The organism is Streptomyces sp. MUSC 14, from assembly GCF_001866675.1.
In the GTDB taxonomy this organism is placed as follows: Bacteria; Actinomycetota; Actinomycetes; order Streptomycetales; family Streptomycetaceae; genus Streptomyces.
In genome coordinates, this window is record NZ_MLYN01000017.1 from 55313 (window position 1) to 166217 (window position 110905).

Consider the following 110905-nt stretch of genomic DNA (forward strand, 5'->3'; position numbering starts at 1 on the left):
CCCGGCAGGGCGGCGGCCAGCGCGTGCGCGCCGTCGTCTCCGGTGGTGTTGGCGGGGGCGCCGAGGCTGCGTTCCGACGGCGGGCGGCCCAGGTCGAGGGCCTCGATCCCGCCGAGGGAGTCGGCGAGCGCGCGAGCACCGGCGGGGCCGATTCCGTTGCCGCCCAGGCCGAGGCGCACCGTGCGTGCCGGATCGGCCGCTGCGGCGAGGAGCGCGGCACCCTCGTCTCCCAGGTGGTTGGCGGGGAGGTACAGCTCGCGCACACCCGCGTGGCGGATCAGCGCCGCGAGCAGCGGGGCGGCCTCGGCGGTCAGGCCGTTGCCGCCGAGGAACAGCCGCTCCACGGGGCGGGGACGGCTGCTGAGGGCATCGCACAGGGCCCGCAGACCATCCTTCGTCAGACCGGTGTTGACCAGGTCGAGGGTGCGCAGCGTGGTGTTGCGGCGGAGCATCGCGGCGAGCGTGCGGGCGCCGTCGTCGCCCACCGGGTTGCGCTTGAGCCACAGGGCTCGGACGGTGCCGTCGGTGGCCAGCGCGTCGGCGAGCGCGGTGACGCCCTCGGGGCCGATGCGGTTGCAGCCGAGGTAGAGCGTGTGCAGGCCGTGGCCGTCGGCAAGCGCGTCGGCGACCGTGCGGGCTCCCTCGTTCCCGATGGCGTTGGTACCGAGGAGGACGTGCGCGGCATGCGGCGAGGCGGCGACGCGGGGCATCAGCCGGGCGGCGCCGCCCGCTCCGAGGCCCTGTTTGCACAGGTCGACACGTCCGTCCGCGCGCACCGTTCCGACCGGGAAGCTCTCGTCGGCGTCGACCGGCCGCGCGGACCGCAGCCGGGCGAGCAGCGGCTCCAGGGCGGCCGGGTCGCTGAGCGGGATGTCCGGGTGCTCGATCGCAGGGCAGCGTACGGGTGTCGGCTGCGTCATCACCACTCCACCGGTCCATCGCCGGTGCCCGGCTCGCCGAGGGCGGCATCGCCCTCCGCCCGCCCGCGACGAACCGACGCCAATCGACTTCCTCCACGACAAGGGTGGCAAGACTGGTCGGATTCGAACCGACGTCCTCCAGCTTGATGCGTGGGCGCGACGACCTCTGCGCTACAGCCTTGCCGCGGAGATCATAGCGGCTCTCGCCCTTGCGTTCGAGGCCAGTTGATCCCGGCCGACGGTCACTCGGAGTCCGGCTCACCCGAGGTGGGCAGCAGTTGCGGTATCCCGTCGACGATCGGATAGCGGCGCTTCAGCCGGGGGTTGTAGAGCGCGTCCTCGGAGGCGAGCAAGGTGAGTGGTCCCTTGTCGATCGGACAGGCGAGAATCTTGAGCAGAGGGTCGTCGGACTTCATGGTCGGGCTCCTCAGGGACGGTTCGGGACTGACGGTCGTGGCGGGGCAGGACGAGCAGGACCAGCACGGCGACGGCGGTGCCGGCAAGTCGCAGCCCCAGGCGCAACGGGCTGTGGGGCCACGGCTCCTCCGCCGTATACGTCCCCGCGAACACAGCGAAGACGCAGGTCACCATGGTGGAGACAGGCACGATGGCGGACGCCCGGTGGCGTTGCAGCGCGGTCTGGGACAGGACCAGTCCGACGGCACCGGTGCACAGCAGCACATAGGGGTACGGCGAGCCGAGCAGCCCGAGCACCGAGCCCGAGGCGTCCCGGCCGGTGAACGACCCTGCCGCTCCCTTCATCGCCACGGAGCTGACGCCGTACACGAGCCCCACGGCCACGCCGTGTGCCACGCCGCCGACGGGCGTGCGGTGCCGACGGCAGGCCCGGCGCTCCGCGAGGACATGGAGCAGGACCGCCGCGGCGAGGGCCGGCAGGGCGACGATGAGCAGCCTGCCCGGATGCGCGCTCCGGACGGCCTGACCGGTACTGCCGCCCAAGGAGGCCACGAACATCAGCAGGGCTGCGGTGATGAACGCCGCTCCCGCCCGCTCGCGGCCGGTCGGACGCTCGCCGGACAGCGCGGACGACAGCAGGAGCAGCAGGACCAGTCCCGCCGTGAGGATGCCCTGCGCCGCCGCGATGGGCAGGGTGCGGTAGGCCACCAGTTGTGCGGCGAAGCCGAGGCCGAGCAGCGAGCAGCCGGCGATCCACAGCGGGCTGCCGAGGAACAGCCGCAGCGCGCGCACCGGTTCGCCTCCCCGCAGGGCCGGCAGCCCGCGCAGAGCCCGCTGCTCCAGGGCGAATCCGGTCGCGTACAGGACGTCGGCCAGCAACGCGGCCGCCACTGCCCGGACCATCACGGCATCCGGCGGGCGTGCACGAGGAGGATGGATGCCAGCGACGGCATCCGGCACAGCGCCCGGTCCAGCGGGCGCAGCGGGCGCGGGACCCCGTGGTAGGGAGCGCCGGCGACAGCGACCACCTCGAACCCGGACGCGGTCACGAGGCTCCGCAGGGCACGCAGGGTGCTGAGGCGGAGGTGGCCGACGACCTCGCGTCCCGGGCGGCCGTGGATGGCGCGCAGGCTGACCTCCGAGAAGACCGGCTGCACTCCGGCGAGGACCAGCGCCCGGTTGTACCAGGCGGCGAGGTTGGGGGTGGAGAGCATCAGGTGGCCGCCGGGGCGCAGGACCCGGTGGAGTTCGTCGAGCGCGCTGTCCGGGTCGACGAGGTGCTCGATGACCTCGCTGAACAGCACGGCGTCGGCGCTTCCCGTCGCGACGGGAAGACCGCTGCCGGACAGCTCTCCGCGTACGGCGGCACAGAGGCGGGGCGCGGCACGGCGCAACGCGTCCTGGGACCAGTCGATGCCGATGACGCGGTGCCCGGGCAGCGCCTGCGTCGCCGTCGCCGCGGCCGTGCCGTCGCCGCATCCGACGTCCAGGACGGTCGCGGGGGCCCGGTCAGGAGCCACCGGCCCCAGCGCACGAGCCAGGATCCGCGCCTGCCGCAGGCTGCGCTCGTGGCCGGAGGCGACGGGAACGGCGGGGTTCTCGTAGAAGTCCCGTAGGCCGGCGCGGCCTGTGGTCGCGGTCATGTGCGGCTCCGGTGAGGTGCGGGGTCCCGCCACGAGGTGAGGTCGAGGGACCGTGCGAAGAGTTCGTTCAGGCGGGCCGCCGCGGTGTCGTCGAACAGGGCCCGGGACCAACGCAGCGCCACGTGGAGGCGGTTGCCGGTGCTGGTGACGGTGAGGCTCGCTCCGGACGGCCGCCGGGCGGGCCCGGAGAACCACACCGCCCGGGACCGCCCGCCGTCCCCGAAGTCGAGGGGATACGCGACCCGGCCGAGGTTGCTGACCAGCAGGGTCGGCGCCTTCGACGCCCCCGCCCGGCGCACCGTGCGCGCGACCGCCCGCCGTACGCCGACGGGCAGCACGGGCAGCGTCAGCAGGGCCGCGCTCGGGCCGAGTGGTGAACCGGGCGGGGCGGTCTTGAGCGTCTGGGTGCGGTGCGCGGTCTGCCGGAGCAGCCGGGCGACCGCTTCGGGATCGGGGGTCGCGGCGGCCAGCAGCGTCCGGTCGGCGGCGTCCCGCGGACAGACCGGCACCCGCAGCAGCCGGGTGCCGTTGCCCATCGGCATCAGCGGGCCGTTCGTCCGGTCGTCGACCGGCATGTTGAGCCAGACAGGCCGGTCCGGGACGCCGTGCAGCCGGTTCCAGCGCGCCACCATGAGCGAAGCGGCCACCAGCAGTTGGTCGTTGACGGTGTACGGAGCCGTCCCGTCGTCGGGTGCGCGGGGCGGGCGAGCGGGGACCGGGAGTTCGGCGAGGAGCATCCCGTCGGCCGCGGCGTCCGCCGTCCCGTCAGGAGCCGGCCTGCCCGTCCCGGCGGCGGAGGTGTCCGGCGTGATGCGTGCGGGCCGCCCGCGCGGGGACGGCGGCAGTGCTCCGGGCTTCCCCGGCCGTGGGCGGGGACGGGCCGGAGCGGCCCCGGGACCGTCCGTCACCCCGCCGTACACCTCGGCGGTCGTGGCCAGCAGCCGCAGCCCCGTCGGTGCGTCGAGAGCGGTGTGGTGCAGGGTCAGGACCAGCACGCTCCCGCCGGCGTCCGGGCCCGGCTCGACGACTTCCAGCCGCAGCGGCGGGGACACCGACAGGGGCGGGCAGTCGGCGAGGGCCCGCTTCCTTGCCAGGGCGAGGGCATCCGGGCCCGGCGGCGGGAAGTGAACGGGGTCCACGTCCGGGTCCGGGGTCACCTCCCACGCGTAGCGCCGCCGGTACCAGCGCCCGGCGGCCTCCCGCCGCAGGACGCCGGGGTGGCGCCGCAGCGCCTCGGCGAACGCGTGCCGCAGCAGACCGGGCTCCAGCCGGCCGGAGAGGTGCACCTCGATGTGCACGGTCTCCGGTTCCGCGTCCCTGAGCCAGTGCCGGGACACCTCGTCCACGGTGCCGAACGGCAGGCGCGGCGCGGCCGCGGTCGTGGCGCCGGCCCGGTTGCCGGGCACACGGGGTCCGATCAGTGCGGCCATGCCGGACCGTCCTCTCGCCCGGCCCGCTGGCCGGGGATCGCTCCTGCGACGCTGCCACTGGACGGTGGGTCCATGGACGGGGTCGCCACGGTGGCGCTCGCGTCCTCGTCCGCGGGCGGTTCCTCATGGACGCGGTGACGGCCGCGGACAGGGCCCAGCCCGTCCGCGGTGACCAGTGCGGCCGACAGCGCGGTCAGGGCCAGTGCCTGGCCCACGCTGCCGAACGCTCCCCCGCCGAGACCGACCGGCTCACCGGCAGCCGCGGCCGCCACGACACCGGCCAGGGCCATCGCGGTCACGGCGATCGGCGTCAGCAGCCGCGGCCGCCGTCTGGCGACGAGGGCCAGGCCGATGACGACCAGCGCCATCGGGCCGGCGACGGCGGCGACGACGGCCGTCAGCACCACTGTTCCGAGTACCTGTCCCGGCGGCGGAGGCAGCGTCGGCACCGGGGCCGTGGCCACCGTGTCCGGTGCGGGCGTCGTACGCCGCCGTCGGACGAAGGCCAGCCCGGCCACCGCCAGGGCGCCCACGGCACCGCCGATGAGTCCGGCGTGGTAGACGCGGGCCGGTGTGTACACCAGGTGGACGGTGCCGCCCTGGCCGGCCGGGACCAGCCAGCCCTGCTGCCAGCCGTCGATCCGCAGCGGCGTCAGCTTCCTGCCGTTCAGCGTGGCATTCCATCCCGCGTTGACGTTCTCGTACGTCTGGAGGTACGACGCCTGGCCCGCGCCGACGGAGACCGTGCGGTCGTCGGCGGCCCACGTGCGGACCTTGGCGCTGCGGGATCCGCCGGTCGGCGCGGCGGTGGGTGAGCCGTGCCGCAGCGTGACATCCGTGACCGCCAGCGCGCCTCGGTCGTCCGCGTCCACCGTGTGGGTCCCGGAGCCTAGACCGACCGTCGCGCCCGGGCACAGTTGGACGGGGATCCCCCGACGGCTCGTCAGGTCGCTGACGCGGCCGGAGATCCTGGTGGCGTGCGACGTCCCGTCGATGACGAGCGACGGACCCTGACCGCACGGCAGGGAGAACCGCTCCGCCGGGCCGGGCTGTGGCGTCCGGTAGCCCGCCAGGGCCGGTACGTAGATCTCGCTGAGGCCCACGGGAAGCTGGAGCCTGGCGTCGGCGACCGGGTTGTAGACGGTCGTCCTCGCGGTCTTCGTGAAGGTGATGTCGAGCCGGTCCGTGCTGATCGAGTCGAACCGGGCCAGTCCGTTGTCGTCGACGACGGCGGTCGTGGACCCGTAGGGCGTGCTGATCCGGACCTCGGTGGGCCGCGCGGACAGCCCGCCCGCCGCACCGAACACGATCTCGTCGATCGGTTTCCTGCCCTGCCAGCTCATGTGCACCACGGGCCGGTCGCCCGCGATCCAGGCGGTGGTGAGGTCGCCGTCCGCCAGGTTGCGGGGGCTCAGGTCCGCGCTCAGCCGGCTCGTGGAGTCCGCGGTGACGGTGATCGGCTTGCGCGGTGCCGGCGCGATCCGGTCGAGGAGCCGGTCCAGTTCCGGGCCCGGAACGGCGCTCGCACGCGCGGAGACGTCGTACGAGCCGCTGTCCGGCGTCCCGAACCGCCGGTGCAGTCCCGACTCGGCCGGGGCGAGACCGCCGGGAGAGGTGTCGCGGTGCAGTGCGTACACCCGGGCCGCGGCCTGCGTGCCCGCGGCGTCCGTGGGCAGTGCCAGCACCCGGGTGACCCGTACGCCGGGCACCGACACCTCGGCGAATCCGGCGCCGGTCAGTCCCGGCCGGTTCTGCTCCGTCCTCAGAATGGTGATCTTCAGCCACTTCGCGGTGCCCGCGGGAGCGGCGACGGTCTGCCGCGTGCCGTTCGGCTGCAACGCGCTGTCGGCCCGCCCCCGGTCGGTCTCGACGCGGATCTCGGTCGGTACGGCCCGCATGCCGTCGCCGGCCAGCGGAGTCACCGAGATCGACGACGGGACGCGTGTCGGACCGTCGAAGGCGATGCGCAGCCACTGGCCCACGGGCGTCCCCGCGCTGCCCTCCGCCCATGCCGTGCCGGGGTCGCCGTCGAAGGCGTTGACGGGGTCGTACTGCGGGAGCTGGAAGAGCCAGTTGCCGCTGCTGGACGCGGTCACCTCGCGGGCGCCGCGCAGTACGGCCGTGGTCTGGTGGGCGACGCCCTCGCTCGGCAGGATCTGCTTGGGTTCCTGGCCGGGATCCTGCGCGCTGTCGACCGGGTTCCGCTCGTCGGCGGTGTAGGTGTACGAGGTGTTCGCGCCGACGAGTCCGAACCGGGTGTCGGCACGCCGCAGCCCGTCCGCGACATCCTGCTCGGACGGTGTGGCGAGTCCGGGGTGGGCGTCACCGGTGAGGACGGTGGGGCGGTTCTTCAACGTCGGGTCCTCGGCGGACAGTTGGAGGAGCGCCTCGGGGCCGCCGCTGACCTGGGCAGTGCCGGAGACCGGCCGCAGTGCCACCTGTCCGGGCCGCGCGGTGTCGCCCGCCGGTTCGTAGATCTCCACGGCCCGCTGCCGGGGGAAGATGCCCTGCACCTGGACGGGGGTGCCCTCCGGGATACGGCCGGCGGTCATGAGCGGTCCGAACGCGGCGGCCTTGCGGTAGCCGGACGACTCCAGGGTGCGCTCGACGACAGGCGGCGGGACGTACCCGATCTGGTCGGGATCCAGGTCGTTGCGTACGACGACGGCGTACAGGCCGGCCCTGGTCAGGAAGTCCTGCAGCCCCGGCACCTCGGCACCGGTCTGCAGCACCTGCTGCACCGCGTCCGTCGTGCGGCGCGAGCCCGGGGTGCCGAACGGTACGAAGTCCCTTTGCGCCCAAGGGGATCTGGCCAGCACGTCCAGGGGCTCGTCGATCGGCGAGCCCCAGGTGTAGGTGCCGTGGTCGGTGGCCGGGACGAGCAGGGCGCGGTCCTTCGGGGTGTGCCGTGCCAGCCAGTCCGCCGTCTGGCTCCAGTAAGCGGGCAGCCGGGTGAAGGCCCCCGGCTGGAGGCTGGTTCCGTTGAGGTACGGCAGGGCCAGTCCCGGCAGGACCACCAGCACCGCGAGCGCGGGGGCCAGGCGGCGGGGCCGGGGGGTCCGCGCCGCGAGCCACGTGGTCGCGACGGACACCAGGTGCGCGAGCCCCAGTGCGAGCGCGAGGGCGAGTCCCGGCTGGAACTTGTAGACGTTGCGGAACGGGCTGAGGGGCCCGTCCAGCCACTCCTGCACGGTGCGGTGGAACGGGCCGCCCAGCGAGCCTCCGTACCCGGGCAGTGCGACGAGGACCGCGAGCAGCGCGGTGAGCACCAGCCAGCGGCGCTCGGGCAGATCACGCCGGGCCAGTCCGCCCAGGCCCAGCGCCGCCGCGAACGCGGAGCAGAGCACGGCGACACCCGCGGTGGCGACGGTCCATCCCGCGGGCAGCCATGCCTGACCGAAGTGCAGGTAGGCGACCCAGTTGCCGGCGCCGCGCAGGAACTCGGTGGCCGACATCGTCGCGGTGGTGGTGTCCGCCTGCTCGATGTACGGCAGGAAGTTCGCCCCGTAGGCCCGCAGCAGGAACAGGGGGACCACCCACCACAGGGTGGCCAGCGTCACGCACCCGCTCCACCACGCGATCAGCGACCACTTGCGTCGCCGCTGCTCGTTCCCGGGCCGGCTGACCAGGTACAGGCCCACCGGCAGCAGCGAGGCCAGGGTGGAGACGGCGTTGACGCCGCCCATGAACGGAACGAGCAGCGCTGAGCGGGCCGCCGTGATGCGGACGCTGCGGGCCGGTGACGTCAACGGCAGCAGGACCCACGGCAGCACGGCGCCCGGCAGGGCGGCGGCGGAGGTGGAGCCGACGACGATGGTGAAGGTGGGCCACAGGGCGTAGGCGACCGCGCCGAGGAAGCGGGACGGTGCGGTGCCGACGGCCAGTCGTTCGGCCAGCCGCAGCGCTCCCCAGAACGCGGTGGAGACGATGATCGACAGCCACAGCCGTTCGGCCAGCCACACGGGCACGTGCGCGGCGTGCATCAGCGCGTAGTAGGGCAGCGAGGGGAAGGCGTAGCCGACGTACTGGTCGGTGATGCCGCCGAAGCCGGCCTGGGCGTGCCACAGGTGGCCGAGGTCGCCGAGGAACTTCATCGGGTCGAGGGCCACTTCGAGCTTGGTCTCGAAGGTCGTCTTCCCCGGTGACGGGGCCAGGAAGGCGAGGAAGACGACCGCCCAGAAGCCGAGAAGGGTGCGGCGGCGCCGGGGGCCGCCGGGTCGGGTCCGGGCCTGGGCCGTCAGGTCGTTCATGAGCACCGCCGGAGGATGAGGAGGAGGTTCCAGGTGACGACCTCGCGCAGCCCAGGGACGCGGGTGACGGCGGAGGCGAGGAAGGGCCAGTAGCGTGAGCGCGCGGAGACGACGGTCACGTCGCTTCGGCCGCGTACCTGCCGGAGGGTGGGCCCGATGTGGTGGGCGAAGAGGTTCTCGCCGAGCGTGTGCTTCGCCGGACGTCCGGTACGCCGGCGGTAGCGCTCGCGCGCCCGGCGCGCGCCCAGGTAGTGCCAGGGAGCCGTCTCGTGTCCGCCCCACGGGGAGAGCCAGTTGGTGAAGGACACGTAGATCAGTCCGCCGGGCCGGGTCACCCGGACCAGCTCGCTGAGGAAGGTCTGCGGATCGGCCACGTGCTCCAGGACGTTGGAGGAGAAGCAGACGTCCGCGACACCGTCGGCGAGCGGCAGCAGATAGCCGTCGGCGAGCACGGCTCCCCCGAAGGCCCTGCCTCGGGAGGACAGTTCGGCGAGGTCGGGTTCGAAGAGGTAGGCGTGGGCACCCCGGCGCCGGAACTCCTCGGTGAAGTGCCCGCTGCCGCCGCCGACGTCGGCCACCAGCCGGCCGGCGAGCGGCGTGTACTTCTCCAACTGGTCGGCGGAGTCACGGGCGAGGAGCGCGTAGCAGTGCCGGGGGTCGGTCCGCTCGCGCAGGAACGCCCGGAAGAGGGCGAGGGATCGGCGCAGCGAGGGGTCCTTGAGGTGGAGGGCGGTACCGGTCATGCGCGGCCCCCGCCGTGTCGCGCGAACGCCTCGGCGGCCGCGGCCCGGAACTGGGTCACCGTGTTGCGCCAGGTGAAGTCGGCGGCGCGGCGTGCTGCCGCCCGGCCCATCAGGTCCCGTTTCGCGTCGCTGAGCGCGAGGGTGCACCAGGCCGAGACGAAGGCGCTCTCCCCGCGCGCCAGCACGCCGGTCTCCCCGTCCTGGACCGAGTCACGCAGCCCGGGTATGTCGAAGCCGACAGCGGGCGTGCCGCGGACCGCGGCCTCCATGACGACCAGCCCCCAGCCCTCGATGGCCGAGGGATGGAGCAACAGCCAGGATCGGCACAGCAGTTGGTGCTTCTCCTCGTCCGGCACCCGTCCGGTGAAGACCACGCCGGGCCCGGCCCGGCCCTCCAGTCGTCGCCGCTCGGGGCCGTCGCCGACGATCATCAGTGTGCCGCCCGTGACCGGACGGACGCGTTCCCAGAGCCTGAGCAGCAGCTCGACGCGCTTGTACTCGACGAGTCGCCCCATGGCGAGGAAGAGCGGCTCGCGGTCCTTGGGGAGCAGGGGGCCCGGTTCCTCGACCCCGTTGTGGACCAGTCTGATGCGTTCTTCGGGGACGCCGATGCGGGTGAGCGCGGCGGCGGTCGACCCGGAGACGGCGATCACCAGATTTCCGCGGTGCGCACCGGCGAGCGCCCACTGTTCGAGCCGCCGCCCCAGCGCCGCGCCGGGTGCGGGATAGCGCATCCCCCACAGATCGGTGTGGACGTGGTTGACCAGACAGAGCGTGGGACCCGGGTGCCACAGGGGCGCGAGGTACGGCATCCCGTTGCACACCTCCACGAGCAGGTCCGTCTCCCCGATCCGGCGGCTGAACGTGCGCCGTGCGCGCAGGAAGTGCGCGGCGTCCCCGCCGGCGGACACGACGCGGTAGGCGCGGTCCTCGGCGGCCGGACCGCCGCAGACCAGCGAGACCTCGTGCCCGGCCGCGGCGAGCCCCCCGGCGATGCGGTCGACGAGGAGTTCGCTGCCGCCGGCCGCGTCGTTGCCGAGGTCGCGGCGGGCCAGAAAGGTGATGCTCCGCGGGGCGTGAGCAGGGTCCTGGCGCCGGAGGGCGGAAGGCGCGGTGACGTCGGTCGCGGTCCGGGGGCGGGGAGGGGTTGCCAGGACAGGCGCGTGCTGGGACATGGGGGGCTCCGACTCATGGCAGTCGCACGGGGGCGGGTCGTGCGTACGGGGACGTCCGCCGTGTCCGGCGGGCATGAGGCACGCGATCGGGGTACGCGTGGGAGGTGTCCGCGCGATCGGGGCGCGGTGCGGTGCGGTGCGTTCCGCGCTTTCGAGGCGCGTAGCGGGGTGGGTCGGCGCGATCGGGGCGCGCGGTGGGGCGGGACGGCGCGATCGGGCGCGCCGTGCGGTGGTGCCATCGCGTTCGGGGTACGCCTGGCGCCGTGGGTTTCGGACACGTTAAGCGCCAGGACCGCTCACGTCGATGACGAATTCCGCATCATGGACACCTTCACCCGAATTGTTACCTCCAGGTAGCAAAGGGGTGCCGGACGGATCGCCGTGCGGCTTGCGCCTCCCTCGCACCAGCAGCATCACCAGCCCCATCACGGCGAGCGGTCCCCCCACACCGGCCGCCGCCAAGGGCAGGGTCTGTCCGACGAGCCGGAGCTTGCCGGCGTCGGCCACGGCCCGGTCCACCACCGCCTTGCGGGTGGCGTCGGTCATGGCCAGTGCGTCGCTCTGGAGCAGGGTGACCGCGTCCTGCCGGCCGCCGAGGCGGCGCAGCGTCACGTTCGGGGCGATGCTCGCGTCGACGATCTCGCCGGTGCGCTGGTCCACGACGAGAGCGATCCGGGGGTCGGCGTACCACTCCTCGGCGAACACCTGCCCCTGTCGCGGGAGTCCGACCAGGATCCCGGGCACCTGGCGCGAGCCGATGCGGGTCGGCCGGACCGAACCGGTGAATCGGTAGCCCTCGTGCCCGAGCACCCTCTGCGTACCCGTGTAGCGCAGTGGCACGGAGCCGCCGAGGGTGCTGTCCCACCAGCGGTACGTCTGCTTGCGCACGTCGAAGGGGAACTTCAGGAACGCGTCCGCGTCGAAGGACGGGGTCTCGCCGCAGCAGTGCACGGGCATGTTGGTGCGGCGGTCACTGACCCAGCGTTCCACGCTCCACTGCAGTGATCTGCGCGGATCCTTCAGCGGGAGGGTCTTCGGGGTGTCGATGGTGGTGGACACGTCCCACACGGCCGCGTCGTGGCTCGCTCCGGCGCGCACATCGCCCAGGACCCGGCGGGTGAGGGTGATGGTCCGGTCATGTGTGGTGGAGCCCACATCCGTGTCGAAGTAACTCCCCCGTCCGGTCATGACCGAGGTCACGTCGATGTCCGTCGGGGTGAGCCGCACACGTGGCCCGACGTACCAGGCCAGCAGCGACGCGAGAGCGAGAAGGAAGACACCGCTGCCCACGAGGGCGAGGGCGAACGGCGAGGGGATACGGCGGAGCATGGCGACTCCCGGCGGACGGAGGGACCGGACTGCTGCCTGTCGTGGCGGGAGAGAGCAGGTCCGGGGTGAGGACGATCACCCGACGGCCGGCGCGGGGCAGGGTGTGCGCGTCAGGCCGGGACACGTGGTGCGTCTGAGCCAGGGAACGTAAGCGGAGTCTTGACGCGTGTCAATGCTCTTCCCATACTCATCGGTAACCGGTCGGGGCCGGTATTCGTCCGTTGCCGTCACTCGCAGTCGAAAGAGGCAACAGCCCCATGACCCTGCTCGTAAAAACCCTCGTGACCTGCACTCTCGCGGTCGCTCTCGCCATTGCGGCGTCTGTCGGAATCGTCGAGGCGCTCACCGTCACCCCTCAACAGCCCAACGATCCTCTCGTCTCGTTCCAGGACGGAACACCGACGCCGTAGGGGGCCGGAAGGGCGTCGCCCGGCGTGACGTGAAACGGCCCCTCCTGTGCAGGAACGCACGGCGAGCCCGTTGTTCACCCCCGTCAGCACCCGGCTACTCTCTGGCCTGACCGACTCGGATGTCTCTCGGGGGAGTGACATGCACGGTGATGATCCGCGTACGGACGCGGCGACGGCCGAACGGACCCGACGGGCCGAAGACGTCCTGACCATGCAGCGCACCGCCCGAAAAGGTGGCACCGCTCCGCTGCTCCGCTGGCTGACCGCCCGTACCGGGGCCGCCGTCTTCCTGATGAACCGCTCGGGCGTCGTGACGTCCCCGCTCCGGTTCCCCCTCGGCAGGGCGGAGCGCGATCTCGTGCGGCACGGGGCACGGGAGATCGCCGCGCGGGGCCTGAAGTCCGTGGCCATCGACGAGGAAGACCTCTCGTGCTTCGTCCTTCCCCTCGACGGCTTGCCGGGCGTCCACGCACCGCTCCTCGCCGCCGTGCTGCGCCGGCCGACGCCACCCGGTGTGGGGCTCCTGCTCGCGGACGCCGCGTCCTGCCTGAGCCTGTGCTGGCAGTCGGAACACACCCAGAGGCAACAGCGGTCACTGCGGCTCGCCGATGCCCGGACGCGCGAAGCCGTGCTGCATCTGCTGATGAACGGCCACGTGAGCGCCGCACGCCAAGTCGCCGAAGCGCTGCGCCCCGCGCTGCCCGACATGCTGCGGCTGTACCTCGTCGAGGGACCGCCCGCGATACGCGGCACGGTGGCTGACACGTTGGTCGGCGTGGTCGACGACGCGTGGATCGTGCCGTGCCCCGTGTACGCCGATCACCTGGCGGTGCTCGTGCCCGCCGGCCCCGAGGCGCGCCCCGGCATGCCCGCCGAGCCGGCCTGGCCCCGCTCCGTGACGGACGCCTGCTGGATCGGAGCGAGCGGCCCCGTGCCGTTACGCAACACCGCCACCGGCTACGCCCAGGCCTTCCACGCTCTGGCCGCGGCACGCCAACGCGCCGAACGACACGCCTCGTTCGCGGCCGACCCCGACCTGGCGCTCACCATCGGGCCGCCCGCGGCGGCCTGGGCCGCGGTCTTCCTCGCGCCGTTGCGCACCCATTGCGCACGGCGCCCCCAGGACCCGGACAGCGGTGAACTACTGGCCACCGTGGCCTCCTGGCTCAACTTCTCCTCCCATGCGACGGCCCACCTGAAGATCCACCGCAACACCCTGACGGCGCGTCTCGGCCACGTCCGGCGACTGCTGGGCCTCGATCTGAACCGCCTCTCCGACCAGGCCGCACTGGCTCTCGCACTCCGCGCGACCGCCGCCGGCATCCCGCCCGGCCCGGAGCCGCACACGCCGGACACCAGGGGGACGGCTCCCTCCTTGGAGGAACTCCTCGCGCTTCCCGACGTCGTGGCGTGGGCACGAGGCCGGCTCCGCCCGTTGCAGATGCCCGGCGTCCCGGCCTGCATCGAGCAGACACTCACCACCTGGCTGGAGCTCGACGCACGTATCGGCCCCACGGCCGCCGCCCTGTCCCTCTCGACGTCCGCCGTACGCAAACGCCTTGCCCGGAGCGAAGCACTGCTCCGTCGCTCCCTGCTGCGGCCCCCGAGCGCCGTCCACGACCTGTGGCTCGCGCAGCGGGCCCTCGACCTGGCCGAGCGGCGCGGGGCCGGGCGCACGGGCGGCGCCGGAGGCCCGGCCCTCGTTCCCCCCGAACCCTCACACGCCGCACCGTGAAACGTCCTTGATGCGGTGGAGTCGCGTGGCATGGGCCGAAGGGCCCCGGGCAGGGTCCTGGCGGCCCGTGGTGGCGGGCACCGAAGGCGCCCAGGCTGGAGGTATCCGCCACGAAGGGAGCCGGTGCGATGACCTCCGCGACGACCATGAACTCAGCTCTTGAACCCGTGTACCGCGAGCGGCTGATGCACCTCGCCCGCGAGATGTCCTTCGAGGCCGGGACCCGGCTGTTCGAGGAGGGCCGGCGTGCCGACCGCTTCTGGATCGTGCGCACCGGCACCGTCGCCCTCGATCTGCACGTGCCCGGCCGCCGTGCTGCCGTGATCGAGACCCTCGGACACGGCGAACTCGTCGGCTGGTCCTGGCACTTCCCGCCGTGCCTCTGGCACCTCGGCGCCGAGGCGACGAGCCCGGTGCGGGCCTGGGAGTTCGATGCCGAAGCGGTACGGACGCTGTGCGCCGAGGACGCCGCGTTCGGCCGCGCGATCGCGGTCTGGGTCGGACAGGTGGTCGCCCAGCGCCTGCACGCCTCCCGGATCCGTCTGCTCGATCTCTACGCCCCCTACGGCAGCGGAGTGCCGGCGTGACCCCCGGCCCTTCGAGGAGGAGACCATGGACACCACCCCGCACCGGGTCAGTGACGTGATGACCCGGGCCGTCGTCGCCGTGGGCCGCGAGGCCCGGTTCAAGGACGTGGTCGAGCGTATGGAGCAGTGGCAGGTCAGCGCGCTTCCGGTGCTGGAGGGCGACGGACGGGTGATCGGGGTCGTGTCCGAGGCCGATCTGCTGCCGAAGGAGGAGTTCCGGGGCAGCGACCCGGACCGGTTCACCCAGCGCGGCCGGCTGGCCGACCTGGCCAAGGCCGGCGCGGTGGCCGCCGAGGACGTGATGAGCGCGCCGGCCGTCACCGTGCACGCCGACGCCACGCTCGCCGAGGCGGCGCGCATCATGGCGCTGCGGCACGTCAAGCGGCTGCCCGTGGTGAACGCCGAAGGCCTGCTCGAAGGCGTGGTGAGCAGGGCGGATCTACTGAAGGTGTTCCTGCGCCCGGACAACGACCTCGCCGACGAGATCAGGCGTGACATCGTCGACGTGCTGTTCCCGGCGCCGGTCGAGCCCGTGCACATCACGGTCGTCGACGGTGTCGCCACACTGACCGGCCGGGTCCGGGACGCCACGGACATTCCGCTCGCCGTCCGGCTGGTGCGCGGCGTCGAGGGCCTCGTGGCCGTGGACTGCCGGCTCACCGCGGCCGGGGAGGCGTGACCCCGCCGTGCAGCCGCTGCCCCCGCTCAGGTTCCCCCACCGCGGTCCGATCCGCTTCCGCTCCTCGTCCCACCCAGCCCGTGCCCCAGTCCCCGGCGCCGACGGACACCCCGACGAGCGCGCCCGTCATGCCCGCCTCCAGCGTCGCCGCAGCACCGGGTGACCGGTGCGGACACCAAACCTTGGCCCGGCAGATGTGCGCCGAGCCGTCCGCATCGTCCACCGGACAGTGGCCCACACCCTGCGTCGTCGTAACCGCCCGAGCCGACCGGGGTCCGCGCCGGGTGGCGACCACGATCCGGCCTTCGCCGACATCGCCGTGCCGCCGCAGCGCGTTGCGGTGCCGGCGCCGCAGCCGCACCGGGGAGACGGCCGTGGGAGGTATCCCTGCCATCGTCGCCGCCTCCTGCCGTGTGCGGCGGCTCCACCTCACGCCGTGCGGGCCCGGCCGGTGCCATGGAGACCGGGATCGAGATCCGGATGCCGGGGCGGGCCGGTCAGTGCGCACCGGACGTCGACCACGCCCGGCACGGTCCGCGCGAGCCGGGCGACCAGCGGGATCAGGGCGCTCTCCCGGACCCGCCCGGAGAGCGAGACGACGCCGTCGCACACCTCGACCCGGACCGTGTCCGCGCGCGGACCGAAGAGCCGTACGACGACGTCGCGCCGCACCTCCTCGGCGATGTCGGCGTCCTCGCGCAGGAAGACCTTCAGCAGGTCGGAGCGGCTGACGACGCCCTTCAGGGCGCCGTCGAGGCCGACGACCGGAAGCCGTTTGACGCCGGTGCGGGCCATGAGGCGCGCGGCGTGGGCAAGAGGGGCGTCGGCGCGCACGGTGACGGCAGGGGCGGTCATCAGCTGGCCCGCGGTCACCGCGTCCGCCTTGTACGCGTCCGGCGGCAGCCCCGGTTGCCCGCAGCGTCCGACGACGTCGTCGCTGTACTCCTCCTTGGGCAGCAGATCGGCCTCGGAGACGACACCCACCACCACTCCGCTGTCGTCCAGGACCGGGAGGGCGCTGACCCGCCACTCGTGCATGGCCTGCACGATGTCCTTGAAGAGGGCACCGGTGCGCAGGGCGACGACCCGGTGGGCCATCACGTCGTTCACGACGGTCGGAGTGCCGTTCATGGCGTCCTCCAAGGGCTCGGCTGCCGTCCCGGGACGCCTTCAAGGCTGCGGCACCCGGACCGTGCGCGTCATGGGCCGAGTGGGCCCGAACCGCCGCCCCCGTCGGCCGCATCCGCCCAGCCGTGCCCCGCACTCCGTGGCGCAGCGCCGCCTAGCGCACGGGCGGGAGCGGAACGTGCCACTCCAGCACGGTTCCGCCGCTCGCGGGACCACTGATCTCCAGCAGCCCGCCGAGCTGTTCCGCCCGCTCGGCCATGTTGCGCAGCCCGCTGCGCCGGCCGCCGGCCGCGATGCCCACGCCGTTGTCCGAGACCTTCAGGCGCACCTCGCGGCCGTCGGTCGTGAGCGCCACGTCGGCCCGGCCGGCGTGCGCGTGCCGGGCGATGTTGGTCAGCGCCTCCGAGAGCACGGCCACCACATGGTCGGCGAACTCGCGCGGCACCTCGGTGTCGAGCAGACCCTCCATGCGCAGGCTGGGCGCGAAGCCCAGTACCTGCGCGGCCTCTCCGGCCACCTGGACGGCCCGGGCCCGCAGGCCCTCGGCCGCGGTGGTCTCGCGGGCCCGCAAGCCGAAGATCGCCGACCTGATGATCTTGATCGTCTCGTCCAGGTCGTCCACGGCCCGCAGCACCCGCTCGGAAGCCTCGGGGTGCTCGATGAAGCGGCCCGCGCTCTGGAGGGTCATGCCGGTGGCGAACAGCCGCTGGATGGCCACGTCATGGAGATCGCGGGCGATCCGGTCGCGGTCCTGGAGGACGGCGATCTGCTGGGCGTCCTGCCGGCGTTCGGCCAGTTCCATCGCGATCGCGGCCTGCGCGGCGAAGCCCCGCAGCATCTCCGTCTCCTTGCCCGAGTAGACCGGCCGGCCGGTCTCACGGCACAGCAGCACCACGCCTCGCGCGCCGTCGTCGCCGGTGCCGATGGGGATGGCCACGGCGGGGCCGAGCCCCTGAAAGCGCGGGGGTTCGGGCGAGACCCGCTTGTCGCGGGTGATGTCGTCGCTGGTCACCGGTGCGGCGGCGGAGTACGCCAGACCCATCAGGGTCCGGTCCAACGGCAGCACGAGTCCCCGGTGCGCCTCCGCGTCCACGCCGACGGCGATCTCCACGTTGAGCAGCCCGCTGCCCGCCAGCGGCATGGCGACCGCGGCGAGGGCGGAGCCGGAGATCTCCCGGGCCCGTTCCGCGATCAGGTTCAGCGCCACGGCGCGATCGCTGCCGGACATCAGGCTGTGGGTGATGTCCGCGTTCGCCCTCAGCCAGCGTTCGCGCAGCCGCGAGTCCTCGTACAGGCGGGCGTTGTCGATGGCGACGCCGGCGGCGAACGCCAGCGTGGACAGGACCGACTCGTCCTCCTCGTCGAACTCCACCCCGCCGCGCTTCTCGGTCAGATACAGGTTGCCGAAGACCTGGTCACGCACCCGGATCGGAACGCCCAGGAAGCTGTTCATCGGCGGGTGGTGGGCCGGAAAACCGTAGGAGGCGGGGTGCTGGGAGATCTTTTCGAGGCGCAGGGGTTCGGGGTGACGGATCAGCTCGCCGAGGATGCCGTGGCCCTCGGGGAAGGGGCCGATCTCGGCGATCTGCGCATCGCTGACCCCGATGGTATGGAACGCCGACAGGGTCCTGCCGTCCGGCCCGATGACGCCGAGGGCCGCGTACTCGGCGTCCACCAGGGTCGCGGCGGCCTCGACGATGGAACGCAGGGCCTGTTCCAGGTTCAGGTCGCGGCCGACGGCGAGTACCGCTCCGAGCAGGCTGTGGACACGGTCCCGGGTGCCGCGGACAGCGTCGATCCGGGACTGCAGCTCGTCCAGCAGCTCGTCGAGCTTCAGCTGCGGCAGCAGATCGCGGGGCCTGTCGGGAGATCCCACCGTGCTCCTCCCGGTCCCTCGGTTCACGGACCCGGCACCGACGGGTCGTGTCCACCGTATCCCGCCCCGGCGCGGGAGGGCACACCCGGTCGCGGCAACCGGACAGCCCACCGAAGTGCCCGGCCCGCCCGCTCCGGCCGTGGGCCGAACGGCCCGGTCGGCGGGACGGTGGGCACCTCCCCCGCCGCCTGGTCCGGACCGACGCTGGAGTGGTACGCAGACCGTACGGCCGAGGAGCTGCGCCATGGTGCGTTACGTGTACGACTTCCGGGACGGGGACCGGGCCATGGCCGACCTGCTCGGCGGCAAGGGCGCGAACCTGGCCGAGATGACCCGGCTGGGGCTGCCGGTGCCGCCGGGGTTCACCGTCACCACCGAGGCCTGCCGCGCGTTTCTGGCCACCGGTACGGAACCGGACGGCATGGCGGAGGAGGTGTCCCGGCACCTGTCGGCGCTGGAGGAGGCCACCGGTCGGCTGCTGGGGCAGGCCGACGATCCGTTGCTGGTCTCCGTGCGTTCCGGTGCGCGCTTCTCCATGCCCGGCATGATGGAGACGGTCCTCGACATCGGTCTGACCGACGCCTCCGTGCCCGGCCTGGCCAAGGTGTCCGGAGACGAGCGCTTCGCCTGGGACTGCTACCGCCGGCTCGTCCAGATGTTCGGCAGCACGGTGCTGGGCGTGGACCCGGCCCTGTTCGACCAGGCCATGTCTGTGTTCAGGAAGACTCGGGAGACTCCCGACGGCCTCCGAGCGGACGCCTCCGGCCTCGCCCGGCTGGTGGAGACGTACAAGCAGCTCGTCCGCGACGCGACGGGCCGTGACTTCCCGCAGTCCCCCGCCGAGCAGCTGCGGCTGGCGGTCCTCGCGGTGTTCCGCTCCTGGAACGCCGAGCGCGCCCGCCTGTACCGGCGACGCGAGCACATCCCGGACGGCCTCGGCACGGCCGTCACCGTGCAGCGCATGGTGTTCGGCAACCTCGGAGCCGACTCCGGCAGCGGCGTCGCCTTCACCCGCGACCCGGCCACCGGACAGCCCGGCCTGTACGGCGACTATCTGCCGAACGCGCAGGGCGAGGACGTCGTCGCGGGGATCCGCGACACCGTGCCCCTCGCCGAGCTGGAGCGGCTGGACCCGCGCTCCTACCGGCAGTTGCGCGACCACGCACAGACGCTGGAACGGCACTACCGCGACCTGTGCGACATCGAGTTCACCATCGAGCGCGGCACCCTGTGGATGCTGCAGACCCGGGTCGGCGAGCGCACCGCCGAGGCCGCTTTCGCGATCGCCGCGGAACTGGTCGGTGAGGGGCTCGTCACCCCCGACGAGGGACTGCTCCGGGTGGACGGGGACCAGCTCGGCCGCCTGATGTTCCCCCGTTTCGACACCCGCGCAGCCGGCCCGGAGATCGCCCACGGGGTACCGGCCTCGCCCGGCGCGGCGGCGGGTGCGGCCGTCTTCGACTCCGCGACGGCGGTACGGCGCGCCGCCGACGGTGAGCAGGTGGTGCTGGTGCGCGCGGAGACCACCCCCGACGACCTGCCCGGCATGGTCGCCGCACGGGCGGTGCTGACCGGCCGGGGCGGCAAGACCAGTCACGCGGCCGTCGTCGCCCGTGGCATGGGCCGTGTCTGTGTGTGCGGCGCGCAGGACATCACCGTCGACGGCGAGGCCCGGCGTTTCACCGCCCGTGCCGGCACGGTCGTCGGGGAGGGCGCCGTCGTCTCGGTGGACGGCTCCACCGGTGCCGTGTACGCGGGGGCGGTGCCGCTCGTCGCCTCCGCCACGATGCGGTATCTGGAGTGCGGCGAGCAGGCGGGCTGTCTGGTCGCCGCAGTCGCCCGGGCCCTGGAACACGCCGACGCGGTACGCCGGTTGGAGGTGCGGGCCAATGCCGACACCGCCGAGGACGCGGCGCGGGCCCGGCGGTTCGGGGCGCAGGGCATCGGACTGTGCCGTACCGAGCACATGTTCCTCGGCGAGCGCCGCACGCTGGTCGAGGAGGTGATCCTCGCGCGGACCGAGGGGGACCGGGACCGGGCGCTGGCGGTTCTTCTCCCGCTCCAGCGGCAGGACTTCACGGACATCCTCCGGGCGATGGACGGCCTGCCCGTCACCGTCCGGCTCCTTGATCCGCCGCTGCACGAGTTCCTGCCCGAGCGCACCGGACTCGCCGTCCGCGTCGCCGCCGCCGAGGCCGCGGGCGGCCGGCCCGACCCGCACGACGTGGAGTTGCTCGCCGCGGTGAACCGGATGCACGAGGACAATCCGATGCTCGGCCTGCGCGGCGTACGGCTCGGGCTCGTGGTTCCCGGGCTCGTGGCGATGCAGGTGCGAGCGGTGGCCGAGGCGGTGGCCGGGCGGGTGCGCGAGGGAGGCTCGCCCCGGGCGGAGATCATGGTTCCCCTCGTCGGTTCGGTCGAGGAACTCCGGCTCGCCCGTGCGGAGGTGACGCGGGTGCTGGCCGAGGTCGGCGAGGAGACCGGCGTGCCTCTCCACTGCCCCGTCGGCACGATGATCGAGCTGCCCCGGGCCGCGCTCACGGCGGGCCGGATCGCCGAGGAGGCGGAGTTCTTCTCCTTCGGCACCAACGATCTCACCCAGACCACCTGGGGCTTCTCCCGCGACGACGTCGAGGCCGCCTTCTTCTCCGCCTACCTCGACAAGGGCGTGTTCGCCGCCTCGCCGTTCGAGACGCTCGACCGCGAGGGTGTGGGCCGGCTGGTCCGGATCGCTGTCGAGGAGGGCCGTGCGGTCCGTCCGCGGTTGCAGACCGGTGTGTGCGGCGAGCACGGCGGCGACCCGGAGTCCGTCCACTTCTTCCACCGCGTCGGTCTGGACTACGTCTCCTGCTCGCCGTTCCGGGTCCCGGTGGCCCGTCTGGAGGCGGGCCGGGCCGCGCTCGGCCGGAGCGGAGACCGGCCATGATCCGAGGCACCGAGCCCGTACGCCGCCGTATCGACCTCGACCGGGTCGAGGCGCTGCGGCTGCTGGGCAGTGTGCCCCTGGGCAGGATCGTCTTCACCCGACAGGCCCTGCCGACGATCCACCCGGTCAGCCACGTCCTCGACGACGGCGACATCGTCATCCGCACCCACGAGGGCGCGGCACTCACCGCGCACGCCCGGCACGACGAGGGCGAAGGCGTCGTCGTCGCCTACGAGGCCGACGCCATCGACCCCGTCACCCGCCTGGGCTGGAGCGTGGTGGTCACGGGGTACGCCCGCCTCGTCACGGCCCCGGGTGAAGTGGCCCGCATCCGCGCCCTGTTGGACCCCTGGGCGCCGCATCCCGGCATGGACCACGCGGTGCGCATCCGTCCCGAACTGGTCACGGGCGTGCTGCTCACCGACGCCGGTCGGCATCGCCACCGCCCCCGCCGTTCCCGGCTGTCGTCCGGCGATCACTCCTGACGCCGTGATGGCCGGGCGGCAGGTCGTGGGCACCTCCGGTCAGGCCGTGGGAAGCGCCACTTGTGCGTGCTGCTCCTCGCCGAGCACCACCTTCAGCGCGCCGGTCTCCGCGGCGTTGGCGAAGACGTCGTACGCCTCTTCCATCTGCGCGAGCGGGAAGGCGTGGGTGACCAGGTGCCCGGTGGGCAGGCGGCCGGCGGCGGTCATCCGCAGCAGGGTCGGGGTGGAGCAGGTGTCCACCAGGCCCGTCGTGATGGTCACGTCCTTGATCCACAGGTCTTCCAGGTGCAGCGTGGCCGGCCTGCCGTGCACGCCGATGTTGGCGACACGCCCGCCCGGGCGGACCATGCGGGTGCACAGCTCGAAGCTGTCGGGGACGCCGACGGCCTCCATGACGACGTCGGCGCCGAGCCCGTCGGTCAGGTCGGCGACCAGCTGGGCGGGGGCTTCCCGGACGTCCGCGACGGCGTCGGCACCGATTCGGTGGGCCGCCTCCAGCCGGGCCGGGGCCAGGTCCACGGCGATGATCCGCTCGGGCGAGAACAGCCGGGCCGTGACGATCGCGGCGAGCCCGATGGGACCCGCGCCGACGACGACCACGGTGTCCCCCGGACGCACCTGTCCGTTGAGCACGCCCACCTCGTACGAGGTGGGGAAGACGTCCGCGAGCAGGACGGCGTCCGCGCTGCGGACGGCACCGGGCAGCGCGTGCACCGACAGGTCGGCGTGGGGAACGCGGACGTACTCGGCCTGGGTGCCGTCGATCAGATGGCCGAGGATCCAGCCTCCGCCGTCCCGGCACTGGCCGTAGCGCTGCTCCCGGCAGAAGCGGCACCGGCCGCACGAGGTGATGCAGGACATCAGCACCCGGTCCCCCGGCCGGACGGTGCGCACATCGCCGCCGACCTCGACGATCTCCCCCACCGCCTCATGGCCGAGCACGGTTCCCGCAGGCACCTCGGGCACGTCGCCCTTGAGGATGTGCAGATCCGTCCCGCAGATCGTCACGACGCCGACCTGCACGATCGCGTCGGTCGGCTCCTTGATGCCGGGGTCCGGGACGTCCTGCCAGGAGGCCTGTCCGGGACCGTGGAAGACGAAGCCCTTCATGGCGTTCCTCACCCTCTTCGGTCGGTCCGTCGCGAGTCCGGCACTTTCAGCTTCGTCGGTGCGCGGGACGTTCCGCTTGGGCCGTCCGGCCCTCACACCGGGCCGCGCGGTGCGCGCGGGCGCCCACGGCCCGCACCGGTGGCGGACGAGTGGCACGGGTGTCCCGGACGGACCGGCGACCAGGGCCGGACGGCCCTACCGGCAGGTCCGGCCTACCCGGTTCCATCTCCCCATGGCCGAGAAGCACACGGGGCACGCGACCGGCGAGCCCATGGAACCGCTGTCGGCCGTGGCCCGCCACGGAAGCTGCGGGGCGACGGTCGTGACCCTGCGGGGCGAGATCGACGTGCTGACGGCGCCCGCTCTCTCGGAACGGCTCGACACGGTCACCCGCGCATCCCACCTCGACCTGGTGCTGGACCTGCGTCCGGTCGCGTTCATCGACTGCGCCGGGCTCGGCGTCCTGTGCCGCGCGCGCAACCGGGTGCTCGCCCGGCAGGGCCGGCTGCGGCTGGTCGCGGGCGACGCGGCCTTCCTGCGCGTCCTGCACGTCACGGGGCTGCGGGACGTCTTCGACGTAGACCCCGAGCTTCCCCGGCCCGCGGGAGGTGCCCGGTGAACGCCGGGAACCCGCCACGCCGTCGCGAGGACGTCGTGGAGGCCTGGGATCGTCGTGGTGACCGTGGTGACCGGCGGCGCCGTGTCCGCCCGGTCGGCGGACGGCCCGGCCCGGGCGACGTGTGCCGAACGGCACCGGACGCCACCGCGCACATCGCACGGACGACGGTCCCCGCCGGTCTCGCGCCCGGTCCCGTGTGCTGGTCGGGCAGGCCCACCAGGGTCCGCCTGACTCCCGCGAGGCCGACGAGGCGCGTCCGGGGCACCGTCGAGGCCGGCTCCTTCGGCGCCACGGGTCCGGTCGACACGGCCACGCTCAGCTCTGCCAGCTCCACTCCGCGACCTCGGGCAGGTCGGTCCCGTGGGCGCGGATCCAGGCGTGGTGGCGGGTGCGGGCGTCGGCCATGGCCTGGCGTACGGACGCCGCCTGCACGGCGAGGCCCGGGACCCGGTCGATGACGTCCATGACGAGCCGGTAGCGGTCGAGGTCGTTGCGCACGACCATGTCGAACGGAGTGGTCGTCGTGCCGGACTCCTTGTAGCCGCGCACGTGCAGGTTCTCGTGCCCCGTGCGGCGGTACGCCAGGCGGTGGATGAGCCACGGGTAGCCGTGGTAGGCGAAGATGACCGGCTTGTCGGTGGTGAACAGGCCGTCGTACTCGAACTCGGTCATGCCGTGCGGGTGTTCCTCGTGCGGCATGAGCCGGGTCATGTCGACGACGTTCACCACGCGCACCGCGAGGCGGGGCAGGTGCCGGCGCAGGAGCTGTGCGGCGGCCAGCACCTCCTGGGTGGGTACGTCCCCGGCGCAGGCCAGGACGACGTCCGGTGCGCCGCCGTTCTCGGTGCCGGCCCACTCCCAGATGCCGGCACCGCGCGCGCAGTGCTCACGCGCCTGGTCCATGGAGAGCCAGTCGAAGCACGGCTGTTTGCCCGCCACGATCACGTTGACGTAGTCGCGGCTGTGCAGGACGTGGTCGGCGACGGACAGCAGGGTGTTGGCGTCCGGCGGCAGGTAGACGCGGACGACGTCGGGGCTCTTGTTCAGGACGTGGTCGACGAAGCCGGGGTCCTGGTGGGAGAAGCCGTTGTGGTCCTGGCGCCACACGTGCGACGTCAGCAGGTAGTTGAGGGAGGCGATCGGGGCGCGCCAGGACAGCTCGCGCGAGGTCTTCAGCCACTTGATGTGCTGGTTGACCATCGAGTCGACGATGTGCACGAACGCCTCGTAGCAGGAGAACAGTCCGTGCCGGCCGGTGAGCAGGTAGCCCTCCAGCCAGCCCTGGCAGAGGTGTTCGGAGAGGATCTCCAGCACCCGGCCGTGCCGGTCCAGGTGTTCGTCGACCGGGAGCACGCACGCCTGCCAGGCCTTTCCGCTGGCGTCGAAGACGGCCTGGAGCCGGTTGGAGGCGGTCTCGTCCGGGCCGAAGAGCCGGAAGTCCCGGCGCGACCGCGTGTCGTTCATGACCTGTTCGAGGAGGGTGCCGAGGACCCGGGTGGGTTCGTGCAGGGTCGAGCCGGTCTTGTCGACGGGTACGGCGATGTCGTCGAGGGGCGGGATGGGCAGCTCGCGGAGGAGGAGGCCGCCGTTGGCGTGCGGGGTGGCGCCGAGTCGCCTCGGTCCGCCGGGGACGCAGGCCAGGACGTCGGGGACGGGCCGTCCGTCGGCATCGAACAGCTCCTCGGGCCGGTACGAGCGCAGCCACTGTTCCAACTGCCGCAGATGCGCCGGGTTCTCACGGACGGCGGGCAGCGGGACCTGGTGGGCGCGCCAGGTTCCCTCGACGGGTTCGCCGTCGACCTCGGCGGGGCCGGTCCAGCCCTTCGGTGTGCGCAGCACGATGACCGGCCAGCGCACCCGCTCGCCGGCCCCGTCCTCCCGCGCGGCGCGCTGCGCCGCGGCGATGCGGTCCAGCGCCTCGTCGAACGCCGCGGCCAGGGCTCGGTGCACGGCGGCGGGGTCGTCACCGGTGACGTGGAGGGGTTCGTGGCCGTATCCGCGCAACAGCGCGTCCAGATCCTCCTCCGGGATCCGGGACAGGACGGTCGGGTTGGCGATCTTGTAGCCGTTGAGGTGCAGGATCGGCAGCACGGCACCGTCGTGGACGGGGTCGAGGAACTTGTCGGAGTGCCAGGACGCGGCCAGCGGCCCGGTCTCGGCCTCGCCGTCGCCGATCACACAGGCGACAAGCAGACCGGGGTTGTCGAAGGCAGCGCCGTAGGCGTGCGCGAGGGAGTAGCCGAGTTCGCCGCCCTCGTGGATCGAGCCCGGGGTCTCGGGCGCCACATGGCTCGGGACGCCGCCGGGGAACGAGAACTGCCGGAACAGCCGCTCCAGGCCGGCCGCGTCCCGCGACACGTCCGGGTAGGTCTCGCTGTAGCTGCCCTCCAGCCACGAGCCCGCGAGGACGGCGGGCCCCCCGTGGCCCGGGCCCCACACGCACAGGGCGTCGAGCCCGCGCGCCGTGATGACGCGGTTGAGGTGGGTGTACACGAGGTTCAGGCCGGGCGAGGTGCCCCAGTGTCCGAGCAGCCTCGGCTTGATGTGCTCGGGCCGCAGCGGCTCGCGCAGGAGCGGGTTGGCCATGAGGTAGATCTGGCCCGCCGCGAGGTAGTTGGCGGCGCGCCAGTGCGCGTCCAGGGTGCGCAGTTCGTCGTCGGTGAGAGCGGTGCGTCCGGTGGGGGCGGTGCCGTGCTGGTGAGCGGCCTGGGGCATGGGAACCTCGGATCCTTCGTCCGTTGTCGGCCATTTTGCAGGTTTGATCAGGAAAGTTCGGGTACGACGGCCACCGGGCACGCCGCGTGGTGCAGGACGCCGTGGGCGACGCGGCCGAGCTGGAGCCCGTGACCGGGCCGGTGCCGGGCGCCGACGACGAGCAGATCGGCCTCGCGGGACACCGCGATCAGGGCGTCGCGGGCGTACCCCTCGACGGTGCGGCGGTCCACGTCGACACCGGCCGGTGCGCACCGCAGGACCTCCTCCAGGATCTCGGCGGCCTGCCGCTCGTGGACGTCCGCCGGTTCCCCGGTCGCGTGCACGGGCCGGCGCCATGCCCGTACGACCCGGAGCGGCACTCCTCGCAGCTGCGCCTCCTCGGCGGCGAACCGCGCGGCGGCGGACTCCGCCGGCTTCTCACCGGCGCCGAGGACGACACGGCCCCGGATCCCGGCGCGGGCCTGGTTGTCGTGGCAGCCGCGCAGCACGACGACCGGGCAGTGGGCGTGTCCGGCGACCGTCACGCTCACGGAGCCGAGCAGCGCCTCGGCGAGCTCGCCGCGGCCACGGCATCCCAGCACCAGCAACAGGGCGGCACGGCTCTCCCGGATCAGCGCGTAGTCCGGCTCCTCGGGCAGCACCTCCGTCGTCACCTCGATGTCCGGCTGTCTGTGGCGGGCGCGGCGCGAGGCGACCGCCGCGATGTCCTCGATCAGCACGCGCTCGGGCGGCTCGTCCGGATCGGGGGCGAGCAGTCCGCCCTCGTAGCGTTCCCACAGGGACGCGTGCACGAGCCGGAGCGCCGCCCCGCGCAGGGCTGCCTCGTCGGCCGCCCAGTCCACGGCCCGCAGGCTCGGCTCCGAGCCGTCCACGCCGACGACGATCGGAAGGTCCGTCATGGTTCTCCTCTCCGCTCTTCTCTTCTCGTACGTCTTCTCTGCTCGTCCGCTCGGGCTCAGCCGTGCGGGACCACGGCGACAGGCGCCACGACGTGGTGCAGGACGGCATGGGTGACATGGCCGATGTGGGCCCCGAGGGAGCCGGTGCGGACGCGCCGGCCGACCACGGCCAGGGAGGCGTCGCCGGCCGCGGTGACGAGGACCTGCGCGGCGCTGCCGCACCGGCTCGCCTCGATGACGTCGACGTTCGGGAACTTGTGCCGCCAGGGACGCACCGCCTCGGTCAGGGCGGCCGCCTGACCGCGGGAGAGCGTTCCGGAGAGTTCCGCGTCGCCGTAGAAGCGGTAGAAGGCGGTGGGCGGCTCGGGCCAGCCGTGCACGATCCGCAGGGGGGCGTCGCGGCGTGCGGCGGCGTCGAAGGCGAACTCCAGGAGCGTCTCGTCCACGTCACCGGTGTCGAGACCGACGACGACGGGCCGGAAGGGGGTCGCGGCCGACGGGATTCCCACGGGGTCCGCCGCGTGTTCGTCGGCGGCCTGCTCTCCGGCCCGCACGAGCACCACCGGGCGAACGGCGTGGGCGATGACGGACAGGCTGACCGCACCCGTCATGAACCCGCCGATCCCGCCGAGGCCACGTGAGCCCAGCGCCAGCAATTCGGCGGCGTCCGCCGCCTCGGCCAGCATCTGGGAGGGCTCGCCGTGGACCTGCTCGGTGATCACCTCAAGGCCGGGGTGGCGCAGTCGCAGGCCCTCCGCGGCCTCGAACGGAATCCTCTCCGCCCAGTCCTGACCGGTCTCGGCGCCGAGCAGCGGCGCCTGCGCCACGGTCAGGGGCGCGGGCTCGAAAACCTCGAAGACATGGAGGATCTTCAGCGGCAGATCGCGCAGCCGCGCCTCGCGGGCCGCCCATTCGGCGGCGGCGCGGCTTTCCGGCGAGCCGTCGAGACCTGCCGTGACGGTTCGGGTCATGGCCTCCACCTCCCGGGACGAGGTTTCCGATACCAGCGTGGTGACACGGCCGTCGCGGGGTCAGGGGCCGCAGGTCCCTGCACAGAGCCGAACGGCCCCCTTGCGGACCACGAGGTACGCGTGCATGACACACGGCACGGGCACCCGACGGCCCGCCCGGAGGGCCGGGTGGCCCCTGGCCGGCGTCCCGGCACCGGCACAGGCTGGTAAGGGCAGGACCGACACAGAACCCACGGAGTTCACCATGTACGGCACCTCGCGCATCGTCAGCGATGTCATGACCCAGACGGTCGCCGCCATCGGCCGCCGGGCCCCGTTCAAGGAGATCGTGCAGCTGATGCAGGACTGGAAGGTCAGCGCGCTCCCGGTGATCGAGGGCGAGGGCCGGGTGGTGGGCGTGGTCTCCGAGGCCGACCTGCTGGCCAAGGAAGAGCTGAGGGACGACCCCGATGCGGCCTACCTGCAACTGCGTCAGCCGGTCGACGTGGCGAAGGCCGAGGGCCTGACGGCGGGCGACGTGATGTCCTCCCCCGCTCTCACCGTGGGGGCGGCCGCCACCGTCGCCGAGGCCGCGCGGATCATGGCGCGCGGTGGCGTCAAACGCCTGCCCGTCGTCGACGAGGCCGGGCTGCTCCAGGGGATCGTCAGCCGCGCCGACCTGCTCACGGTCTTCCTGCGCGACGACGAGGACATCGCCGAGGAGGTCCGGCGGGAGATCGTGTCGTACCTCTTCCCGCTGTCGTCCTCGGCCGTTCAGGTGGAGGTGCGGGACGGCGTCGTGACGCTGGCGGGCCGCATCCGCGACCGGGCGCTGGTTCCGGTGGCCGCACGCCTGGTGCGGGCCGTCGAAGGGGTGGTGGACGTGCGGTTCGACCTCGTGCACGAGGACCTCGGCGTGAGGGGGGCCGGTCGGCCCTAGTGTGTACGGCGCCGACAGGTCATGATCAGCCTCACGGACAGTCCGCAGTCCGTTCGCCACCGGGGAACGAGGGGTCGCCATGACCGAGCCACGCACCTTCACCGAGCAGGACCCGATCCGGGTGTTCCTGCTGGACGACCACGAAGTGGTCCGCCGCGGACTGACCGATCTGCTCGACGCCGAACCGGACATCGAGGTGGTCGGCGACGCGGACACCGCGGAACACGCGCTCTCCCGCGGCCCCGCGCTGCGCCCGCACGTCGCCGTACTGGACGTCCGGCTGCCCGACGGCGACGGCATCACGGTCTGCCGCGAACTGCGCGACCGGGTACCCGGGTTGGCGTGTCTGATGCTGACCTCCTTCGACGACGAGGAGGCCCTGCTGGACGCGATCATGGCCGGGGCGTCCGGTTATGTCCTGAAGCAGATCAAGGGCTCGGACCTCGTCTCCGCGGTCCGCACGGTCGCCTCGGGGCAGTCGATGCTGGACCCCGCGACCACGGCCCACCTCATGCGCTCCCTCCGGGATCCGGCCGCGACTCCCGCGATGCCGCCGGAGCTCGCGAGCCTGTCGCCCCGGGAACGGGAGATCCTCGCCCTGATCGGCGACGGCCTGACCAACCGTGAGATCGGCAGGAAGCTGTACCTGTCGGAGAAGACCATCAAGAACCACATCTCGCGGATGCTGTCCAAGCTCGGCGTCCAGCGCCGGGTCCAGGCGGCCGTCCTCGCGTCCCACCTGGAACCGCAGGGCTCGACGGGGCGCTCGGACCACTGAGGCCCGGGAGACGGCCGGCGACCGCAGTCCGCCGGGCCGAGGACCGGCGGGCCCGCGGTGGGGACCAACCTTCGATGGAATCGGCGGCGCCGCCCGTCCCCGGCACCGCAGGGAGGCGACGAGCGCGATGACGGCTCCCGCACGGATCACGGCTCCGGCACGACGGCATGACGAGGAACACGCCGCGCAGGCCGTGCAGGCCATGGACAGGCGGGCCGGGACGGTCGTACGCGAACGGGTGCACGGCGGCGGCCAGTTGGCGGCTGGAGGCCGCCGTGTCCCGGCCCGGTGACCGCAGGCCGGTCGTGGTGGGCGGTCCACGTCGAGGGGGTGCCGGCCCGAGGCCTGCGGGGGCGCGAGGTCCCGCCCTCCTGGGAGGAGTGGAACGAGGCCCTGCACGGTACGGGCAAGCACGTGCTGGAGCAGGCCGGGGACTTCGTCGCGGCCCGGCATCCGCGGCTGGAGCTGGACCTCCTGCCGGCGGAGGGCGACCCCGCGTGGGTGCTGCGCGAGCAGAGCAGAGAGGCCACCGCGGTCGTCCTGGACATGACGCACGTCCAGATGGTGATCCGGCTCGGCCACGGTCCCGAAGGCGCCGCGAGCCCACGGCGAGCGGTGTCGGATCTGCTCGACGTGCTCTGACGCCCGCCCGCGGTCGGACTCACCGGCACAGGAGCCGCGTGGAAGTCGACGCCTGGAAGTCCCCGAAAGGGATCACGCTCGACGCCACGGTCATGACGACGTGGAGCGCACGATCACGACGGGGCAGTTCGCGTGCTGCGACACGTGCTGGCTGACCGAACCGAGGAGGGCCCGGACGAATCCGCCCCTTCCCCGGCTGCCGACGACGAGCACCTCGGCTCCCTCGGCGGCGCGCAGCAGGACCTCGGCGGCGTTGCCGTGCACCACATGGGTCCGGACCGAGCCGACCGCGTCCGCGCCGAGTACGTCGGTCAGTTCCTCGCGCAGCGTCTCCCGGGTCTCCTCCTCGTCGACCTCCATGTCCACGGCGGGCGCCGACCAGCCGTGCAGGCCCGGCAGCTCCCACGCCGCGACGGCGTCCACGGTGCCGTCCAGCAGGCCGGCGTAGCGCACGGCCCAGCGCAGGGCCTCGTACGAGGACGGCGACCCGTCGACGCCGACCACCACCCGACGCTCGGAGACATCCTTGTCCATGCGTGCCACCTCTCTTCTTCCGGCGTGTGCGGCTCTTCCGCCGTGTGCGCCGCCCGGCCGGTCCGGCCCCGTACTCCACGCTGCGGGACGCATCGCCGCGCCGCCAGAGAAGTGCATCCGGCGGCATGACGGGCGGCTCCGGTCGATGCGGTCAGTGGCGCTGCGGCACGACCGCGACCGGGCACGAGGCGTGGTGCAGCAGGGTGTGGCTCACCCGGCCCAGCTGAAGCCCGAAGAGACCTGCTCGGTGTCCCGCCCCGACGACGACGAGATCCGCGGCCGCCGACCGGTCCACGAGGATCCTGCCCGCCGTGCCTTCAGGGGTGGCCCGGCAGGTACGGACGTGCGGATGCGCGGTGACCGCGTCGCCGAGCAGGTCGTCGAGCAGCGCGGAGGCACGCTCCGCAGGGGCGTCGGCGGCCGCTGCCCGGGCGCCGATCCGGTCGTGGGCCGGCCTGCGCCAGACGCGCACCACGTCCAGGACGCAGCCGCGCACCTCGGCCTCGCGGAAGGCGAACCGCACGGCCTCCGCCCCCGTCTCCGCATCCCCGAGGCCGAGCAGGATCCGCTCGTGCGTACCCGCCAGGCCCGCCGGGTCGCCCCGCACCACGACCACCGGGCAGGGCGCGCGGGCCGCCACGGCCAGACCGACCGACCCGAGCAGCATGCCCTGGAGCCGACCGCGCCCACGCGACCCCGTCACCAGCGCGAAGGCGTGGTCGCCTGCGCGCACGAGAGCGTCCGCCGCGTCCTCCGGAAGGATGCCGGTCGTGACCTTCACCTCGGTGTCGCGCCGTGCGGCACGCTCGGCCGCGGCGGCCACGACGTGCTCCGCCAACACCTGCTCGGAGGAGGGCTCGTGGCCCACCGACGGCAGGCCGCCCTCGTAGCGCTCCCAGAGGGAGCCGTACACCAGCCTGAGCGGAAGACCGTGGCGTGCGGCTTCGGCCACGGCCCAGTCGACCGCCCGCAGACACGAGTCCGATCCGTCGACGCCCACGACCAGAGGCAGCGTCATGTTCCCCACCGCCTTTCCCGGGGCCGGTTCACTCGCGGTGCAGTACGACCTTGAGGGCTCCGGTCGTGGCGCCGTGCGCGAACAGCTCGTAGGCCTCTTCCATGCGGCCGAGGCCGAAGGTGTGGGTGACCAGGCCGGAGACGGGCAGGCGTCCGCAGCGCAGCAGCTCCAGCAGCCATGGGGTGGCGGACGTGTCCACCTGGCCGGTGCTGATCGTCACGTTCTTGCGCCACAGGGACTCCAGATGCAGCGTCGCCGGCTTGCCGTGCGAGCCGATGTTGGCGATGTGTCCTCCCGAGCGGACGGCGCGCGTGCACAGCACGAAGCCGTCCGGATCGCCCGAGGCCTCGATGACCACGTCGGCGCCGGGCCCCTCGGACAGCTCCGCGATCATCGCGCCCGGCGACTCGGCGGCGTCCGCGCCGACTCTGAGCGCGGTCTCCAGCCGGGCGCCGGCCAGGTCCACGACGACGATCCGGCGGGGCGAGTAGAGCCGAGCCACGATCACCGCGGCGAGGCCGACGGGCCCCGCGCCCACGACGACGAGGGTGTCTCCCGGAGACACATGTCCGTTACGCACCCCGACCTCGTAGGCGGTGGGGAGGAGTTCGGCGAGCAGGACCGCGTCGTCGAGCGGCAGATCGGACGGGCACCGGGTGACGGAGTGATCGGCGAACGGCACCCGCACCAGCTCGGCCTGGGTCCCGCCGATCAGGTTCCCCAGGATCCAGCCACCGCCCCCACGGCACTGGCCGTACCTGGCCTCACGGCACTCCCCGCAGTCACCGCAGGCCGACACCGACGACACGATGACCTGGTCCCCGGGAAGCAGCCGGTGGACGTCGGCTCCGACGTCCACGACCTCGCCGACGGCCTCGTGGCCGAGGACCGTCCCTGGTTTCACCTCGGGAAAGTCCCCCCGCCGGATGTGCAGATCACTGCCGCACACAGTGGTGGCGTCGATGCGTACGATCGCGTCGGTCGGCTCCTCGACCACAGGATCCGGAACGCTGTCCCAGGACGTCTGTGCCGGGCCGTGATAGACGAGCGCTCGCACGGTTCTCACTTCCTCGTTCCCCCTCCTCCACGGTCGCCCCCGCCGTACTCCCGGGCAACACGGCCGCCCGGGCACTGCCGAGCGAGCCGAGGAGGGCCGGCACGCCGACCGGGGCTCCCGCCCCGGGCGACCGTGCGACCACGCGCGCCGCGTGGCAGGTTGGATACAGCACCCCTGTGAGGAGAGGGCGGCGATCATGCGAGCTCACCTCGGCGACCTGCTCGTCATCGACAGCCCGACGACCGGCGCCACCAGGCGCGACGGCAGGATCGTCGGACTCCACCACGACGACGGAACGCCTCCGTACGACGTGCGGTGGTCGGACACGGACGAGGTCACCCTCGTGTTCCCGGGGCCGGACGCGCACATCCGTCACTTCGAGCAGGGCGGGCCGGCAGCCCCGCAGGAGACGCCGCCGGGCACGGACGAGGCGAAGGCCGTGTCCCTGACCGTCCCTCCGGTCGGCACGGCGAATCCCGGCGACATCGGCCGGCGCGTGGGGGTCGAACGCCGCAGGAGGGGGCTCAGCCGGGAGGAGACGGCCGGCCGCGCCCGGATGTCCCCCGACTACCTGGCCTATCTGGAGGAGCGGCCCGCGGATCCGACCGTGGCCACGATCATCAGGCTGGCCGACGCCCTGGGCACCACGGTCGCCGCACTGCGCGGCGGAGGCACGGGGGTCCGGTAGGAACGGACCAGAGAACCGGCGTTGCTGTCAGAAGTTTTGACAGCGAGTGATGAGGGCCGCCAGGGTGTGCGGGTGAGCGATGACCCGAGGATCGGTTTCCTGAAGGCGGACGTGGCCCGGTTCTGCGACGGCCTTGCGGAGTTGGCCCCCGCGATCCGGATCCGGCTGGTGGTTCAGCTGCGGGAGGCGCTGGGCGAGGTGACGGACGCGGCGTTGGATGAGGGGATGGCTGCGGCGAAGGCGGAGGGCTGGGGGCTGCGGCAGATCGGCAGCCAGACGGGGCTGTCGCACGAGAAGGTCCGCTACCGGCTCGCCCAGGCCGCGGGCGAGCCGGACGGAGTGGCTTAGACCGAGGTGCTGGCGTCGGCGGGCTTGCGGGTGGCGCGGAGCTGACCGCCCTGGACTTCAGCGGGCAGCGCGAAGCTGTAGCGGCCGTGGAAGTTGATGTGGGCGAACATCAGCGGCGAGAGGCGGGCGACGTCCTCGTCGCGGACGTGGATTCCTTCGGCGCGCATCTCGGCGATGATCTGCTGCAAGTAGACCGTGTTCCACAGGATCACGATGTTGAGCATCAGCCCCAGTGCCCCCAGCTGATCTTCTTGGCCCTCCCTGTATGCCTGCCTGAGCTCGCCCTTTTGGCCGTGGAAGATGCGGCGGGCGAGCTGGTGGCGGGATTCCTGTCGGTTGAGCTGGGTGTTGACCCGGCGCCGCAGCAGTTCGTCGGTAAAGTACGACGAAAGGTAGGCGCTGCGGTCCAGGCGCCCGAGTTCCATGACGGCTTTGCCGGTGGGGGTGGGCTTGCCGCCGGGCGCGAGGACGCGCAGGGCTTCGGAGGCTTTGATGGTGCCGGAGTGCAGGGAGCCGGCGAGGCGGAGCATGTCGTCCCAGCAGGTGGTGATCTGCTTGAGGTTGATCTTGTCGCGGGTCAGGTCGTTGAGGCGGCCGTAGTCGGCATCGGGGTCCGCGCGGTACAGGATGGCGCTGCCCGCGTCGGCCAGGCGTGGGGAGAACTGGTAGCCCATGAGCCTGAACAGGCCGAACACGATCTCCGAGGAGCCGTGCGTGTCCGAAGTGATCTCGACGGGTCGCAGCGGTGTCTCCTGTTCGAGGAGTCCGTCCAGGATGTAGAAGGAATCGCGCTGGGTGCCCGGGATCAGGATGCCGTGGAGGCCGCTGAACTGGTCCGAGAGGAAGTTGTAGAACGTCACCCCGCGCCGCCGGGTGCCGAAGTACTTGGGGTTCGGCCCGGAGTTGAGGGTGCGGATCGGTGTGACGAAGCGCAGGCCGTCGGCGGAGGCGAGTTCACCGCCGCCCCATGCCTGCACCAGGGGCAGTCGCATGTGGTAGTCCACGAGCCTGGCGTTGGCGAGGGTCAGGGTCTGGGCGCGCAGGTAGTTCTGCTCGACCCAGAACAGCCGGTCGCGGGAGAGCGCGTCGACGCCGTCGTGGACGATCGGTTCCACGCCGACGTTGGTGGCCTCCGCGGTGAGCACGGCGGCCACGGACAGCGGCAGGTCGTCCATGCGGGAGCTGGCCTCGGAGACGTGGGTGAAGTCGGTCAGGAACGGGGTCCAGGAGTTGACCTCCAGCACCATCTCGGGCAGGTCGACGGCGGGCATCCGCTTCTCGACCTCCTTGTGGAGCTCGGCCAGGGAGGCGGGCTCGTCCTGGCGGTCGAGGCTGGTGAGGATGATGCGGTCGCGGCCGCCCTGCTGCTCGATCCGTACGGCCGGGTTGGCGGCCAGGCCGTCGGCGAAGTCGCGGTGCGCCGCGTCGAGCCGGTCGGTCCAGCCACCCAGGATCTTGTCGGGTTTCGGGTCGAGGTCGAGTTCTTCGCAGACCCGGGAGCGGGCTGCCTCCCATGCGTCGTCGTCCAGGAGCCGGGCGTTGGGGTCGCCCCACTTGCGCAGGCCGGGCACGTAGACCTCGTGCCGGTGCAGCGCGGTGCGCAGGGCCTCGGTGCTGGCCACGATGAAGGCCCGCTTCTCGACACTGCCCACCGGCATCGGCGGGGGTGGGAAGACCAGGCGGCGCCAGGCGGAGGTGAGAACCTTTGCCGGGACCTCCCAGGCTTGGATCGGACGGCGTCGCCCCTTGAGGGACTTCACGAAGCGCAGCGCGGCCAGCACCGGTTCGCCGGCCGCGCTCGCCTCGAAGCTGAGCATGTCCAACGTCGGCTTGTCGGCCTTGCTGGCCTCGATAGCGAATGTGTTGAGCAGGCCGGGCAGGAACCGGGCGATGGTGTTGTAGCGGGCGGCCAGCATCTGCTCGGAGCCGTCGTCGGGCTGCTGGGCGAGTTCCTTGACAACCTCGGCGGCGGCGTGGAACGGGGCGACGTCGATCGCGTCGAGGGCTGCGCGGATGTCGCCGTCCGGGTCGGCGGCGGTACCGGACACGGTGAGCCAGGCCGTGCGCAGCAGGATGGCGGCGGCGTCGAGGTCTTTGAGGGTCCGTAGCCGCTTCTTGGTCATCTTGGCGGCGGAGCTGCGGATGACGTCGCCCATCACCAGGTCGAAGACCTCGATCGCCTCGTCGGCGGCGACCTGCGGCATCACCGAGGCGAACGCGACCAGGGTGGCCAGGCGCCGGTTGCCGGCGAGGTCGGCGACGGCCTGGGCGCGGGCGGCCTTCGCGAAGCGGACCAGTGCCTGGAGGCGCCCGGGTGGGATCGAGGACAGGTCCCAGCCGCTGCCGCCCAGCGCGTTCAGCGACTCATACCGTTCCAGGGCCTTGCCCACCCCGCGTGCGGAGATGTCCCGCGGGGAGCGGCGCATCCGGTCCAGCTCCGATATGCGTTTCCCGGAGGGGACGACGACCAGCTGCTGAAGTTGCGCGGCCTGCTCGGGGGTGGGCGCGTCCGCGAGGGTCGCCCACAGCCGCTTCTCCGCCCGCTCGCGGGTGCCGGAAACGAGGCGCTCCAGGACGGTCACGCCGGGCAGCACCACCTTCTTGTCCACCAGCCGCTTGGTGGCCAGGTCGAACAGCAGGGTCGGGCGCTCGGAGCCGATCCAGGCCCGCTGGTACATCCAGCGGGCCAGCGTGAACCACTGGTCGAACTCGAACTTCGTGTACCCGTACGCGGTGCGGATCTGCTCCTGGTGGTCCCAGCGGTGTTCCATCGCGCCGTACCCGGCGAGGTCGCCGGCCTCAAGGCCCAGTTGTTCGGCGACGTAGTCCACGACGACGGTGGGGACCTCCTCGGGGTTGTCGAGGAAGGTCCCCAGATAGCGGACGGTGCCGAGCTGGAGTGCCCAGCCGAGCCGGTTTCTGGCGCCCTTGGCGGCCATCGCCCGGCGCCGCGCGGTCTGGTCCATCAGGAAGGACCCGGCGAGTTGCCCCTCATCGGGTCCCTCGGTGAAGCGACCGAAGCGCTTGCGCTGGTCCTCGGTCAGAAAGTTGGTGGGCACGCCCGCTCCCTCGGTCCTCGGCAGTCGCGCGCGATGATCGCAGCCAGGACCAGCAGGTCACCGAGTATCGGCGATAACCGCACCCGCTCTTGAGGGACCTGGTAGTGGGCTACGCGGTGCCCTCGATCAGGCTCTGCCCGGCGGCGATCGGCGCGTACGCGGCCTCGTGCAGGCGCAGGAAGTCGGTGGGAACCCGGGTGCCGGTCGGCCAGACAGGGCTGTGCCCGACATGCCCCCAGCCCCTCGCCAACGATGCCGTTGGACATGCGGGCTCGTCGTCAGGAGGGGGGAGCAGTGGGGGTGGTGGCGAGTGCCTCGGCGCGCAGTACGGCTGCCACGCGGCTGACGGACTGTTCCGGCGGGTGGGGGAGGCGAGCCAGTAGCAGGCGCCGTTGTTCCTGGGGGCCGCCTCGGACGGGCAGGATGCGCACCCCGGCTGGCGCGACGGGTGTGAGAGTGGCCGGCACGGTGGTCAGTCCACAGCCGGCGGCGACGAGGTGGAGCTTGGCCAGCCAGTCGCGGGCGGTGAGGACGATCTCGGGCCGTTCGTCCAGGCCCGGCCATACGCCCATCAGCCGGTCCTCCCCGGAGGAGGAGCCGGCGATCCACCGCTGGCCACGCAGGTCGGCCACATCCACGTAGTCGCCGCGAGCCAGCGGGTGGTTGGCCGGTACCGCGAGGCACAGAGCGCGTTCGGTCAGCGTCTGCAGGGCGAGCGGGGGCGATTCGGTGTCCGGCGCGCGAAACGGCGGCGCGGAGGCGAGCAGGGCCAGGTCGATGCTGCCGGCCCGCAGGGCGCGCGCCAGCGCGGGAGTACCGCCCTCGCGGCCGACGATATGCAGGTCGGGGTCGGTGCGGCGCAGCTCGGCAAGGGCCCGGGGCACCAGAACGGCGCCCGCGCTGGGCACCCATCCCAGACGTACTGTCCCGCCCTGCCCCGGCAGGCCGGACAGCTCGCGCGCGGTGGCCTCGATCTCGTCGAGCACGGTCGTGGCGCGGCGCATGACGATGCGGCCGGCGTCGGTGAGCCGGACGCCGTCGCGCCGCCGCTCCAGCAGTTCCGCGCCCGCCGCACGCTCGATCGCTGCGATCTGCCGGGAGACCGCAGACTGGGTGTACCCGAGCGATGCGGCGGCCGCGGTGAAGGTTCCCTGTTCGGCCACGGCGCGCAGCACGCGCAGCGCGGTCAGCGACACATCAGCGAAGTCCATGACGTTTACGCATACTACAAGTGCCAAACTTTCGTTGGACTCATGGATGTGGCGTTCCTAGCGTGGAGCCATGAACGCTTGCCGCATCGCCCTTGTCACGGGCGCCAACCAAGGACTCGGCCGCGCCCTCGCCGAAGGGCTCGCCGCCCGCATGAACCGGGATGACCTGGTCCTGCTCACCGGCCGCAATCGGCAGCGGGTGATGGACGCGGCGCATCAGGTCGCGCAGGCGCCCTCGGCCCGGGCCCGCGTCGAGGGCGAGGTCCTGGACGTCACGGACACCGACGCCGTCGCCCGCCTCGCCGAGGACCTGCGAGCCCGCCACGGCGGGGTCGACATCGTCGTGTCCAACGCGGTCGCCCGCCTGCTGCCCGGTGAGTCGCAGGCCGAGCGGGCCGACGAGTTCATCGACGTCTCCAACACCGCCACCCACGCGGTGCTGCGCTCCTTCGGCCCCGTCCTGCGCCCTGGCGGCCGGCTCCTCGTGGTGGCCAGCAGCCTGGGCACCCTCGGCCACCTCCCCCCACGCCTGCACCACCTCTTCGACGGCGCGAGCCTCGACCAGGTCGAGTACGCCGTCGAGTCCTGGCGCAGCGCCATCCACCACAAGACGGCCGCGGAAGAAGGCTGGCCACTGTGGCTGAACGTGCCCTCGAAGGTGGCCCAGGTAGCCGCAGTGCGCGCGGTCGCCGCCGACCGCCGCGACCGCGACCTGGCCACCGGCACCCTGGTCGCCGCCGTATGCCCCGGCATGGTCGACACCCCCACCTCACGCCCATGGTTCGACGACTACAGCCAGGCCCAGTCACCCGCCCAGGCCGCCACAGCCGTAATCGATCTGCTCCTCGCCGAGCACGTCGACCCTGCCCTCTACGGCGAGCTGGTCCGCTTCGGTCAGGCACTGGACTGGCACTCCGGCACACCGCCGACGGAACAGGACCGCCTGCTCACCCCCTGACCACACCGCGACCACGCGTTTCAGCACTTCCCCGAGGAGTTCTCCCATGAACGCCATCACCACCCCGTTCGGATTCAGCACCACCGCGGCCGAAGCAGCGGCCGGGATCGACCTCACCGGCCGCCGCGCCGTCGTCACCGGCGCTTCCTCCGGACTGGGCGCGGAGACGGCCCGTGCCCTGGCCTCCACCGGCGCGGAGGTCACCCTCGCGGTACGGGACGCGGCGGCGGGCGAACGCGTCGCCAAGGAGATCACGGCTTCCACCGGGAACCGCGAGGTGCGCGTCGCACCCCTCGACCTGACCGATCTCGCGTCGGTCACCGCGTTCGTCGACGCCTGGCAGGGGCCGCTGCACATCCTGGTCAACAACGCCGGCGTCATGGCCTGCCCCGAGCAGTACACCGAGCAGGGCTGGGAGTGGCAGTTCGCCACCAATCACCTGGGCCACTTTGCCCTCGCCACCGGCCTGCACCACGCGCTCGCCGCCGACGGCAACGCCCGCGTGGTGGCCGTCAGCTCCACCGGGCACCAGCGGTCGCCGATCGTGTGGGACGACATCCACTTCGCCTTCCGCCCCTACGACCCCTGGCTCGCCTACGGCCAGTCCAAGACCGCGGGCGTCCTCTTCGCGGTGGAAGCGAGCCGCCGCTGGGCCGACGACAACATCACCGCCAACGCGCTCATGCCCGGCGCCATCTACACGAACCTGCAACGCCACACCGGCGGACGGGGCAGCGGCCGTGTCCCCGCCGAACTGATCAAGACCGTCGAACAGGGCGCCGCGACCTCCGTCCTCCTTGCGACCTCACCGCTCCTGGAAGGTATTGGGGGCCGCTACTTCGTCGACTGCAACGAGACCGAGGTCGTCGACCGCCGCTCCGGCACCCTGCACGGCGTCGCCCGCTACGCTGTCGACCCGGTGGGCGCGCGCCGCTTGTGGGACCTCTCGCACGACCTGCTCTCGCAAGCACGCTGACACTGCCCCATCACCCTGCCTGTCGGCAAACGAGCCCAGGGCTTCCCGGCGGTCCCGGCCCAGCGCAAGGCCCGCCGCGAGTACGAGAACCGCGTCAGCGCACTCGTGCCGCCCGGACCATGATCGTTCTCAGCGCCAACCGCTGTACCGATGTCCCAAGCCCGTGGTCCAACGTCAACCCGTACGGCACCTTCCGTCTCCACATGAGCAAGCGCCTCGACCTAGCGCCGGTGTCCGCGGTCCCCCGTCCGCGGACACCGGCAGACGCCGGGACCCGATCGAGCGCCGAAAACGATGAAGGACTTCCAGGACCTCACCGACCCGCCGATGAACGAAACCGCTTGGCGGGCGCCCGGTGGGCTCACTGGCTCTTACGGGCGCCGGTCCTGTGGCCATCCCTGTGCGTCGAAGACGGCGATGGGGTCCAGGTAGTCGCGCCAGTACGTCACCTTGTGGTCTTTGATGGTCACGATGGAGACGAAGCGGTTGTCGTAGGGCCGCCCCGTCGGGACCGAGGTGCCGTGGACTTCGTACTCCAGCACGACGACCGAGGTTTCGGGGTCGCGGTGGACGCGGAGGTTGTCGGCGCGGTGCAGGGTGACGTAATCGCCATAGTCGCGGTACAGGTCGACGATCGCCTGCCGTCCCTCGACCCGGCGGGGGTACCCCGGCACGGTGATCACGTACTCGAAGACCACGTCCTCGGCGAGGAGGTCGTAGTAGTCCTCCCCGTCGACCAGGCCGTCCAGGCCCTGCTTGATGATGCGGAAGAACGGACTGTCCGCCCCGGCCAGGGGCGTGTCGTCGCTGACCGTCTTGCTCACGCCGCCTCCGCTGTCCACACATGGGCGTAGCGCCCGGCAAACTCCCGGAAGATCGTCGCGGGACGGCCGGTGACCTTCTCGACATCGCCGGTGGGCGTGGAGCCGTTGCCGGAGATGACGGCCCCGGTGAGCCAGCGCAGCATCACCGCGTAGTCGGCGGGCAGGCCCGTCGCGAGCGCGCCGCTGATCCACGCCTCCTGGTCGATGTCGTGGTAAGCGACCGGACGGCCGCTCACGAGCGCGATGGTGTCCGCGACCTCCTGGAAGGTGAGAGCCTGCGGACCGGTCAGCGAGTAGGTGGCGCCGGCGTGGGCGGCCGGGTCCAGCAGCGTCTCAGCCGCGACCGCGGCGATGTCGGCAGCATCGACGAATGCCTCCCTGCCCCCGCTGCTCGGGGCGATGATCGCTCCGTCGATGAGCGGGAGGTGCTCGTCGGCGAAGTTCTGCATCACCCAGGCCGGGCGAAGGATCGAGTGCGTGATGCCGTCGCGAGCGACGAGATCTGCCTCGACGGCGGCGAAGTCGATCTCCGCGGGCGCCTGGTCGGCGTTGTAGACGCTCAGGAGGGTGACGTGACGCACACCGACCGCCTCGGCGCGGTCCAGGAAAGCGGCGACCTGATCGGCGTAGCGCAGGCGAATGGTGGGCGTCACCAGGTAGACGCGGTCCACACCCGCCAGGGCGTCGGCGTAGGTGGCCGGGTCGTCCCAGTCGAACCGGACATCCGCTCCGCTGCGCGCCGCGGCACGGGCAGTGATGCCGCGCTGGGCGAGCCCGCCGGCCAACAGCGAACCGGACCGACCGGTGCCGCCCAGGATGAGTGCAGTAGGCATTTCATTGCTCATGACTCCATGGTTGCCGCGTCTCTCAAGACAATCCATGCGAATAGCTCTCGACTTTATACGCGATGCTCTCACGCCTTGACCCTGATGGGCGTACTGCTCAAGCTGGTCCCATGGACCTGCTCTCCGACCATCTGGTGCGGGCCCGCGCCACCGGCGCGGTGTTCGCGCGGACCGTCGCCGAACCACCGTGGGGGCTGCGCCTGGGCGGCTCCATACAGCTGTCGGTCCACACCGTCGTCCGCGGCCGGGGCTACCTGTGGCTGGACACCCCCGGCAGCACGGTCGAGCTCATCCCGGGATCCGTCACGCTCGTGCGCGGCGGAGAGAACCACTACATCGGACACGAGCCCGGTGCGGCGTGCCTGGAGCCCGAGGAGTTCCGGGCACGCCATGCCCATATGGGGCCTGCCGACAACCCACGGGCCACTGTGTTCCTGTGCGGTGCCTACCGGTTCTCCGGCGACGTCGGCGCCGGGCTGCTGGACGCACTGCCCCAGTTCATGACCCTTTCGTCGGCCGACGACGACCCGCTGCGGGAGGTGATCACCATGTTGTCGCGCGAGCTGGTCCGCACCGAGCCCGCACAGCAACTCGTGCTCGACCGCCTGCTGGATCTGCTCCTCGTGCTGGCCATCCGCAGCGAGTTCCGCCGCAGCGCGACCGCGCCGCGCTGGTACCGGGCGGCGGCGGATCCGCGGCTGGGCGTCGGGCTGCAAGCCATGCACGAGAATGTGGCCCACCCCTGGACGGTCCCCGAGCTCGCCGAGCTCAGCGGCCTGTCCCGGGCCGCCTTCGCCCGGGTGTTCCGCGAGGCCCTCGGCCAAGCCCCCATGCAGTACCTGACCGAATTTCGCATGACCCTAGCCCGCGACAACCTGCGTGCCGGCGATCTCAGCCTGGCCCAGATCGCCGACACCGTCGGCTACAGCTCGCCCTTCGCCTTCGCCGCAGCCTTCCGCCGGCACCACGGCGAACCGCCCGGAACCTGGCGCCAGAGGGAACGAATGACCGCCAGCACGCGACTGCTGACCACGCACCCGGGCTCGTGAGGGGTGTTCGGCCCAGTTCGCCGAGCGGCAGGACACGGTCGCCCGATCGCCGCGGCATGGTGACGCGGCCATCCGACCGCGACCGTTTCATAGGTGGTCGCTCGTGAAACACCGCGCCGCCCGGTGGTCCACCTGCGGAGATCATGTTTCATGAGTTGTTGCAAACGGTTGGACGTCTGAAACACTCTCATGAAACAGTCGGGGCGTGAGCGACGACGACTTCAAGCGTGTGGAATCGCACGATTGCCCGATGTCCACCTGCGCCGCCCCCGCCGGCTCCCCGTGCCGGACCGGCAAGGGCAAGGTGGCCATCCAGTACCACACCGCCCGCTTCCGCCTCGTGCCCCAGCTGGCCAAGGTCTTGAGCGTCCCGACCCCGGCGGTGCGCAAGCCCGGCTCGGTGTGGACCGAGTTGCCCAGGCCCGTGAGCACCGGCACGGCACCGGTCGGCCACGTCCGCATCGGGTACGCCCGTGCTTCGACCGCCCGGCAGTCCCTCGACGCACAGCTCGACTCCCTTGTTGAGGCCGGGGTGACCCGGGTCTTCTCGGAGAAGATCTCCACCCGCGCCACCCGGCGCCCCGAGTTGGAGGCCTCGGTGAAGCTCGCCGCGGAGATCCGCTCCTCCGGCGTCGCTGTCACCCTCGTCGTCCACGAGCACAAGCGGCTCGGCCGCGGCATCGAACTGGCGATGCTCGCCGAGGAGCTGAAGGCCAGCGACGTCGGCCTGGAGTTCCTCACCGGGGAGCTGAAGGGCTCGCACGACCCCTCCAGCATTGTGTTTACCGTGCTGGCCGCCATGTCCGGGATGGAGCGCGAGTACATCCGCGACCGCACCCTCGAAGGCCACGAGTCCGCCCGCAAGCGCGGCAAGACCATCGGCGGCGCCGGCGTCATCGACGACTCCATGGTGTCCATGGCCGTGCACCTTCGCGCCCAGGAGATGAGCCTGCGCGACATCGCCAAGCGACTCGTCATCACCACTGGCACGAAGAAAGGACAGCACCCCTCACCCGCCACCGTCATGCGGATGCTCCGCGAGCACGACGAGCAGGCCGCCGCGGCGGCAAGCACGTGATCACCGGCTACTTTGCGGCTGACGTCCGAGCTAGGACTCCGGGGCCGACTTCCTCCGCTCCGCCGAGCTGGAGCCCGTCGAGCGCGTCACGCTCGACCAGAGTGTGACCGTACGACGCGGTCAGGGCTACACCCTGCGCATCACCGCCGTGCCCGCGGTCCACCGCCAACTCCTCGACCGCTGCCAGCCCCTCGACGGCACCGCGGCGATCCCGGCCCAGCGCAAGGCCCGCCGCGAGTACGAGAGCCGCGTCAACGCGCTCGGGCCCAACAACTGAAATCACACGCTGTCAAAATTTCTGACAGCAACACCGGTTCTCTGGTCCGTTCCTACCGGACCCCCAGGCACGGATCTCCCACCGGGGCAGGGTCACGCGCTGCTCCACCCACAGCTGCGGGATCTCAGCCCGGACGAGTGCCGCGAACTGCTCTCCACACACGGCGTGGGTCGCGTCGCGGTGTCGGCATCCGACGGCCGCCCGGCCGTCGTCCCGGTCAATTACGAGGTCGTGGACGACGCCATCGCCTTCCGGACCGCGCCCGGTTCCTCGCCGGCGGCCGCCGCGGGCAAGGAGGTCGCCTTCGAGGTCGACCACGTGGACGAGGCGCTGAGCCAGGGATGGAGCGTGCTCGCGGTCGGCGCCGCGAGTGTGGTGACGGAGCCCGAGGCCGTACGCCGGCTCACCGAGCGGGCCCACACCAGACCCTGGGCGGGCGGCGGGCGCGAGATGTGGGTGTCGATCCGGCCCACACACCTCACAGGCCGCCGGATCACTCCGGCCGACCGGTAGCCGGCCTCGGCACCGGCGAAGACTTCGGCAGGCTTCGCCGGTGCACCGGCCGTCACCGCGGCCGCATCGAGTTCCTCATCGCGTGAGCATGGCCGTGATCTCCTCGGCGAGGTGCGGGCCGAGCTCGCCCCAGCCGTCCTTGTAGCCGTAGACGCCGGCCAGGGTGCGGGCCTCGTAGTCGCCGTTCATGATCTCGATGTCGTCGGCGGTGATGAGTGCCGGGTGGGCGACGCCGACGGCCGACGAGACCTTGGTCAGCTCCTTGCGCAGGGTGCGCAGGTAGACAGCGGCCCGGGTGGCCTTCGAGGCCGGGTCGAGGCCGCGGGCCAGCCACTGGTTCTGGGTGGCGATGCCGGTGGGGCACTTGTCGGTGTGGCACTTCTGCGACTGGATGCAGCCGATGGACAGCATCGCCTCACGGGCGACGTTGACCATGTCGGCACCCAGAGCGAAGGCGACCGCGGCGTTCTCGGGCAGGCCGAGCTTGCCGGAGCCTATGAACGTCAGGTCGTCGGTCAGACCCAGCTCGGCGAAGGCGCCGTAGACCCGGGAGAAGCCCATCCGGAAGGGCAGCGACACCGAGTCGGTGAAGATCAGCGGTGCCGCCCCGGTGCCGCCCTCGCCGCCGTCGACGGTCACGAAGTCGACACCACGGTCGCCGCGCGCCATCAGCGTGGCCAGTTGCTGCCAGAAGCCCATCTCTCCGACCGCGCTCTTGACCCCGACCGGCAAACCGGTCTCGGTGGCGATCAGTTCGACGAAGTCGAGCATCGAGTCGACGTCGGTGAACGCGGTGTGCCGCGACGGGGAGGCGCAGTCCTTGCCGACCAGGATACCGCGGATCCTGGCGATCTCCGGGGTCACCTTCGCGCCCGGCAGCATCCCGCCCAGCCCCGGCTTGGCGCCCTGCGAGAGCTTGATCTCTATCGCCCTGACCGGGGCACCGGCGACCACGTCCTTGAGCTTGTCGAGGTTGAAGCTGCCGTCCTCGTTGCGGCAGCCGAAGTACGCCGTACCGATCTGCAGGACGAGGTCGCCGCCGTTGCGGTGGTACGGCGACAGGCCGCCCTCGCCCGTGTTGTGCATCGTGCCCGCCAGCGCCGCCCCCTTGTTGAGGGCCGTGATGGCCGCGCCGGAGAGCGACCCGAAGCTCATCGCCGAGATGTTCACCACGCTCGCCGGCCGGAACGCCTTGGCGCGCCCGCGCGGCCCGCCCAGCACCTTCGCCGAGGGCAGTGGCGCCTGCGGGTCGTGCACGTCGGGCAGAGCGCCGGCGAACGTGCGCTGCTTGAGGTAGGCGTGCCCCTGCACATGCTCGACGTCGACGTCGGTGCCGAACCCGAAGTAGTTGTTCTCCTCCTTCGCCGACGCGTAGATCCAGGAACGCTGGTCACGACTGAACGGCCGCTCCTCCTCGTTGGAGGTCACGATGTACTGCCGCAGTTCCGGCCCGATCGTCTCCAACAGGTACCGGGCGTGCCCGATCACCGGGAAGTTCCGGAGCAGCGCATGCCTCTTCTGGACAAGGTCGCGGGCAGCCAGGAGCGCCACTGCTGTCGCGGCGGCCGCGCCGATCCTCCGAGCCTGCATGACCGTTCCTCCTCGATGCACGACTCCATCGTCGTGCGGTGAAGTCGTTGTGTCGTCTTGGGCGTTGAGCACTGGACGTTGGGCGTTGCGCCTTGGACGGCGGGCACGGCCGGGCAGGCGTCAGCGTCCGTCGAAGAAGGCGAAACGATATTAGGTGGGCGTGCGGACAGGCCTGTGGTCAGGGGGTTGGTTCACGTTCGCCCTCGCCGCGGCGGGCGGCGGCGGGGCGGTGCAGGGGCTGCGGACTCGGGTTACCGCGTGCCGCTGAGGTTGCCCGTGATCTCGTAGAGCTGCTGCGCGGTCAGCGGGGCGGCCGGGAGCGGGTGGGCGGCCTCGGACCGCAGGCCGTCGAGCATGAAGGCGACACTGCGGCGCCGGGCATCGGGGGGCGGTGTCCTTGGCGGCCTGGGCCAGCCGGGCGTTGGTGGCGAAGATGAACAGCAGGTCCTCGCCGGTGAAGTCCGGGCGCAGGGCACCGGCGTGCCGGGCTCGCTCGATGACGCGCTCGGCGGCGTCGTGGGAGCGCGCGCAGACGGCCATCAGGCGTTCGGCGTCCGGGGAGCGGCCGGTGACCACGTCGCTGATCGCGGGGTCGCTGGGCGACCTTGTCGAGGCGGTCCGCGGCCAGGTCTGTGACCACTTCATCTGTGAGGGCCTCGCGGCTGCCGAAGAGGTTGCAGAGGGTGCCGTGGCTGACACCCGTCCGGCGGGCGATCTCCTTCAGCGGGGCCTGGAGGCCTCGCTCCTGGAACAGCTCGGCCGCCGCGGCGTGCAGCTCGCGCGCCGACGCACAACAGAATGCGGACAAGCCTCATGCCGAAAGTGATGGCCGTCTTCGGTGCCGGCAGCGGGCTGGGGGTGTCCGTCGCCCGCCGCTTCGGCCACGAGGGTTTCCGTGTCGCGCTGGTGGCCCGCCGCAGGGACCGGCCCGACGCCCTGGCCGCCCGGCTGGGGGGCGAGGGCATCGAGGCCGCCGTCTTCCCCGCCGACCTGTCCGACCCCGCCGGGGTGCCCGCCCTGGTGGGCGCGGTCCGGGAGCGCTTCGGCCGGACCGACGTCGTCGAGTACGCCCCGATCGGTGGCGACACGTCCTTCGCCCCGGCCCGCCGGCTGGACGCCGCCCCCCTGGAGAAGTTCTCGCGTCTGCTGCTCCGCGCCCCGGTGGAGGTGGCCCGCGCCGTGCTGCCGGAGATGACCGAGCGCGGCGACGGCGCCTTCCCGATGACCACCGGTTGCACGGCCGCGCAGCCCATGCCCCAGCTCAGCGGCTCGGGCCCGGCCATGTCCGCCGCCCGGAACTGGCTGTACTCCCTGAACGGCGAACTCGTCGGCACCGGCGTCCACGCCGGCACGCTCACCGTCGCCGCCCTGATCCTGAACAGCGCGGCCGCCGAGGCGGCGGCCGCCGGCGAGAGCGGCGCGGTTCCGGGCATCGACGGCGTCGAGTTCCCCGTCGTCCACCGGGACCTGCTCGCCGAGCACTACGGGGACATGTACACCAAGCGCGACCGCGTCGAACAGGCCCACCCCCGTGGAACTGACCCCGCAGCCCGGTGCCCTCGCGTGGAACCCGCAGGGCGGCGCCGGCGCGTGAACGGCTCCTCGGTGCCCCTCAGCGCACCCCGGTCTCGATGCCCCGGTCGGTCACTGTCCGGGCGCGGCCCCGGTGCGGGTGCACCATCGCTCCAGGTAGGCCGTCACCTCTTCGGGACGTCGGGTCTGCAGGGCGATGTGCAGGTCGGGACGGACAAGTACCAGGCAATGGTCGGGTAGGTGACGTGAGGCGTGCGTCGGGGACACCGCGCGGACGGTGACCGGCAGGGGGCAGGAGGCCAGTGCCGGGGCGGGCGGTGGGCGTTCGCCGACCGAGAGCAGGGTCCAGTGCTGGTAGGCGAGCAGTGCGTGCAGGCTCTGCCGGCGGCCGTCCGCCCAGACCTGCTGGTCGGGCATCCGGTCACCGCCTCCGTGCGCCGAGAGCGGGCTTCCCCGGTGGTCCAGGTCCAGGTCGGCGAGCCGGCCACGGATGCGGTCGGCCGCCCACCGGGTGCCCAGTACGTGCCGGCCGACCAGGCGCATCATCAGCAGGACCCGCCGTGTACCGGGGGATTCCAGCACGTCACGCCGGGTACGGCGCATCACCCGCAGGGCGGTTCGCCGTTGCTCGGTGGAGTAGGTGTCCAGCAGCTCGGGCGGCGCCCAGCCGCGTACCACACTGGCCAGTTTCCAGGCCAGGTTGTGCGCACCACGCAGGCCGGTGTTCAGTCCGCGTCCGCCGATCGGCGCCCACAGGTGCGCGCTGTCCCCGGCCAGCAGGGCCCGTCCGGAGCGCAGCGAGCGGGCGAACCGGTCCTGGAACCGGGCCCGGTTGGTCCACTCCGGCAGTGTCGGTGTGAGCCATACGCCGGAATCGTGTGAAGCGCGCATCAGGAGCTGTCGCATCTCCTCGACGGTCACCGGGGTGAGCGGTGTCGAGTCCGGTTCGCGGGTGAAGGCGAAGCAGCGGTAGCCGCCTCCGGGGCGGGGTGCGCAGCCGAGCGACAGGTCCTTGTCCAGCAGGAGGTAGGTGCGGTCGCCGTGGTACGGCAGCCGCCAGTCCACCTTCGCGTTGATCTGCGCGACCTGCAGGTGGCGCCGCGGGCCGCCGTCGAACGGCAGGCCGGCCGCCTTGCGCACCAGGCTGTGCGAGCCCTCGCAGCCGACCACCCAGGCGCAGCGCAGCGTCTGCGGCGGGCCGTCCGCGTGGCGGACCTCGACCTCGGCCGCGTCCTCGGCCACCCGGACCGCCGTCGCCTCGGTCGACCACTCGATCGCGCCGCCCACCTCTCTGAGCCGTTCCGCCAGCAGCCGCTCCACCGCGTCCTGTTCGATCGAGAGGGGGTTGGGCCAGCGGGTGCCGCTCGCGGTCAGGTCGAGGACTCCGACCGTCCGCCCCTGGACGAACAGCTCGGTCGAGTCGAGCGCCACTCCTTCCTCGACGAACCGTTCGGCGCAGCCGAGGTCGGCCAGCACTTCCATGGCCCGGTGCCAGACGATGCCGGCGCGGGCCTCGCGTTTGCCGCTGTCCTGCTTCTCCAGCAGCCGTACGCGCACCCCGTACAGACGCAGTCCGACCGCGAGGGCCAGGCCCGTCGGTCCGGCGCCGACGATCACGACGTCGCATTCGTCCTGTGCCATCTCACGCTCCCCCGCTCGCGATCTTCTCCAGGTCACTCACCGTCGCCTGGACCGGTGGGAGGCAGAGCATCCGCCGCTGGGCGTGCCGGGAGCGTGCGGCCACCTTCGGGTCGTCCAGCACCTGGCGGCACACTGCGGCCACCTCGTCCGGCGAGGGGATACGGCGGCCCAGACCGAGTTCCTCCACCCGGTCGGCGTTGGCGGGCTGGTCACCGAAGCCGGGCAGCACGGCCATCGGCACCGCGGCCCCGACCGCCTCCCTGATGCTGTTGTATCCGCCGTGGGTGACGAGGAGTTGGGCGCAGCGCAGCAGCATCGGCTGCGGTACGCGGTCCACCAGGTGCACATGGCCCGCGGCCCGCTCGCGCTCCACGGGAATGCCGCCGGTCGCCACCACCGCCTGGCAGTCGAGCTCGGCCAGCCCGGCGACGATGGCGTGGAGCAGGGCCGGCACGTCCAGCACGTCGTGCGGGACGCCGGGCAGTACGGTCCCGATCGCGGCGACCACCAGTGGCCGGTCGGCGGGGAGTTCGGCCACCCACGGCGGCAGTACGGCGCCGGGATCGATCTCGGTGGGTTGTCGGTAGCGGTAGGACCTGGCGGCCGGATGGCGGGCGAAGGAGAACTCCGGGGGCATGCAGTCCAGCCGGCCGTGCCGGTGGATGGCGTCCGGGTCGTCCTCGGCCGGCAGTCCGAGCGTGGTGCGCCGCTGGTTGAGCTGCGGTTGCAGCGCCGCGGGGTTCAGGTGGTTGGCCGCTCCCGAGGGCGCGGCCAGGTGAGGCAGCCCGAGTGTCTCGGCCACCAGGTATCCGGTGAACTCGCCGCCGTCCCGCATGACCAGGTCGGGCGCGAACGCGCGGGCCACGGGCAGCAGCGCGCGGTAGCTGTCGACGAGGTGGGACCCGGCGAACAGGTCGAACGCGCGGCGCTCGGGCGGTCCTTCGGCCTGCGGCGAGAAGGTGGTGTGCGGATCGGTCAGCAGCGGTTCCCGCTGCACCGGCAGGCTGTCGAACGGCCCGAGCAGCTGGGCCGGGGCGGCGACGAGCACCTGGTGGCGTGCTGCCGCGAGCGCCGAGACCAGAGGCAGCACGGCATTCACATGGGAGGACGATCCGGTGACGGTGACGAGGACACGCATGGTGACAACTCCTGCCGGTGATCGGTCGGTTCGGTGCGTGGCGGACCGGACTGGGGGCACGGCGGATCGGCGTGGGGACATGGCGGACGGGCCCGCTCGGCGCGTGGCGGTCGTGCGGCGCGGCAGCCCGTGCAGAGCGTGCGACGTGCGACTACGTTCCGGGTATTCGGGCGGGCGGCGCGCCCCTGGCAGGCCTCCCGAGGGCGCCAGGGCCGCCGCGTCCGCTCAAGCAGGCGCTGCCGGCCGGGCCGGACGTCATCGCCGCTCGCCGCGCACGGTGTCCACCAGGGCACCGGGGTCGGCCGGCAACTCGGTGCCGTGCCAGGCGACATGGCCGTCGGGCCGGATCAGGGCGTACGGACTGGCGTAGAGCGGGGCCCGGGTCAGCGCGAACGGGACCCGGCGAGCGTCGAAGGCGCGGGCCAGTCCGTCGAGTGCGGGCAGGTCGGCACGGGGATCGGAGGCGACCAGGTGGAAGCCGTCACCGAACAGGTCCAGGCTGGATGCGCCGTACCCCAGCCGGACGTGCGGGGCCCGGCCGCCGGCCACGAGGTCGGCGCACCAGTCGTGCGCGGTGCGGCCGTCCGGGACGATCAACGGGGAGGCGTAGCGGTAGCCGAAGTGCATGTCCGGGGCCTCGAACTCACGCCGCACACCGCTGTGTTCGATGGCCCGGGCGAGCCGCGTCCGCGCCGTGGCGCCCTGGGCGGTGTCGAGCAGGATCTCCGTGGGCAGGCGGCGGTCGAGGGTGCGGCGGAGGTTGCCGTCGGCCTCGGCCAGACTGATTTCTGCCACGGGGCGCCGCTCCTGCTCGTAGGAGTCGAGCAGTGCGGGACCTGCCCAGCCGGCGAGTTCGGCGGCCAGCTTCCAGCCGAGGTCGGCCGCGTCCGCGATGCCGGTGTTCATCCCGAAGCCGCCGGAGGGCGACAGCGTGTGGGCGGCGTCCCCGGCCAGCAGCACCCGGCCGTGGCGGTAGCGCTCGGCGACCCGGTGGGTCAGGTGCCAGACGTTGTCGGAGAGCACCTCGATGGGCGTCTTCAGGGCGATCGCCGACCGGATGGCCCTGATGGGGTCGGCCGAGGTGCGGTGGCCGACGGTCAGCCGGTACAGGTCCCTGCCGTTCATCGCCCGCAGCGGATAGCGCAGATCCGGGGGCTGGGTCAGGAAGTACACCAGGGCGCCGCCCGGGCCGAGTTGCTCACGGAGGCGGGGAGCCCGGAAGAGTATGTTGCGGAAGACCCGCGTCGGGCGCCGCGGCGGTGCCGCGATCCGCAGGGCGTTGCGCACACGGGAGGCGGCGCCGTCACAGCCGACGAGGTAGCGGGCCGCGATGTCGAGGCGGCTGCCGTCCGCCAGGCCGGTCACGGTGGCCAGGACCTGATGGTCGTCCTGGACGAAGGACTCCAGTCGGCACTCGCGCCGCAGCACCTCGGGTCCCACGGCTTCGGCGAGGAGCGGGAGCAGCCAGTGCTGCGGGCAGACCTGCTCGGGCTCCGGGGTGTAGGGCAGGGCCGGACGGGTGTCGGTGGTACCGAAGCCGAGCCGATGGATCTCGTGCCCGCCGACCGCCGTCACCCAGGCGATGTCGAGCGAGTGGTCACCGGGCCAGCCGGTCTTGCGAATCCGCTCCGCCAGGCCCCAGCGGCGCATCAGCTCCATGGACCGGGGGCCGACGGTGCCGACTCTGGGGTGGCGCACCCGGCCGTCGGTGGTTTCGAGGACCAGGCAGGACACACCCCGGGAGCGCAGGTCCAGGGCGAGCGCCAGTCCGACCGGCCCGCCACCGATGATCAGTACTTCGGTCTCGTTCACAGTGCCTCCGCGTCCCCGAGGAACCAGTCAGCATGAAGGGCCGTGGACTCCGCTGTGTTCAGGGGCAGTTGCTCACAGTTCGTGGCGCGCGAGCGGTCATCACATCGCTTCGATCGCGGCGTTCGTCAGTCGAGGGGGCGGCACGGCGATCTGTCCGGACTCCCGCAAAAGTACTGCACCACAGGCCGATCCCGGAGCGGACGGACCTGCCGAACAGTTGCAGGATGGTGCGACCGGCGCAGTCGCCTGATCGTTCACGCCGTCCGCGACGGCCGAGCGCGCGGGCGCACCGGTCCCCCCGCAATGCGTCGCGCCGGAGTCATGGACCGCCACGCCGAACTGCGAACTCCCTGCGCACCCGGCGCTTTCGCCTGCGCCCCGAGGAGGCCGGCGCAGGGCCGCCCCCCCCACCGGCACCACCCCGCACGACAGCCGCCTCCGGCTGCTCTCTGGCCCGGCCGGCAGGGAGCGGGTGCCGACGAGCTGCGTGACGGCGTCGAGTCCACGACCGTACTCACCCGGCACACCGGCAGCGCACCCAGCGACGTCCGCCGCGCCCGCCGTGACCGTGCGGGCCTCGTGGCGGGGGACACATCGATACCCGCGTCGACAGGCACCCCCGGCGCGTGCGCCCGGCTCAGGCGAGCAGGCCTCTCAGCGCGGAGCCGATGACGGCGATGCCCTCGTCGAGCTCGTGCGCGGGGCCCGCCGCGTAGCCGAGGACCAGGCCCGGTGGACCGGGGGTGATGCGGTGCCAGGACAGTGGGTGCGCCTTCACGCCCTCGGCGAGAGCTGCCGCCGCGAGATCCGTGTCACGAAAGCCGTCACCGCGGGCCCCGCCCGGAGGACCGCCGAAGGTGACCGTCAGATGCAGGCCGGCGGCCGCACCGTGGACATGGGCGCCGGGCAGGTGCTTCTCGATCGCCCGCAGCATCGCGTCCCGGCGCCGCCGGTGGCGTTGCCGGACGTGGCGCAGGTGCCGTTCCAGCTCACCCGAGTCCATCAGCCGGGCCAGGACGAGCTGGGTCAGGATGCCGTTGCCGAGGTCGGCGTACCGTTTGGCCGTCACGACCGCGTCCAGCCGGTTCTGCGGTACGAGCAGCCAGCCCACGCGGAGCGCGGGGGCGAGCAGTTTGGACACACTGCCCGCGTAACACACGCCTTCGGGCATCAGTGCGCGCAGCGCCGGCACCGGCGGCCGGTCGTAGCGGTGTTCGGCGTCGTAGTCGTCCTCGACGACCGTGCCGCCGTCGGCCGCCCAGTTCAGCAGTTCGCGGCGGCGTTCGCCGTCGAGTACGACACCGGTGGGGAACTGGTGGGCCGGGGTCAGCAGCACCGCCCTCGCGCCGCTGGCACGCAGCGCGCCGACATCGAGGCCGGCCGCGTCCACGGGAACGGGCACGATCTCGTGGCCGCCGTACTCCAACTGCTGGCGCGCGCCGAGCGAACCGGGATCCTCGACGGCGATGCGGCGGATTCCGTCCGCCGCGAGAATCCGCCCGAGCAGACCGAGCGCCTGTGCCACGCCCGCGACCACCACGACCTCGTCCGGGTCGGCGCGGATGCCCCGGTTGCGAGCCAGCCAACCGACGACGGCCGTGCGGAGCGCGGGGGCGCCGCGGGGGTCGCCGTAGCCGAAGTCGGCCGGGGTGACACCTGCGAGGACGGCGCGTTCGGCGCGCAGCCAGCTCGTTCGGGGGAACGCGGCGAGGTCGGGCACGCCCGGGGAGAGGTCGATACGGCTGGGCAGGGCGCGCAGCGCGTCGACGACGCCCTCGCGGTCACCGGAGCCGAAGAGCGCGGCCCCCGGCCCGGACGGGGCTGCGGCGCGGGCGTGGTCTTGGGTGCGGGGCATGGCCGTGGCGCGGGCGCGGGGTGGGGCAGGCGCCGCGACGACCACTGTGCCCAGCCGGCCGCGACCGGCGATCTGTCCCGACTCGGCGAGCCGCCGGTACGCCTCTGTGACCACGCCGCGGGTGACGCGCAGTTCCTCGGCGAGCACGCGGCTGGCGGGCAGCCGTGCGCCGACGGGCAGCCTGCCGTCGGCGATGGCCGACCGCAGCCGGTCGGCCAGCCAGGCCGTACGCCCACCGGGCGGCGCCTGGCCGATGTCCAGCTGGAGGAAGTCCGAGCCGACACCCGCGTCGGCGGCAGCTGTGGTGTCCGCCGGCGCCTCCGCCCCTGCCCTCGTGGCCGGGTGTGCGCTTTTGGACCCCTGTACCGACGACGCTGTGGACCTGCTCATGACGTCCATTGTGGCGGCAGCCTGGAGGCCATGAACACACCTTCCGTTTCGCTCACCCTGCTCTTGCCGGGCATGGTGGGAATGGCGCTGGTCGGCAGCAGCGTGACCGTCTCGCACACACTCCTCGGCGCCCCGCTGTTCACCGCCCAGGCCGTCCGGTACACGGCCGCGACCGCGACTCTCCTGGTCATGGCCCGGCTCACCGGTGCGCCTCTGCTCTGGCCGCGCGGCCGCGAGTGGCTGTGGCTGACCGGGATCGCCGTCACCGGGCTGGTCCTGTTCAACGTGGCCGTGGTCCGGGGCGTCGCCCATGCGGAACCCGCGGTGATCGCCGTCGCGGTCGCATGTGTACCGGTGGTCCTCGGCGTGGCCGGCCCGTTCCTGGAACGGCGCAGGCCGAGCCGGCAGGTCCTGTGGGCGGCGCCCGTCGTCATGGCCGGCGCGGTGCTGGTCGAAGGAACCGGCCGTACTGATGCCGTCGGCGTGGCCTGGGCGATGCTGGCCCTGGGCTGCGAGGCCGCGTTCACGCTGTGCGCCGTGCCGGTGCTCCGCCGGCATTCGCCGTGGGGTGTGTCCGTGCACGCGATATGGCTGGCCGCCGTGATGCTGGCCGCCCTCGGCACGATGTGCGAAGGGCCGTCGGCGATCGGCGAGTTGACCGGGCTCCAGTGGGCGGCGGTCGGATATCTGGCGTTGCTGGTGACGGCGGTCGCCTTCGTCCTGTGGTACTCGACGGTACGCGCCGCCGGGTCCGGGCGAGCCGGGCTGCTCACCGGCATCGCACCGCTCGCGGCAGCCGCCGTCGGCGCCGTCACGGGCCGCGGCACTCCGGGGCCCTCGGTATGGCTGGGCATCGCCGTTCTGATCGGCGGCCTGATCGGCGGCCTGCGCCCGCGGGACGTCCCGGCGGAAGGGGTCACGGACCCGGGCCGTTCGGTCACGACCGCTCCCCCGCCCTCACCGACTCGCCGCCGATGGTCAACTCCCGTACGTCGGTGACGACTTCACCGTGTTGTCGGCTGGGGCCGACGGCCTCAAGCGGACGACGAACGACAAGTTGACCCCGTGCGCGGCAGCCGGCCGTCGCTCACGCCGCCCAGCCGCGCAGGGCGCTGAAGTCGACGGCCCGGTCGGCCTCTCGGTGGATCTGTATGCTCACGCGGTTGACCTCCGTGGGGACGTCACCCAACTCCTCGACGAGGCGGGCGTAGATGGGGGTCTCGCTCAGCATCCAGTTGGCGCGGTCCTGATGGTTCACTGCTGCAACACTCTCCCCGTTGGCTGACACGGGCAGTCAGTGTACGGGGCGCGCCGGAGGCGCGGTGGCCGCCTACGGCAGGCCCGGCCGGAACCGGAGCGCCGACCAGGTGTCGTCGATGGCGATCTGTCGCACCGGGCGCACGCCTTGCTCGGACAGCGCGGCGGCCAGGGTGTCGCGGTTCAGGTCCGTTCCGAGCCTGCCCCCCTTCGGGTACGCCACCCAGGCGAGGGCGTCGCGCCGGGCGGCGGCGAGCGCGGCCTGTGCACCCGCGCCGGGAAGGTCACCGGCGGTGGTCACGAAGGCGAGCACGGCATCGGCCGAGGCCGCGTCGTCCGCGGACTCGATCTCCAGTTGGACGTCGTCGGGCTTGCCCAGCACGACGACGCTCTGACCAGGCTTGATCTGCAGCTTGCTCATGACGGACACCCTCCGATCCTGCCACCCGGGGTGTGGCGTCGCGCGCCAGGGGGTGCAGCCGGCGGCGCCGGACCCTTCGGCGGCTGGTTCCTGCCCTTCCCCGTCGCCTGGGCGCCCTTCGCCACGGTCCTGCTGGTCGACTGCCACCTCGGCGGAGGCAGCGACCCCGGCCGGATCGCCGAACGGGACGACCGGAGCGTGTTCGTCGCCGTCGGCGCCGCCCGATCTCAGACCGGTTCGGGTTGTGGTTCCGGCTTCCGTACCGGTGCGGCCTGCGGCTCCCACACTCTGGTGGTCCGCAGGTAGCCGACGATCACGGAACCCATCGCCGCGATGAGCAGCGGTCCGAACACCCACGGGTGCTCGGCCATCGTCATGGGCAGATAGCGATACGACGCCAGGAGCGCGGCGAAGACGGTCGCCCCGTAGGCGACGAGTCGCGCCCCCGTCCGGTCCCAGCCCCGTGCGAAAGCGCGCAGAGCCGCCTCGACCGTGAGCGCGAACACCACGCCGGCGACGAGATCCACGCCGTAGTGGTAGCCGAATCCCAGCGTTGCACCGAGTGTGGCAACCAGCCAGAAGGTGCCCGCGTAGCGCAGAATTCGCGGGCCCTTGCGGGAATGCACGAAAATCGTGGTGGCCCAGGCCGTGTGCAGGCTGGGCATGCAGTTGCGCGGGGTGATCTCGTCGAACGGTATCGAGTGCGGGGCGTTGATCGGCGGCGGTGTGTCGGGCCACAGGTTGGCCACCGCCCAGTTTCCGCCCTCTGCGCCGTAGGCGAAGACCGGCCCGACCACCGGGAAGATCATGTAGACGGCCGGCCCGAGGAGACCGATGACCAGAAAGGTCCGCACGAGGTGATGGCGCGGGAATCGGCGCTCGGCCGCCACGTTCCGCAGCTGGTACATCGCGACGACGACCGCGGCCACCGCGAGCTGGATGTAGACGTAGTCGAGCACGTGGCCACCGATCGGGCCGGTGGCCCGGACGATCCGGCCCGCCACCCATGACGGGTTGCCCAGCGCGTGATCGGCGGTCGCCGCGTACTGGTCGAACACCGCCGGGCGGGTCTTCGAGGTGACGAGCAGCCAGGCGTCACCGGTCTTACGACCGGCCACCAGCAGCAGTCCCAGGCCGACGCCCTTCAGCAACAGGACACGTTCGCGCCCCGTACGGCGTGTGACGGCGATGATCGCATGCCCCAGAATCACCCACAATGCCCCGTTTCCGAAGGGATGTCCGTCAGTGATCCTGATGTCGGCCGCCCACCGCACCACGAGGAGCGCGATGTCGATGCCGACCGCGACACCGAGTGCGATGAACCGCTGCCGCCAGGTGAGCACCACCATCGTCAACGCCAGACTTGCGTACAGCAGAAATCCTGATTTCGGCGGGAATATCACCTCTTCCGCCTGACTGGTGATGGGCCCGGGGAGACCGTAATGACGAGCGGCCGCCTCCAGCGCGACGAGGAACCCGAGGGCCACCGCGCCCGCCACGGCCCACAACATCCCCCGTGCGCGGCGCCGGTCAACGAACCTTATTCTGCTGTCTATTCGCGAAAGCACTCGTGATGTTCTGGATATCAATTATCTGGCCGATGCGTGAGTTGTCGATCAATTGGTCACTCGTCGTGCCGGGCGGCATGGCTTTCCGACGAGCGGCGAGCGAAGAGGTCACCTTCGCTCGCGAGTTCGATCATGTTATCCGAGCGGTGCGGGTGGATTCCGTGAGCGGCGGTTCGAACCACGTCTCCAGCGCTTCGTGCAGACCGTCGCCCGTGGCCCCCCTGCCAGGCGACGTAGCAGTCGGGGCGGAGCAGCATGGCCGTTTCGAGGTGCGGGAGGGTCGCCGTGTCGAGGTGCGGCGCCCAGCGGCCCGCGACGAGGGTGCCGGTGGGGTCCAGGGGGAGGGGGCGGCCGGTGCGGGTGAGTTCGCGCAGCCCCGGGAGGTCCGGTGCCCAGCGGCCGACGAGTAGGCCGGTCGCCGGTCCCATGTCGTACGTGATGTCCGCGCCGGACATCAGCTCCACGATGTGCCGCCGCGTCTCGGGCTGGGCGAGCAGTTCGCCGAACAGTTCGCGCAGGGCGCTGACTTCGCCGCCCGGGCACGTCAGGAGCGACTGGGCCCGGGTGTGCATGGCGACCCGCTGCGCGGCCGGGAGCCGTTCCGACTCGTAGGTCTCCAGCAGCCCCTGCGGTGCGCGGCCGCGCAGTTCCGCGGCCAGCTTCCAGCCGAGGTTCACCGCGTCCTGGAGGCTCAGGTTCAGCCCCGGGCCGCCGATCGCCGCGTGCACGTGTGCGGCGTCCCCGAGGAGGAACCAGCGGCCCGCACGGTATCGGCTCGCGATCCGGGTGTTGGCGCCGGCCAGCCGTCGCATCAGGTGCGGTCCCGGTCCGGTCGGCGGGGCGAGGGGGACGTTCACACCGAGGACCCGGGAGACACTGGCCCGAAGGTCGTCGAGCGAGGCGTCGCCCCCGGCCGGCTGATCCCACTCCGTGGCGCTGATCAACGGATCGCCGCCCGGGAACGGCGTCCAGCTGACCAGGCCGCGTTCCGTGCGCAGATGCCGGAACGGCGGTATGTCCCCGAACCCCGGGACGGACAGGCTGCCGTCGGTCCCGACCGACCCCGGGGGGCACGCTCACATGCCCGCTGCGCGACACCGAGTCGCCCACGGTCACCCCGGGGAACTCGATCCCGGCGAGCTTGCGGACCAGGCTGTGTCCGCCGTCGGCGCCGACCAGGAAGGCCGCCTCCACCGGCTCCCGCCCGCCCAGCTCGACGATCACCGACTTCTCGCGCTGGGTGAGGCCGGTGACCTCATGGCCGAGACGCACCTCGACGCCCAGTTCGGCCGCGCGCTCGGCGAGCATCCGCTCGATCCGGTGCTGGGGCACCGCCAACGTGCAGAGCGGGTGGTTCGGCAGATCGCCCCGGTCGAGCGGGAACGCCCCGAAGACGAAACCGGGCACCGGTCGGGGGGGGCTCCTGGTGTGGTCAGCCGTTCGTAGAGGCCGCGTCGGTCCAGCATGCGGACCACCTGGCCGACGAGGCCGTTCGCGCGGTGCTCGCCGGTCGGTTCGGTGCGGCGTTCCAGGACCAGCGGGCGTGCACCGGCCAGGGCCAGCTCACAGGCCAGCATCAGGCCGTTCGGCCCGGCGCCCGCGACAACGACGTCGATCATGGACAAGTTCCTTTACGGGCAGGGGACATCGGCCCGGGCGCCTGCCGGGCTGTGCGTCCGCAGTGGCTCGTCAGGGGGTGGGCAGGCCCGCCGTGAGCTGTGCGAGAGCATCCGCGAGCAGCGGCCCGAGGGGGGCGGCGGATCGGTGCGGAGATGGTGGGCCATGGCGGTGTTCGTCGCGGCCATGACCGCGGACGCGACGAGGTGCGGGTACAGATCCCGCTTCGGATCGGTGCCGGTCCGGTCGGCGACGGCTGCCGCGATCTCGGCTTCGGCGACGGCCCCGGCCCGCAGCATCTCGCCTCGCAGCGCCGGTTCCGCGAGCATCATGCGCACGCCCGCCACCCACTGCGCGGCGTCGGCGACCGGGTGTGCGGCGGCAGCCGTGTCGGGCGCGAACTGTGTCAGCACCGCGCGGGTGATCGCGTCCCACAGCGGTCCCTCCGGGTCTTCGCGCAGCACGTCCGCCACGCGCAGACACCGGTCGAGGTGGCGGGCGACGATTGCCTCGCCCTTGCCGGAGGAGTAGTTGTTGAACGTGCGAGGCGAGACTCCGGCGGCCTCCGCGATGTCCTCGACCCTGACGTTGTCGAGCCCGCGCTCGACGGTCAGCCTCAGCGCCGCCCAACTGAGCGCGGCACGCGTCTCGGCCTTCTTCCGCTCTCGCAACCCCATGGAACGACGACAGCAAAATCTGTGTGCTACGCAAAGATGCCCACTCAGCAAAGATGCGCATGACACAAGATTGAGCCGGAGCGGCCCGGACCGCTCGACGCAGCGGCGCGTCAACGCCCCGCACGCATCGATGCCGCGAACGGGCGACGTAGCCCTGCCATCGGACGGGAAGTCATTTCGCGCGACTGTTCCACGGCCGGACATCAGCAGCGGACCTCCGGCCGCGGGCGGTGTGTCAGACGGCGGGTCGCGGTCCGACGTACGGGTGTCCGACCGGGCACCCCGGCAGAAAGAGTGGGAAGTGGCACATGCCGGAAGTCACCATTGCCTACGCGAGCGGGGCCCCGTGCTGGGTCGATCTGATGACGAACGACCAGTTGGCCGCGCTGGACTTCTACCGCGACCTGTTCGGCTGGCAGGGGCAGGCCGGGCTGGCCGAGTCCGGCGGATACGCGGTCTGCGAGCTGGGCGGCAAGGCCGTGGCCGGTATCGCCCCGGCCCCTCCCCCGGTCTCGGTCGCTGAGGGGACATCGGCTCGGCCCGCCCTGTGGATCAGCTACCTGGCCACCGCCGACGCCGAGGCCACCCAGGACGCGATCACCGCCGCCGGCGGCACCCTGCTCATCCCGGTGATGGACGGCGGCGCGCTCGGACGGATGCTGCTCGCCCGTGACCCGCAGGGCGCGGTGTTCGGGGTCTGGCAGCCCGGCGAGTTCTCGGGCGCGCAGGTGGTCGACGAGCCCGGTGCGCTCGTCCGGAGCGAACTGCACACCGGCGATGTCCGCGGCGCCACGCGCTTCTACCAGGAGGTGTTCGGCATCGGCATCGAACGGGCGCCGGGGACCGTGTCACGCTGGGACCTCCAGGCCGGTGGGCGGACCGTCGCCAGCGTCACGCTGCTCGACGGCGACCCGCCGCACACTCCGGCACATTGGCTGACCTGCTTCGCCGTCGACGACGTCGACTCGACGGTGGACGCCCTGGTCAAGCGGGACGGCACCGTCCGCACCGCACCGTTCGACACGCCCGCCGGCCGGATGAGCGTGGTCCGCGACCCACAGGGCGCCCTGCTGGCCCTGCTCAAGCCGCCGGCGCCGTAGCCGGGTCGGCAGGTACGGCCGTCGTCGGGCTCGCCGGGATCGTCGCCGCAGGGCACGCCGACGGCGCGGAGCCGGCCAAGGATCCCGTCGAAGGCCAGGTGCTGACCGACCGGATTCCCGACGGACGTGAAGTCGGCGTCAGCCCTCGGTGACCCGCACCGGTAGGCATGCTCCGCCTCCCGGATGCCGGTCGGCCGGGACAGGACGCCGTGCAGGAAGACGTCTGCGAGGTCGCCGTCCACCGACTCGCCATCGCCCGACGGCCTGCCGCCACCCCCAGGAAGACCAGCGCGGCACTCCAGCAACGTCCGTGTCGCACCCGGCCCGGTACGGCCGTTGGATCAGGCTGCCTGGCATCGGACGGCACCCGTCGCCATGGAGTGTCCGGGGATCCGGTGGCGCCGGCAGTCGCCTCGAACAGCAGGCCCAGGGAGATGGCAGTACGGGCGCTTCGTCCGCACCAGCGTGAGGCGGTGGACGCGGTGCCGCGTGCACTGGAGGTGCCGGCCGGGGCCACGGTGCCGGAGCGCGGGCTCAGGACGCAGGTCGTCATGGCGACCGGGTCCGGCAAGACGCTGGTCGCGGTGCGCGGTGCGGAGGAACTGCGGGCGGGCCGGGTGCTGGTCCTCGTCCCCTCGCTGGACCTGCTGGCGCAGACCGAGGCGGCGTGACGCGAGGGCGGGCGCCTCGGGAAGATCACCTTCTGGACGCTGACGGCCGGCTTCCACCTCACCTTCCTCGTCCAGCACTGGCTCGGTGCCGAGGGCATGCCCCGCCGGTACGCCGACTACCTGGCCGCCGACGGCTTCACGAGCGTGTCGATACCGACGCCCCTGGGCTACGGCCGTTCCCCGGAGTGGGCCACCTCCTGCCCTCCCCCGCGCCACAACTTCGTCCCGCTGTCCCGTATCCGCTCCGAGTCGCCTGCGTTCGACCTGCGTCACCCGGAGATCGCCGTACTCGAACTCGACGGGTCGGCGAGGTAGGTCATGCCCCAAGCCGTTCTCGCCCTGGGCGCCACGACCGTGACCGCCTCCGGCTGTGTCTGGTACCTGCCGGCCCGCGCCGACCTGCGTGCGGGAGCCGATCGGCCCGTCTCCCGGCGCACGCCGCGGGCGTGCTGCTCACGGCCTGCCCGCGGATCGGTGCGGCGGTGGCACGGCGGACCGGGTCACGCGAAGCCACCTGCCGGTGGGGCGAGTTGGGCCAGACACCCTTCGCCACCGCCCGACCGCTCCCGGTACGTCATGACCGCCCTCTTCGGCACCGCGCTGGTGGCCGCCACCGTGGCCGCGCTCCTCAAGCTGCCGGGTCGTTGACCCGGTCCCGGCCATGGCCTTTCATGGCGGTCATGTCTGAGGGATCACACAGAGCGGCGGATCCGGTCCTCTTCTTCGCCACGCAGGAGGGGTGGGAGCGGTGGCTGGAGGAGCACCACGCGGACGTGCCGGGCATCTGGTTCACGATTCCGAGGAGCGGATCGGGGATCGACGGCGTCGATTATGCGACGGCGCTGGAGTCGGCGCTCTGCTTCGGGTGGATCGACGGACAGAAGCGGAGGCTGGACGAGCGGCACTGGCTCCAGCGCTTCACCCCGCGGCGCCCGGGCAGCAGGTGGTCGCAGACCAACCGCGCCAGGGCGACCGCTCTGATCGAGCAGGGCCGGATGCGGCCCGCCGGGCTGCGCGAGGTGGAGCGGGCCAGGGCGGACGGCCGGTGGGAGGCGGCGTATCCGGGGCAGAGCAGGGCGACGGTGCCCGACGACCTCCGGGCCGCCCTGGACGCGGTGCCGGCGGCCCGCGACTTCTTCGCCACCCTGGACGGCCACAACCGGTACGCGATCCTGCACCGGGTCGAGGCCGCCAAGAAGCCGCAGACCAGAGCCGCCCGCATCGAGAAATTCGTCGCCATGCTGGCCGAGGGGAAGAAGATCCACCCCTGAGCCTGCCGGGGCACTGCGCTCACCGGTCCGGTCCTCACGCGGCGACGGGGTCGTCCCAGCGGATCCGGTGGTCGTACTGCCAGGCCGACTTCTCGGGTGTGGCGAGGCGGGCGAACAGGGGCAGGAGTGCGTCCCGGAACACCCGGCCCACGGGACCGGCCGCCTTTCCGCTGTTGGTACGGGCGGCCTGGGCGATGACGCGTTCGACCCGGGCACGGCGGCAGCCCTCGTAGGCGGCGAAGGCCTCGGGGTGGGGCAGGTCCCGCAGCGCACGGGCGAGTTCGACGGCGCTCTCGGCGGCGAGGGAGACGCCCTGGCCGGAGCTGGGAGAGGTGGCGTGGGCGGAGTCGCCCACGAGCACCATGCGGCCGCGATGCCACTGCGGGACGTGCGGGAGGTCCTCCATGGGACCGGTGGTGATCAGTTGCTCGGGCCGGGTGCGCCGCAGCAGGTCCAGGGCGGGCACGCTGTCCTGGGCGAAGGCCTCGCCCAGCCGGCGCAGCCACTCCTCGTTCGATGTCTGCCCGACCTCCTTCCACGTCAGGTAGGGGTGTGGCAGGTTGGCGAACCAGACGCCGGTGCCGTCGGCGAAGGTCTGGTAGCCGAAGAAGGCCCGCCGGCCGAAGGCCATGTACATGCGGTCGCCGGTGGGCGGCAGTCCGGCGCCGTCGACGCGGGCGCCGAAGCCGAGGAGTCCCGAGTAGCGCGGTGGGGGAGCCGCCGGATCGATCAGCCGGCGCACGGTGGAGCGCAGACCGTCCGCACCGATCAGGATGTCGGCCTCCTCGCTGGTGGTGCCGTCGGCGAAGACGGCCCGGATGCCGGTGCCGCTCTCACGGACGTCGACCAGTCGGTGCCCGTGGTGGACCTGGACGTCGTGCTCCCGGGCGAGGTCGTAGAGCCGCCGGTACAGGTCGGTGCGCCAGCTGAACTGCATGGGCTGACGGATCTCGGTGATCACCCGGCCCTTGTGGTTCTGGAGCACGATGGCGTTCATCGGCGCGCCGATCCGGTCGAGTCCGACCAGCCCGAGGGCGGCCCGGCCGTTGGGGGCGACGCCCAGGCCGCCGCCGATGCCGTCGGCGGTGCCGGTGTGGGACTCGTGCACGGTGGCCTCGATCCCGGCCCGGCGCAGCGCGAGGGCTGCGACCGGGCCGGCGATGCCGCCGCCCACGACGATCGCGGTGCGGGTGCGGGTCATGTCAGTGGGTCCTCTCGCGGGTGGGGTCGTCGACGGTGGGCAGGTCGCCGTCGCGGTGGGCGCGGCGCAGGTCGTTCAGGTAGGCCCGGGAGCACATGGCGGTGAGCTGGGCGGTTCCGCCGCGGCGGATGCGGAGCTCGCCGTCGCCGACCGCTCCGGTCAGCAGCAGCCGGACCGGACCGGTGCCGGGTTCCGTGTCCTTCACCCGGCCGCGGCCCGAGAAGGCGAGGTCCCAGCTGTCCACGGCCACGGCGCCGGGCAGCAGCAGGGTGAGGGTGGCGGAGGTGAGGTCGAGCCGCACGGCGACCGGCTCGTCCCAGCTGATCCGCGGGGAGCGGAGGTCCAGGACGACGGTGGCGCGGCGGGCGCGCACGTCGAACTCGGTGGCCTCGGTCCAGTGTCCGAGGTGCTTCACGGTGGCGTGGTCCGCGTGGATGCGCTCGGCGGACTTGAGCGGGGTCGCTGTCGTCATGCATTGATAGTTGCAGTGAAACTAGTGTCACGTCAACTAGTTCAGATGAGATCGCTTCAGGTAGGCTCCAGACATGCGCAGCTCCCCTCTCGGCCTCACCGTCCTCTCGCTCCTGCACATGCAGCCGCTGCACCCGTACGGCATCCAGCGGCTGATCAAGCAGTGGGGGAAGGACCAGGTCGTCAACGTCAGCCAGCGGGCGAGCCTGTACCGGACCATCGACCGGCTGCTCGACGCGGGGCTGATCGCCGTGCGCGAGACCAGCCGCGATCAGCAGTACCCGGAACGCACGGTCTACGAGGTGACCGACGCGGGCCGTACGACGACGCGCGAGTGGCTGCGGGAGATGCTGGCCGCGTCGCGGACGGAGTACCCGGAGTTCCCCGCCGCGCTCTCCTTCGCCATGATGCTGCTGCCCCAGGAGGTCGAGGCCGACCTGTCCGCGCGCGCCGGCCAAGTACGGACGCAGCTGGCCGAGTTGGCATCGGCGGCCGAGGGTGCGCGCGAACTGTCGCTGCCGCGGGTCACGATGCTGGAGGACGAGTACCGCCGGGCCGTCCTGACCGCGGAGCTCGACTGGCTCGACGCGGTCACGGCCGACCTCCGCTCGGGCGCACTGACCTGGGACTTCGAAGCGCTGGCGGCACTGGCCCGGGGCTCGGCCTGAGCCGTTCGACCCGTCCGGCCTCGACGCGTGACCATACCGGGACCGCACGGATGCCGCGGCGCCTCACCGGGCCGGCGCAGTCGGCGCTCACCTCGCATGGCCCACCTCGCCGGCGCGGGTGGAGCCGCGGGATCCTGAGCTTCGACGAACAGGGTCTTCAATCCCCTTCCGCTCATTCCTCCTTCACTTCCGCCACACCGCCTTACCCCGGGAAACCTCAGATCTTCCGCAAACCTTGATCAACACGGTTGCCCGGCCCGGAGCTGTTTGCCAGGGTTTCGCGCACCCCCCACCTCCCCGTCATCGACCCCCTCCCAGGAGGGGCGAATCCGGAGGACCTGTGACGACCCGTCGTACCGTGGTGACCGCCGCATCAGCGGCTCTGTTCACTCTCCCCCTGCTCCCCCACACTGCCGCCGCCTCGTCCTCCACCGCGCGGCGGGAGCCGTCGCCCGGTCCCGGGGCACCCGCGAAGCAGGCCGTCGCCGTCGGCAGCGGAGGGGCCGTCTCCAGCGTCAACGCGTACGCCACGCAGGTCGGTATCGACGTGCTGCGGCGTGGCGGCAACGCCGTCGACGCGGCCGTCGCCACCGCCGCCGCACTCGGTGTCGTCGAGCCGTACTCGGCAGGTGTCGGAGGGGGCGGCTACTTCGTCTACCACGACGCCCGCACCGGCGCGATCCACACCATCGACGGCCGGGAGACCGGCCCGGCCCGCATGCGCTCCGACTCCTTCGTGGATCCCTCCACCGGCAAGGCGATCCCGTTCGACGAGGCCGTCAACTCCGGCCTGTCCGTGGGCATTCCGGGCACCCCCGCGACCTGGCAGCGGGCCCTCGACGCCTGGGGCACCCTCTCGCTGGCCCAGGCCCTTCGCCCGGCGACCCGGATCGCGGACGACGGCTTCGTGGTCAGCGACCAGTTCCGGGCCCAGACCGAGATGAACGAGGACCGCTTCCGCGACTTCACCCCGACCGCGCAGCTGTTCCTGCCGAACGGCCAACTGCCCGTCGTCGGTTCCCTGTTCCGCAACCCGGACCTGGCCCGCACCTACCGGGAGCTGGCCCGGGCCGGAGTGGCCGCGATGTACCTCGGCGGCATCGGGCGTGACGTGGTGCGCACCGTCCAGAACCCGCCGGTGGCCCAGGGTTCCACGCGTACCGTGCGCCCGGGGCTGATGGAACGCTCGGACCTCGCCGCCTACCGGGCGATCCTGCGGGAGCCGACCCACACGACCTACCACGGCCTGGACGTCTACTCCATGGCACCGTCCTCCTCCGGCGGCACCACGGTCGGCGAGGCGCTGAACATCCTGGAGACCCTCCACCTGTCGCCGGCCGACACGGTGCAGGCGCTGCACGACTATCTGGAGGCCGGCCGGATCGCGTTCGCGGACCGCAACCGCTGGGTGGGCGACCCGGCGTTCTTCGACGTCCCGGCCAAGGAGCTGATGTCGAAGGAGTACGCCAAGGACCGCGCCTGTCTGATCCGCCCCACCACGTCGCTGACCAGCCCCGTCGCCCCGGGCGACCCGCGCAACCCGACGGGCTGCACGACACCGGGCAGGGGCAGCCTGGAGCCGTACGAGGGGCCGTCGACCACCCACCTGGTGGCCTCCGACCGCTGGGGCAACGTCGTCTCCTACACGCTGACGATCGAGCAGACCGGCGGCTCGGCCATCACCGTTCCCGGCCGCGGCTTCCTGCTCAACAACGAGTTGACCGACTTCGACTTCACACCTGTCCAGGCGGGTGTGCCGGACCCGAACCTGCCGGGCCCGGGCAAGCGGCCGCGCAGCAGCATGTCGCCGACGATCGTGCTGCGCGACGGCAGGCCCGTGATCGCCGTGGGCTCGCCCGGCGGCGCCACCATCATCACCACCGTCCTCCAGACCCTCGTCAACCGCCTCGACCTCGGCATGAGCCTGCCGGAAGCGGTCGCCGCACCGCGCATCTCGCAGCGCAACAGCACCGCGACCGAGGCCGAGCCCGCCTTCCTCGACTCCCCCGAACGCCGCGCCCTCGAAGCCCTCGGTGAACACTTCGTGCTCGCCCCCGCGGCCTTCACCCCGTCACCCGAGATCGGCGCGGTCGCCGCGCTGGAGTTCGGATCCCGTGGCAAGGTCACGGCGGTGGCCGAGCCGAAGCGGCGCGGCGGCGGCTCGGCGATGGTGGTCCACCCGGCCTCCTGACGCCTCACCGGGACCGGGAGCCGTCACACCCTTTTCCCCGGAGTCAGGACACAGGGCGAGGGGCATCGGGGGACAGGCTTCCGGGACCGCGAGCGCGCCGGCCTTGACATGAAAGGGTCCGCGTTCTATCCAGGCTGTGAGGAACGTGATCCGGAGGTGACCCGACGATGGAGCGGGGCCGGTTGCCGGACCCGGATCCCGCCCGGCTGCACGGCCTGCTGGAGGAGCGCACGGCCGACCTGCAGCGGGTGAAGGCCGAGTACGACAACTACCGCAAGCGGGTGCACCGGGACCGGCTGGCCGTGGGCGAGGCCGCCCTGGCCAACGTCCTGCGCGCCCTGCTGCCCGTCCTGGACGCGGTCGACCGCGCCTGCGCGCACGAGACCATGACACCGGGGCTGCGGGACATCGCCGACGCCCTGCGAACACAGCTGGGATCCCTGGGAGTCGAGGCGTTCGGCGCCGAGGGCGAGCCCTTCGACCCGGTGTGCCACGACGCGCTCACCCATCACGTGTCCCGGGACACGGACCGACCGATCTGTACGAAGATCCTGCGCACCGGGTACCTCCACGGCGCCCGGCTGCTCCGTCCGGCCGCCGTGGAGGTCACCGGGCCGCCGCCAACGAGAGACCCGCTCGAGCCCGGTCGAGGGGAGCTTCGGTCCGGCGCCACAGCGGACGGCGACCGCCCGGGCCTCACGTCCGCGGGGCGTGACCATCCACGCCGTTGACGGCTTCCTGGTGCGCGGGGAGTTCCCGGCGGGCGGCCTCGGGCGGTGCGGGAGGCCGTTCGGCGGGCACGGGGAGCGGCTGGCGCCAGGGCGTGGAGGCATCGAGCAGCGGCGCGGCCCGGCGCAGCCTGCGCGCCACGGCCTCACCGTCCCACCCGTCCTTCGCGGATACGGCGAGCAGGCAGAACGGAGCAGACGGACCCAGCTCGACGCAGACCACGGGGCTGCCGGGCCGCACCGCCACGAAGTCCCGCCCTCCCTGGTGAGCGCGCGTGCCGAGGCACAGGACGCCGGGGATGCGGAGGCCGCCGTGCTGCACCCCGCGCAGGGCCCGCCACCAGTTCCCTTCGACCGTCACCCGCCGCACCGCGGCCAGCGGCACCCGCACGTCCCCGTGCCGTACGGCCACCCGCTCCCACCAGAGCGGCCGGACGACCAGCTCACCACCGTCGACAAGGATGCGTGCCATCGTCAGCGCCTCCCTTCCATCGTCCCTCACCAGGGGCGGAGTGGGGCTGCGCCCGGGGCGCGGCTGCGCGCACACCGGCCGGGGCGACAGGACGTGGCCATGATGCGCGCCACCGGCTCCCGGTACTCGTGGTCGCCGGTGCGGACGACGTCTGCACTCCCCTCGCGGACGCCGAGGCCATCCACCGGCTCGTCCCCCACGCACCCCTGCCTGGCGCAGCGCAACCCGACCGCTTCGACGCCGTCGGCGCGCCTGCCGACCGAGCCCTCACAGCGGCTGGCCGGGCGCTGCACGCCGGACTGGAAGATGTCGCCGGCGGCCAGCCCCCGGTCCTCGCCCCGGCCTCGACACCTCGGTACGGTGTGCGGCGAGTGCCGCCTGCCTCTGTGCCGCGAACCGTCGGACGTCCATCGTGTGGGTGATGGCCGCGCGCGGGCCGAAGGCGGTCCGCAGCGCCTCCGCGTCGTACCGGAACGGGATCCTCCGCAGGCGGACCAGTCCGACCGGACGGTCCACCCCTCGCGCGGCGGCGTCGTAGCTGAGGAGCAGGTACGCGTCCTCCTCACGCAGGACGGCGGCCAGCCGCTCAGCGGCCTCTTCCGGGTCCGCCCGCACGAAACGTGTCCGCTGTCCGTGGTAGCCGAGGTGCACCACGCCTGCCACGCCCAGCACGGCCGCACTCGCCCGGAGTTTGCCGAGGCGCGGTGCCTCACCCTCCGGCCCATGAGACCGTCCGTGGCGACCACGAGGACCACGCGGTGCCCCTCGGCCGCGGCCCGCGCGAAGTGCCGCCGGTCACGAGCACCTCGTCGTCCGGATGCGCGTGAAAAGCCCGTACCGTCGCCTTGGCCGCACCCTGGACCACCGCGCTCATCGGGCAGCTACTGTCCGTCCCGGATACGACCGCGCCGGCCACCGGGGTCCGAAGGGGGCCGGGGCGCGCGGGACGGACGAGACCGGCGGTCGGGAGTCGCGTAGCCGTGGGCCCGCGCGGGCGGCGCGTCGGGAAGCGGCGGGGGAAGAGGTCGGGCGCCGGCGAGGGCGGCCTGCACGCCATCGCGGCCACCACGGCCGGGGCCCCGGCCGGGATCTCTCTCGCGGCGCCCCGGCTGCGAGCCCGCACGGCGGGCCTCGACGGCGAGGAGGACGAACCAGACGGCGACGCTCACGAGGTGGATGCGCTGGGCAATGCCCTGGCCTCCGGGATGCCCCAGATAGGGGCCGACGGTGGCGATCGCCGACGCCATCGACACCGGCATCAGATACGGCACCCACCGGCCTGCGACCGGTCCCCGACGGCCGGGGACAGGGCGTCCACGTCCCAGGACAGGACGGCGCACCGCAAGGCCGAACAATGCCATGGACATGAACAGCGCGCATTCGACGAGACCGCTGGTGGTGGTGTGCTGGAAGTTGTCCGGCGGGCAGCCGTGCTCCACCGACGGCGCACATCCCATCGGCAGCAGCACGTCGAGGACGGAGCAGCCGCCGAAGACCCCGACGGCGCTCCAGCCTGCCAGCGCCAGGCCCCATGGCACGGCACGCGCGGCCAGCGCGGCAGCGGCGATCAGTATGGCGGCGCAGAACAGTTCGACGGTGCCGAACAGCAGCCGGTGCGGCTGATCCGCCGCGAAGGTCTCGCTGACGTAGGAGCTGGCCTGGGGCAGGCCGGTGGTCACGAAGAACTGCAGCAACCAGTCGTTGTAGAGAACGGCGGCGACGCACAGCAGCACCGACGCGACCGTCGAAGCCGCGCCCCGCGCCGGACCCCTTGTCACATGAACCAATTCCGTCGGTCTCGCACCGGTGCCGTTGCCGTCCGAAAGTCGTACGGTCATTACCGGCATTACGGTACGCGACGGTGCTGCGCGCACGAGGGATCGACGTGCGTGGTGAATTCCCGGCACAGCCGAGGCCCGTGTGCGGGATCTCTGTGGGGAGGGACCGCCCCGCGCTGACCGTGGCCGCGGACACGACCGCCGCCCCGGCCGCCCTCGGCTGCAGGCCACCGACGACACGGCCGTGTGCTCGGTGCGGCCGCTGTCCCCGGCCGCGGCCGCCTTCGGCCGGCGACGACCAGCTCAGGCCGTACGGCCACGTCGGCCACGTCGGCCCCGTCCACCGCGGCCACCAGGTCCGACAGCAGGCGCTGCGCCGCCTGGGTCGTGTCCCGCGCAGCTGAAACCTCGTCCACGTCAAGTAGCGGGCCTCGGGGGCGAGTTCACCCTGCGCGGCCAGGCCCGGCAGCCTCAAGTCCGTGGCTGCCGGGGCGATCTCATGACGATGTCGCAGTAGGGTCGCGGCATGAGCGACCTCGCGGCACGGGCCATCAGTACCGTGCGACTGGACCTGCTGCCGCTGCGCGTCGAGCACGCCGACGAGATGGCCGAGGCGCTGTCCGATCCGGAGCTGCACACCTTCATCGGCGGCACACCGGACACCCCGCAGGCCCTGCGCTCGCGCTACCGGCGTCTGACCGCGGGCTCGCCCGACCCGGCCGTCTCCTGGCTGAACTGGGTGATCCTGCTCCGCGACGAGTCCTGTCTCACGGGCACCGTGCAGGCGACGGTCCGCCCCTCCGAGCACGCCCTCACCGCGGAGATCGCCTGGGTGGTGGGCACACCGTGGCAGGGCCGGGGCATCGCCTCCGAAGCGGCCCGAGGACTCGTCGACCGGCTCGGCCGACTGCCGGTGCACACCGTCGTCGCACACATCCACCCCGAGCACCGGGCCTCCGCGGCGGTGGCCACGGCCGCCGGACTCGCCCCCACCTGCACCTGGCACGACGGCGAGATCCGATGGCAGCGGGACATGCGCAGGGCTTGACCGTGCTGGGGCCTCGGCGGGGGCTGCCGGCCGGTGTCCGCCGACCGGCCGGGCCCGTCACGCGGTGAGTGAGCACCGGCCGGTTCTCGTCCCGGTGGCTCAGGAGGGGATGACTCCCGGCCGGAACGGCTCGACGCCGACGATGTGCCGCACCCGCTCCGGCTCGACCAGCACGTGCACCCGCCGCTCGCCTTCGATCAGCCACGGATATCCGTCCAGGCCCAGGTACTTGCGGGCCAGCCGGTCCATGCCGCGCTCGGCCTCCTCCCCCTCGGCGAAGCGCACCACGCGGCCGGAGATCTGCACCCGGTCGTAGGGGTTCTCGCCGTCGGCGTGGGAGAGATGGACCCGGGCGTCGTTGCGGAGGTTCTCCTCCTTGATCCGGCCGACCGAGGTGTTGAAGACGACCAGTCCGTCCTCCAGGTGCACCCACATCGGCGTGACGTGTGGCGCCCCGTCCGGCGTCACCGTGGCCACGTACCAGAAGTTCGGCGCCTCCAGCCGCTCGCGCACCCGCTCGTTCAGCTCCGCCGCCATGGCAGGACCCTCCTCCTCTTGATCATCTCTTGCGGAACCACTCTGCCACAGCACCGGATTGACGCTACGTCAGTTCTGTTCGGGTCTTCCTCCATGGGATGCGGGACATCCGGTGGCGCCGGAATTCCACTCGCGACTCCGTTCGAGGTCCTGGCATGATGGGCGGCATGACGATCAACCGAAAGGTCCATGCCGCGTAGCCGGCCGGGACAGCTCCGGGCCGGTGACTCCGGCCGCCGGACAAGCCGTCCGACGCCCGTCATCGACGGCTTGTCCTCGCGTGCGCTCTCCGAGATCGCCGGTCTTGAGCGCACCCGCAACTATCTGCACCCGGGAGACGTCGGCAGAGCCGTACGCCTGTGGCAGGAATACGTCCATCGCCCCCAGCGCGAACTGTGGCGGGACTACGAAGGGGGATACGCGCACGGGGACTGCTGCGGCAGCCCTCTCGAAGCCCGCACTCTGCTCGACACCGTGACGCGGGCCCTCCCACCACGAAGCGCTCGCGAACTGCGCCGGATCATCGGCCGGTTCGACGCCGTCTGGAACCTGCCGTCACCACCGTACGACGCGGGCGGAGGGTAGAGACAGTCCCGGATCACCGGAAGTAGATGAGAATGCGCCCGGTGTTGCCCCCGTCGACCTCGCGCCGGATGTACAGCTTCCGGATGTGCTTCTGGTCCAGGAACGCCAGCACGCGAGCCCTGAGCCGCCCGGAGCCCTTGCCGGGGATGATCTCCGCGACGGGCTCGCCCGCGTGGTTCGCCTTGAAGAGGAACTGACGCAGCGCCAGTTCGATGTCGCGGTTGTTCCGGAAGATCGGGTGGAGATCGAGCGACATCATGAGAAGCCTCCTGGCGCTGCGGGTCTTGCGCCGACCGCGGGACGGACCGCCCTCGCGGCCCCAGGTAGCCTCCCATGACACGTTCGATCCGACCTTCCCCCGGCGCCCGCCAGCCGTCCCCGGAGTGCTGCGGACGTCTGTGATCAGTGCCCGGAATCCCGCGTCGGGTCGAGCGTCTCCTGGTCCGGCCCGGGTTTCGTCGTCGGCGGGAACAGCAGGTCCTCGTACGCGTCCAGGGCGAACACGACGAGCATGACCATCACCGGCACGAGCAAGGCCACCACGATCATGACGCCTCCCGGCACAACAGTGATCACGGGATGGGCAACGGATCCGCCTCCAGCTTGCCCCAAACGGGCGAACACGGCATATCGGACCGATGGCGGTGTGCGCCGTTCGGGTGACCCCGCCCTCGGGCGGTACGGTCACCGGGCTGGTCACCGGCACACCTGGTGCGCCCTGCGACCACGGCGCACCAGGTGTGCGCGGGAGTCGGTGCCGAGCACACCGAGAATCCGCGCAGCCGGAGAAGATCGTTAAACATCGCCCACGATGCACCGGAGGTCTGCTACCGAAGTCGCGGGGGGAGCGACTTTCGGCTATCCGGCCCGGTCGGACCGCGCACTTTCGGCGGTGCCGTCCCGACGCCCGGCCGATGCGTGCGGACGCCTGCGCGCGCGACCATCGTGGGCATGAAGAAGGTGCTGGAAGTGGCCGGGTTCGTCGCTCTCGTGCAAGGGGTGCTGGGCCTGGTGCAGGAGTTCACCCACTGGCACGTCGGCATGGTGCGGCGGCTGTCGTTCTTCCACGGTTACGAGGCCGTGGTGAGCTTCCTGCTGATCGTGCTGGCCTGCGCGCTCTTCGCCACGGCCGACCGGCTTCGGCACTGACAGGTGCGGGGCCGGACGCCGGGCCGGGGCGTCAGGGAGCGTCGGGCCGCGGTAGCCGGGCCGGGAGGAGGCGTCGACGCCGACCTCGCAGCGGACCCGCGGGTCGGTCCTGTTGCCGTGGACGTGGGCGCCCGTGGAGTGGATGGCCAGGACGATGGCGTGGTCGGTGGCGGCGGAGGTGTTGCCGACGACGGTGACGTGTTGTACGTCCTCGAACATCAGGGCCTCCTTGGGAGAGACGTAGCTGGTCGTCCCGGCGATCCGGGCGGGCCGTCCGTTGTCCGACAGGTCGTTGTCCTGCGTGAACTGAACCTTTACGTAGGCGTGTTGGCCGTCCGGACTCGCCCAGTCACAGGTCCAGTCGGCGAAACCACGGTCCGTCGGCCGCTGCCGCAGACCGGGCACGCGCTCAAGTGCGGCCGGATCGAGCAGTGTGCAGGCGTCCAGCCGGCCCAGCGAGTCGGCGGGCCAGGGCGCCGCACGCCGGGGTACCGGGCCACGGTCCAGCACCGCGAGGGCATGGTCGGCGGCGGCGTCCGCCAGGGCGCACGGGTCGGGTGCGCCGGCGCTCTCCCGCTTGCCGTTGACGACGATCTGCCGGTGGTCCGGGGTCACGATGAACCGCAGGCACTGGTCCTCGTCCCGCTTCAGGGACGCGACCTCGACATTGCCGACCCTGCGGACGGGCACGCCGCTGTCGAGCTGCTCGACATCCGTGCTGAGGTCGACCTCGGCGTCGGCGATGTCGTCCCCGGCGGCGTTCTGCACAGGTACGTCACGGCGGTTCAACTGGCCCTAGGAAGGGGTGAGTTCCGTCTGGCCGAAGCGGCTCAGTGACGCGGCGCCCAGGACCTGGCAGGGGTCGGCGCTCGGGGCGTCACCCATGGCGCCCGCCTGGGCCCGTACCGTGGCGGAGGGTCCGGCGCCGGCACCGGGACCGGCCCTCTTCCCGCGCCCGGATGACCAGGGGCCGAAGAGGGCGAGTCCGACGGCGAGTCCTGCGACGGCCAGCGCCGCCACGGCGGCCGACGGCGCACCTTCCTCTGCAGCCACAGCGTGAGTGACGGCAGGGCCAGGGTGCGGCCGAGTCAGAGCGTCTTCCGGGCGGCCTCCTGCACGCCCTGGGCGAGGTGCTCCTGGACGTACTCCCGGATGTGCGCGGGCGGGGGTGCGGCACGCACGAACAGGATGCGGGCCTCGGCAGCGTCCGGTCGCTTCCCGGGCTCGGCCTCCAGGAACGCGGTGAGCGGGCCGGTGAGCGGGCCCGCCCGCCCCGGGGCGTCCACATGACCTTCGAGAGCGCGCGCCAGGTAGCCCATGACGTGGTCGAACTCCCCGTACGGGGACCGGCCTTCGCGTTCGGCGTCTTTCCCCTGGCCACCTCGGGCGCGAGACAGCGGGGCTTGCCGCGCACCGTGCCCGTCGTGGTGTGCGTACCGGTCCGGGTGACCTCGCTCCACAGGACCCGCGCGATCCCGAAGTCCGTCAGCCGGGCCACCCCGGCCTCGGTGACCAGGACGTTCTCCGGTGTCACATCGCCGTGCACCACGCCCTCATCGTGGGACTTCGTCAGCGCCGCCGCGATCTGACAGCCGATCGGGCCGGCCTCCTGAGGGGTCAACGGGCCGCACTCGGCGACCAGTTGGGCCAGGCTGCGCGAGGGTACGTACTCCATGACGATCCAGCAGGCGTCGCCGTCGGCGACGTAGTCGAACACGGCCACGACGAGCTCACGCCACCGCTCGAACGATCTCTCCGGCGCGCCCGGAAACCGGTCTCGGCCCGCAGGGGCTGTCCCTCCGGGAAAGGTCGGTGGGACCCCGAGCGGTGATCCGGGGATTCCCTGATGTACCGCGGTCGGCGCAGGACCATTCTGGCTGCATGACGAAGCGTCACCCGTACACACGCCGCCCGGTCCGATGGCTCCGCGCCTTCACCACCTGCACCGTCGCAGCGCTCTGCGCCCTGACGGCCGCCCTGCCCGCCCAGGCGGCCGCCCCTGCCCGCTCCTCTCCGCCGCCCGCCCGGAAGCCGACGCTGCCGGTCCCGTCCGGCCGGTACGGCGTAGGCGCGGTTCCACTGCACCTCGTGGACCGCTCACGCCCCGACCCGTGGAAGGCCGGGCAGAAACACCGGGAACTGATGGTCACCGTCTACTACCCCACGACCCGGGCCACCCACCACCCGCGGGCCCCGTACATGCTGCCCGCGGCCGCCGCGCACTTCGACAGCGTCACCGCCGACGGCCTCCTCGGGTTGCACACCCAGGCCGGCCGTACGGACTGGGCCGGCACCGTCACCCCTGTGGCGGTGGACGCACCCGTGGCCGCTGGACACGGCGAGCGTCTGCCGGTGGTGTTCTACTCCCCCGGTCTCGGCGAACCCCGCACCTGGGGCACCACGTTGGCGGCCGATCTGGCGAGCCACGGGTACGCCGTCGTCTCCATCGACAACACCTACGAGTCGCCCGAGGTCCAGTTCCCCGACGGCAGTCTGGCGACGGCGTCCTTTCCGCCAATTTCCCAGGCCGACCCCTTCATCCGCGAGTCGCTGGCCGTCCGGGTCACCGACACCGGCTTCGTCCTGGACCAGCTGCACCTGCTGGACAGCGGACGGAACCCCGACGCGGACGGCCGGCGGCTGCCCACCGGCCTGACCGGGGCACTCGACCTCTCCGAGGTGGGCATGTTCGGCCACTCGCTGGGCGGCACCGCCGCCGCACAGGCGATGGACGCCGACCACCGGATCTCCGCGGGCATCGACATGGACGGCAACCTCACGAACTTCGACGGCACGCTCATGCCGGTCGCCCGGCACGGTCTCGACAGGCCCCTCCTTCTGCTGGGCAAGGACGGCGAGACCGATACCGGGGCGGGCTGGCAGGCGTTCCGCGCGCACACTCCGGGCTGGACCCGCCAGCTGACCCTGCGCGGCTCGCAACACGCCTCGTTCACCGACGCGGAAGCGATCGTCCCCCAGCTGCATCTGCGGCGCGCCGACCGGGTCGACGACATCGGCACGATCGACCCGGGCATCGCGATACGCACCAACGAGGCCTACATCACGGCGTACTTCGACCACTGGCTGCGCGGCCGCTGCGGAAAACTGCTGGAGGGCCCGTCGGCACGCTATCCCGACATGGAGTTCGTGCGCTGAGCGCGGCTATCCGGCGTGGCCGTCGGAGCGCCTGCGGTGGAGGGTGAAGTTCTCGAAGACCGACAGCTCGCCGTGCGGCTTGTTCACGTTGTAGTACGTCACGTGCATCCGGGTGGTGTCGCCCGCGTGCCGGCCCGGGTCGACGGTGAAGGCCGCGAAGCCGTAGGGGTGTTCCACGTCGCGGACACCCATCCAGACGGCCTCCTCCTTGGTGTAGGTGGAGGTGCGCTTGCCGTTCGCGCCGGCCGCCGCGGACACCGAGGTGATCACCTTGGCGGTCCCGTCGGTGAAGAAGTTCTGGTTCGTGGTCCCCGAGACCCCTCCGCCGCCGAGGACCATGTGCACGGTGCCCAGCCCCGTGTCGATGGAGTCGGCGCTCCCGGAGACCGGGCGGGGCGTGAGTGTCTCACTGCCTGTGACGACTCCGCGGACCGCCAGCGAACGCTCGTAGTTGTGTTCGTGACCGCACAGGACCAGGTCCACGCCGTACCTGTCGAACAGGGGGCCGTACTTCTGCCGCAGGCCCAGGTCGGCGCCGTTCGCGTCGGTGGAGCTGACCATCACCTGGTGCATGGCGACGACCACCCAGTCGATGTCGCGGGAGGAGCGCGCCGCCTTCAGTTCCCTTTCCAGGAAAGCGAGTTGACGTCCGCCGGAGTAGCCGCTGATGTAGACGTCGCCGCCGTCCTGGAGGCAGTTGTCGTCGTTCTGGAGCACGATCACCCGCACCGAGCCGACCGTGAACGCGTACCAGAGACCCGTGAGTTCCGCGTCGGTCTCGGTGGAGGGAAGGGAGAAGTAGGTCTGGTAGGCGCCGAGTCCGAGCGGGCCGTTGGCCTTCTCGATCTCGTGGTTTCCGGCGGCCGGCATCCAGGGGCGGAAGCGCGCCGAGCGGGTGTTGTTGGTGAAGAAGTTGTTCCAGGTGCGCACCCGGTCGACATCGAGGTTGGCGTAGCACAGGTCGCCGTTGAGCAGATGGAAGAGCGGTGCGACCTGCTCGATGCCGGTGACGATGTCCTTGGTGGCGGGCGTCGAGTTCGCGTCGAGGGCCGCAGTGCCATTGGCCGCCCAGGTCACCTGCGGAGCGGACTGGTCGCCGAAACTGGTGAAGGTGAACGGCATGCGTCCGCGGGGCGCGGTGCGGAACGAACCGCTGTCGGGCGTCGTCCCCTCGTGGGTGGCGAGGTAGAGGTGGTCGGTGCCGGGGGTGAGCCGGTTCAGCGACGCATGATGGACATAGACCGTACGGCCGGACGTGCCGTCGACGTAACTGACCGTCCGGGCCGCCGCGCTGGACCCGAAACCGTGCTCCAGCGTGCCGTAGTGGACCACGGGTCTGGTCACCGGTCGGTCGGTGATCCACGACACCGTCATCTGGGTCCGCGGGTCGGCCCCGAACGTCAGGTGAAGACCCTGGACCGGAGGCGCGCCGGAGGAGTCCGCGGTGCGGTGCAGGGCCGGCGCGGTCACCGGGGCCGCCTGCGCCGTGCCCGCTCCCAGCAAGGGGGTGACGGCCGCGCCGGCCCCCGCGGTACCGAGGAGGCCCAGCGCGTGGCGCCGGCTGACCCCTTCGGATGCCTTCGACGTCCCGTCCGGTATATCGGCCTGTGTGGTCATGGGGCCCTCCCTGACGCGCAGTTGAGCTGACGACCACCGCACACTGCCGCTCCTCGACGGCGCCCGAGTGAACACCGCATGGCCACCTGGTCATGACGTCCGCCGCCAAGACTTCGGTAAGGGAATATAGGCCAACACTCACCTTCCTCCTTGAGCGAGACATCGGGCGTCCCCGTACTCACAGGTGCGACACAAGGCGAAGTCGGCTGCGATCAGCGTCGGTCGACTGCCCGTCATGAAGGGATACGAACGATGTCCTTCGCGAAGATCACACTGGCCAAGAAGGCCAAGAAGAAGGAATGCGGTGCCGCCGCCAAGGCCAAGCACCACAAGAAGCACCACCACCGCAAGCACAAGAAGGCCGCCGCCAAGTAGCAGCGCATCACGGAACACGACCACACAGGCAGACCGTGCCGGGGTCCGCACGCACCGCACATGTGCGCGCCGGCCCCGGCACGCCGTCGGACCGGGCAGTGCCCAGGAAGTGTCGGCCATGCACACCGCTGCACCCAGCACCATGCCCGTGGCCGGTCCCGGGGCGGGAGCCACGACCGATGCCCCGTCACCGCCATCGTCTCCACCGACCTCGACGCCGCCACCACCTTCGTGGCCCCCGTCCGTGCCTTCGGCTCCGTCGCGGATGCGCCACGCCCGCATCTCCCCGCCGGCCGCGTTCCGCACCTTCTGGCCACTGGTCAGCGTCAACCGCGCGGCCGTACTGGTGTCGGCCGTCCTGCTGATGGTCGCCGCCGGGTGCGACGCGGGCGCGATCGGCATCGTCGGGGTCCTCACGGACGACGTGCTCACCCCGAGCGACCTCGCCGCCTTCTGGGGGCCTGCCGCCCTCTGGCTGGGGCTCGCCGTGACCGGTGCGGTCGCCTCTGCGGCGGGCGGCTATCTCGCGGGCTGGACCAGCGAGCACTTCCTGCTCGGCCTGCGCGACCGGGTCTTCCAGCATCTGCAAGCAGTCCCTCCGGACGCCCTGGACCGATTCGGCACCGGCGATCTGGTGGCCCGGCTGACCGGCGACATCGAGACCGTCGAGTCGCTGGTGGCCTCCGCGCCCGTCGAACTGATCACGTCCGCCGCCGGGGCCGTCGTGTTCGCGGTGGCGGCCTTCTGGACGAGCTGGCAGCTGGCTCTGATCACCTTGTCCGCCGCCCCGTTGATCTGGTTCGCCGCCCGGTGGTTCGGCACGCTGATGCGCTCGGCCACCCGCGCCGAACGCGACAGCAACGGCCGCCTGGCCACCCTGCTGGAGGAGAGCCTCGCCAACATGACCCTGGTGCAGGCCTACGGCCGGCAGCAGGCCGAGCGCGGCAAGGTGCACCGTGAGGGCCGTAACTGGATGCGGGCCGGGCTACGGCAGATCCGGCTGTCGTCGGTGTACGGCCCGACGGGTGAGCTGGTCGAGACCGTCAGCGTGCTGGCGGTGATCGGCGCCGGAGCCTGGCAGATCTCCGAACACCACCTCAGCGTCGGCGGCCTGCTCTCCTTCGCCGCCTTCCTCGGTTATCTCCACCCCAAGCTGCAGGAACTCGGCGAGATCGTCGTCAGCGCCTCCTCCGCGACAGCCGCCTGCGAACGCCTCATCGAGGTACTGCGCACCGGCACGGTCCGCGACGACGCCCCTCGGCCGGAGGTCCCGCCGCTCGCCGAACCGGTGCGCGGCGCCGTCACGTTCGAGGACGTCGGCTTCTCCTACCCGGGCAGCGGCCGTGCCGTGCTCCACGGCGTACGACTCGCCATCGCCCCCGGCCTGCTCGTCGCGGTCACGGGACCGAGCGGCGCCGGCAAGTCCACCCTCGGCAAACTGCTGCTGCGCTTCCACGAACCGTCTCGCGGCCGCATCCTGCTCGACGGCCGGGACATCGCCGGACTCCCGGTCGACGAGGTGCGCCGGCACATCACCCTGCTTCCGCAGGACAGCATGCTCTTCGACGGCACGGTCCGCGAGAACATCCTCTACGGCCGCCCCGACGCCACCGAGGCAGACATGATCGCCGCCGCCGTCGCGGCCGACGCGCACGGCTTCGTCAGCACGCTGCCCGACGGTTACGACAGCCCCGCCGGCAAACGCGGCAACAACCTCTCCGGCGGCCAGCGCCGCAGGATCGCCCTCGCTCGGGCCATGCTGCGCACGGCGCCCGTGCTGATCCTCGACGAGCCCACGGCCGGACTCGACGACGACTCCACGGCCCGGATCATGGCGCCGCTGCGTCGTCTCACCGCCGGGCGCACGGCCTTCCTCATCACCCACGACCTGCGCCTGACGGCCCAGGCCGACCTCGTCCTGCACCTCTCGGACGGCACCGTGACCATGACGGCCCCTGGCCTGTCCGCGAGAACGGGACCTGAGCCGGAGCCCGAGGCCGCCTGAAAGCAAGGGCGCCTCGCGGTCACACACCGATGAAGCTCACCGTTTCCGTCATGTCCGCCCGCCCGGTACGCAGCCGCGGCACGCCTTGCTTCTCGAACCCCACCGAGACACCGCAGAACAGTACGAGCCCGTCGTCGGCCCCGACCGTCCCGTTGACCGTCTTGCGATACACGGTCCACATGACCTGGGGACAGCTGTGCAACCCTTCCGCCCTCAGCAACAGCATGACCGTCTGCAGGAACATGCCCGCGTCACCCCACTGGCCGGGCCCCATCGTCCGGTCGAGGTAGCAGAACAGGACGACCGGCGCCCCGAACGCCTCCGCGTTCAGCGCGGCGATCTTCCTGGGCCTGTCGGGGTCGTCGCGGTCGATTCCGAGCGCCTCGTACCGCTGGGCGGCCGCGGCGGCGAAACGGTCCAGGTACGGCGAGGTCAGTTCGGCGGGGTACATCGGATACTCCCGCTCGTCACCGGGGTCTCCCGCCAGCGCCCTGGCCGTCGCGCGCCTCTTCAGTTCGGCCAAGGGCTCGCCGGTCACGACATACACATGCCACGGCTGGAGGTTCCCGCTCGACGGAGCCCGCGTCGCCGCGGCCAGCACACGTGCGAGTACCTCTTTCGGCACCGGCTCATCGCTGAACGCCCGCACGGCCCGTCGGCTGTCCACGGCCTCATACACATCCACGTCTTCACGTCCTCCCGCTCAACCGCAAACCGTCCCTACCGTAATCAGCCGTCACTGCCGGGCGTGCGTGCCGTCTGCGCCGCGAGCCGACCGGTCGGCCGCTCCTTGATCCATGCAGCGGCCATTCTTTTCCCAACGGACGACAACAACGGGGCAACGTGCGGGTGTGGGCGGTCACAGCTTGGCCAACCCCTTTCCGCCCGTTGGCCGCAAGTTCACCATTCACCCCTGATGTGCTCCTCTGTCCTGGGCAGAGAGTAATGGGCGGCCCTGCCCTTCGCCGGGGGCCTGGGCCGTCCCTACGGAATCCGCTCTCGCTCAAGAAGGGGCATTCATGCCCGAGTTGACACGCCGTAGACTGCTCGGGGCAGCGGGCGCGCTGGGTGGCGCCGCGGCCCTCTCCCTCCTCCCACCGAGCGTCCAGAAGGCCGTCGCCTCCGGACCCCCCGCGCGCGGCTCGCTGCGCGACATCGAACACGTCGTCATGCTGATGCAGGAGAACCGCTCCTTCGACCACTACTTCGGCACGCTCTCGGGTGTCCGCGGCTTCAACGACCCGCACGCCCTCAGGCTCGACACCGGCCGCAGCGTCTTCTACCAGCCGGACGCCAAGAACCCGAAGGGCTATCTGCTGCCCTTCCACCTCGACACCCACAAGTCGAGCGCGCAGTCCATCCCGTCCACCAGCCACGCCTGGTCCGTCCAGCACGAGGCGTGGAACAACGGCAGGATGGACCGGTGGCTGCCCGCGCACCGCAAGGCCGACGGCGTCAACGGCCCCTACGTGATGGGCTACTACACGCGCGAGGACATCCCCTTCCAGTTCGCGCTCGCCGAGACCTTCACCGTCTGCGACAACTACTACAGCTCGGTGTTCGGCCCCACCTGGCCCAACCGCCTGATGTGGATGACCGGCTCGATCGACCCCGACGGCACCCACGGCGGTCCGGTCATCAGCAACGACGCGCCGACGCCGTACCGTTGGAAGACCTACGCCGAACGGCTCCAGGCCGCCGGTGTCAGCTGGAAGGTGTACCAGCAGGACGACAACTACGGCTGCAACATGCTCGAACAGTTCGCGGCCTTCAGGAACGCGCGGCCCGGCTCGGAGCTGTACGAGCGTGGCGTACGCAAGCGGCCCGCGGGCGCCTTCGAGGACGACGCACGCCACGACCGGCTGCCGGCCGTGTCATGGATCATGCCCACCAGCTACCAGTCGGAGCACCCCGACTACCTCCCCGCGGCCGGCGCGGACTTCGTCGCATCGAAGATCGAGGCGATCGCCTCGAACCCGAAGGTCTGGCGCAAGACCGCCTTCATCCTCAACTACGACGAGAACGACGGCCTGTTCGACCACGTGGCCCCGCCGACCCCGCCTCGCGGGACCCCGGACGAGTACGTCCACGGCCTGCCGATCGGCGGCGGGTTCCGCGTCCCGGCCGTCATCATCTCGCCCTGGACCGTGGGCGGCTGGGTCGCCTCCGAGGCCTTCGACCACACGTCCGCCCTGCGGTTCCTGGAACGGTTCACCGGGGTGAGCGAGCCGAACATCAGCGCCTGGCGACGCGCCGCCTTCGGGGACCTCACCACCGCCTTCCGCTTCCGCGACGCCCGCTCCAGCCCGCCCCGACTCCCCCACGACACCGCAGAGCAGCTGCACAAGGCGAAGGAAGAGGTGGCCACGCTGCCGAAACCGAAGCTGCCCGGAGCCGCCCAGTCCTTCCCCCGCCAGGAGAAGGGCCACCGTCCGCACATCTGAGAACGGCCCGACCACTCAGCCCCCGCCGCCGACGGCCGGGGCTGACCGGCGTTTCACAAGGGGGTCACGACCTTTTCGGCAAGGGTGCGTATCGCCGTTCACCAGGGCACCTGCGTGCCGTCCCAGGAGAAGAAGCCGCCGGTCGGCCCGTCCCCCGGCAGCAGCGCCAGCCGTACGGCGCCGCGTGCGCCCTCCTCCGGATCGCCGCCCCGGGCCCTGGCCCGCGGATTGAGGTCGGTGGCCCGGGTTCCGGGGGCGAGCGCGTTGACCTTGAAGGGCTCGCCGAGAGTCTGGGCGTAGAAGACGGTGAGCGCGTTCAGCGCGGCCTTGGAGGAGCGGTAGGCGGCGCCGTAGCCGTTGCCCGGGGTGAACTGGGGGTTGGGGCCGGTGCTCCAGGACAGCGATGCGGTGCCGCTGGAGATGTTCACGATGCGCGGCCGGGCCGAACGGCGCAGGGCGGGAAGGAAGGCGTTGGTGACGGCGACGACGCCGAAGACGTTCGTCTCATAGGTCTGCCGGAGGTCCGAGAGGCCCGTCTCGGCGGGCGGGTCGAGCGTGACGGCGACACCGGCGTTGTTGACCAGCACGTCCAGCCGGTCGACACCGGCCGCGGCGCGTGCGATGCCGTCCGCGTCGGTGACGTCCAGGACGAGCGGCCGGGCGCCGTCGCCGATCTCCGCGGCCGCGGCCTCCCCGCGCCCCGCGTCGCGGGAGCCGGCGTACACCGTGAAGCCCTCGGCGGCGAGCAGGCGGGCGATGTGGTGGCCGATGCCCTTGTTGGCACCGGTGACGAGTGCTGTGCGATCGTTCATGACAGCCACGGTTCCCCCGGCCGGCACCGCCCTGCCAGGGATCACCTGTACCTGGCAGGACGAGGAGGCAGCGCCATGGCGAGGCAGGAACTGGCCCGCTACCTGCGGGAACGCCGGGCGGCGCGGAGCGCGCGGGAGGTCGGTCTGCCGGAGGGCCCTCCGCGCCGTACGCCCGGACTGCGGCGGGAGGAGGTGACGGAGCTGGCTCACATGTCGGTCGACTACTACGTCCGGCTCGAACAGGCTCGTGGCCCCCGCCCCTCGGCTCGCGTCCTGGACGCGCTCGCCGGCGCGCTGCGGCTCGAACCGGCCGAGCGCAGTCATCTGTTCCAGCTCGCCGGCGCGGCCGCACCGCCTGCCGCACGACCCGTACGTCAGGCGCGTCCGCAGGTCGCGCAGCTCCTCGAACGGCTGCCCGGGACCGCGGCGATCGTCACCGACGCCGCCTACGGTGTGGTCGCCTGGAATCCGGCGGCCCGGGCTCTGCTCAGCGACGGCCTGGCCCGGCGCACGACCAATCTGGCCCGGCGGCGCTTCCTCGGCGCGGGGCAGACGTACGAGACCTCCAGCACACGGGAGTTCGGGTCCATCGCGGTGGCTCGGTTGCGCCGGGCGGCCGAGCGCTACCCACAAGATCCCCAACTCGCGCTTCTGCTGGAGGAGTTGCACGCCGAGAGCGCGGAGTTCCGGAGGATCTGGCAGACCCACCCGGTACATGCGCCGGGTCACCGGGCCAAGACCCTGGACCATCCTGAGCTGGGCAGGCTGCGGCTGAACTGCGATGTGCTGCTGGTACCGGAGGACGACCAGGAGGTGGTCCTGATCACCGGCGCCCCCGGCTCACGCTCGGCCCGCGTCCTGGAGTCCCTGGCCGTCGCCGCCGCCCCGGTCGCCCGGGAGACCGCATGACGCCGGCCGGTGCGACGAGTCAGGGGGCGTCGCCGACCCAGTCGAAGCGGCGCCGGTCGCCGGGGCGCGGGGCGTATACCGCCCGGCCGCCCGCGCCGAACCGCCCCAGCTCGGTGGCGAGGGCGACACTGGCACCCGGGTCGTCCGGCGTCCGGCCGGTGATGTCGAGCAGCAGCCCGTCCAGCGGGCCGCCGACCAGCTCGACGTAGCGCCGTCCCGGGCGCGGGCCCGGGTCGTCGTGGTCCCGGCCGTAGACCCGGCCGCGCAGCAGCTGCTCATCCTCGCTGTCCATACCGGCCAGCCTCGCAGCCACCACTGACAATGCGGGTGGCCGACGCCTTCGCGGGTGGCCACGGACTCCTCACCGGCAGGCTGGGGGCACCGGCCGGGCCCGGCGTGGGCGAGCGGTCCGAGTTCGGCCTGACCGTTCTGCTCGACGGCGTCGAGGCACGTCGGTGAGTGACGCGGCGGCTCACGCCAGGGTGAGGCCGTCGCGAAGGCAGACGACCGCCTCCCGGGCGGCTGCGGAATGCAGGGCTCTGAGCGTCGCTGCGTGAGCGGCGGTCATCAGCCGCTCCGGCCCGTCGAGGTCGGCGAAGGTGTGGTCGTCGTGCTCGGGGCTCAGCCGGATCGAGGTTCCCGCGTCGAGGACCCCGCCGTGGAAGTAGCAGTCGAGAACCGGTCCCGTGCCGCCGACGTCGACGCGGTGGTCGATGCCGATGAGTCTCGGCACGCCAGGCAGTTCGACGCCTGTCTCCTCGCACATCTCCCGGTGGGCCGCCGTGCAGGGATCTTCACCGTGATCGAGCATCCCGCCCGGCAGCCACCACGTACCGGCGCCCGGTCCGTCCGGTCCGTAGCGGAGCAGGAGGACCCGGCCGCCGCTGTCGTGCACGAGGACGCACGAGCCGATGAGCGCCCGCGGCTGTGTCCTGACCCATTCCTCGCGCGGCAACCACGTCCCGGCGGTCGCGTCCACGGATACGTCACGTGCTGTCATCGGCACCCTCCAAGATCACTCTGCCCCGTCGTGCCCACCCACACGCCCCGACGTCCGGGTGACACACGGAACGCCTGTCGCACCGCCTCCGAGAACCGGTGGAAGCGGACTCCGACGGCGGCTTGTGCCCGGTGTCCTGGGGGAAAACGGCTTCGCCGCGGGGCTTCGTCTGGGGGATGATTCGGCGCGTGAATGAGGTCGGGCACCGTCGCGAGCACGGACGGTACGCGTTGAGGGACACGGAGAACGACCATGTCTGGGGCATGTGCGCCACGGTGGACGGGCTCTTCGGGGAACCCTGGCGCGGAACCTACGAACTGTTCGGCTGGACTCCGGAACGCGCCGAGCCGCGCGGCTGGATCGGCAGCCGGGTGTGGCTGGTCCCGGAGAACGAGGAACTCGGCCCGTGGCTGCTGGAGGACGCGCTGAGCCAGGGCCGGCCCGCGGGGACGGACAGCGTCGTCCTCACCGGATCGGACGACTACGAGGGCCCGCCCGAGGGGTACGCGGGCCCCGTCCGCGTACATGACGAGCGCCGTTGGCTGGGTGCCTGCCGGGAATTCGTCCGCATCCTGCCGCCGGACCGGGCCCCCCGCTCCCTGGTCCTGCGAGGGCTCGCGCAGAGCGAGCGACTGCGGGCTGCGCTGGCGAAGGGCACCCGGCGGGCGCTCGACCTGGAGCAGGCCGCACTGGAGATCCACGACGACCTGGGCGAGCCGCTGACCGAGCAGCTGCTGTGGACCTCGGTCCGTGCCTGGCGCCCGTCCGCCCACGGGCCGGACCTGATCGACCTGGAGCTCGACGGGGAGTTCTTCACGCCCGTTCCCGAGCACGCCCGCTCCGTCTGGGAGCGTCGGCTCGCCGGACCGCCGGACACCCCGGGCGCCTGGGCCGGTCTCGACACCCGCTGCCGTGGCACCTGGCTCGATCTCGTCCGGGACCGGGCGGGCCGACGCACTCCCGGTGACCGGCCGGCCGGTCACGCCTACACACTCGACGGCCGTCACGTCACCGACGAACCGGGCCTCTACCTGGCGCTCGGCGAGGCGGTGAACGGGCCGGGCGGCTACTTCGGCGGCTGCCTGGCCGCGCTGGACGACTGTCTGCGCGGCCGCTTCGGCTACACCGCCCCGGCGACCCTGCTCTGGCAGAACGCCGGGACGGCCCGCGCCCACCTGTCCCGGACGCTGACACCGGACGGCGCTCACCACGACAGCTTCGCCGACGTGCTCGATGTCCTGGCCGAGGGCGGCATGCACGTCACCCTGGCCTGAACGACAGCCCCCGAGGGGTTCCTGTTCAGGCCTTCGGTGCGGTGGTGTGGCGGCTCAGGAAGGTGAAGGCCGCCGGGTACAGGCGCGTCCAGGTGTTGTAGTTGTGGCCGCCGCTCGGCAGCACCATGGTCTGCGTCCGGACCATCGTCGCGGCGGCTTCCTTCACGAACTGCTGGATGTAGTGCGGCGGGCTCAGCCGGTCCTCGGCCGACGTGGCCAGGAACAGGTTCACCACTGCCTTGCTGCGCTTCACCATGTACGTGGGGCTGGTGCGTTCGCGGGAGACCGGGTCCGTGATCACGCCCGTGTCGCCGGTGAGCGGGTCGGGATCCAGCGCGGCGCCGGAGCCGAAGACCTTCGGGTACGCCAGCGGGAGCCGCGTGGCGCAGAAGCCCCCGGTCGAGAAGCCCATGAGACCCCACCCCTTGGGCCCGGCGATGGTACGGAACTTCTGGCTGATCAGCTCCGGCACGTCACGCGCCATCCACGTGGCGACCTTCCGGTTGGGCTGGTCGGTGCAGTCGGTGTCGACACCGCCCGGGTCGACCACCGGCATGGCCAGGATGAAGGGGTGCGAGGCGCCCGATTTGACCACGCTCTCGAAGTCCCCCGGCATGCCGCCGTGCTCCAGCCAGGACGCCGGGCTGCCCGGCACGCCGTGCAGCAGCATCACGACCGGGAAGCGCGTGTGACGGTACTGCGGCTGGTCGTACTCCGGCGGTGTCCAGACGATCACCTGCCCGGACAGCTGCGAGTGCTTGCCGCGGAAGTAGGTGTCCAGCACTCCTGTGTCCGTGTGGGTGAACTTCGCGCGGTCGGCCGGCGGGCCGGGCATGGCGACGGCGGCTCCGTTGTCATTGCCGAGCAGATCGTCCCAGGAGGCGTACAGACCGTAGTCGTTGTTGATCCAGGTGGCCATCACCGAGATCGCGGTGAGCTGGCACAGACCGATCATCACCAGCCGTACCACCCATCGCACGGTGTGGGGCCCTCTGAGCCGTGACCAGAGCACCATGGTGCCGGCCACGCACACGACGGTGGCCACGATCAGCAGGACGAAGAACGACGTCCCGGTCAGGCTCATGGGCAATCCCCCCAGCAGGTGAATCTCAAACGGTTGTAGCCGCGCCACGGAATCACAGGTGAGCGCCGTTGATGAAACCGTGACCAGGGCGCGGTCGGACACCGTGGACCAGCAAGAAGACCGGTTCGCGATCAACTGGTCAGACGACTGTTGCCGCCCACGCGTTCCACCCTTGAGCCGGGTCGCGGTGCTGTCGCCTCTTTATGAGGGGCAATGGGTACGTCTGCGATGATGTGTCGTGCCGGTCGGACGTGAGGGGGAGGGGCGGGAGACATGGCCGTACAGCGTCGTCGATCGAGGGTGCTGTCCGTGTTGCCCTTCGCGGTCATGGGCGCCGTGGCGCTGGCCGACGTGGTGACCGGACCGTCGCTGGGTTTCCTGCCGCTGGTGGCCGTGGGGCCCGCGTTCGCCCCGCTGGTGGGCGGCTGGCGGCGTACCGCGTGCGTCGGCGTGATCGCGCTGCTGCTGTGCTTCGCGCTGGGCTGGTACGACGACATGACCGCGCCGCGCCGTGGCCTGATGGTCGTCGGCTCCGTCATCGGCGTCACCCTCGCCGGCCTGGTGGCAGTTTTCCTGCGCCGCGAGCGGGAGGCCGAACTGGACAGTGTCCGGTCGATCGCCGAGGCCGCGCAGCGGGTGCTGCTCAAGCCCGTGCCGAAGCTCGCCGGCCGGCTGCGGGCGGCCGTCTCCTACACGTCGGCCGTGGCCGAGGCCCGTATCGGCGGAGATCTGTACGAGGTCGTCGCCGCACCGCAGGGTGTGCGGGTGATCGTCGGGGACGTGCAGGGCAAGGGGCTGGAGGCGGTGGAGACCGCGGCGCTGGTCCTGGGCGCGTTCCGTGAGGCGGCCCTCGACGAGGCGGACCTGGTGGAGGTCGGCGCCAGACTGGCCCGCTCCGTCGACCGGCAGCTGGACGGCGAGCGCTTCGTCACGGCCATCCTCGCCGAGGTGAGCGCCCACCAGGTCACGTTCCTGAACTTCGGCCACCCCGCCCCGATGCTGGTGCGCGACGACGGCACCGTGGATCTGCCCGAACCGGAGTCCTACGCGCTGCCGCTCGGCCTGGGCGCGCACGGCAGCGCCGACCCGCAGCCGTACCGCGCGGCCTTCCTGCCCGGCGACCAGCTGCTGCTGTACACCGACGGCATCGTCGAGGCCCGCGACCGCGGCGGCCTTTTCTACCCGCTCACCGATCGCGCCCATCTGCTCAAGGACCACGATCCCGAGACCGCCCTGGAGACCCTCCGCCAGGATCTGCTCCAGCACGTCAGCGGCCCTCTCCAGGACGACGCCGCGATGTTGCTGCTGCGCTACCGGTGAGGGCCGGCCGCGAGCGGAGGGCCGGATTCCGTGTGGACCACGTCGCGCAGGACGCAGGAAGTGGGGCGAGGCGCCGACCCCGGTCGCGCTACCGGGTGTGATGCCGCCCGCCCCTCAGGCCGAGAGCGCTGATTCCCGCCCGTCCGGGTCGTGCGCGCACGGCGGCCCGCCAACTCGTCCAGCGACACGTGCAGCGCGGCGGCCAGGGCCGCGATGGTGAGGAAGGCGGGCGTCGGGGCCCGGCCGGTTTCGATCTTGCGCAGGGTCTCCGCGGAAACCCCTGCCGCGGCCGCCACCTCCGCCGTGCTCCGGCTGCCACGCGCTCGACGCAGCAGCGTGCCGAACCGCTCGCCGCGTTCCCGTTCCCACGGCGTCAGAGGAGTTCACACCATGACCGTGATACTAATACCGGTATAAGTATTGGAACGACGTGTTGCGGGGAGTCACGCACATGGTGGAGATCAAGACCGATGCCGCATTGGACGCGATGCGCGAAGCCGGGCGTGTGGTGGCCCGCGCCCTGGCCGCAGCCCGGGAGACAGCCGACGTGGGGGTGTCCCTGCGAGAACTGGACGAAGCGGCCCGGTCGGTCCTGGCCGAGGCCGGAGCCGGCTCCCCGTTCCTCGGATACCGGCCGTCCTTCGCCCCCGTGCCCTTCCCGGCCGTGATCTGCACGTCGGTCAACGACGCCGTGTCACACGGCATCCCCACCGGCTACCGGCTGCGCGACGGCGACCTGCTGAGCATCGACTGCGGCGCCGAGCTCGACGGCTGGACGGGCGACGCGGCCATCACCTTCACCGTCGGAACGCCACGCCCCGGCGACCTCGATCTGATCGACGCCACCCAGCAGGCCCTCGACGCCGGAATCGCCGCCGCCCAGGTGGGCCATCGCATCGGCGACATCTCCCACGCCATCGACACCGTGGCCCGCAAGGCGGGCTGCGGCATGCCGGCCGACTTCGGCGGACACGGCATCGGCCGCCGCATGCACGAAGACCCTCACGTCCCCAACCGCAGCCGCCCCGGCCGTGGCTTCCCCCTCCGCCACGGCCTGGTCCTCGCCATCGAACCCATGCTCATGGCCGGCGGGCGGAACACCTACCGCACCGACATCGACGGCTGGACCCTGCGCACCACCGACGGCAGCAGGGCCGCCCACATCGAGCACACCGTCGCCATCACCGACCACGGCCCCCGCATCCTGACCCTGCCCTGACCCGTTCCCGACCACCCGATCGGCCGGTGCGTCCGGCGCTTCTCGCCGTGCTCGCGGCGTTTACGATCCGTGCCCGTGGCAGAGGTACCCGATGAGTTGATCAAACTGGAACGGTGCGCCGAGGAAGAGCGCGCGAAGCTCGCCGGGCTCAGGGGTGAGGAGTACGAGGCGCGGTTGCGTCGCTGGTGCAAGGCGGCCGAGGCGGTGCAGGCGGCCATCACCGCGTTCGCCACGGCGAACGGAACCAGCCGGTTCGAGGTGGAGAAGTCCGTGAAGGAGGCCTTGCGGCACGCCCATGAGGATCCGGCCGTCGAATAGCGGGCTCGACGCCGGTGCCGGTCGGGCGACGTCCTGGGTCAGGGAGGTGGTCACGGCGGAGACGACGTCGGTCGCGACGAAGCTGCCGATCATGACCGTCCCCACGCCGATGACGTACAGCCCGCTGTCGTCGTCCGATCAGTCCGCACAGGCGGCGAGGGCGAGGCCGATCGCGCCGCCCGGCACGGCGCCGACCGCATAGCGCCGGGACGCCGCCCCGCACACCGGCACCAGCGCAGTCAGCACCGGCCCGATGACCTGCCAGACCTCGTACGGCCCGGTCGTCGAACCGTCCGCGTGCACGGGGATCGACACGATGCGGGTGAGGGGGTGCGTGCGCGCACGCCCAGCCGATGACGGCCTCGGTGACGGGGGCGGGTGTGAAGGTCACCAGGCGTCCGGGACCGTGGCCGCGTTCGGCCTGCGCGATGGCCGGCCGCAGCTCGGGGCGGATCGGGCAGGTCGCGGCGCGTCCGGCACGTGGTTCGCGGATGTGTGCGGGCAGGCGGCCGTGCCGCGACCGTCGCAAGGGGGGCGACACGGCCGTCGTTGAAACCGCGCGGGGTACGGTCCGCGATCAGGTGCTCGCAGACGAGTTTCTGCGTGCCGCAACTCGGCCTCGGCATGGGCAGGTTCGTCTCGCTGACCGCAGGTGGCAGGGGCAGGTCTGGCGGGCCCGGTGACGGCCGACTGTGCCAGGGCGGCATCGAGGAGGGCGCGGTTGGTGTCCACACTGACGCGCATGCCGAGGTCGGCAGCTGCCTCTCACTCGGCCGACGCCGCGTCGGCGAGGTCGAACACCACGGCCGCCGGACGCGGCAAAGATGCCTTCGAGACGGTCGGCCGGGACCAGGCGTTCGACCGGAGTGTCGCTGAACGTCCGGTTCCGCAGCAGCAGCGTGACGGCCGGCCGGCGTCGTATGAAGCCGAAGGATTGCCGTTCCCCCCTGCGCAGTCCGCCGATCGGACGTCATCGCTCCCGCCGCCGCCTGTCGGCACGCGAGAGCCCCTCGTTCCCGCCGAGGGGCTCTCGCGTGCCGCGTATGGGGTGGATGGCACGGCACGTTCCGGTGGGACGGGCTACGCGGTGGGTACCGGTGCCGCGCCCTCGTCCGCTGTGGTGATCGCCTCCCTCTTCACGAGCGCGTCGAGCGCGTAGGCGCCGGGGCCGAGGCAGGCGATCAGCAGGAACGTCCAGCAGAACATGACGGCCGGCTCGCCCCCGTTGACCATCGGGAACAGCGCGTGCGGCTGATGGACGCTGAAGTAGGCGTAGGCCATGGAGCCGGAGCAGATGACGGCCGCCGCCCGGGTGAACAGGCCGAGGGACACCAGGACGCCACCCACCAGCTCGATGACCGCCGCCCACCATCCGGGCCACTGGAGGGTGGGCACCGTGCCGCCACCGTGGGAGCCGCCCAGGACTCCGAACAGGGACGCCGCGCCGTGGCAGGCGAAGAGGAATCCGGTCACCAGCCGGAACACGGCCTGCACGAGTGGGCGCGCGGTGCGTAACGTCGATGCGAGCGAGAAGTTCATGGGGGTCACTCCTCAGTTCGGGGAAACCTGGCGGCGGACTCAGGATATCCACATGGACATGACACTCCACATCTAGCGCGGCGCCCAGGTCCGCACCAGCCGCGGGAAGCTCTGGATTTGCTCTGAGCCGGGCGTCACATCCAGGCAGGTGCCCGCCCGCGCCGCTACCGCCGGCGCGCCATGACGTCCGCCACCACACAGCTGACGTTGTCGGGACCGCCGGAACCGTTGGCGAGGGCGATGAGGTCGCGGACGGCCTGATCGGGCTCCGCCGACTCGGCGAGCACCTGGCGGATCTCGGCGGCCGGTACGACGGTGGACAGACCGTCGGAGCAGAGCAGGTACCGGTCGTCCGGCCGGGCGTCGTGCAGGCGCATGTCCGGGGTGCCGTCGGCTCCCGGGCCCAGCGCACGGACCAGCAGCGACCGTTGGGGGTGACAGGCGGCCTCCTCCGGGGTGAGACGCCCTTCGTCGACCATCGACTGCACCAGGGTGTGATCGTGGGTGATCTGGAACAACCGCCCCTCGCGCAGGAGGTAGACCCGTGAGTCGCCGATGTGCACGAGCGCCATCTGCGCGCCGGTCCAGAGCATCGCGGTGAGGGTCGTCCCGGTCGCCTCTTCGCCACAAGAGGCGGCACCGGCGACGCCTTCCACGGCCTGCCGGGCCCGGTCGACGGCGTCTTCGAGGAGGTTCAGGAGGCTGCCGGCCGCAATGCCTCCGGTCTCCAGGCCCTTGAGCGCGTCGACGGCGGCCCTGCTCGCCGGCCCGCCTGTGCGGCCGCACCCGTCGGCGACGGCGAGCAGGTGTGCGTCGGCATAGGCGGTGTCCTGGTTGCCGTCACGGACGCGGCCGGCGTCGGAGTGTGCGGCGTAGCGGATCTCCAGGGGGTCGGCGGACACGGTCATGGTGGGGTCCTTCCAGCTCAGGTGGTCGATGAGGAAGGTGGCGAGGTCCCGTCGCGCGGCGGTGTCGGCCTCCACCCGGGCCCAGAACGCCCGGATCTCCTGGGCCGCCTGGTCAGCCTGGTCCGCCTCCAGCGTGCAGACGTGCTGGATCCGGGCCAGGGGCATGCCCAGCCGCCGGAGCCAGGCGACCAGCCGGGCGCGGTCCAACTGCTCCGGTGCGTACAGGCGGTAGCCGGTCACCGGGTCGATGCGAGCGGGTGCCAGCAGGCCGAGCGCGTCATAGAGGCGCAAAGCCTTCGGGGAGAGCCGGGACGCCTTCGCGAACGCCCCGATGGTCAGCAACTCCATCCCCCGCCCCTCCTCGTACCGGGCACGTCGCCCGGCCCCACCGATGCTGTGGCCTCCCCCAGGGTGAAGGTCAACCGGTCCGCCCCGAACCGACCATGGCACACATGCGGATGACGTCGCTCAGGTCCGGTAGGCGGACTTCGCGAGCGCGACGAAGGAGTCGGCCAGTGGGTTCGGGTCACCCTCGTTCGTCGCCACCACCACGCGGCTCGGCGGCATGTCGGCCAGCGGGACCACGGTCAGCTCCGCGGGGAGTCGGTGGCCGAGCGGGGCCATGCCGACCGTGCCGTTCCAGAGCACGGCGTGCAGACACTCCTGGACAGCGCGGACCACCGGCCCCCGACGGGACCGGCCGCCGTTCCAGTACGTGCGCCACTCCGCGTCGGTGTCCTCCGGGAACCGGAACCACTGCCGCGCCGCCAGGTCGGCGAGGCACAGCTGCTCGCGTCGGGCCAGCGGGTCGTCGGCGCGCAGCACCGCGCCCACCGGGTCGGCACGCAGGTCGTGCACGGTCAGACCGGTCTCGTCGAACGGTGCGCGGGTCAGGGCGATGTCGACCAGTCCCGCGCGCAGTCCGCACGTCGGATCCGTCAGGCCGGTCTCGCGGACCCGGATACCGATGCCGGGGTGTCGGCGCCGGAACGCGGCGGCGAGCCGGGCGGCTCCCCTGTCGGTGCCGTCGCCCAGGATGCCGACGGTGAGCGTCGCGACGCCCGCCGTCGCGGCCACGCGTGCGCGTACCTGGTCGGCGTGGCCGAGCAGGGCGCGTGCTTCCTTCAGCAGGGTCGTCCCGGCGGGGGTGAGCGCGACCCCTGTCGCGGAACGGTGCAGCAACGGCGTGCCCAGGCCGGTCTCCAGCTGTCTGATCGCCCTGCTCAGCGGCGGTTGGCTCATGTGCAGCCGGGCGGCGGCCCGGCCGAAGTGGAGTTCCTCGGCGACGGCCACGAAGTAGCGCAGCGTGCGTAGCTCCATGACCGGCGACGATACCGGCGCGGTATGGCGTGCACCCAGTCGGTCTTGGACAGCCACGACACCACGGCGGTGGAATCGCCGTATGACACAGGACGTGACGCAGGACGTGACGCAGGACGCGCCGCAGGACATGGCACAGGGCTCGGCGCGGGAGACCGGGCAGGACACGGTCCGAAGCCGACCGGGAGACATGGCGGGCGTGCGCGTCCCCGACCCCGTCGTGAGGGTCGCCGGTGCCCGGGAGATCGCCCCCGACCTGCTGGTGATCCCGAACCAGCAGGCCCAGCTGGTGCCCAACGTCGGTGTCATCGGCGGCGCTCGGGCCGTGCTCGTCGTCGAGACCGGTCTGGGCACCGCCAACGCCGAGCAGGTACTCGCGTTCGCGTCGGAGGTGGCCCGGGGCCGTCGGCTGTACCTGACCACGACGCACTTCCACCCGGAGCACGCGTTCGGCGCGCAGGCCTTCGCCGATCGGGCCACGTACCTCGTCAACCGCGCCCAGGCGGACGACCTCACGGCCAAGGGCCCGGCGTATCTGGAGATGTTCCGGGACTTCGGCGGTCCGGTGGCCGACCGGCTGGCAGGCATCGGGGTGCCCGCTCCCGACGAGGTGTTCGACGGCACGTACGACCTCGACCTCGGCGGCCGTGTCGTACGGCTGCGGCCCGCCGGCCGGGGGCACACCAAGGGCGACCAGGTGGTCGAAGTACCGGACGCCGGCGTGCTGTTCACCGGGGATCTCGCCGAGACCGGGCAGTTCGCCATCTTCCCGTGGTTCCCGCCGTACGACACGGACGTCTCCGGTGTGGGCTGGCTGAAGGTGCTGGAGCGCCTGGCCGCCCGCGGAGTCCGGACGGTGGTTCCCGGGCACGGTGAACCCGGCGGTCAGGAGGTCCTTACGGCGGTCCGCGACTATCTGCGCGAGCTGCGTGACGAGACGTGGCGCAGGCGTGACTCGGCGATGGGCGAGGGCGAGATCGTCGCCGAGGTGCGGGCGCTGCTCGTCGCGCGGCATCCGGAGTGGGCCGGCCAGGAGTGGATCGAGCGGGGCGTCGGGTGTCTGTGTGCCGAGCACCCGTCGCGCGGGGTGTCGTAACGGCCTTCAACTCATCGAGTATGAACGTCACTTGAGGAACGCATCGTGGTGGCGCGACGCAGCGTCCGGGCAGCCGCGGCGCTCCGCCGAAAGGCGCCACCGGCTCCGCCCGGTGACGGGTTCAGGCGCCCGTCACGACCCGTACGAAGACGGCCGGTTCGGTGCCGTCGTTGGCGTAGGCGTACTCCTGGTCGCTGGCGATGACCGCACTCTGCCCCGGGGCCAGCGCACGGGGGCCGGTCGGCAGGGTCAGGGTCAGGCGACCGGAGAGCACGTGATGGATCTCCTGTGCGCCGGGGCGGTCGGGTTCGGCGTCATAGCGGCCTCCGGGCGCCAGGGTCCAGCGCCACAGTTCGGCGCGCGGGTCCTGTGTCGCGCCGAGGAGCAGCGCCCGGCTGCCGTCGGGGGCCTGCCACACGAGCGCCCCCTCGACGTGCTCGTGCGCCTCGTCCGGCGCGTCCCGCCCGGGCAGGGCCAGGGCGGCGAAGTCGGTGTCCAGGGCCCGTGCGACCCGGTCGACGGTGGCGAGGCTCGGGTTGGCCTGGCCCAGTTCGATGTCGGTGAGCATCCGCCGGCTCAGTCCGCCGGCCTCGGCCAGCTGCTGCACGCTCCAGCCGCGCTGCTTGCGCAGGGCTCGGATGCGCCCGCCGATGCGGGTCACGAACTCCTGCGGGGTGCTGCTGCCGGCGGCGACCTCACTGCTCATGGTGAGCACTATAGTGCACAAAAGGCTTGCGCGCCCCCAAGGTGAGCAATATATTGCCCATTATGCAAGCGATCGCCACATCACCCGCCTCCGAGGGGCGGCTTCGATGAAAATCCACGAGTTCGAAGTCGAGCGCTGGATGAACGACTTCGAGGAGACCTGCCGGTACAACCTCGCCGAGACCTGTGTCCGCTCCCTCACCACGGGCGAACTGCTGGACCTGTCCGGCCGGCGCGACGAGATACTGGCCGAACTGGCCGCCACCCCGCTCACCTACGGTCCGATCCCCGGCAGCCCGCGCCTGCGCGCTCTGGTCGCGGGCCTGTACGCGGCGCAGGGCCCGGACAACGTCCTGATCACCCACGGGGCGATCGGTGCCAACGCGCTCGTGCACACCGCCCTCGTCGAACCCGGCGATCACATCGTGGCCGTCGTCCCCACCTACCAGCAGCACTACTCTCTCCCCGACAGCTACGGCGCCCGCGTCGACCGGCTGGCGCTGCGCGAGGAGGACGGCTGGCTGCCCGATCTCGCCGCGCTCGACCGCCTGGTCACCCCGGACACCAGGCTCATAGCCCTCAACAACCCCAACAACCCCACCGGCGCTCTGATCGACGAGGCAGGCCTCATCCGGATCACCGAGATCGCCCGGCGCGCCGGGGCGTGGGTACTGTGCGACGAGGTGTACCGGGGCGTGGACCAGCACGGCGACGGCTTCACCGCATCGATCGCCGACCTGTACGAGCGCGGCATCTCCACCGGCAGCATGTCCAAGCCGTTCTCGCTGGCCGGGCTGCGCCTGGGCTGGATCGTCGCCCCGACCGGACTGCTGGCCGACGTCGCCACGCACCGTGACTACACCACCATCAGCGTCGGACGCGTCGACGACCTGCTGGCCTGTGTCGCGCTGGAGAACAAGGCCGCGATCCTGGCCCGCTCCCACCGGATCACCCGTACCAACCTCACCGTCCTGGACACCTGGGTGGCCGGCCGCGACGACATCCGCTGCGTCCGGCCCGCCTCGGGCACCACCGCCCTGCTGCGCTACGACTCCCCCATCGGCTCCTACGAGTTCTGCACCCGCCTGCTGGAGCGGACCGGCGTTCTGTTCACCCCCGGCGCGGCGTTCGGCATCGAGCACACCGTGCGCATCGGATTCGCCGACGACACCGAGACCCTGCGCACCGGCCTCCGTCTGGTGGGCGCGTTCCTGGACCACCTCGCCCGGCCGTGAGCCGTCAACCGCACCGGCTATCGTCTCGGCATGCGACGCACGGACCTCACCCGGGACAACGGCACATGGACGGGTCTGTCCCTGGAGGTGACGGGACGCCGCCGGCCCGGCCTGTGTCTGTTCAGCGCCCGGCGGCGGCTGCTGCTCGCCCAGCAGGCGCGCCCCGTACTGCTCGCCGCCGTCGACGAGCACTACTACGGCGTGGACTTCTGGCGCACCGACCACTACCGCTCGCTCCTGCCACCGTTGCGTGCCGAGACCGGGCGGGCGCTGGCCGGCCGCCCGGACCGCTGGGCGTACCGCTTCGCCGACCACTTGCTCGACGCGCCCGACAGCCCCCTGCACGACGGCCGTTGGCTGCTCTCGCCCGACAGCCCGCTCCTGCACCGGAACCACGGCCGACGGCCACACGCCGAACACTGGGCATCGATGCTCGTCGAGGGCCATCCCGACGGGTACATCGACTGGTTCGTACACCACGGCTCCTGGGAGGTCCTGCCGCTGCGCCCGCTGCCCGAGGCCGACGACAGCCGGGTCCGGGCGTACCGCAGGCAGGCGCGTGACGGCACGCTCCCGCCCGTGCTGCTGTGGTGGGTCAGCGGGCTGGACTGCCATCTGATCCTGGACGGTCATGCCCGGCTCGCCGCGGCGATCGCCGAGTCGACCGCGCCCTCGGTGCTGCACCTGCACCGCACCGCCCCGAGCGACGAAGTGGCCGCCGGAACCGAGCGGGCGGTGCACCACTACGAGGCCGAACTGGCCCGGTTCGCCGAGCTGCGCGCCGTGCACGGCTCCGCCGTACCCGACGGTGCCGCCCTCGCGGGACCGGAGCTGGCCCGCCGCCTCGGCGACCTGCACACGGGGCAACGGCCCAGCTGGGCCTGGCCACTTGACGGCGGGGAGACCCGATGGCGGTGCCTGGCGGACGAGGCGGCCGGCCGCCGGTGGCCTGACGGCGCGTCACCGGCGTGAGAGCGACGGGCGCTCACTCGGTGCGCAGCACCCGGGCGATGGTCTGCCGGGCCGCCGCACGCGCCGGTATCACCGCGCCCAGCGCGGCGATCGCCACTCCCGCCAGCACCAGCAGCGTCATCGCCCCGGGGTGCCACACGTCCAGCATACGTCCAGGGAAGGTGAGTTGGGCGGCGTGCTCGGTCATCGGGATCACCACACGGTACGCCGTGACGCCGAGCGGCAGCCCCAGGATCCCGCCGGCCAGCCCCAGCCCGGCCATGGACACCACCATCATCACCGTGACCTGCCGTGGCGTCATGCCGATCGACTTCAGCATCCCCAGGTCACGCTGCCGCTCCCGGGCGCTGAGCACGACGGTGTTGAACACGCCCATCGCGGCGACCAGCGTCAGCATCAGGGTCAGGGCGGACGCGGAGCCGACGACGGTCACGGCGTCCGCGTTCATCATGGTGTTCTCCGTCGGGTAGAGCCCCGGATCGGCGGCTTGTACGGCCTTCGCGTAGGCGCTGAAGTCGGCTCCGTCCGTGAGCCGCACCCAGTACTGGTTGGCCTGCGCGTCCGGCGACAGAGCCGTCACCGTCGACCAGTCCGCTCGCATCCAGTCCCCCGGCCCGGCCAGGACCTCCCCGACCAGCGTCACGCGCTCCTGCCGCCCGTCCGCCACGGTCAGGGTGAAGGACTCACCGAGCCGCAGCCCCTGCTTGGCCAGGAATCTGCCGGAGGCCACCACCTCACCGGGCCCCCGCATCCAGCGGCCCCGCGCGAGACCGTCCGGCAGCGTCGACCGTCCCCCGCGCATGCCCTCGACCGACACTCCTTCGCTCCGGCCGGGTATCCGTGCCTCGGTGAAGCCCACGGCGGCCACGTCCGCGACATGCGGCAGACCGCGCAGGAGGGACTGTGCCGCGGCGTCGTCGTGGTGCGGTGCGGTCTGGTCGAACCTGGGCTGTCCTCGCCAGACGGTCGACTGTGCCGTGCCGTAGTCCTGCTCCGCGCGGCCGTAGGAGATCATGGTGGCCGACAGGCCGGTGGCGAAGGTCACCGTCGCCACTCCGAGCAGGACCGAGGCGACGGTGAGCAGCGCTCGTCCCGGCCGGGCGAAGGGCAGGCCCAGCCCGAGGGTGACCGAGCGCGGCAGCCGGACACCGGACAGCCACCGCTGTACGGCCGGTCCCCGTCGGCGGTGCGCTGCACTGCCCGCACTGATGGCGCGGACCGCGGAGAGCCGGTGGGCGCGCAGAGCGGGGATCAGCGCGGCCAGCAGTACCGTCAGCGGCATGCCGAGTGCGGTGGTCGCATATGCCCAGGAGCTGATCGTCGGGTGCACGGTCACGGTGCCGAGGTCCGTGCCCTGGAAGACCTGATGCAACAGCGGCCGTGCGACCACCCCGCCCAGCGCCGTGCCGACCAGCGCGCCCACCGTGGCGGGGACGCACACCATCACCAGGTAGACCGCGACGACCTGACGGGATGTGAATCCCAGCGACTTGAGCACGCCGATGTGGCGGAAGCCGGACACCACCGCACCGCTCACCACATTGCCCACGATCAGGATCGCGACCAGCAGGCCGAGGACTCCGAAGGCCAGGAGGAACGGCACGAAGGCGTTGGGGTTGGCCGCGACCTGCGCCTTCAAGGTCAGGTACGACTGATGCGCGATCAGCGCTCCGGACGGCAGTCCGGCGCTCACCGCCACGGTGTCCCCGCTGATCTGACGGGCTGTCGCGGCGCGGTCGAACCGGTACAGCATCTGGTACGCCGTGGGGTGCAGGCCGGCGATCTGCTGCGGGGAGACCCACGCCTGGGCGGTCCCGCTCACGCTGGACGCGAGGCCGACGACGGTCAGCGGTGCCCTGCCGGACAGCTGGATCCGTTTGCCGATCGGTGAGTGCGGCCCGTCCGCCATCCCGGGCGCGTCGGGCAGCGCCAGCACGATCTGGCCCGTCCCGGTGGCCCAGTGCCCGGCGAAGAGGTCCAGTCGGTCGACGGCGCCGCCGGGGTCCGCCCGCCCGACGACCGTCAGGGGGCCGGGTGCCGTCCCGGGTATCCGGGACGCCGCGCTCTCCGGCATCGCGATCACGGCTTGCGGGAACGGCCCGGCCGAGGCCCGTACGCCCGGACGGTGCTCGGTCCGGCCCAGCTGTGCGCCGGAGACCTTCGCCGCGTCGAACGTGGCGACGACGTGCGCGCCGTGCGCCTGGCCGAAGATCCGGTCGAAGGGCCCGGAGACGACGTCGAGCAGGCCGAGCGCGACCACGAGGGCCATGCTGGAGACGAGGACCACCGCCCCGATCACGGTGGTCTGGAGGCGTCGGCGGCGAACAGCCGCGCGAGAGATCCGCCACACCGCGCTCATGCCGTCCGCTCCAGGGTCCGCTCGCCGGTGATCCGGCCGTCCGCCATCGTCACCAGCCGGCTGGCGCACCGGGTGGCCAGCCGCTGGTCATGCGTCACCAACAGCAGTGTCTGGCCCAGTTCGTTGAGATCGAGGAGCAGGTCCATCACCTGCTCCCCCGCGTGGCTGTCCAGGGCGCCGGTCGGCTCGTCCGCCAGCAGCAGCGCGGGGCGGTTCATCAGCGCGCGGGCCACGGCCACCCGCTGGCGCTCGCCGCCGCTGAGGGCGGCCGGGTACACGTTCTTGCGGTCGGCGATGCCGAGTTCGTCCAGCAACTCCAGTGCCCGGCGCCGGGCCTGGCGGGCCGGTGTTCCGGTGAGCTGGGCGGCGAGGGCGACGTTGTCGATCGCGGGCAGGTCGTCGATGAGGTTGAAGAACTGGAAGATCATGCCGATCCGGCGGCGCCGGAAGAGGGCCAGCCCGGTCTCGTTGATCCGGCCCAGGTCCTCGCCGTGTACGTGCACGGAACCGCCGCTCGGCCGGTCCAGCCCTGCGATCATGTTGAGCAGGGTGGACTTGCCGCAGCCGGACGGCCCCATCACGGCGACCGCCTCCCCGGCACCGATCTCCAGCGACACCCCGTTCAGGGCGGCGGTGTCGCCGTACTCCTTGCGCAGCCCGCTCACCCGGACAACTGCCTCGTCCCGCACGGCGACCGCCCCGGCACCCCGGCCCGTGCCGCTGATCTCTTCGCTGGTCATGACAGGGACGGTAGGCGCCGCGCCCCGCCCCGGTCGTCATCCCCCGGACTTAACCCGCGCCGGCGGTCATCCTGGGGATGTAGGCGCGCCCCGGACACCGCCTGGGAGTTGCGGCCACGGTGCTCACCATCGGACATGACTCCGGGAATGCGCGTGCCGGTCACGGCTGTTGATCCGTCCATGACCCAGGGCCCAGCACCTCGCGCACTGTCCGACCGAGCACTCTCCGACCTGCTCGGCGAGCAGCAGTTCGGCACCCTTGCCACCGTCAGGCGCGACGGCCGTCCCCATCTGACGACGATGCTCTTCCACTGGGACCCGCAGGCACGCGTCGTCCGGTTCTCCACGACCGCCGACCGCGTCAAGACCAGGCATCTGCGGCACAACCCGCTTGCCGCGCTGCATGTTCAGGGGGGCGACGTGTGGTCGTTCGCCGTGGCCGAGGGCACGGCCGAGGTCTCCGAGGCCACGGCGGTTCCCGGCGACGCGGTCGGACGGGAGTTGCTCGGGATGATCCCGCCGGCGGCGAAGCCGGAGGACGAGGACGCGTTCCTGCACCAACTGGTCGCCGAACGCCGGGTGGTCATCCGGCTGAAGGTGGCCCGGCTCTACGGTACGGCGCTCGACGTCACCGGATGAGCTGCCCGACGTACTCTGTTCCGCTGCGAGGCACCCCGGGACCGGTGACCGGCGGTCACGCGTCCGGGCCTCCGCGCCCGGCCAACTGCCCGACGACGACGTTCCGCTGGGTCTCGTTCGCTCCCTCGCCCACGATCATCAGGGGTGCGTCCCTGAAGTCCGGCTGGTGCTGCCAGATCGGCTTGCCGAACGACTCACGTCCCCGGGCGTACGCGAGGGCGGCGCGGCCGACGCAGAGGGCCCGGGCGGCGTCCTGCAAGCGGCCTTTCTCCAAACCCTTCATCATCTGCGGGAAGCCTTTACCCTCCGCCCCGCCGAGCAGGACTGAGCGTCGCCACCCACCGCGAGGCCCGGCACGCCACGGCCGCGGGGACGCCCGGAATTTCCGGCACGCCGCGGACGTCGATCGTTAGCCTGCTCCGCATGCCCGACGACATCATCCGGAGACCACGCGACGACAGGCCCGAGGAGTCCCGGCGGGCGTACCTGAGCCGGACGTTCGACGAGGACGCGGAACTCTACGACCGGGCCCGGCCCGGCTATCCGTCCGAGCTCTACGACGACCTCACGGAACTCGCGGGCACCGGCCCCGGCAGCCGTGTGCTGGAGGTGGGCTGCGGGACCGGGCAGGTGACGGTTCCGCTGGCCGGACGGGGCTGTCGGATCACCGCCGTCGAGGCGGGGCCGAGCATGGCCGAGATCGCCCGCCGCAACCTGGCCGGGACACCGGGGGCGGAGGTGGTGACGGCCAGGTTCGAGGAGTGGCCACTGCCGGTGGCGCCGTTCGACGTGGTCGTCTCGGCGACGGCGTTCCACTGGATCGACCCGGCGGTCCGGGTGGCCAAGGCCGCCGACGCGCTGCGTCCGGGCGGGGCCCTCGCCGTGGTGCGCACCCAGCATGTCCTGGGCGGCACCGAGGAGTTCTTCGTCGAGGTCCAGCGCTGCTACGAGCGTTTCGATCCGGCGACACCGCCCGGGCTCCGGCCTCCCGCGGCCGCCGCGGTCGACAACGCGGACCATGCGGAGGAGCTGGCGCGCAGCGGCCGCTTCGGCTCCACCGTCTTCCGCCGCCACGAGCAGGACCTGACGTACGGCACGTCGGAGTACCTGGACCTGCTGCGCACCTTCTCCGGCCACCGGGCCCTCCCGGAGGCGGCCAGGAACGGGCTGCTGCACTGCATCGCGAACCTGATCGACGGGCGGTACGGCGGCCGGGTGACCAAGCGCGTGCTCATCGAGCTGGCGGTGTCGCACCGCCGATGACGAATCGGTGCCCCGGCCGCGGGTCCCCTGCAGCGCATCCGCGCCCCTGCCCGGGGGAAGGTGTCGCGGAAGTCGGAACTGGCGGAGCGATTGCACGCGTCGAAGGAGCGCGGTCGTCACTGCTGTGCCGAACTCTCGGCGAGATGCGGATTCAGCGCCTCCACCCTCCATCGCTACTGCCGCGGCCCTGTGCTGCCGGACAGCTACGGAATGGTGGAGCGTGTCGCCCGTGAATGCTGCGCAGACCGGGTCGAGTTGGCCGAGCTGCACCGGCTGTGGGAGCAGGCCGGCGCCGCGCGCGGCCGCACGGACGACGCGCCTTCCCGAGAGGCACCTGCGCTGGAGGCAGCCGCCATCGAGGCAGCCGCCGTAAAGGCGCCGGTTCCGGGGGCGGACGCCGGACCGCTGCCGCCTCCACGACCGGAGCACGTCCGATGCCGCCCACGAACGCGCCCGGCGCACAACTGCCCACCCGCCGCTCCGCCTTACTGCGCTGGTCCGGCGTTCTGGTCCTGCTGCTCGTCGTCCTGGGAGCGGGGTCGGCGGCACCTGCTGCGCACCCCAGTTCCCGGCCGCGGTGCCCAGGTCGTTCTACGGAGTGACGGTGAACAGCAGCAGCGACGACATGCCGGCGTTCCGCGTGGGCGCCGTGCGGCGTGGGACAGCGAGCCCCGCCGGGCGCTGGTAGAGCCCGCCCGCGGCCACACCTTCGGCGGCACCGTCCTGAACCGCGCCGAACGCTCCGCTGGGCCCGTACGACGACGGTTCGCGCGCGGCCCCGCCGGGCGGCATGGACGACTGGGTCCGCTACGTACGGGCCGTGGCCACCCGGTACGCGGGCCGCATCACCGCCGACGAGCTGTGGGTGCTCGCGCCCTCCCCGCACTTCTTCACCGGTGACGCCGCCACGCCGACGCGCATGACACAGCGGGCCACCGCCGTGATCCGGCGGGCCGGCCCTCGGGCCACCCTCGTCTGCCCGTCGCGGGGGTGAAGCTCTGTCCACGGCACGCAGGTGACACTCCGGAGACCTTCGTACGCCTCGGCCGGATCATCGACGGGACCTTCCACAGGGCCGGGGTCCATCCCCGCTGTGGAACACCGGGACGACGTACCGCATGCCCGATGACAGCCCGCTGGACGAGGACCAGCCGGTCGCGTACGCGACGCGCTTCCATCTGATCGGCATGAATCTGCGCTACGGCCGCATGTAACTCTACAACTGGGGCGGCACCAGGATCCCGCTCGTCCTCCAGGCCGACGGCCGCCCGCCGACCGCCGCGGCCCGCGCCGTGGACCGGCTCCAGCGCCGACTGGCCGGCGCCCGGATCGCGGCCTGTGGGCACGGGCAGGACGACGGGCTGCCGAGCCGTGTACGGGAGTGCGGATGCCTTCTCGGCACACCCCGGGGGGCGTCCGTCGGTCCGGCCGTGCCCCACAGGCCGCGATGCGGGCACCGTCCACATCACCCGACAGCCCGTCCTCATCACGCTCTCCCCCTGAGGGGCGCGGGTGCCCGCCCGTCGTCGGAACCGATGCGCCGTGTCGGTGAGGTGTCGGAGGCTGTCGGTCCGTTGTCGGCGACGCGTCGGTGGGGGCTGACACCTTCAGGGAGACGGCCGGCCGGAGCTCACCGGGCGGCCCGATCCCAAGGAGCCATCATGCGGACTCACGTCACGATCATCGGTGCCGGTCTCGGCGGCCTCACGCTCGCCCGCGTCCTGCACCTCCACGACATCCCCGCGACGGTCTACGAGGCGGAGCCCTCCCCTGCGGCGCGTGCGCAGGGCGGGCTGCTCGACATCCATGACTACAACGGTCAACTCGCCCTGGAGGAGGCAGACTTGATGGACGAGTTCCGGGGTCTCGTCCTGGCGGGCCGGCAGGCGATACGGATCCTCGACCGGGACGGGACCGTCCTGCTCGACAAGCCCGACGACGGCTCGGGCGGACGTCCCGAGGTGCAGCGCGGCGAGCTGCGACGGATGCTGCTCGACTCGCTCCCGGCCGGCACCGTCCGGTGGGGGCACAAGGTCAGCGCCACCCGTGCCCTCGGCGCGGGCCGCCACGAGGTGACCTTCGCCGACGGCGCCGCCGTCGTCACCAGCCTGCTGGTCGGCGCGGACGGCGCATGGTCACGCGTCCGCCCGCTGCTCTCCACCGCGACACCCGGGTACACCGGCAAGTCGGTCGTCGAGACCTATCTGTTCGACGCCGACACCCGGCACCCGGCCGCCGCGAAGGCGGTCGGCGGTGGGTCGATGATCGTGCCCACGCCGGACAGGGACATCTTCGCTCACCGGGAGAAGGACGACACCCTGCACGCCTACCTGGGGCTGTCCGAGCCGCAGGACTGGTTCGCCGCCATCGACTTCACCGACACCGCCGCGGCGTCGGCACGGATCGCGGCGGAGTTCGCCGGCTGGGCACCCGAACTCACCGCGCTGATCACCGAGGCCGACACCGCGCCGGTCCTGCGCCCCCTCTACGCCCTGCCGACCGGGCACCGGTGGGAGCGGGTGCCCGGGGTGACGCTGCTCGGCGACGCGGCCCACCTCGCGCCCCCGAACGGCGAAGGCGCCAACCTGGCCATGCTCGACGGCGCCGAACTCGGCAAGGCCCTCGCCGCACACCCAGACGACGTCGAGGGCGCGCTCACCGAGTACGAGCGGGCCCTGTTCCCCCGCAGCGCCGAGGGAGCCGGCTTCGAAGGTGCCGAGGCGCAGGGGACCGAGTCCGGGGGCAACCCGGTGGACGACCTGATCAAGATGATCAACACGGCCACCGAGAGGAGTCGTTGAGGCACTCGATCCCCCCATCGTGTCAGCCTGTCGGTATGCCGACGCCCTCTCGCTCCAACGCGGTGCGCAGCAGTGAGAGGGCCTGGGCGGCCGCCGAGGTCTGAGGCCGGCCGAGAGCGCCTCCCAGCAGTTCCGTCAGGCGCTCGGTGAAGGTCCGCTCAGCGGCGTCGCTCAGGCGTGTGCCGTCGTCGGTGAGCGTGAGCAGCGACGAGCGGCGGTCGGCCGGATTCGGCTGCCGGGCGACCCAGCCGTGCCGTTCCAGGCGGTCGATCCCCTTGCTCGTCGCCCCGATCCCGATGGCGAACTCGGCGGCGAGGTCGGCCACTCTCGATCCGGGATGCTCCCGCAGGTAGCGCAGGAACTCGAACTGCGAGGTGACGATCCCGTGTTGCTCGCGCAACCGGTCGTTGAGCGCGTTGTAGAGGCGCGTCTCGCAGCGGACCAGGTCGGCGAAGAAGGCCCGGGGGTCGGCGGCGGAGCCGGTTGATTTATATGCCACGGCATATACTGTAGCGGCATCTACTTATGGAGTGCGGAGATCCGCCGGCGGAAGGGACACTCATGAGCAGGGAACAACGCGCGAAGATCGACGCGATGCTGCGCACAGCACGGCCCGAGGGCCCGCAGCCGGTCGAGGAGATCCGGTCGGGGTTCGAGGCGATGATGGCCACGATGATCGTGCCGGACGGCATCCGCACCACGACGGTGGCCCTCGGGTCCCGACGCACCCTGCTGGTCGAGCCCCGGGGCAGGAGCCCGCACGCGGGCACGATCCTCTACTTCCACGGCGGCGGTTTCGTGTACGGCTCGCCCGAGACCGCGCTGTCGCTGACGGGGAACCTCGTCGCCAGAACCGGTCTCAGGGCCTTCTCTCCGGACTACCGGCTCGCGCCCGAGCACCCGTTCCCGGCCGCGATCGACGACGCGCTCGCCGCCTACCGCGGTCTGCTCGACGCCGGCGAGGACCCTTCGTCCCTCGTGTTCGCCGGGGACTCCGCAGGCGGCGGCCTCACCGTCACGACATGCCTCGCGGCGCGCGCCGCGGGAGTGCCGCTGCCCGCGGCGATCGTCGCCTTCTCACCCGGGCTCGACGGCACCCGCAGCGGCGAGAGCATGGACACCAAGGCCGGCCTCGACCCTTTCTTCACGCGCGAGAGCCTGGCGCACACGGGCGCCATGCACCTCGCGGGTCAGGACCCGAACCAGGAGCTCATCAGCCCGGCGCTCCACGCCGACCTGACCGGTTTCCCGCCGATGCTGCTCCAGGTGGGCACCAACGAGGTGCTGCTGGACGACTCCACGCGCATGGCCGCACGGGCGAGGGAGGCGGGGGTGGACGTGATCCTGGACGTCACCGCCGAAGTGCCGCACGTGTTCCAGGCGTTCGCCGGTGTACTGGACGAGGCGGACCAGGCGCTCGATCGCGCGGCGCTCTTCCTCACCCAGCACCTGGGCACCGCGGGAACACCGGCCGCGTCGGTGTCGTGAGGGCCCGCACCGGGCCACTCCTCCGACCGTAGATCCATTATGCGGCGAACGGCCCCCGGTGCGCCTCCTTCTCGCGGATGATCATGTCGACGCCGACGGACCCTACGGTGGGACGGTGCCGGACGCACCCCACCGAAACGGAGCGCCGCACCATGCCTTTCGCATCCCCGGACGAGCGATACGTCACCCGTGACGGAGTGGACCTGGCCGTGCACGACCACGGCGGGGACGGGCCGCCGTTGCTCCTTCTGCACGGAGCCGGACGCACCCTGGCCGACTGGGCGGCCGTGGCACCGCTGTTGACGCCGCGCCACCGTGTCATCGCCATGGACCTGCGGGCACACGGCCGTTCGGGGAGCGGTGCGTGGACGTTTCCCGCGGTGCTCGCCGACGTGGCCGCGGTGCTGGACGCTCTCGACGTCCCTCGCGCCGTTCCCGTCGGGCACTCGCTCGGCGGGATGGTCGCCGTCCGGTACGCGCTGGACCACCCGGAGACGCCGGGCGCCGTCAACCTCGACGGCCACGGATACGGCCGGCCCGAGCAGTACGTCGGGCTGGACCCCGAGTACGTCGGGCGGAGACTCGAAGAGATCCGGGGCTTCGCCGCCCGGGCGGCGGGGCGGATCCTCCCGACGTCGGACATGGCAGCCGTGCTCGGCGGGCAGCGGGCCATGGCGGAGGGTCTGGGCATTGCCCGCGACCTGTTCGACGAGGGACTGCGCAGGTCGCTCGCCGAACGCGCGGACGGCATGCGGTGGTTGCGGCCCGAACGCGAGCCGGCGCTCCAGATGCTGGCGGCCATGGACGAGCTCGACCTGTTCTCCCTCTACCGACGCGCGCGCAGCCTCCTGCTGATCTGCCGAGCGGCACGCCCCAACCCGCCCACACCCGGCCTGCCGTGGTTCGACGAACTCATGTCCGCCTACGCCGAGGGGCTGCGCCGGGATCTGCGCGAGCTGGCACGGACGCAGCCCCGTGTCACGGTCGAGGACATCGACGCGACGCACGCGATGCTCCTCGAACGGCCCGGCGACGTCGCGGCACGGATCCTCTCGTTCACCGCCCGCACCACACCTTCCCTCTGACATCCGCGTCATGAACATGCCCCACCTGCATATTTGCGTATCGATGCAACAAGGGGCACACTCATGGAGTCGGGCCCTGTGCGCGTGCCGAGCACGGGCGGGGCACAGCCACATCACGGAACGGAGGCAGCCATGGGTGCAGACCCTCCCAGTCCGCGCTGCCTCCGGGGCATGCGCTGACTTTCTGACGTTCACCGGCCGGGGCCATGACCGCCCCGACGGTTCCTCTTACTCACCTGTTTTTGCCATGCTGCCTGGGTGACCCCTGTCCCGCCGTCGGTGCGTTGACCGCGGCCGGGCATGCCGGCCTGCCCAGAGTGGGGGCGGAGGTCTTCGTGATGTCGATCCGTACGGACAACAAGCCTGCCGAGAGGGCGCAGCGCACACCGCTGGTGGCGCGGCTGCCCGGGCGGCTGTCCCGTCTTTCCTGGGTGGACGCGGCCGTGGCGGCGGCCGTGCTGGTGCTCCTGTACGTGGTGCTGCGCGTGGGGCACGGCACCACCGTCGCGTTCAACACCCACCAGAACCTCCATGTCGACACCGATCCGGCACGGCTGCCGTACGACGCGGCCCGCTCGCTGCTGCGGATGTTCGCCGCGCTCGCGGTGTCGATCGTGTTCACCTTCGGCTACGCGTGCGCCGCCGCCAAGAGCAGGCGGCTGGAACGGATCCTTGTCCCGGCCCTGGACATCCTCCAGTCGGTGCCGGTGCTGGGCTTCCTGACCGTGGCGGTCACCGGGTTCATCGCCCTGTTCCCCGGCTCGATGCTGGGTCTGGAGTGTGCGTCGATCTTCGCGATCTTCACCTCGCAGGCGTGGAACATGACGTTCGGCTTCTACTCCTCCCTCACCTCGCTCCCGCGTGAACTCGACGAGCTGTCACGGTCGTTCGGGTTCACCCGGTGGATGCGGTTCTGGAAGGTGGAGGTGCCGGCCGGGATGATCGGCCTGGTCTGGAACGGCATGATGAGCTTCGGCGGCGGCTGGTTCTTCCTGGTGGCCTCGGAGGCGATCAGCGTCAACAACCAGCGGT

At 72.1% G+C, this 110905-nt stretch carries 106 protein-coding genes and 11 pseudogenes (2 of these 117 cut by a window edge); 51 read left to right on the forward strand and 66 right to left on the reverse strand.

Features of this window, described 5'->3' with window-relative positions; translation table 11 throughout:
* The 9 genes and pseudogenes from BIV25_RS09545 to BIV25_RS09585 all read right to left on the reverse strand — a co-directional run.
* A protein-coding gene (locus BIV25_RS09545) for a gala protein (RefSeq protein WP_071371768.1) crosses the window boundary here: on the reverse strand, nucleotides 1-920 show its 5' portion. 214 nt of this gene lie to the left of the window's left edge; the window shows 920 of its 1134 coding nt (coding positions 1-920); it begins with the start codon at nucleotides 918-920; its stop codon lies beyond the left edge, outside the window.
* A gap of 105 nt (nucleotides 921-1025) precedes the next feature.
* Nucleotides 1026-1101: pseudogene (locus BIV25_RS09550) on the reverse strand.
* Nucleotides 1102-1162: 61 nt separating this feature from the next.
* Nucleotides 1163-1336, reverse strand: a complete 174-nt coding sequence (locus BIV25_RS46635) for a Trm112 family protein (RefSeq protein WP_079176530.1) — start codon at nucleotides 1334-1336, stop codon at nucleotides 1163-1165.
* A 903-nt stretch (nucleotides 1337-2239) separates the two neighbouring features.
* Entirely contained in the window at nucleotides 2240-2980 is a 741-nt protein-coding gene (locus tag BIV25_RS09560; RefSeq protein WP_071371770.1) for a bifunctional 2-polyprenyl-6-hydroxyphenol methylase/3-demethylubiquinol 3-O-methyltransferase UbiG, read from the reverse strand.
* Nucleotides 2977-4410: a hypothetical protein gene (locus tag BIV25_RS09565; RefSeq protein ID WP_071371771.1), complete on the reverse strand. Its 1434-nt coding sequence runs from the start codon at nucleotides 4408-4410 to the stop codon at nucleotides 2977-2979. Before BIV25_RS09565 ends, BIV25_RS09560 begins: the two co-directional genes overlap by 4 nt.
* Entirely contained in the window at nucleotides 4398-8660 is a 4263-nt protein-coding gene (locus BIV25_RS09570) for an alpha-(1->3)-arabinofuranosyltransferase family protein (RefSeq protein ID WP_071371772.1), read from the reverse strand. Before BIV25_RS09570 ends, BIV25_RS09565 begins: the two co-directional genes overlap by 13 nt.
* Nucleotides 8657-9403, reverse strand: coding sequence for a class I SAM-dependent methyltransferase (locus tag BIV25_RS09575; protein ID WP_071371773.1), 747 nt, complete (start codon nucleotides 9401-9403; stop codon nucleotides 8657-8659). The genes BIV25_RS09570 and BIV25_RS09575 overlap by 4 nt, the downstream gene beginning before the upstream one ends.
* Nucleotides 9400-10578, reverse strand: a complete 1179-nt coding sequence (locus tag BIV25_RS09580; protein WP_071371774.1) for a glycosyltransferase family 4 protein — start codon at nucleotides 10576-10578, stop codon at nucleotides 9400-9402. The genes BIV25_RS09575 and BIV25_RS09580 overlap by 4 nt, the downstream gene beginning before the upstream one ends.
* A gap of 279 nt (nucleotides 10579-10857) precedes the next feature.
* The gene (locus tag BIV25_RS09585) at nucleotides 10858-11907 is read right to left on the reverse strand and encodes a DUF3068 domain-containing protein (RefSeq protein WP_071371775.1); all 1050 of its coding nucleotides are present in this window, start codon (nucleotides 11905-11907) and stop codon (nucleotides 10858-10860) included.
* Nucleotides 11908-12164: 257 nt separating this feature from the next.
* On the opposite strand from BIV25_RS09585, the gene BIV25_RS50880 reads away from it, so the two are divergent.
* The 4 genes from BIV25_RS50880 to BIV25_RS09600 all read left to right on the forward strand — a co-directional run bounded on the left by BIV25_RS50880 (nucleotide 12165) and on the right by BIV25_RS09600 (nucleotide 15318).
* Nucleotides 12165-12317 carry a hypothetical protein gene (locus tag BIV25_RS50880; protein WP_177235212.1) on the forward strand — a complete coding sequence of 51 codons (153 nt, stop codon included), beginning with the start codon at nucleotides 12165-12167 and terminating at the stop codon, nucleotides 12315-12317.
* A gap of 139 nt (nucleotides 12318-12456) precedes the next feature.
* A complete protein-coding gene (locus BIV25_RS09590) occupies nucleotides 12457-14052 on the forward strand; it encodes a helix-turn-helix domain-containing protein (protein ID WP_071371776.1) in 1596 nt (531 codons plus the stop codon).
* Nucleotides 14053-14180: 128 nt separating this feature from the next.
* Entirely contained in the window at nucleotides 14181-14639 is a 459-nt protein-coding gene (locus BIV25_RS09595; RefSeq protein ID WP_071371777.1) for a cyclic nucleotide-binding domain-containing protein, read from the forward strand.
* A 25-nt stretch (nucleotides 14640-14664) separates the two neighbouring features.
* Nucleotides 14665-15318, forward strand: coding sequence for a CBS domain-containing protein (locus BIV25_RS09600; RefSeq protein WP_071371778.1), 654 nt, complete (start codon nucleotides 14665-14667; stop codon nucleotides 15316-15318).
* Here BIV25_RS09600 and BIV25_RS50295 read toward each other — a convergent pair.
* From BIV25_RS50295 to BIV25_RS09610, 3 genes are all read right to left on the reverse strand, one after another.
* Entirely contained in the window at nucleotides 15296-15712 is a 417-nt protein-coding gene (locus tag BIV25_RS50295) for a hypothetical protein (protein ID WP_177235213.1), read from the reverse strand. The genes BIV25_RS09600 and BIV25_RS50295 overlap by 23 nt on opposite strands.
* Before the next feature lie 35 nt (nucleotides 15713-15747).
* Nucleotides 15748-16449: a CBS domain-containing protein gene (locus tag BIV25_RS09605; RefSeq protein ID WP_071371779.1), complete on the reverse strand. Its 702-nt coding sequence runs from the start codon at nucleotides 16447-16449 to the stop codon at nucleotides 15748-15750.
* A 151-nt stretch (nucleotides 16450-16600) separates the two neighbouring features.
* Nucleotides 16601-18322: a GAF domain-containing protein gene (locus tag BIV25_RS09610; RefSeq protein WP_071371780.1), complete on the reverse strand. Its 1722-nt coding sequence runs from the start codon at nucleotides 18320-18322 to the stop codon at nucleotides 16601-16603.
* A 244-nt stretch (nucleotides 18323-18566) separates the two neighbouring features.
* On the opposite strand from BIV25_RS09610, the gene ppdK reads away from it, so the two are divergent.
* Both ppdK and BIV25_RS09620 read left to right on the forward strand, forming a co-directional pair.
* Nucleotides 18567-21248: a pyruvate, phosphate dikinase gene (ppdK, locus tag BIV25_RS09615; RefSeq protein ID WP_071371781.1), complete on the forward strand. Its 2682-nt coding sequence runs from the start codon at nucleotides 18567-18569 to the stop codon at nucleotides 21246-21248.
* On the forward strand, nucleotides 21245-21733 hold the full coding sequence (locus BIV25_RS09620; RefSeq protein WP_071371782.1) for a pyridoxamine 5'-phosphate oxidase family protein: 489 nt from the start codon (nucleotides 21245-21247) through the stop codon (nucleotides 21731-21733). Before ppdK ends, BIV25_RS09620 begins: the two co-directional genes overlap by 4 nt.
* Nucleotides 21734-21772: 39 nt before the next feature.
* Here the strand turns inward: BIV25_RS09620 and BIV25_RS09625 are convergent, their stop codons facing one another.
* Nucleotides 21773-22843 (reverse strand): zinc-dependent alcohol dehydrogenase family protein, encoded by a 1071-nt coding sequence (locus tag BIV25_RS09625; RefSeq protein ID WP_071371783.1) that lies wholly within the window; start codon nucleotides 22841-22843, stop codon nucleotides 21773-21775.
* 232 nt (nucleotides 22844-23075) lie between these two features.
* Between BIV25_RS09625 and BIV25_RS09630 the strand changes: the two genes are divergently transcribed.
* The gene (locus BIV25_RS09630) at nucleotides 23076-23462 is read left to right on the forward strand and encodes an STAS domain-containing protein (RefSeq protein WP_071371784.1); all 387 of its coding nucleotides are present in this window, start codon (nucleotides 23076-23078) and stop codon (nucleotides 23460-23462) included.
* Between the two features lie 315 nt (nucleotides 23463-23777).
* Here the strand turns inward: BIV25_RS09630 and BIV25_RS09635 are convergent, their stop codons facing one another.
* The 3 genes from BIV25_RS09635 to BIV25_RS09645 are packed head-to-tail and all read right to left on the reverse strand — an operon-like array spanning nucleotide 23778 to nucleotide 28047.
* The gene (locus BIV25_RS09635) at nucleotides 23778-26177 is read right to left on the reverse strand and encodes a phosphoketolase (protein ID WP_071371785.1); all 2400 of its coding nucleotides are present in this window, start codon (nucleotides 26175-26177) and stop codon (nucleotides 23778-23780) included.
* A 47-nt stretch (nucleotides 26178-26224) separates the two neighbouring features.
* Nucleotides 26225-27076: a universal stress protein gene (locus BIV25_RS09640; RefSeq protein WP_071371786.1), complete on the reverse strand. Its 852-nt coding sequence runs from the start codon at nucleotides 27074-27076 to the stop codon at nucleotides 26225-26227.
* Nucleotides 27077-27132: 56 nt separating this feature from the next.
* Nucleotides 27133-28047: a universal stress protein gene (locus tag BIV25_RS09645; protein WP_071371787.1), complete on the reverse strand. Its 915-nt coding sequence runs from the start codon at nucleotides 28045-28047 to the stop codon at nucleotides 27133-27135.
* Between the two features lie 244 nt (nucleotides 28048-28291).
* Between BIV25_RS09645 and BIV25_RS09650 the strand changes: the two genes are divergently transcribed.
* The 4 genes from BIV25_RS09650 (at nucleotide 28292) to BIV25_RS52515 (ending at nucleotide 30386) form a co-directional block, all read left to right on the forward strand.
* A complete protein-coding gene (locus BIV25_RS09650) occupies nucleotides 28292-28966 on the forward strand; it encodes a CBS domain-containing protein (protein ID WP_071371788.1) in 675 nt (224 codons plus the stop codon).
* A gap of 79 nt (nucleotides 28967-29045) precedes the next feature.
* Complete coding sequence (locus BIV25_RS09655) at nucleotides 29046-29744, forward strand: response regulator transcription factor (RefSeq protein WP_071371789.1); 699 nt, start codon at nucleotides 29046-29048, stop codon at nucleotides 29742-29744.
* Between the two features lie 127 nt (nucleotides 29745-29871).
* Nucleotides 29872-30036 (forward strand): hypothetical protein, encoded by a 165-nt coding sequence (locus tag BIV25_RS50885; protein ID WP_177235214.1) that lies wholly within the window; start codon nucleotides 29872-29874, stop codon nucleotides 30034-30036.
* On the forward strand, nucleotides 30033-30386 hold the full coding sequence (locus BIV25_RS52515; RefSeq protein ID WP_071371790.1) for a hypothetical protein: 354 nt from the start codon (nucleotides 30033-30035) through the stop codon (nucleotides 30384-30386). The genes BIV25_RS50885 and BIV25_RS52515 overlap by 4 nt, the downstream gene beginning before the upstream one ends.
* 90 nt (nucleotides 30387-30476) lie before the next feature.
* On the opposite strand, the gene BIV25_RS09665 is transcribed toward BIV25_RS52515, so the two are convergent.
* From BIV25_RS09665 to BIV25_RS09675, 3 genes are all read right to left on the reverse strand, one after another.
* Nucleotides 30477-30920, reverse strand: coding sequence for a universal stress protein (locus BIV25_RS09665; protein ID WP_071371791.1), 444 nt, complete (start codon nucleotides 30918-30920; stop codon nucleotides 30477-30479).
* Nucleotides 30921-31071: 151 nt separating this feature from the next.
* Nucleotides 31072-31938: a universal stress protein gene (locus BIV25_RS09670; RefSeq protein WP_079176531.1), complete on the reverse strand. Its 867-nt coding sequence runs from the start codon at nucleotides 31936-31938 to the stop codon at nucleotides 31072-31074.
* Nucleotides 31939-31966: 28 nt separating this feature from the next.
* On the reverse strand, nucleotides 31967-32995 hold the full coding sequence (locus BIV25_RS09675) for an alcohol dehydrogenase catalytic domain-containing protein (protein WP_071371793.1): 1029 nt from the start codon (nucleotides 32993-32995) through the stop codon (nucleotides 31967-31969).
* A gap of 196 nt (nucleotides 32996-33191) precedes the next feature.
* Between BIV25_RS09675 and BIV25_RS09680 the strand changes: the two are divergent.
* Nucleotides 33192-33668: pseudogene (locus BIV25_RS09680) on the forward strand (DUF1918 domain-containing protein); the annotation flags it as partial.
* Nucleotides 33669-33755: 87 nt separating this feature from the next.
* Complete coding sequence (locus tag BIV25_RS09685; RefSeq protein WP_079176553.1) at nucleotides 33756-34031, forward strand: hypothetical protein; 276 nt, start codon at nucleotides 33756-33758, stop codon at nucleotides 34029-34031.
* Here the strand turns inward: BIV25_RS09685 and BIV25_RS09690 are convergent.
* The 3 genes from BIV25_RS09690 to BIV25_RS09695 all read right to left on the reverse strand — a co-directional run bounded on the left by BIV25_RS09690 (nucleotide 34028) and on the right by BIV25_RS09695 (nucleotide 38301).
* Complete coding sequence (locus tag BIV25_RS09690; protein ID WP_071371795.1) at nucleotides 34028-37090, reverse strand: Tn3 family transposase; 3063 nt, start codon at nucleotides 37088-37090, stop codon at nucleotides 34028-34030. The two genes, BIV25_RS09685 and BIV25_RS09690, sit on opposite strands and share 4 nt — an antisense overlap.
* Before the next feature lie 109 nt (nucleotides 37091-37199).
* Nucleotides 37200-37340: a hypothetical protein gene (locus BIV25_RS50890; RefSeq protein ID WP_177235215.1), complete on the reverse strand. Its 141-nt coding sequence runs from the start codon at nucleotides 37338-37340 to the stop codon at nucleotides 37200-37202.
* 28 nt (nucleotides 37341-37368) lie between these two features.
* Entirely contained in the window at nucleotides 37369-38301 is a 933-nt protein-coding gene (locus BIV25_RS09695) for a LysR family transcriptional regulator (RefSeq protein ID WP_071371796.1), read from the reverse strand.
* A 70-nt stretch (nucleotides 38302-38371) separates the two neighbouring features.
* Here BIV25_RS09695 and BIV25_RS09700 point away from each other — a divergent pair, with 70 nt between their 5' ends.
* On the forward strand, nucleotides 38372-39259 hold the full coding sequence (locus tag BIV25_RS09700; protein ID WP_071371797.1) for an SDR family NAD(P)-dependent oxidoreductase: 888 nt from the start codon (nucleotides 38372-38374) through the stop codon (nucleotides 39257-39259).
* A 46-nt stretch (nucleotides 39260-39305) separates the two neighbouring features.
* Nucleotides 39306-40235 (forward strand): SDR family NAD(P)-dependent oxidoreductase, encoded by a 930-nt coding sequence (locus tag BIV25_RS09705; protein ID WP_071371798.1) that lies wholly within the window; start codon nucleotides 39306-39308, stop codon nucleotides 40233-40235.
* 371 nt (nucleotides 40236-40606) lie between these two features.
* Here BIV25_RS09705 and BIV25_RS09710 read toward each other — a convergent pair whose 3' ends face one another.
* Together BIV25_RS09710 and BIV25_RS09715 are read right to left on the reverse strand one after the other, a co-directional pair.
* On the reverse strand, nucleotides 40607-41059 hold the full coding sequence (locus BIV25_RS09710) for a nuclear transport factor 2 family protein (RefSeq protein ID WP_071371937.1): 453 nt from the start codon (nucleotides 41057-41059) through the stop codon (nucleotides 40607-40609).
* Complete coding sequence (locus BIV25_RS09715) at nucleotides 41056-41892, reverse strand: NmrA family NAD(P)-binding protein (RefSeq protein ID WP_256255698.1); 837 nt, start codon at nucleotides 41890-41892, stop codon at nucleotides 41056-41058. Before BIV25_RS09715 ends, BIV25_RS09710 begins: the two co-directional genes overlap by 4 nt.
* 122 nt (nucleotides 41893-42014) lie before the next feature.
* On the opposite strand from BIV25_RS09715, the gene BIV25_RS09720 reads away from it, so the two are divergent.
* The 4 genes and pseudogenes from BIV25_RS09720 to BIV25_RS09730 all read left to right on the forward strand — a co-directional run.
* On the forward strand, nucleotides 42015-42953 hold the full coding sequence (locus BIV25_RS09720) for an AraC family transcriptional regulator (protein WP_071371800.1): 939 nt from the start codon (nucleotides 42015-42017) through the stop codon (nucleotides 42951-42953).
* Nucleotides 42954-43158: 205 nt separating this feature from the next.
* Nucleotides 43159-44031, forward strand: a complete 873-nt coding sequence (locus tag BIV25_RS09725; protein ID WP_256255699.1) for a recombinase family protein — start codon at nucleotides 43159-43161, stop codon at nucleotides 44029-44031.
* Nucleotides 44032-44134: 103 nt separating this feature from the next.
* Nucleotides 44135-44308 carry a hypothetical protein gene (locus BIV25_RS46645; protein WP_256255700.1) on the forward strand — a complete coding sequence of 58 codons (174 nt, stop codon included), beginning with the start codon at nucleotides 44135-44137 and terminating at the stop codon, nucleotides 44306-44308.
* A gap of 66 nt (nucleotides 44309-44374) precedes the next feature.
* A pseudogene (locus tag BIV25_RS09730) lies at nucleotides 44375-44821 on the forward strand (pyridoxamine 5'-phosphate oxidase family protein); the annotation flags it as partial.
* Between the two features lie 75 nt (nucleotides 44822-44896).
* On the opposite strand, the gene BIV25_RS09735 reads toward BIV25_RS09730, so the two are convergent.
* On the reverse strand, nucleotides 44897-46411 hold the full coding sequence (locus BIV25_RS09735; RefSeq protein ID WP_071371802.1) for an FMN-binding glutamate synthase family protein: 1515 nt from the start codon (nucleotides 46409-46411) through the stop codon (nucleotides 44897-44899).
* 697 nt (nucleotides 46412-47108) lie between these two features.
* A pseudogene (locus tag BIV25_RS52520) lies at nucleotides 47109-47219 on the reverse strand (TetR/AcrR family transcriptional regulator); the annotation flags it as partial.
* Nucleotides 47220-47236: 17 nt separating this feature from the next.
* Here BIV25_RS52520 and BIV25_RS54270 point away from each other — a divergent pair.
* Nucleotides 47237-47695 (forward strand): annotated as a pseudogene (locus BIV25_RS54270) (SDR family NAD(P)-dependent oxidoreductase); the annotation flags it as partial.
* A 360-nt stretch (nucleotides 47696-48055) separates the two neighbouring features.
* Here the strand turns inward: BIV25_RS54270 and BIV25_RS52525 are convergent.
* The 4 genes from BIV25_RS52525 to BIV25_RS09760 form a co-directional block, all read right to left on the reverse strand.
* Nucleotides 48056-49585, reverse strand: a complete 1530-nt coding sequence (locus BIV25_RS52525; RefSeq protein ID WP_071371804.1) for an FAD-dependent monooxygenase — start codon at nucleotides 49583-49585, stop codon at nucleotides 48056-48058.
* A 1-nt stretch (nucleotide 49586) separates the two neighbouring features.
* Nucleotides 49587-50723 carry a glycosyltransferase gene (locus tag BIV25_RS09750; protein ID WP_071371805.1) on the reverse strand — a complete coding sequence of 379 codons (1137 nt, stop codon included), beginning with the start codon at nucleotides 50721-50723 and terminating at the stop codon, nucleotides 49587-49589.
* Nucleotides 50724-50978: 255 nt separating this feature from the next.
* Nucleotides 50979-52535 (reverse strand): FAD-dependent monooxygenase, encoded by a 1557-nt coding sequence (locus BIV25_RS09755; RefSeq protein WP_071371806.1) that lies wholly within the window; start codon nucleotides 52533-52535, stop codon nucleotides 50979-50981.
* Between the two features lie 637 nt (nucleotides 52536-53172).
* Nucleotides 53173-54789, reverse strand: a complete 1617-nt coding sequence (locus BIV25_RS09760) for a PLP-dependent aminotransferase family protein (protein WP_071371807.1) — start codon at nucleotides 54787-54789, stop codon at nucleotides 53173-53175.
* Between the two features lie 21 nt (nucleotides 54790-54810).
* On the opposite strand from BIV25_RS09760, the gene BIV25_RS09765 reads away from it, so the two are divergent.
* The gene (locus tag BIV25_RS09765) at nucleotides 54811-55779 is read left to right on the forward strand and encodes a DMT family transporter (protein ID WP_071371808.1); all 969 of its coding nucleotides are present in this window, start codon (nucleotides 54811-54813) and stop codon (nucleotides 55777-55779) included.
* An 88-nt stretch (nucleotides 55780-55867) separates the two neighbouring features.
* On the opposite strand, the gene BIV25_RS50895 is transcribed toward BIV25_RS09765, so the two are convergent.
* The 7 genes and pseudogenes from BIV25_RS50895 to BIV25_RS09785 form a co-directional block, all read right to left on the reverse strand.
* Nucleotides 55868-56038 carry a hypothetical protein gene (locus tag BIV25_RS50895; protein ID WP_177235211.1) on the reverse strand — a complete coding sequence of 57 codons (171 nt, stop codon included), beginning with the start codon at nucleotides 56036-56038 and terminating at the stop codon, nucleotides 55868-55870.
* A gap of 72 nt (nucleotides 56039-56110) precedes the next feature.
* Nucleotides 56111-56458, reverse strand: a complete 348-nt coding sequence (locus BIV25_RS09770) for a hypothetical protein (protein WP_071371809.1) — start codon at nucleotides 56456-56458, stop codon at nucleotides 56111-56113.
* A gap of 227 nt (nucleotides 56459-56685) precedes the next feature.
* Nucleotides 56686-57969: a phosphatase PAP2 family protein gene (locus BIV25_RS09775; RefSeq protein WP_071371810.1), complete on the reverse strand. Its 1284-nt coding sequence runs from the start codon at nucleotides 57967-57969 to the stop codon at nucleotides 56686-56688.
* A gap of 113 nt (nucleotides 57970-58082) precedes the next feature.
* Nucleotides 58083-58970, reverse strand: coding sequence for an FAD-dependent monooxygenase (locus tag BIV25_RS54055; protein ID WP_305729317.1), 888 nt, complete (start codon nucleotides 58968-58970; stop codon nucleotides 58083-58085).
* A 229-nt stretch (nucleotides 58971-59199) separates the two neighbouring features.
* Nucleotides 59200-59334 (reverse strand): annotated as a pseudogene (locus BIV25_RS50305) (NAD(P)/FAD-dependent oxidoreductase); the annotation flags it as partial.
* A gap of 158 nt (nucleotides 59335-59492) precedes the next feature.
* A pseudogene (locus BIV25_RS52535) lies at nucleotides 59493-59645 on the reverse strand (FAD-dependent oxidoreductase); the annotation flags it as partial.
* Between the two features lie 12 nt (nucleotides 59646-59657).
* Nucleotides 59658-60320 (reverse strand): TetR/AcrR family transcriptional regulator, encoded by a 663-nt coding sequence (locus BIV25_RS09785; RefSeq protein ID WP_256255702.1) that lies wholly within the window; start codon nucleotides 60318-60320, stop codon nucleotides 59658-59660.
* 308 nt (nucleotides 60321-60628) lie between these two features.
* Between BIV25_RS09785 and BIV25_RS09790 the strand changes: the two genes are divergently transcribed.
* The 4 genes and pseudogenes from BIV25_RS09790 to BIV25_RS09805 all read left to right on the forward strand — a co-directional run bounded on the left by BIV25_RS09790 (nucleotide 60629) and on the right by BIV25_RS09805 (nucleotide 63362).
* Nucleotides 60629-61420 (forward strand): VOC family protein, encoded by a 792-nt coding sequence (locus BIV25_RS09790; RefSeq protein ID WP_071371811.1) that lies wholly within the window; start codon nucleotides 60629-60631, stop codon nucleotides 61418-61420.
* A gap of 434 nt (nucleotides 61421-61854) precedes the next feature.
* Nucleotides 61855-62406: pseudogene (locus BIV25_RS54275) on the forward strand (DEAD/DEAH box helicase family protein).
* Nucleotides 62407-62409: 3 nt separating this feature from the next.
* Nucleotides 62410-62739 (forward strand): hypothetical protein, encoded by a 330-nt coding sequence (locus BIV25_RS46665; RefSeq protein WP_079176534.1) that lies wholly within the window; start codon nucleotides 62410-62412, stop codon nucleotides 62737-62739.
* Between the two features lie 32 nt (nucleotides 62740-62771).
* On the forward strand, nucleotides 62772-63362 hold the full coding sequence (locus tag BIV25_RS09805; RefSeq protein ID WP_071371939.1) for a YdeI family protein: 591 nt from the start codon (nucleotides 62772-62774) through the stop codon (nucleotides 63360-63362).
* Nucleotides 63363-63396: 34 nt separating this feature from the next.
* Here the strand turns inward: BIV25_RS09805 and BIV25_RS09810 are convergent, their stop codons facing one another.
* Together BIV25_RS09810 and BIV25_RS09815 are read right to left on the reverse strand one after the other, a co-directional pair.
* The gene (locus tag BIV25_RS09810) at nucleotides 63397-64563 is read right to left on the reverse strand and encodes an NAD(P)/FAD-dependent oxidoreductase (protein WP_071371814.1); all 1167 of its coding nucleotides are present in this window, start codon (nucleotides 64561-64563) and stop codon (nucleotides 63397-63399) included.
* 1 nt (nucleotide 64564) lies between these two features.
* Entirely contained in the window at nucleotides 64565-65035 is a 471-nt protein-coding gene (locus tag BIV25_RS09815) for a hypothetical protein (protein ID WP_071371815.1), read from the reverse strand.
* Between the two features lie 73 nt (nucleotides 65036-65108).
* Here BIV25_RS09815 and BIV25_RS09820 point away from each other — a divergent pair, with 73 nt between their 5' ends.
* The 3 genes from BIV25_RS09820 to grpE all read left to right on the forward strand — a co-directional run bounded on the left by BIV25_RS09820 (nucleotide 65109) and on the right by grpE (nucleotide 68624).
* Complete coding sequence (locus tag BIV25_RS09820; protein WP_071371816.1) at nucleotides 65109-65702, forward strand: PadR family transcriptional regulator; 594 nt, start codon at nucleotides 65109-65111, stop codon at nucleotides 65700-65702.
* Nucleotides 65703-66042: 340 nt separating this feature from the next.
* Nucleotides 66043-67893, forward strand: coding sequence for a gamma-glutamyltransferase (ggt, locus tag BIV25_RS09825; RefSeq protein ID WP_107486047.1), 1851 nt, complete (start codon nucleotides 66043-66045; stop codon nucleotides 67891-67893).
* Nucleotides 67894-68060: 167 nt separating this feature from the next.
* Entirely contained in the window at nucleotides 68061-68624 is a 564-nt protein-coding gene (gene grpE / locus BIV25_RS09830; protein ID WP_071371817.1) for a nucleotide exchange factor GrpE, read from the forward strand.
* On the opposite strand, the gene BIV25_RS09835 is transcribed toward grpE, so the two are convergent.
* The 3 genes from BIV25_RS09835 to BIV25_RS09850 all read right to left on the reverse strand — a co-directional run bounded on the left by BIV25_RS09835 (nucleotide 68590) and on the right by BIV25_RS09850 (nucleotide 70871).
* Complete coding sequence (locus BIV25_RS09835; RefSeq protein WP_071371818.1) at nucleotides 68590-69093, reverse strand: hypothetical protein; 504 nt, start codon at nucleotides 69091-69093, stop codon at nucleotides 68590-68592. The two genes, grpE and BIV25_RS09835, sit on opposite strands and share 35 nt — an antisense overlap.
* A gap of 267 nt (nucleotides 69094-69360) precedes the next feature.
* Nucleotides 69361-69765: a hypothetical protein gene (locus tag BIV25_RS50900; RefSeq protein WP_071371820.1), complete on the reverse strand. Its 405-nt coding sequence runs from the start codon at nucleotides 69763-69765 to the stop codon at nucleotides 69361-69363.
* A gap of 209 nt (nucleotides 69766-69974) precedes the next feature.
* Nucleotides 69975-70871, reverse strand: a complete 897-nt coding sequence (locus tag BIV25_RS09850) for a DUF998 domain-containing protein (RefSeq protein WP_256255703.1) — start codon at nucleotides 70869-70871, stop codon at nucleotides 69975-69977.
* A gap of 526 nt (nucleotides 70872-71397) precedes the next feature.
* Between BIV25_RS09850 and BIV25_RS09855 the strand changes: the two genes are divergently transcribed.
* Nucleotides 71398-71919, forward strand: a complete 522-nt coding sequence (locus tag BIV25_RS09855) for a GNAT family N-acetyltransferase (protein WP_071371822.1) — start codon at nucleotides 71398-71400, stop codon at nucleotides 71917-71919.
* Between the two features lie 99 nt (nucleotides 71920-72018).
* Here BIV25_RS09855 and BIV25_RS09860 read toward each other — a convergent pair whose 3' ends face one another.
* Nucleotides 72019-72456 carry a PPOX class F420-dependent oxidoreductase gene (locus BIV25_RS09860; protein ID WP_071371823.1) on the reverse strand — a complete coding sequence of 146 codons (438 nt, stop codon included), beginning with the start codon at nucleotides 72454-72456 and terminating at the stop codon, nucleotides 72019-72021.
* Between the two features lie 270 nt (nucleotides 72457-72726).
* Between BIV25_RS09860 and BIV25_RS09865 the strand changes: the two genes are divergently transcribed.
* On the forward strand, nucleotides 72727-73041 hold the full coding sequence (locus BIV25_RS09865; protein ID WP_256255705.1) for a hypothetical protein: 315 nt from the start codon (nucleotides 72727-72729) through the stop codon (nucleotides 73039-73041).
* 13 nt (nucleotides 73042-73054) lie between these two features.
* Here BIV25_RS09865 and BIV25_RS09870 read toward each other — a convergent pair whose 3' ends face one another.
* From BIV25_RS09870 to BIV25_RS52555, 6 genes and pseudogenes are all read right to left on the reverse strand, one after another.
* Entirely contained in the window at nucleotides 73055-73300 is a 246-nt protein-coding gene (locus tag BIV25_RS09870) for a Smr/MutS family protein (protein ID WP_071371825.1), read from the reverse strand.
* A 143-nt stretch (nucleotides 73301-73443) separates the two neighbouring features.
* Entirely contained in the window at nucleotides 73444-73590 is a 147-nt protein-coding gene (locus tag BIV25_RS50905) for a hypothetical protein (protein ID WP_177235216.1), read from the reverse strand.
* Between the two features lie 309 nt (nucleotides 73591-73899).
* Nucleotides 73900-74958 (reverse strand): hypothetical protein, encoded by a 1059-nt coding sequence (locus BIV25_RS54280; protein WP_071371826.1) that lies wholly within the window; start codon nucleotides 74956-74958, stop codon nucleotides 73900-73902.
* 27 nt (nucleotides 74959-74985) lie between these two features.
* Entirely contained in the window at nucleotides 74986-75243 is a 258-nt protein-coding gene (locus tag BIV25_RS09880; RefSeq protein WP_143076603.1) for a hypothetical protein, read from the reverse strand.
* A gap of 35 nt (nucleotides 75244-75278) precedes the next feature.
* Nucleotides 75279-75509 (reverse strand): hypothetical protein, encoded by a 231-nt coding sequence (locus BIV25_RS52550; protein ID WP_256255729.1) that lies wholly within the window; start codon nucleotides 75507-75509, stop codon nucleotides 75279-75281.
* 107 nt (nucleotides 75510-75616) lie between these two features.
* Nucleotides 75617-75865 (reverse strand): annotated as a pseudogene (locus tag BIV25_RS52555) (protein kinase); the annotation flags it as partial.
* 206 nt (nucleotides 75866-76071) lie between these two features.
* On the opposite strand from BIV25_RS52555, the gene BIV25_RS09895 reads away from it, so the two are divergent.
* Nucleotides 76072-77346 carry a Tat pathway signal protein gene (locus BIV25_RS09895; protein ID WP_071371830.1) on the forward strand — a complete coding sequence of 425 codons (1275 nt, stop codon included), beginning with the start codon at nucleotides 76072-76074 and terminating at the stop codon, nucleotides 77344-77346.
* Between the two features lie 6 nt (nucleotides 77347-77352).
* Here BIV25_RS09895 and BIV25_RS09900 read toward each other — a convergent pair whose 3' ends face one another.
* Nucleotides 77353-78963: a metallophosphoesterase family protein gene (locus tag BIV25_RS09900; protein WP_071371831.1), complete on the reverse strand. Its 1611-nt coding sequence runs from the start codon at nucleotides 78961-78963 to the stop codon at nucleotides 77353-77355.
* 252 nt (nucleotides 78964-79215) lie between these two features.
* Between BIV25_RS09900 and BIV25_RS52560 the strand changes: the two genes are divergently transcribed.
* Entirely contained in the window at nucleotides 79216-79338 is a 123-nt protein-coding gene (locus BIV25_RS52560; protein WP_256255708.1) for a hypothetical protein, read from the forward strand.
* A gap of 244 nt (nucleotides 79339-79582) precedes the next feature.
* Nucleotides 79583-81343, forward strand: a complete 1761-nt coding sequence (locus BIV25_RS09905; RefSeq protein ID WP_256255709.1) for an ABC transporter ATP-binding protein — start codon at nucleotides 79583-79585, stop codon at nucleotides 81341-81343.
* Nucleotides 81344-81362: 19 nt separating this feature from the next.
* Here BIV25_RS09905 and BIV25_RS09910 read toward each other — a convergent pair whose 3' ends face one another.
* A complete protein-coding gene (locus tag BIV25_RS09910) occupies nucleotides 81363-82028 on the reverse strand; it encodes a nitroreductase (RefSeq protein WP_071371833.1) in 666 nt (221 codons plus the stop codon).
* 334 nt (nucleotides 82029-82362) lie between these two features.
* On the opposite strand from BIV25_RS09910, the gene BIV25_RS09915 reads away from it, so the two are divergent.
* Nucleotides 82363-83787 (forward strand): alkaline phosphatase family protein, encoded by a 1425-nt coding sequence (locus tag BIV25_RS09915; RefSeq protein WP_071371834.1) that lies wholly within the window; start codon nucleotides 82363-82365, stop codon nucleotides 83785-83787.
* A 98-nt stretch (nucleotides 83788-83885) separates the two neighbouring features.
* Here the strand turns inward: BIV25_RS09915 and BIV25_RS09920 are convergent, their stop codons facing one another.
* Complete coding sequence (locus BIV25_RS09920; RefSeq protein WP_071371835.1) at nucleotides 83886-84599, reverse strand: SDR family NAD(P)-dependent oxidoreductase; 714 nt, start codon at nucleotides 84597-84599, stop codon at nucleotides 83886-83888.
* A 75-nt stretch (nucleotides 84600-84674) separates the two neighbouring features.
* Here BIV25_RS09920 and BIV25_RS09925 point away from each other — a divergent pair, with 75 nt between their 5' ends.
* Nucleotides 84675-85508, forward strand: coding sequence for a helix-turn-helix transcriptional regulator (locus BIV25_RS09925; protein ID WP_071371836.1), 834 nt, complete (start codon nucleotides 84675-84677; stop codon nucleotides 85506-85508).
* A gap of 19 nt (nucleotides 85509-85527) precedes the next feature.
* Here BIV25_RS09925 and BIV25_RS09930 read toward each other — a convergent pair whose 3' ends face one another.
* The gene (locus BIV25_RS09930; protein WP_071371837.1) at nucleotides 85528-85800 is read right to left on the reverse strand and encodes a hypothetical protein; all 273 of its coding nucleotides are present in this window, start codon (nucleotides 85798-85800) and stop codon (nucleotides 85528-85530) included.
* Between the two features lie 35 nt (nucleotides 85801-85835).
* Here BIV25_RS09930 and BIV25_RS52565 point away from each other — a divergent pair, with 35 nt between their 5' ends.
* Nucleotides 85836-85967 (forward strand): hypothetical protein, encoded by a 132-nt coding sequence (locus BIV25_RS52565; protein ID WP_256255710.1) that lies wholly within the window; start codon nucleotides 85836-85838, stop codon nucleotides 85965-85967.
* Nucleotides 85968-85980: 13 nt separating this feature from the next.
* Here BIV25_RS52565 and BIV25_RS09935 read toward each other — a convergent pair whose 3' ends face one another.
* Nucleotides 85981-86508 (reverse strand): NUDIX hydrolase, encoded by a 528-nt coding sequence (locus BIV25_RS09935; RefSeq protein ID WP_071371838.1) that lies wholly within the window; start codon nucleotides 86506-86508, stop codon nucleotides 85981-85983.
* 176 nt (nucleotides 86509-86684) lie between these two features.
* Here BIV25_RS09935 and BIV25_RS09940 point away from each other — a divergent pair, with 176 nt between their 5' ends.
* A complete protein-coding gene (locus BIV25_RS09940) occupies nucleotides 86685-87782 on the forward strand; it encodes a barstar family protein (RefSeq protein ID WP_071371839.1) in 1098 nt (365 codons plus the stop codon).
* Between the two features lie 25 nt (nucleotides 87783-87807).
* On the opposite strand, the gene BIV25_RS09945 is transcribed toward BIV25_RS09940, so the two are convergent.
* Entirely contained in the window at nucleotides 87808-88866 is a 1059-nt protein-coding gene (locus BIV25_RS09945; RefSeq protein ID WP_071371840.1) for an esterase family protein, read from the reverse strand.
* Nucleotides 88867-89139: 273 nt separating this feature from the next.
* Here BIV25_RS09945 and BIV25_RS09950 point away from each other — a divergent pair, with 273 nt between their 5' ends.
* Entirely contained in the window at nucleotides 89140-90186 is a 1047-nt protein-coding gene (locus BIV25_RS09950; protein ID WP_071371841.1) for a PP2C family protein-serine/threonine phosphatase, read from the forward strand.
* Here the strand turns inward: BIV25_RS09950 and BIV25_RS46685 are convergent.
* Nucleotides 90177-90563: a helix-turn-helix domain-containing protein gene (locus tag BIV25_RS46685; protein WP_256255726.1), complete on the reverse strand. Its 387-nt coding sequence runs from the start codon at nucleotides 90561-90563 to the stop codon at nucleotides 90177-90179. The two genes, BIV25_RS09950 and BIV25_RS46685, sit on opposite strands and share 10 nt — an antisense overlap.
* A gap of 74 nt (nucleotides 90564-90637) precedes the next feature.
* On the opposite strand from BIV25_RS46685, the gene map reads away from it, so the two are divergent.
* Nucleotides 90638-91405, forward strand: a complete 768-nt coding sequence (gene map, locus BIV25_RS09955) for a type I methionyl aminopeptidase (protein WP_071371842.1) — start codon at nucleotides 90638-90640, stop codon at nucleotides 91403-91405.
* A 75-nt stretch (nucleotides 91406-91480) separates the two neighbouring features.
* The gene (locus tag BIV25_RS09960; RefSeq protein ID WP_256255712.1) at nucleotides 91481-91723 is read left to right on the forward strand and encodes a hypothetical protein; all 243 of its coding nucleotides are present in this window, start codon (nucleotides 91481-91483) and stop codon (nucleotides 91721-91723) included.
* Between the two features lie 138 nt (nucleotides 91724-91861).
* On the opposite strand, the gene BIV25_RS50915 is transcribed toward BIV25_RS09960, so the two are convergent.
* The 4 genes from BIV25_RS50915 to BIV25_RS09975 all read right to left on the reverse strand — a co-directional run bounded on the left by BIV25_RS50915 (nucleotide 91862) and on the right by BIV25_RS09975 (nucleotide 95490).
* Nucleotides 91862-92038, reverse strand: a complete 177-nt coding sequence (locus BIV25_RS50915) for a hypothetical protein (RefSeq protein WP_177235217.1) — start codon at nucleotides 92036-92038, stop codon at nucleotides 91862-91864.
* 765 nt (nucleotides 92039-92803) lie between these two features.
* A complete protein-coding gene (locus BIV25_RS09965; RefSeq protein ID WP_071371844.1) occupies nucleotides 92804-93262 on the reverse strand; it encodes a DoxX family protein in 459 nt (152 codons plus the stop codon).
* Nucleotides 93263-93426: 164 nt separating this feature from the next.
* A complete protein-coding gene (locus BIV25_RS09970; protein WP_071371845.1) occupies nucleotides 93427-94518 on the reverse strand; it encodes a MerR family transcriptional regulator in 1092 nt (363 codons plus the stop codon).
* A gap of 120 nt (nucleotides 94519-94638) precedes the next feature.
* Nucleotides 94639-95490: a LysR substrate-binding domain-containing protein gene (locus tag BIV25_RS09975; RefSeq protein ID WP_071371846.1), complete on the reverse strand. Its 852-nt coding sequence runs from the start codon at nucleotides 95488-95490 to the stop codon at nucleotides 94639-94641.
* An 82-nt stretch (nucleotides 95491-95572) separates the two neighbouring features.
* Between BIV25_RS09975 and BIV25_RS09980 the strand changes: the two genes are divergently transcribed.
* Complete coding sequence (locus BIV25_RS09980) at nucleotides 95573-96586, forward strand: MBL fold metallo-hydrolase (RefSeq protein WP_256255713.1); 1014 nt, start codon at nucleotides 95573-95575, stop codon at nucleotides 96584-96586.
* Between the two features lie 121 nt (nucleotides 96587-96707).
* On the opposite strand, the gene BIV25_RS09985 is transcribed toward BIV25_RS09980, so the two are convergent.
* Entirely contained in the window at nucleotides 96708-97292 is a 585-nt protein-coding gene (locus BIV25_RS09985) for a helix-turn-helix domain-containing protein (RefSeq protein WP_071371942.1), read from the reverse strand.
* A gap of 106 nt (nucleotides 97293-97398) precedes the next feature.
* Between BIV25_RS09985 and BIV25_RS09990 the strand changes: the two genes are divergently transcribed.
* Complete coding sequence (locus tag BIV25_RS09990; RefSeq protein ID WP_071371847.1) at nucleotides 97399-98526, forward strand: aminotransferase; 1128 nt, start codon at nucleotides 97399-97401, stop codon at nucleotides 98524-98526.
* Nucleotides 98527-98556: 30 nt separating this feature from the next.
* Entirely contained in the window at nucleotides 98557-99498 is a 942-nt protein-coding gene (locus tag BIV25_RS09995; RefSeq protein WP_071371848.1) for a hypothetical protein, read from the forward strand.
* A 13-nt stretch (nucleotides 99499-99511) separates the two neighbouring features.
* On the opposite strand, the gene BIV25_RS10000 is transcribed toward BIV25_RS09995, so the two are convergent.
* Complete coding sequence (locus BIV25_RS10000) at nucleotides 99512-101857, reverse strand: FtsX-like permease family protein (RefSeq protein WP_071371849.1); 2346 nt, start codon at nucleotides 101855-101857, stop codon at nucleotides 99512-99514.
* Nucleotides 101854-102597 carry an ABC transporter ATP-binding protein gene (locus BIV25_RS10005; RefSeq protein ID WP_071371850.1) on the reverse strand — a complete coding sequence of 248 codons (744 nt, stop codon included), beginning with the start codon at nucleotides 102595-102597 and terminating at the stop codon, nucleotides 101854-101856. The genes BIV25_RS10000 and BIV25_RS10005 overlap by 4 nt, the downstream gene beginning before the upstream one ends.
* 180 nt (nucleotides 102598-102777) lie before the next feature.
* On the opposite strand from BIV25_RS10005, the gene BIV25_RS10010 reads away from it, so the two are divergent.
* Complete coding sequence (locus tag BIV25_RS10010; RefSeq protein ID WP_071371943.1) at nucleotides 102778-103236, forward strand: PPOX class F420-dependent oxidoreductase; 459 nt, start codon at nucleotides 102778-102780, stop codon at nucleotides 103234-103236.
* 55 nt (nucleotides 103237-103291) lie between these two features.
* Here the strand turns inward: BIV25_RS10010 and BIV25_RS10015 are convergent.
* Nucleotides 103292-103558 (reverse strand): annotated as a pseudogene (locus BIV25_RS10015) (acyl-CoA dehydrogenase family protein); the annotation flags it as partial.
* Nucleotides 103559-103659: 101 nt separating this feature from the next.
* Between BIV25_RS10015 and BIV25_RS10020 the strand changes: the two are divergent.
* A complete protein-coding gene (locus BIV25_RS10020; RefSeq protein ID WP_071371852.1) occupies nucleotides 103660-104499 on the forward strand; it encodes a trans-aconitate 2-methyltransferase in 840 nt (279 codons plus the stop codon).
* A gap of 60 nt (nucleotides 104500-104559) precedes the next feature.
* Nucleotides 104560-104754, forward strand: a pseudogene (locus tag BIV25_RS52570) (helix-turn-helix domain-containing protein); the annotation flags it as partial.
* Nucleotides 104755-105090: 336 nt separating this feature from the next.
* On the opposite strand, the gene BIV25_RS52575 reads toward BIV25_RS52570, so the two are convergent.
* The gene (locus BIV25_RS52575; protein WP_071371853.1) at nucleotides 105091-105291 is read right to left on the reverse strand and encodes a hypothetical protein; all 201 of its coding nucleotides are present in this window, start codon (nucleotides 105289-105291) and stop codon (nucleotides 105091-105093) included.
* On the opposite strand from BIV25_RS52575, the gene BIV25_RS52580 reads away from it, so the two are divergent.
* Nucleotides 105290-105493 (forward strand): hypothetical protein, encoded by a 204-nt coding sequence (locus BIV25_RS52580; protein WP_071371854.1) that lies wholly within the window; start codon nucleotides 105290-105292, stop codon nucleotides 105491-105493. The genes BIV25_RS52575 and BIV25_RS52580 overlap by 2 nt on opposite strands.
* A 667-nt stretch (nucleotides 105494-106160) precedes the next feature.
* Entirely contained in the window at nucleotides 106161-107300 is a 1140-nt protein-coding gene (locus BIV25_RS10035; RefSeq protein ID WP_071371855.1) for an NAD(P)/FAD-dependent oxidoreductase, read from the forward strand.
* 22 nt (nucleotides 107301-107322) lie between these two features.
* Here the strand turns inward: BIV25_RS10035 and BIV25_RS10040 are convergent, their stop codons facing one another.
* Nucleotides 107323-107799, reverse strand: a complete 477-nt coding sequence (locus tag BIV25_RS10040) for a MarR family winged helix-turn-helix transcriptional regulator (RefSeq protein WP_071371856.1) — start codon at nucleotides 107797-107799, stop codon at nucleotides 107323-107325.
* A gap of 62 nt (nucleotides 107800-107861) precedes the next feature.
* Between BIV25_RS10040 and BIV25_RS10045 the strand changes: the two genes are divergently transcribed.
* The 3 genes from BIV25_RS10045 to BIV25_RS10055 all read left to right on the forward strand — a co-directional run.
* Nucleotides 107862-108788 (forward strand): alpha/beta hydrolase, encoded by a 927-nt coding sequence (locus BIV25_RS10045; RefSeq protein ID WP_071371857.1) that lies wholly within the window; start codon nucleotides 107862-107864, stop codon nucleotides 108786-108788.
* A 152-nt stretch (nucleotides 108789-108940) separates the two neighbouring features.
* Nucleotides 108941-109873: an alpha/beta fold hydrolase gene (locus BIV25_RS10050; RefSeq protein ID WP_071371858.1), complete on the forward strand. Its 933-nt coding sequence runs from the start codon at nucleotides 108941-108943 to the stop codon at nucleotides 109871-109873.
* A 338-nt stretch (nucleotides 109874-110211) separates the two neighbouring features.
* Nucleotides 110212-110905, forward strand: partial view of an ABC transporter permease subunit gene (locus BIV25_RS10055; protein ID WP_071371859.1) — the 5' end (the start) only. 1073 nt of this gene lie beyond the right edge of the window; 694 of the gene's 1767 nt are visible here — the first part of the coding sequence; it begins with the start codon at nucleotides 110212-110214; the stop codon falls past the right edge of the window.

Bases quoted from the DNA above. Each gene is read 5' to 3' on its own strand.
- BIV25_RS09930 (WP_071371837.1), bottom strand. From the start codon at position 85,800: ATGGACAGCGAGGATGAGCAGCTGCTGCGCGGCCGGGTCTACGGCCGG.
- BIV25_RS09805 (WP_071371939.1), top strand. From the start codon at position 62,772: ATGTCTGAGGGATCACACAGAGCGGCGGATCCGGTCCTCTTCTTCGCC.
- BIV25_RS09950 (WP_071371841.1), top strand. From the start codon at position 89,140: ATGGCCGTACAGCGTCGTCGATCGAGGGTGCTGTCCGTGTTGCCCTTC.
- BIV25_RS09580 (WP_071371774.1), bottom strand. From the start codon at position 10,578: ATGTCCCAGCACGCGCCTGTCCTGGCAACCCCTCCCCGCCCCCGGACC.
- map (WP_071371842.1), top strand. From the start codon at position 90,638: ATGGTGGAGATCAAGACCGATGCCGCATTGGACGCGATGCGCGAAGCC.
- BIV25_RS09655 (WP_071371789.1), top strand. From the start codon at position 29,046: ATGACCGAGCCACGCACCTTCACCGAGCAGGACCCGATCCGGGTGTTC.
- BIV25_RS09990 (WP_071371847.1), top strand. From the start codon at position 97,399: ATGAAAATCCACGAGTTCGAAGTCGAGCGCTGGATGAACGACTTCGAG.
- BIV25_RS09640 (WP_071371786.1), bottom strand. From the start codon at position 27,076: ATGACGGACCTTCCGATCGTCGTCGGCGTGGACGGCTCGGAGCCGAGC.
- BIV25_RS09995 (WP_071371848.1), top strand. From the start codon at position 98,557: ATGCGACGCACGGACCTCACCCGGGACAACGGCACATGGACGGGTCTG.
- BIV25_RS50295 (WP_177235213.1), bottom strand. From the start codon at position 15,712: ATGGCAGGGATACCTCCCACGGCCGTCTCCCCGGTGCGGCTGCGGCGC.
- BIV25_RS46635 (WP_079176530.1), bottom strand. From the start codon at position 1,336: ATGAAGTCCGACGACCCTCTGCTCAAGATTCTCGCCTGTCCGATCGAC.
- BIV25_RS09970 (WP_071371845.1), bottom strand. From the start codon at position 94,518: ATGGAGTTGCTGACCATCGGGGCGTTCGCGAAGGCGTCCCGGCTCTCC.
- BIV25_RS09790 (WP_071371811.1), top strand. From the start codon at position 60,629: ATGCCGGAAGTCACCATTGCCTACGCGAGCGGGGCCCCGTGCTGGGTC.
- BIV25_RS09965 (WP_071371844.1), bottom strand. From the start codon at position 93,262: ATGAACTTCTCGCTCGCATCGACGTTACGCACCGCGCGCCCACTCGTG.
- BIV25_RS09625 (WP_071371783.1), bottom strand. From the start codon at position 22,843: ATGAAGGGCTTCGTCTTCCACGGTCCCGGACAGGCCTCCTGGCAGGAC.
- BIV25_RS52560 (WP_256255708.1), top strand. From the start codon at position 79,216: ATGTCCTTCGCGAAGATCACACTGGCCAAGAAGGCCAAGAAGAAGGAA.
- BIV25_RS09985 (WP_071371942.1), bottom strand. From the start codon at position 97,292: ATGAGCAGTGAGGTCGCCGCCGGCAGCAGCACCCCGCAGGAGTTCGTG.
- BIV25_RS09635 (WP_071371785.1), bottom strand. From the start codon at position 26,177: ATGCCCCAGGCCGCTCACCAGCACGGCACCGCCCCCACCGGACGCACC.
- BIV25_RS09645 (WP_071371787.1), bottom strand. From the start codon at position 28,047: ATGACCCGAACCGTCACGGCAGGTCTCGACGGCTCGCCGGAAAGCCGC.
- BIV25_RS50885 (WP_177235214.1), top strand. From the start codon at position 29,872: ATGACGGCTCCCGCACGGATCACGGCTCCGGCACGACGGCATGACGAG.
- BIV25_RS09565 (WP_071371771.1), bottom strand. From the start codon at position 4,410: ATGGCCGCACTGATCGGACCCCGTGTGCCCGGCAACCGGGCCGGCGCC.
- BIV25_RS52525 (WP_071371804.1), bottom strand. From the start codon at position 49,585: ATGGCACAGGACGAATGCGACGTCGTGATCGTCGGCGCCGGACCGACG.
- BIV25_RS09720 (WP_071371800.1), top strand. From the start codon at position 42,015: ATGGACCTGCTCTCCGACCATCTGGTGCGGGCCCGCGCCACCGGCGCG.
- BIV25_RS09935 (WP_071371838.1), bottom strand. From the start codon at position 86,508: ATGACAGCACGTGACGTATCCGTGGACGCGACCGCCGGGACGTGGTTG.
- BIV25_RS09975 (WP_071371846.1), bottom strand. From the start codon at position 95,490: ATGGAGCTACGCACGCTGCGCTACTTCGTGGCCGTCGCCGAGGAACTC.
- BIV25_RS09705 (WP_071371798.1), top strand. From the start codon at position 39,306: ATGAACGCCATCACCACCCCGTTCGGATTCAGCACCACCGCGGCCGAA.
- BIV25_RS09650 (WP_071371788.1), top strand. From the start codon at position 28,292: ATGTACGGCACCTCGCGCATCGTCAGCGATGTCATGACCCAGACGGTC.
- BIV25_RS09775 (WP_071371810.1), bottom strand. From the start codon at position 57,969: ATGTTGTGGGCCGTGGCGGGCGCGGTGGCCCTCGGGTTCCTCGTCGCG.
- BIV25_RS09870 (WP_071371825.1), bottom strand. From the start codon at position 73,300: ATGATGTCGCTCGATCTCCACCCGATCTTCCGGAACAACCGCGACATC.
- BIV25_RS50880 (WP_177235212.1), top strand. From the start codon at position 12,165: ATGACCCTGCTCGTAAAAACCCTCGTGACCTGCACTCTCGCGGTCGCT.
- BIV25_RS09715 (WP_256255698.1), bottom strand. From the start codon at position 41,892: ATGCCTACTGCACTCATCCTGGGCGGCACCGGTCGGTCCGGTTCGCTG.
- BIV25_RS09670 (WP_079176531.1), bottom strand. From the start codon at position 31,938: ATGACGCTGCCTCTGGTCGTGGGCGTCGACGGATCGGACTCGTGTCTG.
- BIV25_RS52550 (WP_256255729.1), bottom strand. From the start codon at position 75,509: ATGGGCTACCTGGCGCGCGCTCTCGAAGGTCATGTGGACGCCCCGGGG.
- BIV25_RS09735 (WP_071371802.1), bottom strand. From the start codon at position 46,411: ATGCAGGCTCGGAGGATCGGCGCGGCCGCCGCGACAGCAGTGGCGCTC.
- BIV25_RS09895 (WP_071371830.1), top strand. From the start codon at position 76,072: ATGACGAAGCGTCACCCGTACACACGCCGCCCGGTCCGATGGCTCCGC.
- BIV25_RS09760 (WP_071371807.1), bottom strand. From the start codon at position 54,789: ATGGACGTCATGAGCAGGTCCACAGCGTCGTCGGTACAGGGGTCCAAA.
- BIV25_RS09900 (WP_071371831.1), bottom strand. From the start codon at position 78,963: ATGACCACACAGGCCGATATACCGGACGGGACGTCGAAGGCATCCGAA.
- BIV25_RS46665 (WP_079176534.1), top strand. From the start codon at position 62,410: ATGCCCCAAGCCGTTCTCGCCCTGGGCGCCACGACCGTGACCGCCTCC.
- BIV25_RS09750 (WP_071371805.1), bottom strand. From the start codon at position 50,723: ATGCGTGTCCTCGTCACCGTCACCGGATCGTCCTCCCATGTGAATGCC.
- BIV25_RS09915 (WP_071371834.1), top strand. From the start codon at position 82,363: ATGCCCGAGTTGACACGCCGTAGACTGCTCGGGGCAGCGGGCGCGCTG.
- BIV25_RS10020 (WP_071371852.1), top strand. From the start codon at position 103,660: ATGCCCGACGACATCATCCGGAGACCACGCGACGACAGGCCCGAGGAG.
- BIV25_RS09815 (WP_071371815.1), bottom strand. From the start codon at position 65,035: ATGACGACAGCGACCCCGCTCAAGTCCGCCGAGCGCATCCACGCGGAC.
- BIV25_RS09600 (WP_071371778.1), top strand. From the start codon at position 14,665: ATGGACACCACCCCGCACCGGGTCAGTGACGTGATGACCCGGGCCGTC.
- BIV25_RS09925 (WP_071371836.1), top strand. From the start codon at position 84,675: ATGGCGAGGCAGGAACTGGCCCGCTACCTGCGGGAACGCCGGGCGGCG.
- BIV25_RS10035 (WP_071371855.1), top strand. From the start codon at position 106,161: ATGCGGACTCACGTCACGATCATCGGTGCCGGTCTCGGCGGCCTCACG.
- BIV25_RS09620 (WP_071371782.1), top strand. From the start codon at position 21,245: ATGATCCGAGGCACCGAGCCCGTACGCCGCCGTATCGACCTCGACCGG.
- BIV25_RS52580 (WP_071371854.1), top strand. From the start codon at position 105,290: ATGGACGACTGGGTCCGCTACGTACGGGCCGTGGCCACCCGGTACGCG.
- BIV25_RS09855 (WP_071371822.1), top strand. From the start codon at position 71,398: ATGAGCGACCTCGCGGCACGGGCCATCAGTACCGTGCGACTGGACCTG.
- BIV25_RS09945 (WP_071371840.1), bottom strand. From the start codon at position 88,866: ATGAGCCTGACCGGGACGTCGTTCTTCGTCCTGCTGATCGTGGCCACC.
- BIV25_RS09695 (WP_071371796.1), bottom strand. From the start codon at position 38,301: ATGGACTTCGCTGATGTGTCGCTGACCGCGCTGCGCGTGCTGCGCGCC.
- BIV25_RS09665 (WP_071371791.1), bottom strand. From the start codon at position 30,920: ATGGACAAGGATGTCTCCGAGCGTCGGGTGGTGGTCGGCGTCGACGGG.
- BIV25_RS09605 (WP_071371779.1), bottom strand. From the start codon at position 16,449: ATGAACGGCACTCCGACCGTCGTGAACGACGTGATGGCCCACCGGGTC.
- BIV25_RS10050 (WP_071371858.1), top strand. From the start codon at position 108,941: ATGCCTTTCGCATCCCCGGACGAGCGATACGTCACCCGTGACGGAGTG.
- BIV25_RS10010 (WP_071371943.1), top strand. From the start codon at position 102,778: ATGACCCAGGGCCCAGCACCTCGCGCACTGTCCGACCGAGCACTCTCC.
- BIV25_RS09570 (WP_071371772.1), bottom strand. From the start codon at position 8,660: ATGAACGACCTGACGGCCCAGGCCCGGACCCGACCCGGCGGCCCCCGG.
- BIV25_RS52575 (WP_071371853.1), bottom strand. From the start codon at position 105,291: ATGCCGCCCGGCGGGGCCGCGCGCGAACCGTCGTCGTACGGGCCCAGC.
- BIV25_RS09590 (WP_071371776.1), top strand. From the start codon at position 12,457: ATGCACGGTGATGATCCGCGTACGGACGCGGCGACGGCCGAACGGACC.
- BIV25_RS09940 (WP_071371839.1), top strand. From the start codon at position 86,685: ATGATTCGGCGCGTGAATGAGGTCGGGCACCGTCGCGAGCACGGACGG.
- BIV25_RS09835 (WP_071371818.1), bottom strand. From the start codon at position 69,093: ATGGCACGCATCCTTGTCGACGGTGGTGAGCTGGTCGTCCGGCCGCTC.
- BIV25_RS09860 (WP_071371823.1), bottom strand. From the start codon at position 72,456: ATGGCGGCGGAGCTGAACGAGCGGGTGCGCGAGCGGCTGGAGGCGCCG.
- BIV25_RS09700 (WP_071371797.1), top strand. From the start codon at position 38,372: ATGAACGCTTGCCGCATCGCCCTTGTCACGGGCGCCAACCAAGGACTC.
- BIV25_RS09785 (WP_256255702.1), bottom strand. From the start codon at position 60,320: ATGGGGTTGCGAGAGCGGAAGAAGGCCGAGACGCGTGCCGCGCTCAGT.
- BIV25_RS09585 (WP_071371775.1), bottom strand. From the start codon at position 11,907: ATGCTCCGCCGTATCCCCTCGCCGTTCGCCCTCGCCCTCGTGGGCAGC.
- grpE (WP_071371817.1), top strand. From the start codon at position 68,061: ATGGAGCGGGGCCGGTTGCCGGACCCGGATCCCGCCCGGCTGCACGGC.
- BIV25_RS10045 (WP_071371857.1), top strand. From the start codon at position 107,862: ATGAGCAGGGAACAACGCGCGAAGATCGACGCGATGCTGCGCACAGCA.
- BIV25_RS10005 (WP_071371850.1), bottom strand. From the start codon at position 102,597: ATGACCAGCGAAGAGATCAGCGGCACGGGCCGGGGTGCCGGGGCGGTC.
- ppdK (WP_071371781.1), top strand. From the start codon at position 18,567: ATGGTGCGTTACGTGTACGACTTCCGGGACGGGGACCGGGCCATGGCC.
- BIV25_RS09770 (WP_071371809.1), bottom strand. From the start codon at position 56,458: ATGAGCAAGCTGCAGATCAAGCCTGGTCAGAGCGTCGTCGTGCTGGGC.
- BIV25_RS10000 (WP_071371849.1), bottom strand. From the start codon at position 101,857: ATGAGCGCGGTGTGGCGGATCTCTCGCGCGGCTGTTCGCCGCCGACGC.
- BIV25_RS09575 (WP_071371773.1), bottom strand. From the start codon at position 9,403: ATGACCGGTACCGCCCTCCACCTCAAGGACCCCTCGCTGCGCCGATCC.
- BIV25_RS09630 (WP_071371784.1), top strand. From the start codon at position 23,076: ATGGCCGAGAAGCACACGGGGCACGCGACCGGCGAGCCCATGGAACCG.
- BIV25_RS09560 (WP_071371770.1), bottom strand. From the start codon at position 2,980: ATGACCGCGACCACAGGCCGCGCCGGCCTACGGGACTTCTACGAGAAC.
- BIV25_RS50905 (WP_177235216.1), bottom strand. From the start codon at position 73,590: ATGATCGTGGTGGCCTTGCTCGTGCCGGTGATGGTCATGCTCGTCGTG.
- BIV25_RS09820 (WP_071371816.1), top strand. From the start codon at position 65,109: ATGCGCAGCTCCCCTCTCGGCCTCACCGTCCTCTCGCTCCTGCACATG.
- BIV25_RS09810 (WP_071371814.1), bottom strand. From the start codon at position 64,563: ATGACCCGCACCCGCACCGCGATCGTCGTGGGCGGCGGCATCGCCGGC.
- BIV25_RS09765 (WP_071371808.1), top strand. From the start codon at position 54,811: ATGAACACACCTTCCGTTTCGCTCACCCTGCTCTTGCCGGGCATGGTG.
- BIV25_RS09595 (WP_071371777.1), top strand. From the start codon at position 14,181: ATGACCTCCGCGACGACCATGAACTCAGCTCTTGAACCCGTGTACCGC.
- BIV25_RS09920 (WP_071371835.1), bottom strand. From the start codon at position 84,599: ATGAACGATCGCACAGCACTCGTCACCGGTGCCAACAAGGGCATCGGC.
- BIV25_RS09980 (WP_256255713.1), top strand. From the start codon at position 95,573: ATGACACAGGACGTGACGCAGGACGTGACGCAGGACGCGCCGCAGGAC.